The 110435-nt window shown below is 49.8% G+C and carries 114 protein-coding genes and 1 pseudogene (1 of these 115 only partly in view); 50 read left to right on the top strand and 65 right to left on the bottom strand.

The annotated features are described in order from the left end of the window. Positions 1 to 103 precede the first annotated feature (103 nt). The 10 genes and pseudogenes from ACJHWK_RS11770 to msrB all read right to left on the bottom strand — a co-directional run. A pseudogene (locus ACJHWK_RS11770) lies at positions 104 to 247 on the bottom strand (MFS transporter); the annotation flags it as partial. A 117-nt stretch (positions 248 to 364) separates the two neighbouring features. Continuing rightward, positions 365 to 1123, bottom strand: a complete 759-nt coding sequence (locus ACJHWK_RS11765; protein ID WP_000719088.1) for a DeoR/GlpR family DNA-binding transcription regulator — start codon at positions 1121 to 1123, stop codon at positions 365 to 367. 136 nt (positions 1124 to 1259) lie between these two features. Continuing rightward, complete coding sequence (gene ydjG, locus ACJHWK_RS11760) at positions 1260 to 2240, bottom strand: NADH-dependent methylglyoxal reductase (RefSeq protein ID WP_000723698.1); 981 nt, start codon at positions 2238 to 2240, stop codon at positions 1260 to 1262. 9 nt (positions 2241 to 2249) lie between these two features. Next, complete coding sequence (locus ACJHWK_RS11755) at positions 2250 to 3197, bottom strand: sugar kinase (protein ID WP_001520665.1); 948 nt, start codon at positions 3195 to 3197, stop codon at positions 2250 to 2252. 4 nt (positions 3198 to 3201) lie between these two features. Beyond that, positions 3202 to 4038 carry a ketose-bisphosphate aldolase gene (locus tag ACJHWK_RS11750; protein WP_000878883.1) on the bottom strand — a complete coding sequence of 279 codons (837 nt, stop codon included), beginning with the start codon at positions 4036 to 4038 and terminating at the stop codon, positions 3202 to 3204. A gap of 20 nt (positions 4039 to 4058) precedes the next feature. Further along, positions 4059 to 5102, bottom strand: a complete 1044-nt coding sequence (locus ACJHWK_RS11745) for an NAD(P)-dependent alcohol dehydrogenase (RefSeq protein ID WP_410234845.1) — start codon at positions 5100 to 5102, stop codon at positions 4059 to 4061. 16 nt (positions 5103 to 5118) lie between these two features. Further along, positions 5119 to 6498, bottom strand: a complete 1380-nt coding sequence (locus ACJHWK_RS11740; RefSeq protein WP_020233078.1) for an MFS transporter — start codon at positions 6496 to 6498, stop codon at positions 5119 to 5121. Positions 6499 to 6524: 26 nt separating this feature from the next. Further along, positions 6525 to 7601 (bottom strand): zinc-binding dehydrogenase, encoded by a 1077-nt coding sequence (locus ACJHWK_RS11735; RefSeq protein WP_176263757.1) that lies wholly within the window; start codon positions 7599 to 7601, stop codon positions 6525 to 6527. A gap of 369 nt (positions 7602 to 7970) precedes the next feature. Further along, the gene (locus tag ACJHWK_RS11730; protein WP_001046791.1) at positions 7971 to 8243 is read right to left on the bottom strand and encodes a YeaC family protein; all 273 of its coding nucleotides are present in this window, start codon (positions 8241 to 8243) and stop codon (positions 7971 to 7973) included. 41 nt (positions 8244 to 8284) lie between these two features. After that, a complete protein-coding gene (gene msrB / locus ACJHWK_RS11725) occupies positions 8285 to 8698 on the bottom strand; it encodes a peptide-methionine (R)-S-oxide reductase MsrB (protein ID WP_001284618.1) in 414 nt (137 codons plus the stop codon). A 341-nt stretch (positions 8699 to 9039) separates the two neighbouring features. Between msrB and gapA the strand changes: the two genes are divergently transcribed. Beyond that, positions 9040 to 10035 carry a glyceraldehyde-3-phosphate dehydrogenase gene (gene gapA, locus ACJHWK_RS11720; RefSeq protein WP_000153502.1) on the top strand — a complete coding sequence of 332 codons (996 nt, stop codon included), beginning with the start codon at positions 9040 to 9042 and terminating at the stop codon, positions 10033 to 10035. Positions 10036 to 10118: 83 nt separating this feature from the next. After that, a complete protein-coding gene (locus ACJHWK_RS11715) occupies positions 10119 to 11003 on the top strand; it encodes a D-hexose-6-phosphate mutarotase (protein WP_001520671.1) in 885 nt (294 codons plus the stop codon). A 50-nt stretch (positions 11004 to 11053) separates the two neighbouring features. Here the strand turns inward: ACJHWK_RS11715 and yeaE are convergent, their stop codons facing one another. Together yeaE and mipA are read right to left on the bottom strand one after the other, a co-directional pair. Then, on the bottom strand, positions 11054 to 11908 hold the full coding sequence (gene yeaE, locus ACJHWK_RS11710) for a methylglyoxal reductase YeaE (protein WP_001520673.1): 855 nt from the start codon (positions 11906 to 11908) through the stop codon (positions 11054 to 11056). Between the two features lie 89 nt (positions 11909 to 11997). Next, the gene (gene mipA / locus ACJHWK_RS11705; RefSeq protein ID WP_000163771.1) at positions 11998 to 12744 is read right to left on the bottom strand and encodes a scaffolding protein MipA; all 747 of its coding nucleotides are present in this window, start codon (positions 12742 to 12744) and stop codon (positions 11998 to 12000) included. Between the two features lie 436 nt (positions 12745 to 13180). On the opposite strand from mipA, the gene yeaG reads away from it, so the two are divergent. The 5 genes from yeaG (at position 13181) to yeaK (ending at position 20350) form a co-directional block, all read left to right on the top strand. Next, positions 13181 to 15115 carry a protein kinase YeaG gene (gene yeaG, locus ACJHWK_RS11700; RefSeq protein ID WP_072664145.1) on the top strand — a complete coding sequence of 645 codons (1935 nt, stop codon included), beginning with the start codon at positions 13181 to 13183 and terminating at the stop codon, positions 15113 to 15115. A 112-nt stretch (positions 15116 to 15227) separates the two neighbouring features. Beyond that, positions 15228 to 16511, top strand: coding sequence for a YeaH/YhbH family protein (locus ACJHWK_RS11695; protein WP_000219686.1), 1284 nt, complete (start codon positions 15228 to 15230; stop codon positions 16509 to 16511). A gap of 146 nt (positions 16512 to 16657) precedes the next feature. Beyond that, on the top strand, positions 16658 to 18133 hold the full coding sequence (locus ACJHWK_RS11690) for a GGDEF domain-containing protein (protein ID WP_000621404.1): 1476 nt from the start codon (positions 16658 to 16660) through the stop codon (positions 18131 to 18133). A 180-nt stretch (positions 18134 to 18313) separates the two neighbouring features. Continuing rightward, entirely contained in the window at positions 18314 to 19804 is a 1491-nt protein-coding gene (gene dgcJ / locus ACJHWK_RS11685; protein WP_000766137.1) for a diguanylate cyclase DgcJ, read from the top strand. Between the two features lie 42 nt (positions 19805 to 19846). Continuing rightward, positions 19847 to 20350: a mischarged aminoacyl-tRNA deacylase gene (yeaK, locus tag ACJHWK_RS11680; protein WP_000138043.1), complete on the top strand. Its 504-nt coding sequence runs from the start codon at positions 19847 to 19849 to the stop codon at positions 20348 to 20350. Here yeaK and yoaI read toward each other — a convergent pair whose 3' ends face one another. Continuing rightward, on the bottom strand, positions 20351 to 20455 hold the full coding sequence (gene yoaI, locus ACJHWK_RS11675; RefSeq protein ID WP_000999630.1) for a small membrane protein YoaI: 105 nt from the start codon (positions 20453 to 20455) through the stop codon (positions 20351 to 20353). 169 nt (positions 20456 to 20624) lie between these two features. Between yoaI and ACJHWK_RS11670 the strand changes: the two genes are divergently transcribed. After that, positions 20625 to 21071 carry a DUF441 domain-containing protein gene (locus tag ACJHWK_RS11670; protein WP_000460707.1) on the top strand — a complete coding sequence of 149 codons (447 nt, stop codon included), beginning with the start codon at positions 20625 to 20627 and terminating at the stop codon, positions 21069 to 21071. Here the strand turns inward: ACJHWK_RS11670 and nimR are convergent. Further along, the gene (nimR, locus tag ACJHWK_RS11665; RefSeq protein WP_000972237.1) at positions 21028 to 21849 is read right to left on the bottom strand and encodes a DNA-binding transcriptional regulator NimR; all 822 of its coding nucleotides are present in this window, start codon (positions 21847 to 21849) and stop codon (positions 21028 to 21030) included. The genes ACJHWK_RS11670 and nimR overlap by 44 nt on opposite strands. Positions 21850 to 21945: 96 nt before the next feature. On the opposite strand from nimR, the gene nimT reads away from it, so the two are divergent. Both nimT and ACJHWK_RS11655 read left to right on the top strand, forming a co-directional pair. Next, the gene (nimT, locus tag ACJHWK_RS11660) at positions 21946 to 23127 is read left to right on the top strand and encodes a 2-nitroimidazole transporter (protein WP_000128459.1); all 1182 of its coding nucleotides are present in this window, start codon (positions 21946 to 21948) and stop codon (positions 23125 to 23127) included. Positions 23128 to 23181: 54 nt separating this feature from the next. Beyond that, entirely contained in the window at positions 23182 to 23529 is a 348-nt protein-coding gene (locus ACJHWK_RS11655) for a DUF488 domain-containing protein (protein ID WP_001025381.1), read from the top strand. Between the two features lie 21 nt (positions 23530 to 23550). On the opposite strand, the gene yoaF is transcribed toward ACJHWK_RS11655, so the two are convergent. Then, positions 23551 to 23805: a DUF333 domain-containing lipoprotein YoaF gene (gene yoaF / locus ACJHWK_RS11650; protein WP_001520678.1), complete on the bottom strand. Its 255-nt coding sequence runs from the start codon at positions 23803 to 23805 to the stop codon at positions 23551 to 23553. A gap of 182 nt (positions 23806 to 23987) precedes the next feature. On the opposite strand from yoaF, the gene dgcP reads away from it, so the two are divergent. The 3 genes from dgcP to yoaJ are packed head-to-tail and all read left to right on the top strand — an operon-like array spanning position 23988 to position 25221. After that, positions 23988 to 25013, top strand: coding sequence for a diguanylate cyclase DgcP (gene dgcP, locus ACJHWK_RS11645; protein ID WP_001306169.1), 1026 nt, complete (start codon positions 23988 to 23990; stop codon positions 25011 to 25013). 32 nt (positions 25014 to 25045) lie between these two features. Further along, positions 25046 to 25144, top strand: coding sequence for a YoaK family small membrane protein (locus ACJHWK_RS11640; RefSeq protein WP_001219350.1), 99 nt, complete (start codon positions 25046 to 25048; stop codon positions 25142 to 25144). Between the two features lie 2 nt (positions 25145 to 25146). Further along, positions 25147 to 25221, top strand: coding sequence for a protein YoaJ (gene yoaJ / locus ACJHWK_RS11635; protein WP_001386836.1), 75 nt, complete (start codon positions 25147 to 25149; stop codon positions 25219 to 25221). A 58-nt stretch (positions 25222 to 25279) separates the two neighbouring features. Here yoaJ and ACJHWK_RS11630 read toward each other — a convergent pair whose 3' ends face one another. From ACJHWK_RS11630 to dmlR, 5 genes are all read right to left on the bottom strand, one after another. Next, a complete protein-coding gene (locus tag ACJHWK_RS11630; RefSeq protein WP_000512153.1) occupies positions 25280 to 25528 on the bottom strand; it encodes a GlsB/YeaQ/YmgE family stress response membrane protein in 249 nt (82 codons plus the stop codon). 147 nt (positions 25529 to 25675) lie between these two features. Next, on the bottom strand, positions 25676 to 25858 hold the full coding sequence (locus tag ACJHWK_RS11625; RefSeq protein ID WP_000513737.1) for a DUF1869 domain-containing protein: 183 nt from the start codon (positions 25856 to 25858) through the stop codon (positions 25676 to 25678). Between the two features lie 3 nt (positions 25859 to 25861). Beyond that, entirely contained in the window at positions 25862 to 26221 is a 360-nt protein-coding gene (yeaR, locus tag ACJHWK_RS11620) for a DUF1971 domain-containing protein YeaR (protein WP_000939323.1), read from the bottom strand. A 172-nt stretch (positions 26222 to 26393) separates the two neighbouring features. Next, complete coding sequence (leuE, locus tag ACJHWK_RS11615) at positions 26394 to 27032, bottom strand: leucine efflux protein LeuE (RefSeq protein ID WP_000457202.1); 639 nt, start codon at positions 27030 to 27032, stop codon at positions 26394 to 26396. 126 nt (positions 27033 to 27158) lie between these two features. Continuing rightward, the gene (gene dmlR / locus ACJHWK_RS11610; protein WP_170886289.1) at positions 27159 to 28082 is read right to left on the bottom strand and encodes a DNA-binding transcriptional regulator DmlR; all 924 of its coding nucleotides are present in this window, start codon (positions 28080 to 28082) and stop codon (positions 27159 to 27161) included. A gap of 102 nt (positions 28083 to 28184) precedes the next feature. Between dmlR and dmlA the strand changes: the two genes are divergently transcribed. From dmlA to yeaX, 4 genes are all read left to right on the top strand, one after another. Beyond that, a complete protein-coding gene (gene dmlA / locus ACJHWK_RS11605; protein ID WP_000978495.1) occupies positions 28185 to 29270 on the top strand; it encodes a multifunctional D-malate/3-isopropylmalate/tartarate dehydrogenase in 1086 nt (361 codons plus the stop codon). 250 nt (positions 29271 to 29520) lie between these two features. Next, positions 29521 to 31131 (top strand): BCCT family transporter YeaV, encoded by a 1611-nt coding sequence (yeaV, locus tag ACJHWK_RS11600; RefSeq protein ID WP_001520685.1) that lies wholly within the window; start codon positions 29521 to 29523, stop codon positions 31129 to 31131. A 31-nt stretch (positions 31132 to 31162) separates the two neighbouring features. Beyond that, positions 31163 to 32287 carry a carnitine monooxygenase, oxygenase subunit YeaW gene (gene yeaW / locus ACJHWK_RS11595; protein ID WP_000067814.1) on the top strand — a complete coding sequence of 375 codons (1125 nt, stop codon included), beginning with the start codon at positions 31163 to 31165 and terminating at the stop codon, positions 32285 to 32287. 55 nt (positions 32288 to 32342) lie between these two features. Next, a complete protein-coding gene (yeaX, locus tag ACJHWK_RS11590) occupies positions 32343 to 33308 on the top strand; it encodes a carnitine monooxygenase reductase subunit YeaX (protein ID WP_001520687.1) in 966 nt (321 codons plus the stop codon). 46 nt (positions 33309 to 33354) lie between these two features. Here yeaX and rnd read toward each other — a convergent pair whose 3' ends face one another. From rnd to ACJHWK_RS11565, 5 genes are all read right to left on the bottom strand, one after another. After that, positions 33355 to 34470: a ribonuclease D gene (gene rnd, locus ACJHWK_RS11585; RefSeq protein ID WP_001335321.1), complete on the bottom strand. Its 1116-nt coding sequence runs from the start codon at positions 34468 to 34470 to the stop codon at positions 33355 to 33357. 81 nt (positions 34471 to 34551) lie between these two features. Next, positions 34552 to 36237 carry a long-chain-fatty-acid--CoA ligase FadD gene (gene fadD, locus ACJHWK_RS11580; protein WP_000758422.1) on the bottom strand — a complete coding sequence of 562 codons (1686 nt, stop codon included), beginning with the start codon at positions 36235 to 36237 and terminating at the stop codon, positions 34552 to 34554. A 204-nt stretch (positions 36238 to 36441) separates the two neighbouring features. Next, positions 36442 to 37023 carry a Slp family lipoprotein YeaY gene (gene yeaY, locus ACJHWK_RS11575; RefSeq protein WP_001520692.1) on the bottom strand — a complete coding sequence of 194 codons (582 nt, stop codon included), beginning with the start codon at positions 37021 to 37023 and terminating at the stop codon, positions 36442 to 36444. Positions 37024 to 37061: 38 nt separating this feature from the next. Continuing rightward, entirely contained in the window at positions 37062 to 37757 is a 696-nt protein-coding gene (gene tsaB, locus ACJHWK_RS11570; protein WP_001220972.1) for a tRNA (adenosine(37)-N6)-threonylcarbamoyltransferase complex dimerization subunit type 1 TsaB, read from the bottom strand. Between the two features lie 57 nt (positions 37758 to 37814). Continuing rightward, the gene (locus ACJHWK_RS11565) at positions 37815 to 39725 is read right to left on the bottom strand and encodes an ATP-dependent DNA helicase (RefSeq protein WP_000128847.1); all 1911 of its coding nucleotides are present in this window, start codon (positions 39723 to 39725) and stop codon (positions 37815 to 37817) included. 131 nt (positions 39726 to 39856) lie between these two features. Between ACJHWK_RS11565 and ACJHWK_RS11560 the strand changes: the two genes are divergently transcribed. Both ACJHWK_RS11560 and ACJHWK_RS11555 read left to right on the top strand, forming a co-directional pair. Then, positions 39857 to 40201: a RidA family protein gene (locus ACJHWK_RS11560; RefSeq protein WP_014639208.1), complete on the top strand. Its 345-nt coding sequence runs from the start codon at positions 39857 to 39859 to the stop codon at positions 40199 to 40201. Between the two features lie 421 nt (positions 40202 to 40622). Continuing rightward, complete coding sequence (locus tag ACJHWK_RS11555) at positions 40623 to 40922, top strand: DUF1889 family protein (protein ID WP_001111989.1); 300 nt, start codon at positions 40623 to 40625, stop codon at positions 40920 to 40922. A gap of 119 nt (positions 40923 to 41041) precedes the next feature. On the opposite strand, the gene ACJHWK_RS11550 is transcribed toward ACJHWK_RS11555, so the two are convergent. Next, positions 41042 to 41221, bottom strand: a complete 180-nt coding sequence (locus ACJHWK_RS11550; RefSeq protein ID WP_000457334.1) for a YoaH family protein — start codon at positions 41219 to 41221, stop codon at positions 41042 to 41044. Positions 41222 to 41294: 73 nt separating this feature from the next. Here ACJHWK_RS11550 and pabB point away from each other — a divergent pair, with 73 nt between their 5' ends. From pabB to ACJHWK_RS11530, 4 genes are all read left to right on the top strand, one after another. Next, complete coding sequence (gene pabB / locus ACJHWK_RS11545) at positions 41295 to 42656, top strand: aminodeoxychorismate synthase component 1 (RefSeq protein WP_001520695.1); 1362 nt, start codon at positions 41295 to 41297, stop codon at positions 42654 to 42656. A gap of 3 nt (positions 42657 to 42659) precedes the next feature. Next, positions 42660 to 43238 (top strand): CoA pyrophosphatase, encoded by a 579-nt coding sequence (locus ACJHWK_RS11540; RefSeq protein WP_000456725.1) that lies wholly within the window; start codon positions 42660 to 42662, stop codon positions 43236 to 43238. A 183-nt stretch (positions 43239 to 43421) separates the two neighbouring features. Then, the gene (sdaA, locus tag ACJHWK_RS11535) at positions 43422 to 44786 is read left to right on the top strand and encodes an L-serine ammonia-lyase (RefSeq protein ID WP_000624292.1); all 1365 of its coding nucleotides are present in this window, start codon (positions 43422 to 43424) and stop codon (positions 44784 to 44786) included. A gap of 130 nt (positions 44787 to 44916) precedes the next feature. Next, positions 44917 to 46515 carry an EAL domain-containing protein gene (locus ACJHWK_RS11530; protein ID WP_001520696.1) on the top strand — a complete coding sequence of 533 codons (1599 nt, stop codon included), beginning with the start codon at positions 44917 to 44919 and terminating at the stop codon, positions 46513 to 46515. 3 nt (positions 46516 to 46518) lie between these two features. On the opposite strand, the gene yoaE is transcribed toward ACJHWK_RS11530, so the two are convergent. Continuing rightward, positions 46519 to 48075, bottom strand: coding sequence for a CNNM family cation transport protein YoaE (gene yoaE / locus ACJHWK_RS11525; protein WP_000394983.1), 1557 nt, complete (start codon positions 48073 to 48075; stop codon positions 46519 to 46521). Next, the gene (locus ACJHWK_RS11520; RefSeq protein WP_001327808.1) at positions 48063 to 48221 is read right to left on the bottom strand and encodes a protein YoaL; all 159 of its coding nucleotides are present in this window, start codon (positions 48219 to 48221) and stop codon (positions 48063 to 48065) included. Before ACJHWK_RS11520 ends, yoaE begins: the two co-directional genes overlap by 13 nt. 316 nt (positions 48222 to 48537) lie before the next feature. Here ACJHWK_RS11520 and manX point away from each other — a divergent pair, with 316 nt between their 5' ends. From manX to mntP, 5 genes are all read left to right on the top strand, one after another. Continuing rightward, positions 48538 to 49509, top strand: coding sequence for a PTS mannose transporter subunit IIAB (gene manX, locus ACJHWK_RS11515; protein ID WP_000150543.1), 972 nt, complete (start codon positions 48538 to 48540; stop codon positions 49507 to 49509). Positions 49510 to 49571: 62 nt separating this feature from the next. Continuing rightward, positions 49572 to 50372, top strand: a complete 801-nt coding sequence (manY, locus tag ACJHWK_RS11510; RefSeq protein ID WP_000406926.1) for a PTS mannose transporter subunit IIC — start codon at positions 49572 to 49574, stop codon at positions 50370 to 50372. A 12-nt stretch (positions 50373 to 50384) separates the two neighbouring features. Beyond that, the gene (gene manZ / locus ACJHWK_RS11505; protein ID WP_000228655.1) at positions 50385 to 51236 is read left to right on the top strand and encodes a PTS mannose transporter subunit IID; all 852 of its coding nucleotides are present in this window, start codon (positions 50385 to 50387) and stop codon (positions 51234 to 51236) included. A gap of 54 nt (positions 51237 to 51290) precedes the next feature. Next, the gene (locus ACJHWK_RS11500; protein WP_000156255.1) at positions 51291 to 51749 is read left to right on the top strand and encodes a DUF986 family protein; all 459 of its coding nucleotides are present in this window, start codon (positions 51291 to 51293) and stop codon (positions 51747 to 51749) included. Between the two features lie 428 nt (positions 51750 to 52177). Further along, positions 52178 to 52744 carry a manganese efflux pump MntP gene (gene mntP / locus ACJHWK_RS11495; protein WP_170886287.1) on the top strand — a complete coding sequence of 189 codons (567 nt, stop codon included), beginning with the start codon at positions 52178 to 52180 and terminating at the stop codon, positions 52742 to 52744. Here mntP and rlmA read toward each other — a convergent pair. The 5 genes from rlmA to mgrB form a co-directional block, all read right to left on the bottom strand. Next, positions 52741 to 53550, bottom strand: a complete 810-nt coding sequence (gene rlmA, locus ACJHWK_RS11490) for a 23S rRNA (guanine(745)-N(1))-methyltransferase (protein WP_001520698.1) — start codon at positions 53548 to 53550, stop codon at positions 52741 to 52743. The two genes, mntP and rlmA, sit on opposite strands and share 4 nt — an antisense overlap. 165 nt (positions 53551 to 53715) lie before the next feature. Beyond that, complete coding sequence (gene cspE, locus ACJHWK_RS11485; protein WP_001062678.1) at positions 53716 to 53925, bottom strand: transcription antiterminator/RNA stability regulator CspE; 210 nt, start codon at positions 53923 to 53925, stop codon at positions 53716 to 53718. Between the two features lie 12 nt (positions 53926 to 53937). Next, positions 53938 to 54081: a DUF2627 domain-containing protein gene (locus tag ACJHWK_RS11480; protein WP_001295496.1), complete on the bottom strand. Its 144-nt coding sequence runs from the start codon at positions 54079 to 54081 to the stop codon at positions 53938 to 53940. A 669-nt stretch (positions 54082 to 54750) separates the two neighbouring features. Beyond that, positions 54751 to 55038, bottom strand: coding sequence for a YebO family protein (locus ACJHWK_RS11475; RefSeq protein WP_001006866.1), 288 nt, complete (start codon positions 55036 to 55038; stop codon positions 54751 to 54753). A gap of 74 nt (positions 55039 to 55112) precedes the next feature. Then, positions 55113 to 55256 (bottom strand): PhoP/PhoQ regulator MgrB, encoded by a 144-nt coding sequence (gene mgrB / locus ACJHWK_RS11470; RefSeq protein WP_000714550.1) that lies wholly within the window; start codon positions 55254 to 55256, stop codon positions 55113 to 55115. Positions 55257 to 55414: 158 nt separating this feature from the next. On the opposite strand from mgrB, the gene ACJHWK_RS11465 reads away from it, so the two are divergent. Next, positions 55415 to 55654, top strand: coding sequence for a YobH family protein (locus tag ACJHWK_RS11465; RefSeq protein WP_001211011.1), 240 nt, complete (start codon positions 55415 to 55417; stop codon positions 55652 to 55654). 143 nt (positions 55655 to 55797) lie between these two features. On the opposite strand, the gene kdgR is transcribed toward ACJHWK_RS11465, so the two are convergent. After that, positions 55798 to 56589 carry a DNA-binding transcriptional regulator KdgR gene (gene kdgR / locus ACJHWK_RS11460; RefSeq protein WP_001262183.1) on the bottom strand — a complete coding sequence of 264 codons (792 nt, stop codon included), beginning with the start codon at positions 56587 to 56589 and terminating at the stop codon, positions 55798 to 55800. A 176-nt stretch (positions 56590 to 56765) separates the two neighbouring features. Here kdgR and ACJHWK_RS11455 point away from each other — a divergent pair, with 176 nt between their 5' ends. After that, a complete protein-coding gene (locus tag ACJHWK_RS11455) occupies positions 56766 to 58139 on the top strand; it encodes an MFS transporter (RefSeq protein WP_001590227.1) in 1374 nt (457 codons plus the stop codon). 45 nt (positions 58140 to 58184) lie between these two features. On the opposite strand, the gene htpX is transcribed toward ACJHWK_RS11455, so the two are convergent. From htpX to msrC, 4 genes are all read right to left on the bottom strand, one after another. Then, on the bottom strand, positions 58185 to 59066 hold the full coding sequence (gene htpX / locus ACJHWK_RS11450; RefSeq protein WP_000984502.1) for a protease HtpX: 882 nt from the start codon (positions 59064 to 59066) through the stop codon (positions 58185 to 58187). 191 nt (positions 59067 to 59257) lie between these two features. Then, on the bottom strand, positions 59258 to 61306 hold the full coding sequence (gene prc, locus ACJHWK_RS11445; RefSeq protein WP_170886286.1) for a carboxy terminal-processing peptidase: 2049 nt from the start codon (positions 61304 to 61306) through the stop codon (positions 59258 to 59260). A gap of 19 nt (positions 61307 to 61325) precedes the next feature. Continuing rightward, entirely contained in the window at positions 61326 to 62024 is a 699-nt protein-coding gene (gene proQ, locus ACJHWK_RS11440) for an RNA chaperone ProQ (RefSeq protein ID WP_000431370.1), read from the bottom strand. Between the two features lie 96 nt (positions 62025 to 62120). Next, positions 62121 to 62618 carry an L-methionine (R)-S-oxide reductase gene (msrC, locus tag ACJHWK_RS11435; protein ID WP_001043882.1) on the bottom strand — a complete coding sequence of 166 codons (498 nt, stop codon included), beginning with the start codon at positions 62616 to 62618 and terminating at the stop codon, positions 62121 to 62123. Between the two features lie 129 nt (positions 62619 to 62747). On the opposite strand from msrC, the gene yebS reads away from it, so the two are divergent. From yebS to ACJHWK_RS11410, 5 genes are all read left to right on the top strand, one after another. Next, complete coding sequence (gene yebS / locus ACJHWK_RS11430) at positions 62748 to 64031, top strand: membrane integrity lipid transport subunit YebS (protein WP_001520702.1); 1284 nt, start codon at positions 62748 to 62750, stop codon at positions 64029 to 64031. Then, complete coding sequence (yebT, locus tag ACJHWK_RS11425; protein WP_001306757.1) at positions 64000 to 66633, top strand: lipid-binding membrane homeostasis protein YebT; 2634 nt, start codon at positions 64000 to 64002, stop codon at positions 66631 to 66633. The genes yebS and yebT overlap by 32 nt, the downstream gene beginning before the upstream one ends. Before the next feature lie 79 nt (positions 66634 to 66712). Beyond that, positions 66713 to 68152, top strand: a complete 1440-nt coding sequence (rsmF, locus tag ACJHWK_RS11420) for a 16S rRNA (cytosine(1407)-C(5))-methyltransferase RsmF (protein WP_024166480.1) — start codon at positions 66713 to 66715, stop codon at positions 68150 to 68152. Positions 68153 to 68269: 117 nt separating this feature from the next. After that, positions 68270 to 68506 carry a YebV family protein gene (locus ACJHWK_RS11415; protein WP_001295499.1) on the top strand — a complete coding sequence of 79 codons (237 nt, stop codon included), beginning with the start codon at positions 68270 to 68272 and terminating at the stop codon, positions 68504 to 68506. A 104-nt stretch (positions 68507 to 68610) separates the two neighbouring features. After that, positions 68611 to 68802 (top strand): YebW family protein, encoded by a 192-nt coding sequence (locus ACJHWK_RS11410; RefSeq protein ID WP_001296140.1) that lies wholly within the window; start codon positions 68611 to 68613, stop codon positions 68800 to 68802. On the opposite strand, the gene pphA is transcribed toward ACJHWK_RS11410, so the two are convergent. The 4 genes from pphA to yobA all read right to left on the bottom strand — a co-directional run bounded on the left by pphA (position 68803) and on the right by yobA (position 71459). Beyond that, complete coding sequence (gene pphA, locus ACJHWK_RS11405; protein ID WP_001520704.1) at positions 68803 to 69459, bottom strand: protein-serine/threonine phosphatase; 657 nt, start codon at positions 69457 to 69459, stop codon at positions 68803 to 68805. 395 nt (positions 69460 to 69854) lie between these two features. Further along, on the bottom strand, positions 69855 to 70196 hold the full coding sequence (locus ACJHWK_RS11400; protein WP_001520705.1) for a YebY family protein: 342 nt from the start codon (positions 70194 to 70196) through the stop codon (positions 69855 to 69857). Positions 70197 to 70208: 12 nt separating this feature from the next. Beyond that, positions 70209 to 71081: a copper homeostasis membrane protein CopD gene (gene copD, locus ACJHWK_RS11395; protein WP_000879330.1), complete on the bottom strand. Its 873-nt coding sequence runs from the start codon at positions 71079 to 71081 to the stop codon at positions 70209 to 70211. Positions 71082 to 71084: 3 nt separating this feature from the next. Beyond that, a complete protein-coding gene (gene yobA / locus ACJHWK_RS11390) occupies positions 71085 to 71459 on the bottom strand; it encodes a CopC domain-containing protein YobA (RefSeq protein WP_000204705.1) in 375 nt (124 codons plus the stop codon). A 138-nt stretch (positions 71460 to 71597) separates the two neighbouring features. Here yobA and holE point away from each other — a divergent pair, with 138 nt between their 5' ends. The 3 genes from holE to exoX all read left to right on the top strand — a co-directional run bounded on the left by holE (position 71598) and on the right by exoX (position 73272). Then, positions 71598 to 71828 (top strand): DNA polymerase III subunit theta, encoded by a 231-nt coding sequence (gene holE / locus ACJHWK_RS11385; RefSeq protein ID WP_000916763.1) that lies wholly within the window; start codon positions 71598 to 71600, stop codon positions 71826 to 71828. A gap of 101 nt (positions 71829 to 71929) precedes the next feature. After that, on the top strand, positions 71930 to 72586 hold the full coding sequence (gene yobB, locus ACJHWK_RS11380; protein ID WP_000011653.1) for a carbon-nitrogen hydrolase family protein YobB: 657 nt from the start codon (positions 71930 to 71932) through the stop codon (positions 72584 to 72586). A 23-nt stretch (positions 72587 to 72609) separates the two neighbouring features. Next, on the top strand, positions 72610 to 73272 hold the full coding sequence (gene exoX / locus ACJHWK_RS11375) for an exodeoxyribonuclease X (RefSeq protein ID WP_000944256.1): 663 nt from the start codon (positions 72610 to 72612) through the stop codon (positions 73270 to 73272). On the opposite strand, the gene ptrB is transcribed toward exoX, so the two are convergent. The 4 genes from ptrB to yebG form a co-directional block, all read right to left on the bottom strand. After that, complete coding sequence (gene ptrB / locus ACJHWK_RS11370) at positions 73269 to 75329, bottom strand: oligopeptidase B (protein WP_410234844.1); 2061 nt, start codon at positions 75327 to 75329, stop codon at positions 73269 to 73271. The two genes, exoX and ptrB, sit on opposite strands and share 4 nt — an antisense overlap. A gap of 208 nt (positions 75330 to 75537) precedes the next feature. Next, on the bottom strand, positions 75538 to 76197 hold the full coding sequence (locus ACJHWK_RS11365; RefSeq protein ID WP_410234843.1) for a tellurite resistance TerB family protein: 660 nt from the start codon (positions 76195 to 76197) through the stop codon (positions 75538 to 75540). Positions 76198 to 76523: 326 nt separating this feature from the next. After that, positions 76524 to 76880 carry a protein YebF gene (gene yebF, locus ACJHWK_RS11360; protein ID WP_001295500.1) on the bottom strand — a complete coding sequence of 119 codons (357 nt, stop codon included), beginning with the start codon at positions 76878 to 76880 and terminating at the stop codon, positions 76524 to 76526. A gap of 66 nt (positions 76881 to 76946) precedes the next feature. Continuing rightward, entirely contained in the window at positions 76947 to 77237 is a 291-nt protein-coding gene (gene yebG / locus ACJHWK_RS11355; RefSeq protein WP_000257738.1) for a DNA damage-inducible protein YebG, read from the bottom strand. A gap of 133 nt (positions 77238 to 77370) precedes the next feature. Between yebG and purT the strand changes: the two genes are divergently transcribed. Beyond that, a complete protein-coding gene (purT, locus tag ACJHWK_RS11350) occupies positions 77371 to 78549 on the top strand; it encodes a formate-dependent phosphoribosylglycinamide formyltransferase (RefSeq protein ID WP_021517157.1) in 1179 nt (392 codons plus the stop codon). Positions 78550 to 78603: 54 nt separating this feature from the next. Here purT and kdgA read toward each other — a convergent pair whose 3' ends face one another. The 3 genes from kdgA to zwf all read right to left on the bottom strand — a co-directional run bounded on the left by kdgA (position 78604) and on the right by zwf (position 82803). Further along, complete coding sequence (gene kdgA / locus ACJHWK_RS11345; protein WP_000800512.1) at positions 78604 to 79245, bottom strand: bifunctional 4-hydroxy-2-oxoglutarate aldolase/2-dehydro-3-deoxy-phosphogluconate aldolase; 642 nt, start codon at positions 79243 to 79245, stop codon at positions 78604 to 78606. Positions 79246 to 79281: 36 nt separating this feature from the next. Continuing rightward, positions 79282 to 81093, bottom strand: coding sequence for a phosphogluconate dehydratase (edd, locus tag ACJHWK_RS11340; protein ID WP_001069467.1), 1812 nt, complete (start codon positions 81091 to 81093; stop codon positions 79282 to 79284). A gap of 234 nt (positions 81094 to 81327) precedes the next feature. Continuing rightward, the gene (zwf, locus tag ACJHWK_RS11335) at positions 81328 to 82803 is read right to left on the bottom strand and encodes a glucose-6-phosphate dehydrogenase (RefSeq protein ID WP_000301727.1); all 1476 of its coding nucleotides are present in this window, start codon (positions 82801 to 82803) and stop codon (positions 81328 to 81330) included. A 337-nt stretch (positions 82804 to 83140) separates the two neighbouring features. Here zwf and hexR point away from each other — a divergent pair, with 337 nt between their 5' ends. Then, positions 83141 to 84010, top strand: a complete 870-nt coding sequence (gene hexR, locus ACJHWK_RS11330; protein WP_001056694.1) for a DNA-binding transcriptional regulator HexR — start codon at positions 83141 to 83143, stop codon at positions 84008 to 84010. 127 nt (positions 84011 to 84137) lie between these two features. Continuing rightward, on the top strand, positions 84138 to 85580 hold the full coding sequence (gene pyk, locus ACJHWK_RS11325) for a pyruvate kinase (RefSeq protein ID WP_000091148.1): 1443 nt from the start codon (positions 84138 to 84140) through the stop codon (positions 85578 to 85580). A 131-nt stretch (positions 85581 to 85711) separates the two neighbouring features. Here the strand turns inward: pyk and lpxM are convergent, their stop codons facing one another. From lpxM to znuA, 3 genes are all read right to left on the bottom strand, one after another. After that, positions 85712 to 86683: a lauroyl-Kdo(2)-lipid IV(A) myristoyltransferase gene (gene lpxM / locus ACJHWK_RS11320; protein WP_000448381.1), complete on the bottom strand. Its 972-nt coding sequence runs from the start codon at positions 86681 to 86683 to the stop codon at positions 85712 to 85714. 118 nt (positions 86684 to 86801) lie between these two features. Further along, a complete protein-coding gene (gene mepM / locus ACJHWK_RS11315) occupies positions 86802 to 88124 on the bottom strand; it encodes a murein DD-endopeptidase MepM (protein WP_001184045.1) in 1323 nt (440 codons plus the stop codon). 15 nt (positions 88125 to 88139) lie between these two features. Continuing rightward, positions 88140 to 89072 carry a zinc ABC transporter substrate-binding protein ZnuA gene (gene znuA / locus ACJHWK_RS11310; RefSeq protein WP_011076428.1) on the bottom strand — a complete coding sequence of 311 codons (933 nt, stop codon included), beginning with the start codon at positions 89070 to 89072 and terminating at the stop codon, positions 88140 to 88142. Between the two features lie 78 nt (positions 89073 to 89150). Between znuA and znuC the strand changes: the two genes are divergently transcribed. Together znuC and znuB are read left to right on the top strand one after the other, a co-directional pair. Next, positions 89151 to 89906, top strand: a complete 756-nt coding sequence (gene znuC / locus ACJHWK_RS11305) for a zinc ABC transporter ATP-binding protein ZnuC (RefSeq protein ID WP_000202987.1) — start codon at positions 89151 to 89153, stop codon at positions 89904 to 89906. Continuing rightward, entirely contained in the window at positions 89903 to 90688 is a 786-nt protein-coding gene (znuB, locus tag ACJHWK_RS11300; RefSeq protein WP_001520716.1) for a zinc ABC transporter permease subunit ZnuB, read from the top strand. The genes znuC and znuB overlap by 4 nt, the downstream gene beginning before the upstream one ends. Positions 90689 to 90837: 149 nt before the next feature. Here the strand turns inward: znuB and ruvB are convergent, their stop codons facing one another. The 3 genes from ruvB to yobI form a co-directional block, all read right to left on the bottom strand. After that, entirely contained in the window at positions 90838 to 91848 is a 1011-nt protein-coding gene (gene ruvB / locus ACJHWK_RS11295) for a Holliday junction branch migration DNA helicase RuvB (protein WP_000568522.1), read from the bottom strand. An 8-nt stretch (positions 91849 to 91856) separates the two neighbouring features. Then, entirely contained in the window at positions 91857 to 92468 is a 612-nt protein-coding gene (gene ruvA / locus ACJHWK_RS11290) for a Holliday junction branch migration protein RuvA (RefSeq protein WP_000580323.1), read from the bottom strand. Positions 92469 to 92606: 138 nt separating this feature from the next. Next, positions 92607 to 92672 (bottom strand): stress response small protein YobI, encoded by a 66-nt coding sequence (gene yobI, locus ACJHWK_RS11285; protein WP_072146566.1) that lies wholly within the window; start codon positions 92670 to 92672, stop codon positions 92607 to 92609. A 70-nt stretch (positions 92673 to 92742) separates the two neighbouring features. Between yobI and ACJHWK_RS11280 the strand changes: the two genes are divergently transcribed. Continuing rightward, positions 92743 to 93345 carry a YebB family permuted papain-like enzyme gene (locus ACJHWK_RS11280; protein WP_001520719.1) on the top strand — a complete coding sequence of 201 codons (603 nt, stop codon included), beginning with the start codon at positions 92743 to 92745 and terminating at the stop codon, positions 93343 to 93345. Position 93346: 1 nt separating this feature from the next. Here the strand turns inward: ACJHWK_RS11280 and ruvC are convergent, their stop codons facing one another. The 4 genes from ruvC to aspS all read right to left on the bottom strand — a co-directional run bounded on the left by ruvC (position 93347) and on the right by aspS (position 97014). Continuing rightward, the gene (gene ruvC, locus ACJHWK_RS11275) at positions 93347 to 93868 is read right to left on the bottom strand and encodes a crossover junction endodeoxyribonuclease RuvC (RefSeq protein WP_001295503.1); all 522 of its coding nucleotides are present in this window, start codon (positions 93866 to 93868) and stop codon (positions 93347 to 93349) included. A 34-nt stretch (positions 93869 to 93902) separates the two neighbouring features. Further along, positions 93903 to 94643, bottom strand: coding sequence for a YebC/PmpR family DNA-binding transcriptional regulator (locus tag ACJHWK_RS11270; RefSeq protein ID WP_000907234.1), 741 nt, complete (start codon positions 94641 to 94643; stop codon positions 93903 to 93905). Between the two features lie 28 nt (positions 94644 to 94671). Then, positions 94672 to 95124, bottom strand: coding sequence for a dihydroneopterin triphosphate diphosphatase (gene nudB / locus ACJHWK_RS11265; RefSeq protein WP_001308712.1), 453 nt, complete (start codon positions 95122 to 95124; stop codon positions 94672 to 94674). 117 nt (positions 95125 to 95241) lie between these two features. Then, positions 95242 to 97014: an aspartate--tRNA ligase gene (gene aspS / locus ACJHWK_RS11260; protein WP_001258662.1), complete on the bottom strand. Its 1773-nt coding sequence runs from the start codon at positions 97012 to 97014 to the stop codon at positions 95242 to 95244. A gap of 309 nt (positions 97015 to 97323) precedes the next feature. Here aspS and ACJHWK_RS11255 point away from each other — a divergent pair, with 309 nt between their 5' ends. Genes ACJHWK_RS11255 through cmoB form a run of 5 tightly spaced genes read left to right on the top strand, consistent with a single transcriptional unit; the run spans position 97324 to position 100905 of the window. Continuing rightward, positions 97324 to 97890, top strand: a complete 567-nt coding sequence (locus tag ACJHWK_RS11255; protein WP_000891630.1) for a hydrolase — start codon at positions 97324 to 97326, stop codon at positions 97888 to 97890. Continuing rightward, positions 97887 to 98705 carry a DUF72 domain-containing protein gene (locus ACJHWK_RS11250; RefSeq protein ID WP_001563891.1) on the top strand — a complete coding sequence of 273 codons (819 nt, stop codon included), beginning with the start codon at positions 97887 to 97889 and terminating at the stop codon, positions 98703 to 98705. Before ACJHWK_RS11255 ends, ACJHWK_RS11250 begins: the two co-directional genes overlap by 4 nt. A 52-nt stretch (positions 98706 to 98757) precedes the next feature. Continuing rightward, complete coding sequence (locus ACJHWK_RS11245) at positions 98758 to 99153, top strand: MAPEG family protein (RefSeq protein WP_000252980.1); 396 nt, start codon at positions 98758 to 98760, stop codon at positions 99151 to 99153. Positions 99154 to 99193: 40 nt separating this feature from the next. Beyond that, entirely contained in the window at positions 99194 to 99937 is a 744-nt protein-coding gene (cmoA, locus tag ACJHWK_RS11240; protein WP_000019591.1) for a carboxy-S-adenosyl-L-methionine synthase CmoA, read from the top strand. Further along, positions 99934 to 100905: a tRNA 5-methoxyuridine(34)/uridine 5-oxyacetic acid(34) synthase CmoB gene (gene cmoB / locus ACJHWK_RS11235; RefSeq protein ID WP_000564730.1), complete on the top strand. Its 972-nt coding sequence runs from the start codon at positions 99934 to 99936 to the stop codon at positions 100903 to 100905. Before cmoA ends, cmoB begins: the two co-directional genes overlap by 4 nt. Before the next feature lie 34 nt (positions 100906 to 100939). Here the strand turns inward: cmoB and torZ are convergent, their stop codons facing one another. The 4 genes from torZ to ACJHWK_RS11215 form a co-directional block, all read right to left on the bottom strand. Beyond that, a complete protein-coding gene (gene torZ, locus ACJHWK_RS11230) occupies positions 100940 to 103369 on the bottom strand; it encodes a trimethylamine N-oxide reductase TorZ (protein WP_410234842.1) in 2430 nt (809 codons plus the stop codon). A 24-nt stretch (positions 103370 to 103393) separates the two neighbouring features. Further along, a complete protein-coding gene (locus tag ACJHWK_RS11225) occupies positions 103394 to 104494 on the bottom strand; it encodes a NapC/NirT family cytochrome c (protein WP_020233068.1) in 1101 nt (366 codons plus the stop codon). Between the two features lie 385 nt (positions 104495 to 104879). Continuing rightward, the gene (gene cutC, locus ACJHWK_RS11220; protein ID WP_020233067.1) at positions 104880 to 105626 is read right to left on the bottom strand and encodes a copper homeostasis protein CutC; all 747 of its coding nucleotides are present in this window, start codon (positions 105624 to 105626) and stop codon (positions 104880 to 104882) included. Positions 105627 to 105639: 13 nt separating this feature from the next. Next, positions 105640 to 106206, bottom strand: coding sequence for a VOC family protein (locus ACJHWK_RS11215; RefSeq protein ID WP_001304291.1), 567 nt, complete (start codon positions 106204 to 106206; stop codon positions 105640 to 105642). Positions 106207 to 106421: 215 nt separating this feature from the next. Between ACJHWK_RS11215 and argS the strand changes: the two genes are divergently transcribed. Continuing rightward, a complete protein-coding gene (gene argS / locus ACJHWK_RS11210) occupies positions 106422 to 108155 on the top strand; it encodes an arginine--tRNA ligase (protein ID WP_001025322.1) in 1734 nt (577 codons plus the stop codon). A 52-nt stretch (positions 108156 to 108207) separates the two neighbouring features. Here the strand turns inward: argS and flhe are convergent, their stop codons facing one another. Next, entirely contained in the window at positions 108208 to 108600 is a 393-nt protein-coding gene (gene flhe / locus ACJHWK_RS11205; RefSeq protein ID WP_001259590.1) for a flagellar protein FlhE, read from the bottom strand. Continuing rightward, positions 108600 to 110435, bottom strand: the 3' portion of a protein-coding gene (gene flhA / locus ACJHWK_RS11200) for a flagellar biosynthesis protein FlhA (protein WP_001551266.1). Its footprint extends 243 nt past the window's final position; the window shows 1836 of its 2079 coding nt (coding positions 244-2079); the start codon falls outside the window, past its right edge — the gene reads right to left on this strand; it ends in the stop codon at positions 108600 to 108602. Before flhA ends, flhe begins: the two co-directional genes overlap by 1 nt.

Below are 110435 nucleotides of genomic sequence, written 5' to 3'. Positions count from 1 at the left end.
TACTGCTGAATTCACTGTCGGCGAAGGTAAGTTGATGACTCATGATGAACCCTGTTCCATGGCTCCAGATGACAAACATGATCTCATATCAGGGACTTGTTCGCACCTTCCCTAAAACAACATTGCCTGAATAACTCAAAAAACCCGTTAATAACAGACTAAAGCTTATAATACCAAATATACGATAATGAAACCGGGCCAAAGGCAAGCGGTCCAGTCTTGCGCCAATTTGATCATATTGTTCCATTAGGTGCCTCGGATTTGCTAAAAAGGTAGCAATTGCGGCAAATTCACTTGCCGCATCTTTATCATCATTTTATTTTCCAGGCGCAGGAACAAATAATATTGACAACGTGTGCTTAAATTACCACACCAGCTGGATATTATTGTCTTTGCAAAATGCTATCCACTCTGCACCCGGTGATTTATCAGTTATTATGTAATTAATATGACTAAAGTCAGCTAACTGGACAAAAGCTTTGCGATCAAACTTAGAGTGATCAACCAATAACGCAACCTCTGTCGCCTGACGGATCATTGTCTTTTTGATTTCAGCTTCCGCTTCGTTAGAGTCCAGCGCGCCGCTGTTAATATCTAGACCTTTACAACTCATTACCATGATATCGACATGGTAGCGGCTGATGATCTCTTTAGTAATTCTTCCTTGCAGGGAAAGTGTATTTTTGTTTAGTTCCCCACCCGTTGAAACGACTTTAATTTCTGACTGAGCCAGAACATGAATCGCTTCCGCCGAGTTGGTTAGCAACGTCAGGTCACTACGGTCCTGTAACAATTTGAGCAATTCCATTACGGTACTACTGGAATCGGCTGCCATGGTGGTTTTATTGTCGATAAAGGGTAGTGCCTTGCGTGCAATAAGCTGCTTCTCTTCATAAAACGATGAAGCGCGCTTATAAAAATGGATATTCTCCGTCAACATCGCTGTATTTAAAACAGCACCACCATAGGTTCTGGTCAAAAAGCCTTCATCTTCCAGCTTCTCAAGATCGCGGCGAATGGTTTCTTCGGTTACCTGAAAAATCCCACTCAAATTTGAGACTGTCACCTTTTTATCGTTGGCAACCATTTGCTTAATTGCCTGAATCCTGTCTTTTGCCGCCACGATTACACCCCTGTATCTTTTTACATCACATTAGCACGATTATCGCATAATTGATGTTTACTTTCAAAATAACCTGTTTGAATCACAGATTTTCATCACAGTTTTCACAGAAACAGAGGTGAATCGTGTTGAGTATTTAACGCTCCAGGGCCTCTGCCATTTCCCTCATCAATGTTGCGTCTGCATCCGATAAGTTGATATTCAATGCCGCGACATTTTCGCGTACCTGTTCCGGTGCAGTAGCCCCACTAAGAATGGAAATTAAATCACTCTGTTTTAATATCCACGCCAGTGCCAGAGTGGGAATTGTGCACTGATAACGAGCACAGAGTGGCTGCCACTGTTCAAGCATATCAATCACTTTCAGCATGTTTTCACGCTGGAACCAGACTTTATTTGCCCGAGCGCCGCCCGGGACGTAATCACGAGTGATGGTACCGGTCAACAATCCCTGCTCTAACGGGGAATAAACCTGTACCACAATGCCATTATCACGACATAGCGGCAGCAGTTCGCTTTCCATTGCCCGGTCGAGGATACTGTATTTCGCCTGAATAATATCCAGTTCACCATATTGCAGATACTCGCGGATATGGTCAGCATCGACGTTAGCAGCGCCTATAGCGCGAATTTTCCCTTCGGCCTTTAACTCATTGAGCACTGCGACAGTTTCAGCGATCGGCGTAAAAAATGGCGGCACCGACTGCCAGTGCGTCATGTAGATATCGATGTAATCAATACCCAGACGTTGCAAGCTGGCTTCTACCTCTTCGCGGATAGATTCCGGGGAAAGGTTTTTATACAACTGCCGATCGCCAACTTTGTTGAATAAACTTCCTTTTCGTTCCCAGACAATGCCGCATTTGGTTTCTACTACAACCTGTTCACGGGGCAGTTTTTTTAACGCCTGACCGACGATAACTTCACTATTGCCAAAGTTATATCCTGGCGCAGTATCAATCAGATTAATGCCACAACGATGGGCTTCAAGAATCGTATCAATACATATTTGCTGATCGAGATCGCCATTCCATGCAGGACCGCCGCCAATGGCCCATGTCCCCAACCCCATTCGCGAAAGCGTAATATCCGTTGTGCCTAAAGGTATCTTTTTCATTTGCCTTCATTATCCTTCGTATTCTTCCAGCAATTGTTCGACCAGCTTTCTGTTTTTTACGCCGGTGGTGGCACCGACGCTTAGAACCGAGATAGCCGCCGTTGCATTGGCAAAGCGTGCGCATTCACGCAGATTTTTGCCTTCTAACAGAGCCGCTATAAAGCCAGAAGCAAAGTTATCGCCCGCGCCAATAGTGTCGATGGCGGTTATTCCTGCGACCGCCGGCACCTTCATCGTCATGTCACCACGCTTGATAAAGCAGCCGTCTTTACCCGTTTTAATCACCACCGTTTTTACGCCGCACGCAAGAAAGCAGTCAGCAATTTCATCCAGTGTCTCTTTCCCGGTGAGTAATTTTGCCTCGGCAAAATTAGGAAACAGATAATCGACAAAACTCAATGCTTCGCAAATATCATCCAGCGTTTCATTCAACCGTGGTTTGATCATATCGGCACAGATAATCATCTGCCGGGCTTTAGCTTGCGTAAAAATTTCTGTTAGCGCTTTACCATCCAATAGAGGACTGTTGAAAATACTGGCCAGTGATAATAATTTCGCCTGAGAAAACCGCGCAAAATCAACATCGTCAATATTCAATTTCCACAGACTACCGTTACGGTTTGTGACAAACGTCCGCTCGCCATCCTCCGTCACCAGTCCAACGTTAATAGAGGTATCTATGCTGACGTCCTGCTTCAGGCTTTGAATATCAATATTCTCTTTGCGGCAATGGTCGAGAATAAATTGTCCTGCGGCATCTTTACCAACACGACTCATTAATGCTGTGCGATGGCCCAGACGAGAAATAATTGTTGCTTCATTTATTGCATCACCCCCGGTGGTCATTGCGATTCTTTCAAGAGGATAAGAATCCACATCAAAGATATTTTTACTGACCGGTTGCAATGGAATATCAACAATAGCGGCACCTATACAAATAATGTCGAGATTATCCATATCATTATTCCGCTTTGCCATCAGAACCGAACAGTTTAATTTTTTCCAATGCCCGTTCTTTTACAGCTTTACGTACTTCACGTTCTAAATGCAGGAAAGGCTGATCCTGGTTTTCTTTCACTGCTACCATTGCGGCCTGACAGAGCTCCGTATGAATGTTGATTTTCGCGATACCCAACGAAATTGCAGTTTTAATGTCGGTATCACTGATCCCCGATGCGCCGTGCAAAACCAGCGGAACAGAAACGGCATCGCGTACGCGTTTGACGACCTCAAAGTTCAATTGTGGCTCTGACGTATAAACCCCATGCTGGTTGCCGATGGCGACAGCCAATGAGTCACAGCCCGTACGTTCAACAAATTCAGCCGCCTGGTCAGGATCGGTATAGTGATAGCCCGCCAGCGCTTCTTCATAAACGGTTTCATTACCGACATGCCCTAATTCTGCCTCTACCGGAATACCCAGCGGATGGAAGAAATCAACAGCCTCTTTGGTTAAACGAATATTTTCTTCGAAATCAAATGCGGAAGCATCACGCATTAATGAATTCATACCATGAGTCCAGGCGTTATGAATAATTTCCATACTCCGACCATGATCCCAATGAGTTATTACCGGCACCGTTGCTTTTTTTGCCATTGATACCATCATGTGAGAGAAATCTTCAAATGAGGTGTTCCCGACAAAACCTGTACCAAAAGAAATAATAACCGGTGATTTCGCTTCTTCGGCTGCGTCGATAACGCCCATCAACATTTCTGCATTCCATACGTTAAAATGGGCAATTGCATAATGTTTATTTGTAGCATCGTTTTCCCAATATCTGATATCTGCGAGCATATTCTGTTCTCCCGTATTAATTAATCGCTAATTTTAATAACGCCTTTAATAATGTCGCGTTTGTTGTTAACCAACTCTTCAAATGCCTGTTGTACATCCTGATAATCGTAAATATGTGTCACCATCGATTTCACATCGAATCGCCCTGAGGAAATAGCTTCAATCGTGACCGGATAACGATTGGCATAGCGGAATACTGTCTGAATAGTGACTTCGCGATTGATTTTGAGGAAATTGATTGCCGAATCGCCCGGTACAGTACCAACAATCATAATTTTACCGCCGCGCATTACCAGATAAGGTGCCTGTTTAACGGTGACCGCAGAACCCGCTGTTTCGAAAACAATATCTGCGCCCATTTCTTCGGTAAATTGCTGACAGCGTGCAATAGTGTCTTCTTTTGCGCCGTTAATAACCACTGTCGCGCCGAGCTGTTCCGCCATTGTCAGACGTTTTTCCAGTACATCAACGACGGCAATATCCGTAGCTCCCAGGCATTTGCACGCTTGCAACGTCATCAAACCAATACAACCCGCTCCCAGAATAATTATCTTCTTACCCGGTTTAACATCTGCCAGCATCGCGGCATGCATCCCGACTGCGGCAGGCTCCACCAGCGCCCCTTCCATCGTGTCCATATTGTCGGGCAGTTTGTAAGTAAAGCTCTCCGGATGACACAGATAGTGCGTTAATGCGCCGCGGTAGTTAGGTTGTGTCGCCATAAAATCAACGTCCGGGCAGATGTTATATTTGCCTTCCAGACAGTAACGACAGTGACCGCAAGGAACGCCAGGTTCGATATTTACTCGATCCCCCGCTTTAAATTTGCGCACTCGGCTTCCCACAGCCACAACCGTCCCGGCGCATTCATGACCCAGGCCAATTTCTTGATTTGGGTCTTTAGGCGGAATAAACGGGCCTGATTCAAAACCATGTACATCTGAACCACAAATACCGACATATTCCACTTTAATCAAAACTTCATCTTCTTTAGGCACAGGTATTTCTGCTGAAATAATTTTCATTGTGCCCGGCACCTGCAATATTGCTTTTGAATTTTTCATTTTGAATCCACCAGTATTATTTATTGACTACTGCATCAATACTTAAACTTTCAACGGAGACACCTTTGGTTTCAATTCCAATGGTGGCGATAGCAATTGCGACAATAATTGAAACCGCCCCCAGAAGAATAAAGACTCCCGTTACGCCATAACTACTGAGCAGCACTGCAACGGCATAAGGTGCGGCAATACCACTGATTCGCCCTACTGCATTCGCCAGACCGGAGCCACGTAATTTGGCCTCTGTCGGCCAGATCTCAGGGACATACACTGCCGAGGCATAGCAAACGTACATATAGACGAAAGTAATCAGGAAGAAACCAATCAGCGTTATGAGCAACATACTGGTTTGCAGTGAATAGATATATCCGAGCACCGCAATCAGGATTAATAGCCCCACACCCATTGTTTTACGCGGAATTTTATCCATCACCAGCATGGCAATAAAAATACCAAATGGCGCACCAAACATACTCATGGTATTTAAAACAATCGAGTCTTTTAAATTAATCCCCTGGGTCATGAATATTGTTGGCAACCAGTTAATTAGTGTGTACTGCACAACGTTCATGGCAATCAGCACACAAGAACCTAATATCACGCGTTTCAGTAATACTCCTGTCAGTAAGGCTGAATACGGCACCGCTTGTGGCGCTTTACCGTCATCAGCAATAACCACGGGCGGCAAAGGTTTTCCCGTCTGGCGTATGACGCCTTCTTCTATACTCCGCATGACTTTCTCGGCTTCCTGATACCGTCCGCGCGATTCCAGCCAGCGCGGGGATTCAGGAAAGTAGCGCCAGGCCAGCGCCGTAGCAATAAGCGACAATATTGCAGGGATAAGCAGTTGTACTCGCCAGTTCCACTCTGCACTAATCAGAGGCGTGAGTCCCATCGCAATCAATGAACAGAGCGGATATGACCAGTTGCCAATAAAAGAAACCCGACTGGACCACGTTCCGCGATTTCTACCGGGCATATATTCGGTGAAACCAGCAAACAGCGTCACCAGTAAAGCTCCCAGCCCAACGCCCATCACAAAACGGCAGGCAATAAGGAAATCCATATTCGGTGAAAAAGCACCGACCACCATCGAGGCAATATGAATGGCCTCATAGAGGATGAACGCATTTCTGCGACCGGTTTTGTCACCGATGATGCCGCCAACCAGCGCACCGAGAAACATTCCGGCGGTCGTGATTGCTGAGAATGTGGCAGTGGTGGAATTATCTGTCCAGCCCAACTCTTTCAGCTGCGCGAGGATCAAGCCACCAACGGCATTACTCCAGCAGACAAGCAAGCCAAACGAGACGATGGCAAATATTGACGAATGCCAGCGGCAATCCGGTAAGCGATCCAGCCGTGCACCACAATGCGGTTTTGTTATCTGTTCCATGCGATAACGTTCCTTCAGGAGAGTAGTTATTCATCAAAGTCGTAAGTCATGATCACTTTGATTGCGGTTTTATCGACCATCGCATCAAACCCTTCGCGCCATTGCGACAGGCCGATACGATGCGTGATCATCGGTTTGACTTTGATAGCGCCGCTGGCTAATAGCCGGAGAGCGTTACGCCATGAGGTGGAGTCATAGGCCATATGCCCAATGATGCTTTTGTTCCAGGCGGTAATGTCATTAATCGAGAAATCAAGAGGTTTGAAGCCCATTCCAACGCGTACCACTTCCCCGTTCGGGCGGAGCATTTCGATGGCTTGTTTCAATGCGATATTGGCACCGGAGCATTCAATCACCAGTCCCAGATTGTCTTTGCCACAAATTTGCTGGCAGCGCGCCACCACATCTTCGGTAGAACCATTTACTACAGCCGTCGCACCCAGTTCTTTTGCAACCGGAAAGCGGACCGCCACATCTTCTTGCAGACCAACGACGACGATATTTACCGCCCCCATAATCCGCGCCATTTGTACGGAGAACAGCCCGAGTGGGCCAGTGCCGATGACGACCACATCCTGACCAGGAAGGAATTTCGATTGCTGCGCGATGGATTTGTAGGCATTACAGATAGGGTCAAGTACGGCTGCGTCCTCATAATCAACACCATCAGGGATTTCCCACAACGCATGACGATGAATTTTGAGAATTTCACCAGGAACCAGACAATATTTGGAAAAACCACCGCCCCAGGTATTGTTATCCAGACCAAGGTTTACTTTTTCTTTACAACACAGAAAATCACCTTGTTCACAGGCCGGACAAACGCCGCAGACGTGACCGCTGTTATCTGACACGACGCGTTGCCCCACTTTCCAGTCTTTGACTTTTTCACCAACCTGCGCAATACAACCTGCGAACTCATGGCCGCGGATAGAGTTAAACTCATCAGAACCGCTATCGACATTGTAGTGCTTCATGTCTGCGCCGCAGATTGCCGCGGCTTTAATTTCAATCACTACATCTTCCGGGCCACAAATGGGTTGTGGCACATCGATCATCTTGTAGCCGCCAAAGGCTTTGCCAAACCGAGCCAGTGCTTTCATTGCGTCATCCTCTGTGTTTTGTTTTGCTTAGATGGTCATCATACTTACCCACATGATTTTTGAGGTCAACATTAAATCTGTAAAACACAGATAATGATCTGCGTTTTACAACTCAGATCACAATTACGCAGAAAATGGCTGGATCTGTTACAGGTTGATGGAAGGCGGAACGCAAAATGAGCAAATTTGAGAGGGATTACCGGCCAAATAGGTCTGAGACTTAAGTTCAGGAGAAGTCATTCAGGCGTGAACGCGACTGCAAGAGACCGGGCTGGGGCTTTGCCTGGTCGTGACGAGATAATTGAGATGAGTCGTGGGGTTATTGTTGGCTATCCCCTTTATAACCGCGGCAAAAAGGGGACAAACCACTTACTTAAACATGGCAATAGGCTTTGCTGAGATACCAAAGTCTTCTTTTAACTGTTGTTTGCTCTTCATGACCATCTGACCATTTGTGTCAATTGTCATATGCTGTGCTTCGGTATTATTGCGGGCTTGCCACAGCATCACCAGTTGCAGGCAGTTCTCTTTTTGTTCCTCGGTCAACGCAACGCCATCAGGCCATTTCCCCAATTCAACGGCGGTCGACAAACGCTGGTATACCTCAGGCGTCATGCTGTTGATAATGTCATCAAGATTCATAATTTTTCCGCTCCTGTGGAATAAGTTGCTGAATCGTTTTTTCAACCGTTGATTTCTTCGCCGTTTTCGCCATCGGTAAAGCGTAAAGAGGCAGAGTTAACACAATAACGTTCGCCCGTTGGCTGCGGCCCGTCGGGGAAGACATGCCCCAGATGGGCATCACAGTTACCGCAACGAATTTCTATGCGCTGCATTCCATGTGACAAGTCTTTGATATAACGAATGGATTCTTCACTCACCGGTTCGTAGAAACTGGGCCAGCCACAGCCGGAATCATACTTGGTTTGGGAATGAAACAGCGGGGCATCGCAGATCAAACAGTGATATACGCCGTCACGCTTGTTATGCAGTAAACGACCCGTAAATGGCGGCTCGGTCCCATGATTCTGCGTCACGTAGAACTGCATCTCGGACAAATTTTTTTTCAGTTCTTCTGCCGAAGGTTTATTAGCCATTTGCTCACATCTCACTTTAATCGTGCTCACATTACGTGACTGATTCTAACAAAACATTAACACCAACTGGCAAAAATTTGTCCTAAACTTGATCTCGACGAAATGGCTGCACCTAAATCGTGATGAAAATCACATTTTTATCGTAATTGCCCTTTAAAATTCGGGACGCCGACCCCATGTGGTCTCAAGCCCAAAGGAAGAGTGAGGCGAGTCAGTCGCGTAATGCTTAGGCACAGGATTGATTTGTCGCAATGATTGACACGATTCCGCTTGACGCTGCGTAAGGTTTTTGTAATTTTACAGGCAACCTTTTATTCACTAACAAATAGCTGGTGGAATATATGACTATCAAAGTAGGTATCAACGGTTTTGGCCGTATCGGTCGCATTGTTTTCCGTGCTGCTCAGAAACGTTCTGACATCGAGATCGTTGCAATCAACGACCTGTTAGACGCTGATTACATGGCATACATGCTGAAATATGACTCCACTCACGGCCGTTTCGACGGTACCGTTGAAGTGAAAGACGGTCATCTGATCGTTAACGGTAAAAAAATCCGTGTTACCGCTGAACGTGATCCGGCTAACCTGAAATGGGACGAAGTTGGTGTTGACGTTGTCGCTGAAGCAACTGGTCTGTTCCTGACTGACGAAACTGCTCGTAAACACATCACCGCTGGCGCGAAAAAAGTGGTTATGACTGGTCCGTCTAAAGACAACACTCCGATGTTCGTTAAAGGCGCTAACTTCGACAAATATGCTGGCCAGGACATCGTTTCCAACGCTTCCTGCACCACCAACTGCCTGGCTCCGCTGGCTAAAGTTATCAACGATAACTTCGGCATCATCGAAGGTCTGATGACCACCGTTCACGCTACTACCGCTACTCAGAAAACCGTTGATGGCCCGTCTCACAAAGACTGGCGCGGCGGCCGCGGTGCTTCCCAGAACATCATCCCGTCCTCTACCGGTGCTGCTAAAGCTGTAGGTAAAGTACTGCCAGAACTGAATGGCAAACTGACTGGTATGGCGTTCCGCGTTCCGACCCCGAACGTATCCGTAGTTGACCTGACCGTTCGTCTGGAAAAAGCTGCAACTTACGAGCAGATCAAAGCTGCCGTTAAAGCTGCTGCTGAAGGCGAAATGAAAGGCGTTCTGGGCTACACCGAAGATGACGTAGTATCTACCGATTTCAACGGCGAAGTTTGCACTTCCGTGTTCGATGCTAAAGCTGGTATCGCTCTGAACGACAACTTCGTGAAACTGGTATCCTGGTACGACAACGAAACCGGTTACTCCAACAAAGTTCTGGACCTGATCGCTCACATCTCCAAATAAGTTGAGATGACACTGTGATCTAAAAAGAGCGACTTCGGTCGCTCTTTTTTTTACCTGATAAAATGAAGTTAAAGGACTGCGTCATGATTAAGAAAATTTTTGCCCTTCCGGTCATCGAACAAATCTCCCCTGTCCTCTCCCGTCGTAAACTGGATGAACTGGACCTCATTGTGGTCGATCATCCCCAGGTAAAAGCCTCTTTTGCATTACAGGGCGCACACCTTCTCTCATGGAAACCTGCAGGTGAAGAAGAAGTTCTGTGGTTGAGCAATAACACACCGTTCAAAAATGGCGTCGCTATTCGCGGTGGCGTACCGGTTTGCTGGCCGTGGTTTGGTCCGGCTGCACAACAAGGTCTGCCTGCGCACGGTTTTGCCCGCAACCTGCCGTGGACGCTGAAATCACATCGTGAAGATGCTGATGGCGTAGCGCTGACTTTTGAATTGACACAAAGCGAAGAGACGAAAAAATTCTGGCCGCACGACTTTACGCTATTAGCGCATTTCCGCGTGGGTAAAGCCTGTGAAATCGATCTTGAAGCACACGGCGAATTTGAAACCACCTCTGCCCTGCATACCTACTTTAACGTGGGTGATATCACTAAGGTAAGCGTCAGTGGACTGGGCGATCGCTTCATTGATAAAGTGAATGACGCGAAAGAAGATGTACTGACCGACGGTATTCAGACCTTCCCTGACCGTACCGATCGCGTGTATCTGAATCCGCAAGATTGCAGCGTGATTAATGATGAAGCGCTGAATCGTATTATCGCCGTAGGCCACCAGCATCATCTGAACGTTGTAGGCTGGAATCCGGGACCGGCGCTTTCAGTTAGCATGGGCGACATGCCGGACGATGGCTACAAGACCTTTGTTTGTGTAGAAACGGCTTACGCTTCAGAAACGCAAAAAGTGACCAAAGAAAAACCTGCACATCTGGCGCAATCCATTCGCGTTGCGAAACGTTAATTTGCGTTAATGTTGTGTGCCGGGTGCGATGCATCCGGCACGTATCAACATCACACCATATCCAGCGCAGTTTTTTCTTTTGGTGCCGGATATGCCTTATCCAGCATAGCTAATTCCGCTGATGAAAGTTCGACCTCAAGCACAGCCGCATTTTGTTGGACATGGGCAATCGTGGCCGCTTTTGGAATCGCCATCACACCCTGATGACTGATCACCCACGCCAACAATACTTGTGCCGCGCTGATATTGTGAGCATGTGCAATTTCGTTGACTACCGCGTTTTTTAACAGCCCATTGCGCAACCGCCCGGCCTGGGCTAACGGACTGTAAGCCATCACCGGCATCTGCTGTTTCTGGCACCAGGGAAGTAGATCGTACTCAATCCCTCGTGAACCGAGATGGTAAAGCACCTGATTAGTGGCACACTGATTCCCCCCCGGCAGCTGCCAGAGTTCCTGCATATCGGCATAATCAAGGTTAGAAACGCCCCAGCGGCGGATTTTGCCCTGGGCGATCAATTTTTCCATTGCTGCGACAGTCTCTTCGAGAGCGAAACTGCCAGACCAGTGTAATAAGTAGAGATCGAGATAATCAGTATTGAGACGGCGTAAACTGGCTTCGCATGCATTTATCGCTTTTTGCCCGCCAGCATTCCACGGATAGACTTTAGAGACGAGAAAGACCTTCTCTCGCAGACCGGTTAATGCTTCCCCAACCACCATTTCGGCACCGCCCTCGGCATACATTTCGGCGGTATCAATGAGGGTTAAACCGAGCTCAATGCCCGCGCGTAGTGCAGCTACTTCTGTTTTACGCTGACTGGCATCTTCGCCCATATACCATGTTCCCTGCCCTATGGCTGGCAGTGAGACATCGCCACTAAATTGAATCATTTTTTGTTGCATTGTTTCCTCCCAGGTATTGCACCACCGTAATGCAAAACAGGGCATGACGCCCTGTTTTTATGCACAAAATGCCCTGGAAAGATGCATTATCAGAATTTGTAGGTGATCCCGGTAGAAATCAGGCCAGTCCAGGATTTATCCACCATTGGGCTGTCAGTAACTTCATCAGACAGACGGGTGTAGCGCGCGGTACCGTAAACACTCCAGTCGCCGAGGAAATTGTAGCTGGCGCTCAGCTCCAGGTAAGGGCTCCAGCTGTCGTTCGGGTTATAGCCACGCAGACCGCTGCGAGCGGACTCTTTGCGCGATACGCCATAATAGTATTCGTTCTGGTTTTCGCTGTTCCACTGCACACCAATACCCGGAGTCACGGTCAGTCCACCGTTGGTGTAACGATACAACCAGGCCATATCCCAGACGATGCCGTTGCTGTTATCCAGGGTATCGCCAGCCAGGGTGGTACGCAGGTAACCGTACTGTGTAAAGTGAGCATAAGACAGACCAGCCATCATGGTGCTCTTACGGTCATCCAGGTGACGCATTTGGTGATCGCCACTGTCTTTCGCTTTGAAGTAAAGCGGCGACCAATAAGCGGTAATTGAAAGTTTGTCCGTTGCGTCATTCCACAGGTAGTAACCACCACCTAAGCCACGGAACCAGAAGTTATCGCCTTCATAGTTGATTACCGGTACTGGGTAAACATCGGTATCGTAATCTTTATATGGGTGTTCAACGACACCTACGCCTGCGCCCAGGGAAAATTTACCTTCAGCGTGCGCTACGCCTGCAGACGTTGCGATAAGCACTCCAAGTGCCAGAAGTTTGAGTTTGGTCACAATTAATCATTCCTTAAACAAATGTTTAGCGGGCGACAAAGTTTACCCGTCAATACATCGAAACCCAACCTTTTTACGTTTTCATTTTTTTTAAGTAACTGTTTAATTTTCCTGACGCGGATGACACCGCGCTTACAGCCAAATGAATTTAGCGTTACTGGCGACCCTGGTCTTTACATTAATTATGCAAAATTTATGGATGAGTTGTTGATATGCCATTGAAATTAAGAAAGCCGTGCAGGCAAGTTTTCCATTTGCCATCTACGCTTAATTTTGAAGGTGTATCACCGGGCACGTTGTTCTCATCGTCGATAAAATGGCATGAGAGTTGCTGTGTTTTAGCAAGAGACGTCGTTCAGTTTACCTCTTCCGGGAGCCTCTACTATTCATATGAACGGCTCTTAACCTGTGCTAAAAAACGAAAGGACGGCATACCATGAATATATTCGATCACTATCGCCAGCGATATGAAGCTGCCAAGGACGAAGAGTTCACACTGCAGGAGTTTCTTACCACTTGTCGGCAAGATCGCAGTGCTTATGCCAACGCGGCTGAGCGGCTATTGATGGCTATCGGTGAGCCTGTCATGGTCGATACAGCCCAGGAACCCAGACTTTCTCGACTCTTTTCTAACCGGGTCATTGCACGTTATCCGGCGTTTGAAGAGTTTTACGGCATGGAAGACGCGATTGAACAGATTGTCTCTTATCTGAAACACGCGGCTCAGGGGCTGGAAGAGAAGAAACAAATCCTGTATCTGCTGGGGCCTGTGGGTGGGGGTAAATCATCGCTTGCTGAGCGACTGAAATCATTAATGCAGCTCGTACCGATTTATGTATTGAGCGCCAACGGTGAGCGTAGCCCGGTCAACGATCATCCGTTCTGTCTTTTCAATCCGCAGGAAGATGCGCAGATTCTGGAAAAAGAGTATGGCATTCCTCGCCGTTATCTCGGCACCATCATGTCGCCGTGGGCGGCAAAACGCCTGCATGAATTTGGTGGCGATATCACTAAGTTCCGGGTAGTGAAGGTCTGGCCGTCAATTCTGCAACAAATTGCTATCGCCAAAACGGAACCCGGTGATGAGAACAACCAGGACATCTCCGCGCTGGTTGGGAAAGTCGATATTCGTAAACTCGAACACTACGCGCAGAATGACCCGGACGCCTACGGCTATTCCGGTGCACTGTGCCGCGCCAACCAGGGGATCATGGAATTCGTTGAGATGTTTAAAGCACCGATTAAAGTGCTGCATCCCTTGCTAACCGCCACTCAGGAAGGTAACTACAACGGGACGGAAGGTATCTCCGCCCTGCCGTTCAACGGGATTATTCTCGCCCACTCGAACGAATCCGAATGGGTCACTTTCCGTAATAACAAAAACAACGAAGCCTTCCTCGATCGTGTTTACATCGTGAAGGTGCCGTATTGCTTGCGCATTTCCGAAGAGATCAAAATCTACGAGAAATTGCTTAATCACAGTGAATTGACTCACGCCCCCTGCGCCCCTGGCACGCTGGAAACGCTGTCACGTTTTTCCATTCTTTCGCGCCTTAAAGAGCCAGAAAACTCCAGCATTTATTCAAAGATGCGGGTTTATGATGGCGAAAGTCTGAAAGACACAGATCCCAAAGCCAAGTCGTATCAGGAATATCGTGACTACGCCGGTGTCGATGAAGGGATGAACGGTCTGTCGACGCGTTTTGCGTTTAAGATCCTCTCCCGCGTGTTCAACTTCGATCATGTAGAAGTGGCGGCAAACCCGGTCCATCTGTTCTACGTCCTGGAACAGCAGATCGAGCGCGAGCAGTTCCCGCAAGAACAGGCGGAACGCTATCTGGAGTTCCTGAAAGGTTACTTGATCCCGAAATATGCCGAGTTTATCGGCAAAGAGATCCAGACGGCCTACCTTGAATCCTATTCCGAATATGGGCAAAACATTTTCGACCGTTATGTTATCTACGCGGATTTCTGGATTCAGGATCAGGAGTATCGCGATCCGGATACCGGGCAGTTGTTTGATCGCGAGTCTCTTAACGCCGAGCTGGAGAAAATCGAGAAACCGGCGGGGATCAGTAATCCAAAAGATTTCCGCAACGAGATTGTTAACTTCGTACTGCGCGCCAGAGCGAATAACAGCGGACGCAATCCGAACTGGACCAGCTATGAAAAACTGCGCACGGTTATCGAGAAGAAAATGTTCTCCAATACCGAGGAGCTGTTGCCGGTTATTTCGTTTAACGCCAAAACGTCAACCGACGAGCAAAAGAAACACGACGATTTTGTCGACCGTATGATGGAAAAAGGCTACACCCGTAAACAGGTGCGTTTACTGTGCGAATGGTATTTGCGCGTACGTAAATCGTCTTAACAACCCTGGCCCGGTACACATGCTACCGGGCCTACAACGACAGCGAACCGTGGGCCAGAGAAGCGGCAACACAGGCGTAGCATACAGTTGGCAAATGTAGTACGGGGGGCATATGACCTGGTTTATTGACCGGCGTCTGAACGGCAAAAACAAAAGCATGGTGAATCGCCAGCGTTTTTTACGCCGTTATAAAGCGCAAATTAAACAGTCGATCTCCGAGGCCATTAATAAGCGTTCGGTGACTGACGTCGACAGCGGCGAGTCTGTATCCATTCCCACGGAAGATATTAGCGAACCGATGTTTCATCAGGGGCGTGGCGGTCTGCGCCACCGCGTGCATCCGGGCAATGACCATTTCGTCCAGAATGACCGAATTGAACGTCCCCAGGGTGGCGGCGGAGGTTCCGGCAGTGGTCAGGGCCAGGCCAGCCAGGATGGTGAAGGTCAGGATGAATTTGTCTTTCAGATTTCGAAAGATGAGTATCTTGATCTGCTCTTTGAAGATCTGGCCTTACCGAATCTGAAACAAAACCAACAACGCCAGCTGACCGAATATAAAACGCATCGGGCGGGTTATACCGCTAACGGCGTTCCGGCCAATATCAGCGTTGTGCGTTCCTTGCAGAACTCACTGGCGCGACGCACAGCCATGACGGCAGGCAAGCGGCGGGAACTTCATGCACTGGAAGAGAATTTGGCCATCATCAGCAACAGTGAACCTGCGCAGCTGCTGGAAGAGGAACGTCTGCGCAAAGAAATTGCAGAATTACGTGCCAAAATTGAACGCGTCCCTTTTATTGACACCTTCGATTTACGTTACAAGAACTACGAGAAGCGGCCCGATCCCTCCAGCCAGGCAGTGATGTTTTGCCTGATGGACGTTTCCGGTTCAATGGATCAGTCCACTAAAGATATGGCTAAGCGTTTTTATATTCTGCTGTATCTGTTCCTTAGCAGAACGTATAAGAACGTGGAAGTCGTATACATCCGCCATCATACCCAGGCGAAAGAAGTCGATGAACATGAGTTTTTCTACTCGCAGGAAACTGGCGGCACCATTGTTTCCAGCGCCCTGAAACTGATGGATGAGGTAGTGAAAGAGCGTTATAACCCGGCACAGTGGAATATTTACGCGGCACAAGCATCGGACGGCGATAACTGGGCCGATGACTCTCCGCTTTGCCATGAAATCCTGGCGAAAAAATTATTACCCGTCGTTCGTTATTACAGCTATATCGAAATTACCCGTCGTGCACATCAGACACTATGGCGAGAATATGAGCATCTGCAATCTACTTTCGACAACTTTGCGATGCAGCATATCCGCGACCAGGATGATATTTATCCGGTGTTCCGTGAACTGTTTCATAAACAAAATGCAACAGCTAAAGACTAAAACTATCAGCCGGGTCATTATCGCCTGGCTGATTTTTAGCTCACTGTAAATTATCTAATTTATTACATACATTAGCTTACAATCGCTTTAAATATGACAGCATAACCTTTACACAATTTAGTTCCAGAAAACAATCATTCGGAAAAATGATTCGGTCAACACGTGTTTCCCTGGGGTTATTCTTTAAATATTTTTTATCGTTAACGAAAATTGATCCTGGTCAAAACTATATATCTCTGCCATCAATAAAATCCAGCACTCACATTGCTCTCCTTTTTATGGCTTCTATGGGTACACAAAAATTAAAAGCTCAAGGCTTTTTTATTTTCAGCTTATTGCTGACGTTAATTTTATTTTGCATTACTACCTTATATAACGAAAACACGAATGTAAAACTCATCCCACAGATGAATTACCTGATGGTTGTTGTGGCTTTGTTTTTCCTTAACGCCGTCATTTTTCTTTTCATGTTAATGAAGTATTTCACTAACAAACAAATTTTACCAACACTCATTTTAAGCCTTGCATTTTTAAGTGGCCTTATCTATTTAGTTGAAACCATTGTAATTATCCATAAGCCAATCAACGGCAGTACACTGATCCAGACAAAGTCGAATGATGTTTCTATTTTCTATATTTTCCGCCAACTCAGTTTCATTTGTTTAACCTCGCTGGCGCTCTTTTGTTATGGGAAAGACAACATCCTTGACAACAATAAGAAAAAAACTGGCATTCTGTTACTGGCGCTGATTCCTTTTTTAGTTTTTCCCCTTCTGGCGCACAATCTGAGCAGTTATAACGCTGACTATTCTTTGTATGTCGTCGATTACTGTCCGGACAACCATACTGCGACCTGGGGAATCAACTATACAAAAATATTGGTTTGTCTGTGGGCATTTTTACTGTTCTTTATTATCATGCGTACACGATTAGCCAGCGAACTATGGCCGTTAATAGCATTATTATGTCTGGCATCGCTATGCTGCAACTTACTTCTACTGACTCTGGATGAGTATAATTACACCATCTGGTATATCAGTCGCGGGATTGAAGTTTCCAGTAAACTGTTTGTGGTGTCTTTTCTGATTTATAACATTTTTCAGGAACTGCAACTCTCCAGCAAACTGGCAGTTCATGATGTACTGACCAATATTTATAATCGGCGCTACTTTTTCAACAGCGTAGAGTCATTATTGTCGCGACCTGTTGTTAAGGACTTCTGTGTCATGCTGGTTGATATTAATCAGTTCAAACGCATCAATGCCCAATGGGGACATCGTGTGGGTGATAAAGTGCTGGTTTCAATTGTCGATATTATCCAGCAAAGCATCCGCCCCGATGATATTTTAGCGCGACTGGAGGGTGAGGTGTTTGGCTTGCTATTTACCGAACTCAATAGTGCCCAGGCAAAAATCATTGCGGAACGTATGCGTAAAAATGTCGAACTCCTGACCGGCTTTAGTAACAGATATGATGTTCCTGAGCAAATGACCATCAGTATTGGCACGGTTTTTTCAACGGGTGACACACGTAATATCTCGCTTGTCATGACGGAAGCAGATAAAGCCTTACGCGAAGCGAAAAGCGAGGGGGGCAACAAAGTGATTATTCATCATATTTAAGTGCAAAAATATTCAGAGCCATGCTTTTTGCGTGGCTTTTGCATACAATTTATTACTATTACCCCTAAATTTCCCCTCCCCAGCGGCGCAGAGATGAGTATAATTAGCGCCCCTGTGCCAGGCCGCAATCGAACTTTATCTGGTTTTCTCGTTTCACTAACCGAAGGAGTGCCATTTATCATGAAATTGCACCATAGAATGCTCCGGCATTTTATCGCCGCAAGTGTCATTGTGCTGACATCTTCCTTCCTTATTTTTGAACTTGTCGCCAGCGACAGAGCAATGAGTGCCTATCTGCGCTATATCGTGCAGAGAGCAGACTCCTCCTTTCTTTATGATAAGTATCAGAATCAGAGTATTGCCGCGCATGTGATGCGCGCTCTCGCTGCTGAGCAGTCGGAAGTATCGCCAGAACAGCGGCGCGCCATCTGCGAGGCTTTTGAGTCTGCCAATAATACCCATGGCTTAAACCTGACTGCCCATAAATACCCGGGCTTACGCGGCACACTACAAACCGCATCCACTGACTGCGACACAATTGTGGAAGCTGCTGCACTATTACCCGCTTTTGATCAGGCAGTGGAAGGCAACCGCCACCAGGATGATTACGGTTCAGGTCTTGGGATGGCCGAAGAGAAATTTCACTATTATCTCGATCTCAATGACCGCTATGTCTATTTTTATGAGCCGGTTAATGTTGAGTACTTTGCGATGAATAACTGGTCTTTCCTGCAGTCAGGAAGTATTGGCATCGATCGCAAAGATATTGAAAAGGTATTTACCGGGCGTACCGTTTTATCGAGCATTTACCAGGATCAGCGTACTAAACAGAACGTGATGAGTTTGCTGACGCCGGTATATGTCGCAGGGCAGCTAAAAGGGATTGTGCTGCTGGATATTAATAAAAACAATCTGCGGAATATCTTTTACACTCATGACCGCCCTCTCCTCTGGCGTTTTCTCAATGTCACGCTAACCGATACCGATTCGGGGCGCGACATTATCATCAACCAGAGCGAAGATAATCTGTTCCAGTATGTCAGTTACGTCCATGACTTACCGGGCGGCATTCGTGTCTCGTTATCCATTGATATTCTTTACTTTATCACGTCTTCGTGGAAAAGCGTTCTGTTCTGGATTTTGACGGCGTTAATTTTGCTGAATATGGTGCGGATGCACTTCCGTTTATACCAAAATGTGTCGCGAGAAAATATTAGTGATGCGATGACAGGACTGTATAATCGCAAAATTTTAACCCCTGAACTGGAGCAGCGGTTGCAAAAACTGGTGCAATCCGGTTCTTCGGTGATGTTTATTGCAATTGACATGGACAAGTTAAAGCAAATAAATGACACCCTCGGTCATCAGGAGGGGGATTTAGCGATTACGTTATTAGCTCAGGCGATTAAACAGTCGATTCGTAAAAGTGATTATGCCATCCGACTCGGTGGCGATGAATTCTGCATCATTCTAGTCGATTCGACGCCGCAAATTGCAGCACAACTGCCTGAACGTATCGAAAAACGTCTGCAACATATCGCGCCGCAGAAAGAGATCGGCTTCTCTTCCGGTATTTACGCGATGAAAGAAAACGATACGTTACATGATGCGTATAAAGCTTCCGATGAGCGTTTATATGTCAATAAGCAGAACAAAAACAGCCGTTCATGATAACCTTCTGTGGTTGTTTGCTTGTAATCTCAGGAGCATGAAATGACTGAAATGGCTAAAGGAAGCGTGACGCATCAGCGGTTAATCGCTTTATTATCACAAGAAGGTGCTGACTTCCGCGTCGTTACCCATGAAGCGGTAGGTAAATGTGAAGCGGTGTCAGAAATTCGTGGCACCGCTTTAGGCCAGGGGGCTAAGGCACTGGTATGTAAAGTCAAAGGCAATGGTGTAAATCAACATGTTCTGGCGATCCTCGCGGCCGATCAACAGGCCGATCTGAGCCAACTCGCCAGCCATATAGGCGGATTACGCGCTTCGTTGGCCAGCCCGGCGGAAGTCGATGAACTCACAGGCTGTGTCTTCGGCGCGATCCCCCCTTTCAGCTTCCATCCAAAACTCAAACTGGTTGCCGATCCCCTACTCTTCGAACGATTTGATGAAATCGCCTTCAATGCAGGCATGCTGGATAAATCCGTTATTTTGAAAACCGCGGATTATTTGCGCATTGCGCAACCAGAACTGGTCAATTTCCGCCGCACTGCGTAACTAGCCTGTCCGTTCGATTAGAAGAACGGACAAAACCAGCACAACAGCAATGGCAAAAAACGATGACGTGATAATCAGTGTCTCGACGAACATTTGATCGTTCATAGTATGCCCCCGGGAGATAGCTGTTTTCACGTTATTGTTAGCGTGCACAAATTGCAATTTGATGACAGTTCGCCTGATTTTTTATGCAAAAAACGTAAAGATTTTCTACTTCCTTCCTGCAGCAAGCGTAAAGTAAGCAGGCTTATTATTTTTTGGCAAGGAAACCACGATGTTTGATGTCACTTTGCTGATCCTGCTCGGGTTAGCTGCGCTGGGCTTTATCAGTCATAACACCACTGTCGCCGTTTCAATTCTGGTGTTAATCATTGTCCGCGTCACACCGTTAAGCACCTTTTTCCCGTGGATTGAAAAACAGGGGCTAAGTATCGGGATAATCATTCTGACGATTGGCGTTATGGCCCCCATCGCCAGCGGGACGCTACCGCCCTCAACCCTGATTCACTCGTTTCTGAACTGGAAATCGCTGGTGGCAATTGCAGTAGGCGTTATTGTCTCCTGGCTAGGTGGGCGCGGCGTGACGTTAATGGGCAGCCAGCCGCAACTGGTCGCCGGGCTGCTGGTGGGCACTGTTTTGGGCGTGGCGCTGTTTCGCGGCGTACCGGTTGGCCCGCTTATTGCCGCGGGTCTGGTTTCGCTGATTGTGGGGAAACAGTAGTTAATCCCGCAATATATCGGCCTGGCGTTTGCCCCAGGCCTTTCTTAAACATAGTAATAAAGGCCGTTGTTGAATCATACCCCAGCGTATGAGCAACTTTCTGTACAGTATCGCCTTTCACTAATCCCTGAAGCGCCATAATCAGCTGTAACTGCTGACGCCACTGGCGAAAACTCAACCCCGTCTCTTTCACTATCAGTCGGGCAAGATTGCGTTCACTCATCGCAAAAAAGCGAGCCCATTGCCCCAATGACCCCCACTCGACGGGCTCTTTCGCCATCATCTCCACCATCGCGCGAATTTTAGGATGAGAAGAAACGGGTAGGTGCAGCTGTTGTTGTGGCTGCTGAGGGAGTTCATCAAACAGGACCTGAATTAATCTGCGGGTCATCGGCTCAGCACGCTGAGTCGACGTTCTGTTTGCCAGGGTTAAAATTAATTCCCGGCATAAGGGCGATATTTTCAATGTGCAACAGGTTGTCGGCATTGTCACTGCGCTGGGTTCGATAAACAGAAAACAGAGTTCAGCGTTAGCTGTCACTTGATTGCTATGTTCCACCCCGCCCGGTATCCAAACCGCATATTGCGGTGGCACCATCCACAAAGCATTTTCCACCGTACAGGTAATTGCACCATGTAGCGCCAGTATCAGCTGTCCTTTGCGGTGCTGATGTACAGGACTGGTTAACTCATCCGTTCCGGCGTGAATACAAAATGCGACCGCGGCTTCATGGTGTCGGTCGGGTTCATAGCCATTGAGATTCAACCTGTGCATCATTTTGTCCGAATTTAGCGATAATTTGTCATTTTAGCTTGATTCAACATAACAATAAAAACGGTAAGGTACAGCCTCGTTTGTAACAATGAGAAGCATATGACCTGTTCAACTTCATTAAGCGGCAAAAACAGGATTGTCCTTATCGCTGGCATTCTAATGATTGCCACAACATTACGCGTCACCTTTACCGGCGCAGCACCGTTACTGGATACGATTCGTTCCGCTTACTCGCTGACGACGGCGCAAACCGGCTTATTGACCACCCTGCCATTATTAGCCTTTGCGCTAATCTCACCTCTGGCTGCCCCGGTGGCGCGACGTTTTGGTATGGAACGTAGCCTGTTTGCCGCGTTACTTTTGATCTGTGCTGGCATCGCAATTCGCTCTCTCCCTTCGCCTTACTTCTTATTTGGCGGTACAGCGGTCATTGGCGGTGGGATTGCATTAGGCAATGTCTTACTGCCAGGATTAATTAAACGCGATTTCCCTCATTCCGTCGCCAGACTTACCGGCGCATATTCCCTGACAATGGGAGCTGCAGCGGCACTGGGATCGGCTATGGTCGTGCCGCTGGCTTTGAACGGTTTTGGCTGGCAAGGCGCGTTGCTCATGCTGATGTGTTTTCCTCTGCTGGCTCTTTTTTTATGGCTGCCACAGTGGCGAAGTCAACAACATGCAAATTTGAGTACCTCACGCGCCTTACATACTCGGGGTATCTGGCGTTCTCCGCTTGCCTGGCAGGTAACATTGTTTCTTGGGATCAACTCACTGGTCTATTACGTGATTATTGGCTGGCTTCCGGCGATCCTCATCAGTCACGGCTATAGCGAAGCACAGGCGGGTTCACTGCATGGTTTGCTGCAACTAGCCACAGCAGCTCCCGGTTTGCTGATCCCACTTTTCTTACATCATGTGAAAGATCAGCGTGGTATTGCAGCGTTCGTTGCCTTGATGTGCGCAGTGGGCGCGGTTGGGCTCTGCTTTATGCCAGCGCACGCGATCACCTGGACTCTGCTTTTCGGCTTTGGTTCCGGCGCAACAATGATACTGGGATTGACGTTCATTGGTCTTCGGGCAAGTTCTGCGCATCAGGCGGCGGCACTCTCGGGGATGGCACAATCCGTCGGGTATTTGCTGGCAGCCTGTGGGCCGCCGCTGATGGGTAAAATACACGATACTAACGGTGACTGGTCCATACCATTGATGGGTGTTGCCATACTTTCACTACTGATGGCGATTTTCGGACTTTGCGCCGGGAGAGACAAAGAAATTCGCTAATATCCGGTGCTATAGTGACGTGACCAATCATGCGTGGAAGGGAGAACAAACACGATGAATATTCAGTGCAAACGCGTTTATGATCCGGCAGAACAGAGCGATGGTTATCGTGTACTGGTCGACCGCCTCTGGCCGCGTGGTATCAAAAAAACCGATTTAGCCCTTGATGAGTGGGATAAAGAAATCACGCCGTCAACGGAACTGCGCAAAGCCTTTCACGGCGAAGTCGTCGATTTTGCAACCTTTCGCGAGCAATATCTTGCAGAACTGGCGCAACACGAGCAAGAAGGAAAGCGGCTGGCGGACATCGCCAAAAAACAGCCGCTGACCCTGCTCTACTCAGCCAAAAACACCACGCAGAACCATGCGCTGGTGCTGGCCGACTGGCTACGTAGCTTGTGATTTTAGTACAGCATCCGGCGGTTATTTTTCACCAGCCGGATGGTCCCGTCGCCACAATGCCCATTCATCAATCGTTTCACCGCCCGGTAATTTGCAATTGTTGCTGACCCCTTGCGCTGTCTGCACTGGAATGAGCGTCCCGCCCTTCTGCTGGCAATAGACCGACGCCGGATTTGCCATACCAATCTGCGGCGGTTTGGGTGCTTCTGGCTGAGAAGGGGTTGAACAACCAGCCATGACCAGCAAGCAAGGCAGAACAAAACTGATAATTTTCATTTATTGATCTCACATATTTATCCAGACTTAGAGTATCGCGGTATCGTTTTGTTTTGCAGCACTATTTTTATTACATTCACTCAAATCATATTACGCCTTGTTTCATCTTTGTTGATGATGTTTTATCATGCCTGCAAAGATTAAATAATCAGCATTTACCCGCCGTATCCTGGAGTTGTTTCGTGTCAGATCAGATTATCGCCCGCGTCTCGCAATCCCTTGCCAAAGAACAGTCACTGGAAAGTCTGGTCCGACAGCTTCTGGAGATGCTGGAAATGGTCACTGATATGGAATCAACCTACCTGACCAAAGTGGATGTCGAAGCGCGCCTGCAGCATATTATGTTTGCCCGTAACAGCCAGAAAATGCACATCCCGGAGAATTTTACCGTCTCGTGGGATTACTCGTTATGCAAACGCGCCATTGATGAAAACTGCTTTTTCAGCGATGAAGTCCCTGACCGTTGGGGCGACTGTATTGCGGCACGCAATCTTGGCATCACCACATTTCTGAGCACGCCAATTCACTTACCGGATGGATCATTCTATGGCACGCTTTGCGCCGCCAGTAGTGAGAAGCGCCAGTGGAGTGAACGCGCGGAACAGGTTTTACAGTTATTCGCCGGACTGATTGCACAATATATTCAAAAAGAGGCACTGGTTGAACAGCTGCGCGAAGCCAATGCTGCGCTGATTGCGCAATCGTATACCGACTCGTTAACCGGGCTACCGAATCGGCGGGCGATTTTTGAAAACCTGACGACGCTGTTTTCTCTCGCCCGGCATCTTAACCATAAGATAATGATCGCGTTTATCGATCTGGATAACTTCAAATTAATCAACGATCGTTTTGGTCATAATAGTGGTGATTTGTTCCTCATTCAGGTTGGCGAGCGCCTTAATACGCTCCAGCAAAATGGCGAAGTTATTGGCCGTCTCGGCGGTGATGAGTTTTTGGTTGTTTCACTGAACAACGAGAATGCGGATATTTCGTCTCTGCGAGAACGTATTCAGCAGCAAATACGCGGAGAATATCACTTAGGTGATGTTGATTTGTATTATCCCGGTGCCAGTCTTGGCATAGTAGAAGTCGATCCTGAAACGACCGATGCAGACAGTGCCCTGCATGCTGCCGATATCGCGATGTATCAGGAGAAAAAACACAAACAGAAAACACCTTTTGTCGCGCATCCAGCGCTACATTCCTGAGGCGTATTCACATTCTTTTGATTGGTGATAACATGCGAATCGGTATTATTTTTCCGGTTGTAATCTTTATTACAGCGGTCGTATTTTTAGCATGGTTTTTTATTGGCGGCTATGCTGCCCCGGGAGCATAAAGATGAAAAAAACAACGATTATTATGATGGGTGTGGCGATTATTGTCGTACTCGGCACTGAGCTGGGATGGTGGTAACGTCACATCTAGAAAATAGCAAAGGCTGCCTGTGTGCAGCCTTTGTGCAATTTACGCGTTAACTTTTAATCTTTCTGTAGATAAACAGCACGACAATCGCGCCAATAACGGCAACCACGAAGCTGCCAAAATTGAAGCCATCGACTTTACCAAAGCCAAACAGCGTGCTGATCCATCCGCCGACTACGGCACCGACTATCCCCAGCAGGATAGTCATAAAGAATCCACCACCATCTTTACCTGGCATGATCCACTTCGCCAGAATACCGGCAATAAGCCCAAAAATAATCCATGACAGAATGCCCATTGTTTCCTCACTTATCTGTTTTGCATTAGCGGGTTAGTCGCTGATAAAAAGCATAGCACAACATCGGGAGGGCAAGATTTGTGACGAGCATCACGGAGGATTTTTTTGCGATGGCGCAGAAATTGCGCCATCAACGATCAGTAATAATTACCAACCACAAACATCATGTTCGTTTTCCGTGTCATAAGAACGCACGGTATTCACCAGATCTTTTATCACTTCAGCCGCCACTTCTGGCACCAGTAAAGTCATCGGCGTCTCTGTTTCATAATCGACAGAAACGCCATTACTGTTATTGGTGACGGTCACGGTATACGTTGCTTTGCCCATGATTCATTTCCCGTTATGAATGACTTTCCGTTGTTGCGCGCCTTCCATCAGGACTTCAGGAGCAACGAAGAAGTCAATGTTGAAATAAGTATCGTCAGTCATGGCTTCAATGTTGTGCCACTTTTCTGGAGGGAACACCGCAAACTGCCCCGCTTCGATAAGGATCACCTGATCAGGCTCTGCACTGTGTTCATCAGGGTAGCCGAGATATTTGACCGCCCCATGCATAACGGAAAGGCGTGGGTAAACCCCCGGGCGCGTTCCTTTATCAAGATGACGTTCGAATATTCCGGCAGGCGCAGTTTGTTTATTCCAGAAAGGCGTTGAGCGCGTATGAATATAATTCTGTGGGATTTGCAGCATCCTTTTCCCTCCTTCGGTGAATGCGCTGAAAACGGTTTATTTCAGCCGTTTCAGGGTACGCCTGATAATTTGCATTTTAAATACCATTTATTGGTTACTATTTAGCACCGTATCAGAGAAGAATCAGGGAGGATTACAGGTGGGAAGCCCGCGACAACGCGGGCTGAATGCATCAGGACTGGAGCGTCGCCAGTCGGGCGGCGAAACCCACAAACATCAAACCAATCAGTGAGTTGCCCACTTTAGCCAGTTTCTTTTTGGTACGTATGTACTGTGTGACAAAAGCACCAGAAATAATCAGGAAGCTCAAATAGCAGAAACTCACCAGTTCCAGCGTCGTCGCCAGAATAAAGAATGAAATTCCCGTATGTGGGGCATTAACATCGATAAACTGTACGAAAAACGACACATAGAACAAAATGGCTTTCGGATTAGTCAGGCTCAAAATTAACGCGCGTTTAAAAATGGCACCGTATTGGGGCTCATCGGATTTGGCCTCGTTATTTTTACCCTTCAGGGTCGCGTAGAGAATTTTACTCCCCAGATAGAGCAAATAAAATGCACCAAGATAACGTACAATGTTGAATAATATCGGGGTGGTCTTAATTAATGTCGCAACTCCAGCCCATGCCAGAAACATCAATACCGCATCGCCAATAAATACACCACAGGCAGCAAGATAACCGCCTTTCATACCGCTACTGACGCTATTTTTGAGCACAAACAGGGTATTTGGCCCTGGCACCAACACAATAAAAATGGCCCCAACCAGATAGGTCCAGTAATTCAGAACCCCGTATTCAGCGAACACATTAACCTCTTTAATTATCTTTCGATCATGCGCGATTAAAGGTGAATATGCTAACCAATCTGTAGCGGCTTAGAAAGGAGAAAATCAGGTTTTAACCCGATATCAACCCGATAATTGAATCATTAATCAGGCATGCTCCAGTGAAAAATTCGGGTAGTGCTCGGCAAAATACTGGCGTAAAAATTCTACCGTTATCCGCACTTTCGCTGACGTCGCCAGCCTTGAAACATAAACGGCCCAGACGTTCGCTGGCTGGTAATATTCCGGTAGCACTTGTACTAAATGACCACTGGCAATGTTTTCGCTAACATCCCACCAGGAGCGCAGAGCAATCCCCTGCCCATCGAGACACCACTGATGGACAATTTCTCCATGATTAGACGACAGTGGGCCGGTGACTTTAATCGCATGGTGGTCTTCTTTATTGCGTAATTGCCAGACACCAAAAGGATGATCGCGCTCTTTAATGACCAGACATGGCAATGCAGAAAGATCGGTTAAATGTTTCGGCGTGCCATGTTGCGCAATAAATTCCGGCGAAGCGCAGAGAATGCGGTAATTGGTCGCCAGTTTGCGGGCGATTAAATTAGGGGCGATGTCATCGCCAATGCGAATATCGAGATCGACACCTTCATTGACCAAATCGACCAACCGGTCTTCCACATCAAAACGTAATTCCAGTTGCGGATACGCTTTCGCCAGCGCTGATAACGCCGGAGCCACTACCTGTCGTCCAAAACCAAAGCTGCTGATAATACGCAGCATCCCCTGCGGCACCTGACGCACATCAGAAAGTTCGTCCATCATCTGACCGACATCCTGCAAAATCCGCTGCGCCCATTCATAAATCCGCTCTCCTTCTTCGGTAATGGTGACGCGGCGGGTGGTGCGGTGTAACAACACCACGTTTAGCGTTTGCTCCAGCAAGGCGATGCGCTTGCTGACGAACGCCGGAGAAACGCCCAGTTCTTCCGCCACGGCGGCAAAACCAGCCCGGCGAGCCACCAGCATAAAGACGCGCAAATCGTTCAGCAGCGGTAAATTATTCATGATTCGTGTTTTATGTTTCACCAGTTACAGGGATTAATTCCTTTTCAGTCAATTATAGGATGGTGATGTTGTCAATTTTGATGGTCAGGAAGTGAGAACCCAATGATGAAAACGATGCGTATTGCTGCGATCCCGGGAGACGGGATTGGCAAAGAAGTCCTTCCTGAAGGGATTCGCGTGTTACAGGCTGCCGCTGAGCGCTGGGGCTTCGCCTTGAGTTTTGAGCAAATGGAGTGGGCGAGCTGCGAGTATTACAGCCATCACGGTAAAATGATGCCGGACGACTGGCATGAGCAACTTAGCCGTTTCGACGCCATCTATTTTGGTGCCGTCGGCTGGCCGGACACCGTTCCGGACCATATTTCGTTGTGGGGTTCGCTGCTGAAATTTCGTCGTGAATTCGACCAGTACGTCAACCTGCGCCCGGTTCGTCTCTTTCCTGGCGTTCCCTGCCCGCTGGCGGGAAAACAGCCTGGCGACATCGATTTTTACGTGGTCAGGGAAAACACCGAAGGCGAATATTCCTCGCTCGGCGGCAGAGTGAATGAAGGTACAGAGCATGAAGTCGTCATTCAGGAATCGGTATTTACGCGTCGTGGTGTCGATCGCATTTTGCGTTATGCCTTCGAACTTGCGCAAAGCCGCCCACGTAAGACGCTAACTTCTGCCACTAAATCGAACGGTTTAGCCATCAGCATGCCGTACTGGGATGAGCGAGTGGAAGCAATGGCTGAGAATTACCCGGAGATCCGCTGGGACAAGCAGCATATTGACATTCTCTGCGCACGTTTTGTGATGCAGCCGGAACGCTTCGATGTGGTAGTGGCGTCCAATTTGTTTGGCGATATCCTTTCCGATCTTGGCCCGGCCTGCACCGGCACCATTGGCATTGCCCCATCCGCCAACCTGAATCCGGAACGCACTTTCCCGTCGCTCTTCGAACCAGTCCACGGTTCCGCGCCGGATATCTACGGGAAAAACATTGCTAACCCTATCGCCACAATTTGGGCCGGTGCAATGATGCTCGATTTTCTCGGCAATGGCGATGAGCGTTTCCAGCAAGCGCATAACGGTATTCTGGCAGCGATTGAAGAAGTGATTGCTCACGGGCCGAAAACACCGGATATGAAAGGCAGTGCCACCACGCCACAGGTTGCCGACGCGATTTGCAAAATTATTTTGCGTTAAGGTCAAACCAGTTTATTTGAACCGCGTCACTGACGCGGTTTTTTTATTCGTTCTTTGCAGTTAATAACCTGCGTCATTTCACCTTTTATTGTTTCCGTTTCGTGTTTTATGGCTTTCCGTATTCTTAATTGTTTAATTTATGTAACATGCAAATAATCAATTTGTTAAACACAACATGCAACTCATTACCCTGCAAATAATTACAACTGGCAAAAGCCAGAGACGGGCTTTTATGCCCAGGAGATGACTCATGATGAGCAATGTTAAGAAAAAAGATGTGCCGCTGATAAGCATCAGCCTGGTGGCCATTCTTTTCATCGCAGCTGCATTAAGCCTTTTCCCACAACAATCGGCCGACGCGGCCAACGCAATATACACTTTTGTTACGCGTACGTTAGGTTCCGCCGTACAGGTATTGGTTTTGCTGGCAATGGGACTGGTGATTTATTTAGCCACCAGTAAATACGGCAATATTCGTCTTGGAGAAGGAAAACCGGAATACAGCACGCTCTCCTGGCTGTTTATGTTTATTTGTGCCGGTTTAGGTTCTTCTACGCTTTATTGGGGGGTTGCTGAATGGGCCTATTATTATCAAACACCTGGATTAAATATCGCACCGCGTTCACAACAGGCACTCGAATTTAGCGTCCCTTACTCCTTCTTCCACTGGGGCATCAGCGCCTGGGCAACTTATACGCTGGCCTCATTAATCATGGCTTATCACTTTCATGTGCGGAAAAACAAAGGTCTGAGCCTTTCCGGCATTATTGCCGCGATTACCGGCGTTCGCCCGCAAGGCCCGTGGGGAAAACTGGTCGATTTGATGTTCCTGATCGCCACTGTCGGTGCGCTGACCATTTCCCTTGTTGTTACCGCAGCAACCTTTACTCGTGGGCTTTCCGCGCTGACCGGTTTACCCGATAACTTCACCGTGCAGGCATTTGTGATCCTGCTTTCCGGCGGCATTTTTTGCCTAAGCTCGTGGATTGGTATCAACAACGGTTTGCAACGTCTGAGCAAAATGGTTGGCTGGGGCGCGTTCCTGCTGCCATTACTGGTGCTGATTGTCGGTCCAACCGAATTTATTACCAACAGCATCATCAATGCCATCGGCCTGACCACGCAAAACTTCCTGCAAATGAGCTTATTCACCGATCCGCTTGGCGATGGTTCATTTACCCGCAACTGGACCGTTTTCTACTGGCTGTGGTGGATCTCATACACCCCTGGCGTAGCAATGTTTGTCACCCGCGTTTCACGCGGTCGTAAGATTAAAGAAGTTATCTGGGGACTGATCCTCGGCAGCACCGTCGGTTGCTGGTTCTTCTTCGGCGTAATGGAAAGCTATGCCATTCACCAGTTTATCAATGGCGTAATCAACGTCCCACAGGTGCTGGAAACACTGGGCGGCGAGACAGCTGTGCAGCAAGTTCTGATGTCGTTGCCAGCCGGTAAATTGTTCCTCGCCGCATACCTGGGCGTGATGATTATTTTCCTTGCCTCGCATATGGATGCGGTGGCCTACACCATGGCGGCGACCAGTACGCGAAATCTTAAGGAAGGTGACGACCCTGACCGTGCTCTTCGCCTGTTCTGGTGCGTGGTGATCACCCTGATTCCACTGTCTATCTTATTTACTGGCGCGTCGCTGGAAACCATGAAAACCACTGTGGTACTTACAGCCCTGCCCTTCCTCGTTATTTTACTGGTGAAAGTCGGTGGCTTTATTCGCTGGCTGAAGCAGGATTACGCCGATATCCCGGCCCATCAAGTTGAAGATTATCTCCCGCAGACACCGGTAGAAGCATCGGAAAAAAATCCGCTGATCCCGGCAGGAACCGTATTCAAAGGCGACAACTGAGCGCCATCATCCTAACGATAAAGGTATCCCTATGAGCAATCTGAGCCCTGACTTTGTACTACCCGAAAATTTTTGCGCTAACCCGCAAGAGGCGTGGACCATTCCTGCCCGTTTTTATACCGATCAGAACGCCTTTGAACACGAAAAAGAGAACGTCTTCGCCAAAAGCTGGATTTGCGTCGCTCACAGCAGCGAACTGGCGAATGCCAATGATTATGTGACGCGTGAGATCATTGGCGAAAGCATCGTGCTGGTACGTGGTCGTGATAAGGTTTTGCGCGCGTTCTATAACGTTTGCCCGCACCGTGGTCATCAGTTATTGAGCGGCGAAGGGAAAGCGAAAAATGTGATTACCTGCCCGTATCACGCCTGGGCATTCAAACTCGATGGTAACCTGGCCCATGCGCGTAACTGCGAAAACGTCGCCAATTTCGATAGCGACAAAGCGCAACTGGTTCCGGTGCGTCTGGAAGAATATGCCGGATTCGTCTTCATCAACATGGACCCCAACGCCACCAGCGTAGAAGATCAGTTACCAGGTCTGGGCGCAAAAGTGCTGGAAGCCTGCCCGGAAGTCCACGATCTGAAACTGGCGGCCCGCTTTACCACCCTCACGCCTGCCAACTGGAAGAACATTGTCGATAACTATCTCGAGTGCTATCACTGTGGTCCGGCGCATCCAGGCTTCTCCGACTCCGTTCAGGTTGATCGTTACTGGCACACCATGCACGGTAACTGGACGCTGCAATACGGTTTCGCCAAACCGTCAGAACAGTCTTTCAAATTCGAAGAGGGCACGGATGCGGCATTCCACGGTTTCTGGCTGTGGCCGTGCACGATGCTGAACGTCACCCCAATCAAAGGGATGATGACGGTCATTTATGAATTCCCGGTGGATTCTGAAACTACCCTGCAAAACTACGATATTTACTTCACCAATGAAGAGTTAACCGACGAGCAAAAATCGCTGATTGAGTGGTATCGCGATGTGTTCCGTCCGGAAGATTTACGTCTGGTTGAAAGCGTACAGAAAGGGCTGAAATCGCGTGGCTATCGTGGTCAGGGGCGCATCATGGCCGACAGTAGCGGTAGCGGAATTTCCGAACATGGTATCGCCCACTTCCATAATCTGCTGGCGCAGGTGTTTAAGGACTAATGACATCGGCGGCGGTATTTTCCGCCGCTGGGCTGATTTTTGATGGAGTACAGCAATGTCAGACTATCAAATGTTTGAAGTACAGGTGAGCCAGGTTGAACCGCTTACCGAACAGGTGAAACGCTTCATGCTGGTGGCAACCGATGGCAAACCATTACCTGCGTTTACCGGAGGAAGTCACGTCATTGTGCAGATGAGCGATGGTGATAACGAGTACAGCAATGCGTATTCACTACTGAGTTCGCCGCATGACACCTCTTGTTATCAGATTGCCGTTCGGCTGGAGGAAAACTCGCGCGGCGGTTCCCGCTTTTTACATCAGCAGGTAAAAGTGGGCGATCGGTTAACGATTTCAACGCCTAATAACCTGTTTGCGCTAATTCCCTCGGCCAGAAAGCATCTGTTTATCGCGGGCGGCATTGGTATCACCCCTTTCCTGTCGCACATGGCAGAGTTGCAACACAGCGACGTCGACTGGCAGCTACATTACTGCACGCGAAATCCAGAAAGTTGCGCATTTCGTGATGAGCTAGTCCAGCATCCGCAGGCTGAGAAAGTCCATTTGCATCATTCATCAACCGGAACACGACTGGAATTAGCGCGATTATTGGCGGATACCGAACCTGGCACACATGTTTATACCTGTGGCCCCGAGGCGCTAAATGAAGCGGTAAGAAGTGAAGCTGCGCGTCTGGACATCGCCGCCGATACGCTGCACTTTGAGCAATTTGCGATTGAAGACAAAACCGGCGATGCATTTACCCTGGTGCTTGCCCGTTCCGGTAAAGAGTTTGTGGTGCCGGAAGAGATGACTATTTTGCAGGTTATTGAAAATAATAAAGCCGCGAAAGTGGAATGTTTATGTCGTGAAGGGGTATGCGGAACCTGCGAAACGGCAATACTGGAAGGTGAAGCTGACCATCGGGATCAGTATTTTAGCGATGAAGAGCGTGCCAGCCAGCAAAGTATGTTGATCTGTTGTTCGCGTGCGAAGGGTAAACGCCTGGTGTTGGATTTGTAGTTTGCCGAAGCCGGACTGAGCGCGCCCAGTCCGGCTTCGGAAGATTTTACTGCGGATATTCCTGCAATAAATTGTGTAATGCTTCCGCCATCAGCTCACCACGCCATCCGGAAATCAGCTCCGGCAAATTGTTCTGCGGTTTCAGTTTCCAGTGCCAGTTCAGCAGCTGGTTGATTTGCCGACGCGATGCCAGCAATTCGGCGCTGATCTTGTGCGTTTCGCTCACGTCAGTAATCAACGACTTAATCGCTTTAAATGCTTTACGATAACCCGGCATGTCCATCAGGTTAAGCATCGGCTGCGGTAAGGCCTCTTCCGGCAATGCCTGCGCTTTTTCCACCAGCGCCAGCAGCGTTTTACCGTGAAAGCGGATTTCGCTACCGGATAAGCCCAGGCTGTCCAGTTCGCCTAAACTTCCCGGCATATAACGCGCTACAGACCACAAATGCTCTTCACGCACGACAAAGTTCACTGCCAGATCGCGCTCCCGAGCCTTGCGCAGTCGCCAGTCGGCTAACAGTTGCAGACAGGCCAGTTGGCGTGTGCGTAACTGCCAGGCATTGGTGATATCACGCCAGGCATCTTCCGGTGCAACGACTTCCTGACGGCGCATTTGCATCAGGCGGCATTCATCCAGCGCCGCAGGTAGCCAGCCGGAGGCCTCCGTTTCTACCATAAGCTTTGCGGTGATCGGTAACAGATACCAGACATCCGCCGCTGCGTATTCACACTGACGTTCGGTCAGCGGTCTGGCCAGCCAGTCGGTGCGCGATTCACTCTTATCCAGCGTAACGCCGGAATACTCTTCCACCATGGAAGCGAAACCCCATGACATCGGGCGTCCGCAGAAGGCAGCAAGGATTTGCGTGTCAATCAAGGGTTGTGGTAATTCGCCAAAGACATTGAGGAACACTTCCAGATCTTCACTGCCCGCATGGAGAAATTTTGTGATGGACGGATCGCGCAGGATCGCTTTCAGCGGTGACCAGTCGGAGATCCCGAGAGGATCAATTAGCGCCAGATGCTCGCCATCGAAAAGTTGAATCAACCCCAGCTGCGGGTAATAAGTGCGCGTACGAACAAATTCAGTATCCAGGGCTATCGCCGGAAAGGCACGGACGGCTTCACACAAAGAAGCCAGCGCATCGTCCGTGGTAATCATTTGGTAATTCAAATTGTATTCTCTTTAGTGGGCGTCAAAAAAAACGCCGGATTAACCGGCGTCTGACGACTGACTTAACGCTCAGGCTTTATTGTCCACTTTGCCGCGCGCTTCGTCACGTAATTCTCGTCGCAAAATTTTTCCGACGTTAGATTTCGGTAACTCATCACGAAACTCCACCAGCTTCGGTACTTTGTAGCCCGTGAGCTGACGGCGGCAAAAAGTCACCAGTGACTCTTCGGTAAGCGATGGATCTTTTTTCACTACGAAGATTTTCACCGCTTCACCACTGGAGCCGGAAGGTACGCCAACAGCCGCGACTTCCTGTACGCCAGGATGCTGCATGACGACATCTTCAATCTCGTTGGGATAGACGTTAAAACCGGAAACCAGAATCATGTCTTTTTTACGATCGACAATGCGCAGGAATCCTTCTTCATCCATCACCGCGATGTCGCCGGTGTGTAACCAGCCATTTTTGATGATTTCATCGGTAGCATCCGGACGCTGCCAGTAACCCAGCATCACCTGCGGTCCTTTGACACAAAGCTCACCCGGTTGACCCGGTGGTACTTCGTTGTCGTCGTCATCCACCAGTTTGGCTTCCGTCGATGGCACCGGCAAACCGATGCTACCACTATGATAATCAATATCATACGGGTTAACGCTGACCAGCGGCGCACACTCGGTCAGGCCATAACCTTCCAGCAGATACTGCCCTGTCAGTTTCACCCAACGTTCTGCCACCACTTGCTGAACAGGCATCCCACCGCCTGCGGAAAGGTGCAGACTGGAGAAATCCAGCTGCTGGAACTCTTTATTGTTCAGCAACGCATTGAATAAGGTGTTAACGCCAGTGATAGCGGTAAACGGATATTTCGCTAACTCTTTTACCAACCCTGGAATATCGCGCGGGTTAGTGATAAGCAGGTTCTGCCCACCCAGTTCGATAAACAGCAGGCAGTTAATGGTCAGTGCAAAAATGTGATAAAGCGGCAGCGCCGTCACCACCAGCTCTTTGCCCGGATGCAACAGCGGACCATAGGTCGCGTTAACCTGTTCCAGGTTCGCCAGCATATTGCGGTGAGTCAGCATCGCGCCTTTCGCCACACCAGTGGTACCGCCGGTGTATTGCAGGAAAGCTAAATCTTCCGGCACCAGTTCGGGTTTGACGTACTGCATCCGGTAGCCGTTGTGCAGGGCGCTACGAAATGAAATGGCATCTGGCAGATGGTATTTCGGCACCAGACGCTTGATGTATTTAACAACGAAATTGACTACCGTGCCTTTTGCCGTAGATAGCTGATCGCCCATACGGGTCAGAATTACGTGCTGAACGGCGGTTTTATCAACCACTTTTTCCAGAGTGTGGGCAAAGTTAGACACGATAACAATCGCCGATGCGCCGCTATCGTTAAGCTGATGCTCAAGTTCACGCGGGGTATACAACGGGTTAACGTTTACGACAATCATCCCGGCACGCAAAATGCCAAACAGCGCCACCGGATATTGCAATAAATTAGGCATCATCAACGCAACGCGATCGCCTTTCTTCAGTCCCAACCCTTGTTGCAAATAAGCGGCAAACGCGCGACTGCGTTCTTCCAGCTTGCGGAAGGTCATCACCTCCCCCATATTCACAAACGCAGGCTGATCGGCGTAGCGCGCGACCGACTGCTCAAACATATCTACCAGAGATTGATAACGGTCAGGGTTGATCTCCGTCGGAACGTCCGCGGGATAACGGTTAAGCCAAACCTTCTTCAATTCTTCACCTCTAAAATGCGTGTTCGTCGTCATCGCAACCCCAAATGATATACATGTCGTTAACATAATATTAACTCATCATACCAGCTTGATAATTACCCAACGAAAAGGTTGCGAAGCGCGTCACTATTTATTTTTATCTTTACCGTAAGAATGCAGAAACAGCGGACCAGCCGCTGTTTCTTTTTCTTTAAAAACAAGCAATTATTCAGTTACAACTGTTTGTACTCTCGCGGGGCCGGGATTATACCAGCCCCATCCGCCGTAGCCATAGGGCCAGCCACGACCGCCATAAAACCATGGATCAATCGGCTGAGGCGGCATAATCACCTGCTGGGTTAAATGCCAACGTTTGTAACCCGTTACCTGCATCACCATAAATTTATAGGGCGTGTTGCCGATTTTGCCGTCAACCGCACCGGTGATTGGCCCAACTACCGTAACCAGTTGTCCACGGAAATCGACCGGGTCCAGAAAACCGTTCACATCAGCATAAATGCGACCGCGAGAAGGTTCTCCCAGCGTCGGTCTGGCACCGCTGTCCAGCGGTACGGTAGCAATTTCCAGGCGGGTTTTCCCTTGCTGGTTTTGTACCGCAACCACTTTGCCGCCAAAGCGAGCCTCCTGACCAACGTACAGCTGCGGCGCACTCATCACCCGAACTAAATCTTGTTGCGGCGTGCGACTGCTGCCTTTAATGGCGTCCGGCACAGTGACACAACCGCTGAGCATTAGCGCAAACGTACCTGCCAGTATGCCTTTGATAACATTCTTTTGAACCGCCATGATGCGACTCCTTTTTTCTCAGGGCATACTCTTAAGATTCATTCTTTGCCCGGAAGTTTCTTCCATGCGACGTTGTTACGTAAATAAACCGGTTCGGCATGTTCCACCGCCACCGTTTTACTCTCGGCAAACATCTGACAAGCAATCGGCAGCATATCTTCTGCAGCGGGTAGTAACACTTCGCCATCGCACAGGGCCAAACCGCTCTCTTTACCGAGATCCGGCCAGGCTTGCCAGCCCGTCCCTACCGTCACCCATTCGCCGGAAAGCTGTTGCATCCGTTCATGAACGAGTTCAGGTTTCAGTACGGCTTCGGTTTCTTCACCGTGCCAGATACCGTTTTCATCACGCTGATATTCGGCCCAGTAAACTTCGCCCATTCGCGCGTCAATGGCTGCCAGCACGCGTGTTGCGCCGTTTTTGCGCCACGCCCCTTGCGCCATCGTCATTAGCGTGGAGACGCCAATCATCGGTAATTCCGCGCCAAGCGCCAGCCCTTGCGCGATGCCAATACCAATGCGCACGCCGGTAAAGCTACCGGGGCCGCGCCCGTAAGCCAGAGCATTTATGTCCGTCAGGGAAGTTCCACTGGTGGTCAGGATATCCTGCACCATCGGTAAGATTCGTTGAGTATGTTCACGAGGGCAAAGCTCAAAATGAGCGTTGACAGTACCGTCGTTCCACAGGGCGACAGAGCAGGCCTCTGTCGCGGTATCGATAGCCAGAATTCGCATGGGTCTTCGTGCTTAGATCAATAAAAAGGGGCGCATCATACCATACTCCGTAACAAATTACCTGGAGGATGGTATCGCAAGGAAACGAACCGCACGGGCAATGTCACGGGTGCGCGGCGCGGGCGGCAGACTGGCGAGAAACGTCGCGCCGTAAGGGCGCATCACCAGCCGATTATCGCAAATCACCAGCACGCCGCGATCGTCAGCGTCGCGAATCAGTCGCCCTACTCCCTGCTTGAGAGTAATCACCGCATCCGGCAGTTGTACTTCATCGAACGGGTCACCACCACGCAAACGGCAATCTTCCATGCGCGCTTTTAACAATGGATCATCCGGCGAGGTAAACGGCAATTTGTCGATAATAACCAATGACAATGTATCGCCACGCACATCCACCCCCTCCCAGAAACTGCTGGTTGCCACAAGAAGCGCGTTACCGGCACTGACAAATTGCTGCAACAATTGCCCTTTGCTGGTTTCCCCCTGCAATAATACGGGAAGCGTCATGGTAGCGCGGAACTGCTCGGCAAGATCGCGCATCATGGCGTGCGAGGTACAAAGCATAAAACAACGACCGTTGTTAGCTTCGATGATCGGTCGCAACATTGCCGCCAGTTGCCGTGCGGAGCCCGGTTGATTGGTTTGCGGCAGGTTGCGCGGCACACAGAGTAACGCCTGGCGGCTGTAATCAAAGGGGCTGGGTAACAGCAACGACTCTGCCTGTTCAATGCCAAGCCGCGAGGTGAAATGATGCAGATCGTCGTTCACCGACAGCGTTGCTGAGGTAAAGATCCAGCTACCGGGTTTTTGCGCCATTAACTCTTTGAATTTATCCGCCACGCTGAGCGGCGTGAGTGCCAGAGTAAAATGGCGCGAAGTGCATTCGTACCAGTAGCTGTAGCCCGGCTGATTGATCTCTTTTAGCCGTTTCAGCCGCGTACGATACAACGTGGCGCGCTCAAATGCCGCATCCAGCAAGGCGGAACGCCCCAGCGACAGTTTCGCCACGTCATAACAAAGTTCCAGGGTGTCATCGAGCAGTAAAAACGCCCGTTGAATTTGCGGATTAGCTAGCAGTTCGCGCAGGTTGCCACGATAACCAGGCTCACCGAGTTGCAGACGAAAATCCTGCGCGCTCTGGGCAAGGCGGTCGGCGCACTTTTGTAACTGCTGAGTATCTTTTAATTCGGTGCGATAGGCGATGGTGATGTCTTTTGCCAGGTCGAGCAGTTGTCTACTGGAGAGTGACTGACCAAAATACTGGCTGGCAATGTCGGGCAGTTGGTGGGCTTCGTCGAAGATCATGACGTCAGCTTCCGGGATCAGTTCGCCAAATCCACTCTCTTTCACCACCATATCCGCCAGAAAGAGATGATGGTTTACCACCACCACATCGGCGTCCATCGCTTTTTTGCGTGCTTTGACCACAAAGCAATCTTTATACATCGGGCAGTCGCTGCCAAGGCAGTTATCGTTGGTGCTGGTGACCAGCGGCCACGCCTGTGAATCTTCCGCCACGCTGACGCAGGTGCTGATATCACCATCGACTGTTTGATTAGACCAGGAGCGCAGCAGGATCACATCGCTTAAGATTTGTACCGGCAGATCGCCCCCCGCCAGCGCCTGCTGTTCGAGACGTTCGAGGCAGAGGTAGTTTGAGCGCCCTTTCAGCAACGCCACGTTGCCCGTATATTTCAACGCCTTTGAAACCGTTGGCAAATCGCGGCTGTAGAGCTGATCCTGCAACGCTTTTGAACCGGTCGAGATAATGACTTTCTTTTTCGCCCGCAGCGCAGGGGCCAGGTAAGCGTAGGTTTTGCCCGTACCGGTTCCGGCTTCCACCACCAGCGGCTGGCCTTTTTCTATCGCCTGGGTGACGGCTACCGCCATCTGTCGCTGTGGTTCTCGCGGCTTAAAGCCCGGTATCGCTTTCGCCAACTGACCGTCTGGTGCAAAATCGTCCGTCACACTACCCCCTGTTGATTTGAACAGGGATTATGTCAGGATGAGGGCGCTTTCGCCAGTTGAAGTGGTGACGGCGACCTCACATTGTGGCAGTCTTTGCAGCACGAAAATGGAAGGATAATGAGGACAAAATGATGACTATCGTTCGTATCGATGCTGAAGCCCGCTGGTCTGATGTAGTAATCCACAACAACACGCTCTACTACACTGGTGTACCGGAAAACCTCGACGCCGATGCCTTTGAGCAAACCGCCAACACGCTGGCGCAGATTGACACCGTGCTGGAAAAACAGGGCAGCAATAAATCGAGCATTCTGGATGCCACCATTTTCCTGGCCGATAAAAACGACTTCGCGGCGATGAATAAAGCGTGGGATGCCTGGGTTGTCGCGGGTCATGCGCCGGTGCGCTGCACGGTACAAGCGGGTTTGATGAACCCGAAGTATAAAGTTGAAATTAAGATTGTGGCTGCAGTGTAAGCTTTATCGAAGCATAATAAGTCAGACGATAATTTATCGATAATACTGGTCGGTTTTGCATAAATCGACCAGAGATTAAGTTATTACTGTTGATGCTCCTGCTAATTCATTATTTATTTTTATAATTTCAATTTCATCTATAAAACTAGCTATATAAATAAACATAACCATGCCGTTGTGTTCGCCCTTTGATTAGCAACTCTGGTTTTCTTTCTTAGCTGAACAATCTGGTTATAGCGTGCGGACTGACCGTTAATTTTCTCCCTCTTACTGGATAACACACCATGAGCTGCTACCTTTAAAACACCTGAATGTCAACAGGTTAACTCGTGCCATATCGTTATAATCCCTTTGATATTAGATGCAAATTAAGGTCATATATAGCCTTATCGATAACATGGTTAATTTTAAGGATAAGAATATGCCTGCTGTAATAGATAAAGCCCTGGATTTCATTGGTGCCATGGATGTATCAGCACCAACACCAAGTTCGATGAATGAAAGCACGGCGAAGGGAATCTTTAAATATTTAAAAGAACTGGGAGTACCCGCGAGCGCCGCCGATATTACGGCGCGAGCTGACCAGGAAGGCTGGAACCCGGGGTTCACGGAAAAAATGGTTGGATGGGCAAAAAAAATGGAGTCTGGTGAACGCATTGTGATTAAAAATCCTGAATACTTTTCAACATATATGCAGGAAGAACTAAAAGCACTGGTCTGAGTTAAATTTACATCAGCATAAATGGGTCAGGACGCTTTTAATCACATATGAAAAGCGTCCTTTTTCTCACAATCAAATAATCATCGGCTTGTATAACGAAAGCGATACGGATTAGTGTGTTACTCGTCTTCATCCTCAAAACGCGCCACGATTCGCTCGCCGGAGTGGTTGGCACGCAGCTCTTCTGCCACCAGCGCGATTGCCTGGCCGCTGCTCATCCCTTGTGCCATCAGTTCCTGGATCCGCTCGACAGCTTTTTGCTGCTGTTCATGGGTGAGTGAAGGTAAACCTGCAAACATTGTTAACTCCTGCTAAATTGTTGGCGCTAATTATTTCATGCTACCCGGCACATAGCCAGTAGAGTCAGGACTGATGAAGACGTTATCTCCCGCTGTGATTACTTTACCCTGGCGTCAGGACGCCGCTGAATTTTATTTCTCCCGCTTAAGCCACCTGCCGTGGGCGATGCTTTTACACTCCGGCTATGCCGATCATCCGTATAGCCGCTTTGATATTGTGGTCGCCGAGCCGATTTGCACTTTAACCACTTTCGGTAAAGAAACCGTTGTTAGTGAAAACGAAAAACGCACAACGACCACTGATGACCCGCTACAGGTGCTCCAGCAGGTGCTGGATCGCGCAGACATTCGCCCAGCGCATAACGAAGATTTGCCATTTCAGGGCGGCGCGCTGGGGTTGTTTGGCTACGATCTGGGCCGCCGTTTTGAGTCACTGCCAGAAATTGCGCAGCAAGATATCGTTCTGCCTGATATGGCAGTGGGTATCTACGACTGGGCGCTGGTTGTTGACCACCAGCGTCAAACAGTTTCTTTGCTGAGTCATAATGATGTCAATGCCCGTCGGGCCTGGCTGGAAAGCCAGCAATTCTCCCCGCAGGAAGATTTCGCGCTCACTTCCGACTGGCAATCCAATATGACCCGCGAGCAGTACGGCGAAAAATTTCGCCAGGTACAGGAATATCTGCACAGTGGTGATTGCTATCAGGTGAATCTCGCCCAGCGTTTTCAAGCGGCCTATTCTGGCGATGAATGGCAGGCATTCCTTCAGCTTAATCAGGCCAACCGCGCGCCGTTTAGCGCTTTTTTACGCCTTGAACAGGGCGCGATTTTAAGCCTTTCGCCAGAGCGGTTTATCCTTTGTGATAATAGTGAAATCCAGACCCGCCCGATTAAAGGCACGCTACCACGCCTGCCCGATCCTCAGGAAGATAGCAAACAAGCAGAGAAACTGGCGAACTCCCCCAAAGATCGCGCTGAAAATCTGATGATTGTCGATTTAATGCGTAATGATATCGGTCGTGTTGCCGTAGCAGGTTCGGTAAAAGTACCAGAGCTCTTCGTGGTGGAACCCTTCCCTGCCGTGCATCATCTGGTCAGCACCATAACGGCGCAACTACCAGAACAGTTACACGCCAGCGATCTGCTGCGCGCAGCTTTTCCTGGTGGCTCAATAACCGGGGCTCCGAAAGTACGGGCTATGGAAATTATCGACGAACTGGAACCGCAGCGACGTAATGCCTGGTGCGGCAGCATTGGCTATTTGAGCTTTTGCGGCAACATGGACACCAGCATTACTATCCGCACGCTGACTGCCATTAACGGACAAATTTACTGCTCTGCGGGCGGTGGAATTGTCGCCGATAGCCAGGAAGAAGCGGAATATCAGGAAACTTTTGATAAAGTTAATAAGATATTACGCCAACTGGAGAAGTAAGACGTGGAATACCGTAGCCTGACGCTTGATGATTTTTTATCGCGCTTTCAACTTTTGCGCCCGCAAATTAACCGGGAAACCCTAAATCATCGTCAGGCTGCCGTGTTAATCCCCATCGTCCGTCGACCGCAACCGGGGTTGTTGCTGACTCAGCGTTCGATTCATCTGCGTAAACACGCTGGACAAGTGGCATTCCCTGGAGGCGCAGTCGATGACACGGACGCATCAGTTATCGCCGCTGCGCTGCGCGAAGCTGAAGAAGAGGTCGCTATACCGCCTTCCGCCGTTGAAGTTATCGGCGTGCTGCCGCCCGTCGATAGCGTAACTGGCTATCAGGTAACCCCGGTGGTCGGCATTATCCCGCCCGATCTGCCGTATCGCGCCAGTGAAGATGAAGTCTCGGCGGTGTTTGAAATGCCGCTCGCCCAGGCATTACATCTGGGTCGTTATCACCCTTTAGATATCTACCGCCGTGGCGATTCACATCGGGTATGGCTGTCCTGGTACGAACAGTATTTTGTATGGGGAATGACCGCAGGCATTATTCGTGAACTGGCGCTGCAAATTGGTGTGAAACCCTGACTATACTTATCTTTACATCTACAAAACACTACTTGAGACAATCATCGCAATATTAGTTAAATCGCGGTTTTTGATTAGTTTAATTCATGTGAATAGTTAAGCCAGTCGCCGCGTTCCCTCTTACACTATGCGCTGTTATTAGTTCGTTACTGGAAGTCCAGTCACCTTGTCAGGAGTATTATCGTGATTAGTCTATTCGACATGTTTAAGGTGGGGATTGGTCCCTCATCTTCCCATACCGTAGGGCCTATGAAGGCGGGTAAACAGTTCGTCGATGATCTGGTCGAAAAAGGCTTACTGGATAGCGTTACTCGCGTTGCCGTGGACGTTTATGGTTCACTGTCGCTGACGGGTAAAGGCCACCACACCGATATCGCCATTATTATGGGTCTTGCAGGTAACGAACCTGCCACCGTGGATATCGACAGTATTCCCGGTTTTATTCGCGACGTAGAAGAGCGCGAACGTCTGCTGCTGGCACAGGGACGGCATGAAGTGGATTTCCCGCGCGACAACGGGATGCGTTTTCATAACGGCAACCTGCCGCTGCATGAAAACGGTATGCAAATCCACGCCTATAACGGCGATGAAGTCATCTACAGCAAAACTTATTATTCCATCGGCGGCGGTTTTATCGTCGATGAAGAACACTTTGGTCAGGATGCTGCCAACGAAGTGAGCGTGCCGTATCCGTTCAAATCTGCCACCGAACTGCTCGCGTACTGTAATGAAACCGGCTATTCGCTGTCTGGTCTCGCTATGCAGAACGAACTGGCGCTGCACAGCAAGAAAGAGATCGACGAGTATTTCGCGCATGTCTGGCAAACCATGCAGGCATGTATCGATCGCGGGATGAACACCGAAGGTGTACTGCCAGGCCCGCTGCGCGTGCCACGTCGTGCGTCTGCCCTGCGCCGGATGCTGGTTTCCAGCGATAAACTGTCTAACGATCCGATGAATGTCATTGACTGGGTAAACATGTTTGCGCTGGCAGTTAACGAAGAAAACGCCGCCGGTGGTCGTGTGGTAACTGCGCCAACCAACGGTGCCTGCGGTATCGTTCCGGCAGTGCTGGCTTACTATGACCACTTTATTGAATCGGTCAGCCCGGACATCTATACCCGTTACTTTATGGCAGCGGGCGCGATTGGTGCACTGTATAAAATGAACGCCTCTATTTCCGGTGCGGAAGTCGGTTGCCAGGGCGAAGTGGGTGTTGCCTGTTCAATGGCTGCTGCGGGCCTTGCCGAGCTGTTGGGCGGTAGCCCGGAACAGGTTTGTGTGGCAGCGGAAATTGGCATGGAGCACAACCTCGGTCTGACCTGTGACCCTGTTGCAGGGCAAGTTCAGGTGCCGTGCATTGAACGTAACGCCATTGCGTCAGTCAAGGCGATTAACGCCGCGCGGATGGCCCTGCGTCGCACCAGTGCACCGCGCGTCTCGCTGGATAAGGTCATCGAAACGATGTACGAAACCGGTAAGGACATGAACGCTAAATACCGCGAAACCTCACGCGGTGGTCTGGCAATCAAAGTCCAGTGTGACTAATACTTCTTACTCGCCCATCTGCAACGGATGGGCGAATTTATCCCCGCTTTCTCGTCTGCTGTAATATTCCCCACTACACTTCCACTGTTGCGTCAGGCGTTTGTCGCCATACGCTTACAGGGTGGCCCGCATGCAAAAAGCACAACGGATCATTAAAACCTATCGCCGTAATCGAATGATTGTTTGTACGATTTGCGCACTCGTTACGCTCGCTTCGACCCTGAGCGTGCGATTTATTTCACAGCGTAACTTAAATCAACAACGGGTAGTACAATTCGCCAATCACGCTGTAGAGGAATTAGATAAAGTACTGCTTCCCCTACAGGCAGGTAGCGAAGTCTTGCTTCCGCTGATTGGTCTGCCCTGCTCTGTCGCCCATTTGCCATTACGTAAACAGGCGGCAAAACTCCAAACTGTGCGATCCATTGGCCTGGTGCAAGACGGCACACTTTATTGCTCCAGCATTTTTGGTTATCGCAATGTGCCCGTCGTGGACATTCTGGCTGAACTTCCTGCACCGCAACCACTTTTACGCCTGACGATCGACCGTGCCCTGATTAAAGGCAGTCCGGTTTTGATTCAATGGACACCTTCAGCGGGCAGTAGCAATGCTGGGGTCATGGAGATGATTAACATCGACTTACTGACGGCAATGCTCCTTGAGCCACAACTGCCGCAAATCAGTAGCGCCAGCCTGACGGTGGGCAAACGGCATTTGCTCTATGGTAATGGGCTGGTAGATTCCCTTCCGCAACCTGAAGACAATGAAAACTATCAGGTTTCTTCGCAACGCTTTCCTTTTACCATTAACGTTAATGGTCCGGGGGCTACGGCGCTGGCATGGCACTATCTTCCAACACAATTACCGCTGGCGGTGCTGCTAAGTTTACTGGTGGGCTACATCGCCTGGCTGGCGACCGCTTACCGAATGAGCTTTTCCCGCGAGATCAATCTGGGCCTGGCGCAACATGAGTTCGAATTGTTCTGCCAGCCTTTGCTTAATGCGCGCAGCCAGCAATGTATTGGTGTAGAGATTTTGCTGCGCTGGAACAATCCACGTCAGGGCTGGATTTCACCGGATGTGTTTATTCCTATCGCGGAAGAACATCATTTAATTGTGCCACTGACCCGCTATGTGATGGCAGAAACCATCCGTCAGCGGCATGTTTTCCCAATGAGTAGTCAGTTTCATGTTGGCATTAACGTCGCACCCAGCCATTTTCGCCGTGGTGTGCTGATAAAAGATCTCAATCAGTACTGGTTTAGCGCTCACCCGATTCAGCAACTGATCCTCGAAATCACCGAACGCGATGCCTTACTGGATGTGGATTATCGGATTGCCCGCGAGCTGCATCGTAAAAACGTCAAACTGGCGATTGATGACTTCGGCACCGGCAACAGCTCGTTTTCCTGGCTTGAAACATTACGTCCTGACGTGCTGAAAATTGATAAGTCATTTACCGCAGCTATAGGTTCTGACGCGGTTAACTCGACGGTGACCGATATCATCATCGCACTGGGGCAAAGACTGAATATTGAACTGGTGGCGGAGGGTGTGGAAACGCAAGAACAGGCGAAATATTTGCGCCGTCATGGCGTCCATATTTTGCAAGGGTATTTGTACGCACAGCCGATGCCACTATGTGATTTTCCCAAATGGCTGGCGGGCAGCCAACCGCCGCCCGCCCGGCATAATGGACATATCACACCCATTATGCCGTTACGTTAACGCTTACTCATCTTCATCGTGCGCCGGTTGCTCTTTAACAATGCGAACCAGATCAACACGATAATCATTGGCTTCAATGATGGTGATATGCAGTGGCCCTACATCAATCACATCGCCCACACGGGGAATGTGACCATTTGCCGAGATCACGAGGCCCGCGACCGTCGCGATATCATCGTCATCGGCAAGGTGCTCAACATCAAGCGCCTGCTGCAAGGCATGCAAATCTGTACCGCCTTTTACCAGCCAGCCGTCACCATCGGTAATGATTTCCGGCGTTTCGTCAGCGTCCGGGAATTCACCCGCAATGGCTTCCAGCACATCCAGCGGCGTGACCAGACCTTGTACCACACCAAACTCGTTGGTCACGATAACAAAGCTCCCGCGAGCACGACGCAGCACGCCCAGCAGGTTGATCGGATCGAGGGTTTCAGGGACGATAATCGCCGGAGACGCCGAAGCAATCGCCGCCACATCAACGCCCTCTTCCAGCGCCACCAGCAGTTCTTTAGCACGTACGATTCCGATGATTTCATCCAGTTCACCGCGACATACCGGGAACAGGCTGTGCGGTGAGGAGAGCAGCTGCTCGCGGATTTCATCGACCCCGAGATTAGCGTCAACCCAGCTTATTTCACCGCGCGGCGTCATGATCCCGCGCAGAGAACGCGACGCCAGCGTGAGTACGCCGTTAATCATGTAACGTTCTTCTTCGGCAAACGCACCTTCCGGGATCGGCATCGGCATCGGGTTATCGGCATCGTGCTGAACATTGGCCTGACGTTTCCCGCCCATCAAACGCAGGATGGCATCGGCAGTACGCGCTCGCAGCGGCAAAGTCGACTGGTGACGAATAAAGTTGCGACGCGCAATCTGGTTAAACACTTCGATGATGATCGAGAAGCCAATCGCGGCATACAGGTAACCTTTCGGAATGTGGAAACCGAAACCTTCTGCCACCAGACTCAGACCTATCATTAACAGGAAGCTCAGACAGAGCACCACCACCGTGGGATGCTGGTTAACAAATCGCGTCAGCGGTTTCGATGCCAGCAGCATAACCGCCATCGCAATCACTACCGCCGCCATCATCACTGGCAGATGGTTAACCATCCCTACTGCCGTAATTACCGCATCCAATGAGAAGACGGCGTCAAGGATGACAATCTGTGTGACGACCACCCAGAAACTGGCGTAGCCTTTACCGTGGCCGGAATCATGATCGCGGTTTTCCAGCCGTTCATGCAGTTCGGTTGTTGCTTTGAACAGCAAGAATATCCCCCCGAACAACATAATCAGGTCGCGTCCGGAGAAGGAGAAATCCATGACGGTAAATAGCGGTTTGGTCAGCGTGACCATCCATGAAATCAGCGACAGCAGCCCCAGACGCATAATCAGCGCCAGTGATAATCCCAGCAAACGCGCTTTATCGCGTTGTTTTGGCGGCAGTTTGTCAGCAAGAATGGCGATGAAGACCAGGTTATCGATACCCAGCACAATTTCGAGAACAACAAGCGTGAGTAGCCCCGCCCAAATTGAGGGGTCCATTAAGAATTCCATGACAAGCTCCTGCTTAAGGAATAGCTATTCGACGCCAGAAATAATGCAGGCGTAACGACAAAATGCAAACGAAAGGTGCGGCATAGAGTGCCAGAAAGGCAGGCGTTAAAAGGCCTGATGCTGAAATGACGTCGGTGACGATCCATACTGCGGGCTACTGCCCTATACTCCATGGTTGTTAAACGGGAGTTAAACATATCAGAGACGCCTCTGATTTGGCAAAGATTTACCTTCCTTTGCAAACGAATGTGACAAGGATATTTTACCTTTCGAAATTTCTGCTAATCGAAAGTTAAATTACGGATCTTCATCACATAAAATAATTTTTTCGATATCTAAAATAAATCGCGAAATGCAGGGGTTTTTGGTTGTAGCCCTTATCTGAATCGATTCGATTGTGGACGACGATTCAAAAATACATCTGGCACGTTGAGGTGTTAACGATAATAAAGGAGGTAGCAAGTGACCATTGCTATTGTTATAGGCACACATGGTTGGGCTGCAGAGCAGTTGCTTAAAACCGCAGAAATGCTGTTAGGCGAGCAGGAAAACGTCGGCTGGATCGATTTCGTTCCAGGTGAAAATGCCGAAACGCTGATTGAAAAGTACAACGCTCAGTTGGCAAAACTCGACACCACTAAAGGCGTGCTGTTTCTCGTTGATACATGGGGAGGCAGCCCGTTCAATGCTGCCAGCCGCATTGTCGTCGACAAAGAGCATTATGAAGTCATTGCAGGCGTTAACATTCCAATGCTCGTGGAAACGTTAATGGCCCGTGATGATGACCCAAGCTTTGATGAACTGGTTGCGCTGGCAGTAGAAACAGGCCGTGAAGGCGTGAAAGCTCTGAAAGCCAAACCGGTTGAAAAAGCCGCGCCAGCACCCGCTGCCGCAGCACCAAAAGCGGCTCCAACTCCGGCAAAACCAATGGGACCAAACGACTACATGGTTATTGGCCTTGCGCGTATCGACGACCGTCTGATTCACGGTCAGGTCGCCACCCGCTGGACCAAAGAAACCAATGTCTCCCGTATTATTGTTGTTAGTGATGAAGTGGCTGCGGATACCGTTCGTAAGACACTGCTCACCCAGGTTGCACCTCCGGGCGTAACAGCACACGTAGTTGATGTTGCCAAAATGATTCGCGTCTACAACAACCCGAAATATGCTGGCGAACGTGTAATGCTGTTATTTACCAACCCAACAGATGTAGAGCGTCTCGTTGAAGGCGGCGTGAAAATCACCTCTGTTAACGTCGGTGGTATGGCATTCCGTCAGGGTAAAACCCAGGTGAATAACGCGGTTTCGGTTGATGAAAAAGATATCGAGGCGTTCAAGAAACTGAATGCGCGCGGTATTGAGCTGGAAGTCCGTAAGGTTTCCACCGATCCGAAACTGAAAATGATGGATCTGATCAGCAAAATCGATAAGTAACGTATTGTGTTGATTATCACTCAGTTTTCACACTTTAGTCTTACGTAAACAGGAGAAGTACAATGGAGATTACCACTCTTCAAATTGTGCTGGTATTTATCGTAGCCTGTATCGCAGGTATGGGATCAATCCTCGATGAATTTCAGTTTCACCGTCCGCTAATCGCGTGTACCCTGGTGGGTATCGTTCTTGGCGATATGAAAACCGGTATTATTATCGGTGGTACGCTGGAAATGATCGCGCTGGGCTGGATGAACATCGGTGCTGCAGTTGCGCCTGACGCCGCTCTGGCTTCCATCATTTCTACCATTCTGGTTATCGCAGGTCATCAGAGCATTGGTGCAGGTATTGCACTGGCAATCCCTCTGGCCGCTGCGGGCCAGGTACTGACCATCATCGTTCGTACTATTACCGTTGCTTTCCAGCACGCTGCGGATAAGGCTGCTGATAACGGCAACCTGACAGCGATTTCCTGGATCCACGTTTCTTCTCTGTTCCTGCAAGCAATGCGTGTGGCTATTCCGGCCGTCATCGTTGCGCTGTCTGTTGGTACCAGCGAAGTACAGAACATGCTGAACGCGATTCCGGAAGTGGTGACCAATGGTCTGAATATCGCCGGTGGCATGATCGTGGTGGTTGGTTATGCGATGGTTATCAACATGATGCGTGCTGGTTACCTGATGCCGTTCTTCTACCTCGGCTTCGTAACCGCAGCATTCACCAACTTTAACCTGGTTGCTCTGGGTGTGATTGGTACTGTTATGGCAGTGCTCTACATCCAACTTAGCCCGAAATACAACCGCGTAGCCGGTGCGCCTGCTCAGGCAGCTGGTAACAACGATCTCGATAACGAACTGGACTAACAGGTGAGCGAAATGGTTGATACAACTCAAACTACCACCGAGAAAAAACTCACTCAAAGTGATATTCGTGGCGTCTTCCTGCGTTCTAACCTCTTCCAGGGTTCATGGAACTTCGAACGTATGCAGGCACTGGGTTTCTGCTTCTCTATGGTACCGGCAATTCGTCGCCTCTACCCTGAGAACAACGAAGCTCGTAAACAAGCTATTCGCCGTCACCTGGAGTTCTTTAACACCCAGCCGTTCGTGGCTGCGCCGATTCTCGGCGTAACCCTGGCGCTGGAAGAACAGCGTGCTAATGGCGCAGAGATCGATGACGGTGCTATCAACGGTATCAAAGTCGGTTTGATGGGGCCGCTGGCTGGTGTAGGCGACCCGATCTTCTGGGGAACCGTACGACCGGTATTTGCAGCGCTGGGTGCCGGTATCGCAATGAGCGGCAGCCTGTTAGGTCCGCTGCTGTTCTTCATCTTGTTTAACCTGGTGCGTCTGGCAACCCGTTACTACGGCGTAGCGTATGGTTACTCCAAAGGTATCGATATCGTTAAAGATATGGGTGGTGGTTTCCTGCAAAAACTGACGGAAGGGGCGTCTATCCTCGGCCTGTTTGTCATGGGGGCATTAGTTAACAAGTGGACGCATGTCAACATCCCGCTGGTTGTCTCTCGCATTACTGACCAGACGGGCAAAGAGCACGTTACCACTGTCCAGACTATTCTGGACCAGTTAATGCCAGGCCTGGTACCACTGCTGCTGACCTTTGCTTGTATGTGGCTACTGCGCAAAAAAGTTAACCCGCTGTGGATCATCGTTGGCTTCTTCGTCATCGGTATCGCTGGTTACGCTTGCGGCCTGCTGGGACTGTAAGACTGTTGTACACTACCGGGGCCTTTTGGCCCCGTTTTTTTATCTGGAGGATTAATGACAATCACGGACCTGGTACTGATTCTTTTCATCGCCGCACTCCTGGCCTTCGCGATCTACGATCAGTTCATCATGCCCCGCCGTAACGGCCCCACTCTGCTGGCAATTCCTTTGCTCCGGCGTGGTCGCATCGATAGCGTTATCTTCGTCGGATTGATTGTCATTCTTATCTATAACAACGTCACGAATCATGGCGCGCTAATAACAACATGGTTATTAAGTGCACTGGCTCTGATGGGTTTTTATATATTCTGGATCCGCGTTCCGAAGATCATCTTTAAACAAAAAGGTTTTTTCTTCGCCAATGTCTGGATTGAATATAGCCGAATCAAAGCGATGAACTTGTCGGAAGATGGCGTGTTGGTGATGCAATTAGAACAGCGTCGGCTGTTAATCCGCGTTCGAAATATCGACGATCTGGAAAAAATTTATAAGCTTCTCGTTTCAACTCAATAAGTTATCAATTTAGCCAAAGCTATGTTTAGTGTATTTTTAATAATCAGACATAGCTTAGGCTATATTACCCCTTCCCTTATTTGTTATTTATCTTAACGTTTCATTGATATATAAATCTAAATGAAAATCGTTATCAATAAAGCAATGAAATAATATATTCCAACAGTTGTTTTATATTCTCAAAATATGTTAAGGTTGCGCCCTCATTTGGGGAGTAGCCGATTTCCAGATTCCGGAAATGTACGTGTCAACATACTCGTTGCAAAACGTGGCACGTACGGACTGAACACTTTCAGTCAGGCGAGACCATATGCACATCAATCGCTATGCCTGCATGAACGCGAAAACCATCGCGGTTTGTTGTTCATGTATGCATGTTTGCTGGGGGCGATGATGTGTTTTATGGATACCCCGGTCAGGACGTTGTCATGAATATCACTGCTACTGTTCTTCTTGCGTTTGGTATGTCGATGGATGCATTTGCTGCATCAATCGGTAAAGGTGCCACCCTCCATAAACCGAAATTTTCTGAAGCATTGCGAACCGGCCTTATTTTTGGTGCCGTCGAAACCCTGACACCGCTGATCGGCTGGGGAATGGGCATGTTAGCCAGCCGGTTTGTCCTTGAATGGAATCACTGGATTGCGTTTGTGCTGCTGATATTCCTCGGCGGGCGAATGATTATTGAGGGTTTTCGTGGCGCTGATGATGAAGATGAAGAGCCGCGCCGTCGGCACGGTTTCTGGCTACTGGTAACCACCGCGATTGCCACCAGCCTGGATGCCATGGCTGTGGGTGTTGGTCTTGCTTTCCTTCAGGTCAACATTATCGCGACCGCATTGGCCATTGGTTGTGCAACCTTGATTATGTCGACATTAGGGATGATGGTTGGTCGCTTTATCGGCTCAATTATTGGGAAAAAAGCGGAAATTCTCGGTGGGCTGGTACTGATCGGCATCGGCGTCCAGATCCTCTGGACGCACTCCCACGGTTAATAAGAACGCTGCCAGAGGTGAATATTAAAGTCCGTCTGGCAGTCGAACACTTCTTTTGCTGCCAGTGTTTGCCAGACTTCTGACTTCGCACGCCAGGCAAACGGCGTCATCTGCAATAATGCGACGGCTTCGTCACCGCGAAGACGCATCGGATAACACAACTCAGCACTCTGCTGTAATGTAAAACCTTCCAGTTGTTCTGCATGAGGTGCATGAAGATGTACTTCATTGTAAATCAGCCCCTTCAGCTCCATCAAATGTCGCGGTCCCGGCGTGGCAGTAATGACCCAACCGCCAGGCTTCACTACTCGCGCTAATTCTTCTGCTTTACACGGCGCGTAAATACGTATTATGGCGTCCATACTGGTATCGGAAAACGGCAAACGGTGGCTGGAAGCAACACAAAAAGTGACCTGCGGATAGCGTTTCGCCGCCGCTTTTATCGCTACCTTCGAGACATCCAGGCCAAACGTGGTGATTTCGGGCAGCGCATCGGCAAATGCGTGTGTGTAATACCCTTCACCACAGCCAATATCCAGCACCGCTGTGGCCTTTTCATCAAGCCGTTCCCGCAGTTGGGCGACAATTGCATCACGCAGCGGCTGATAATGTCCGGCATCTAAGAATGCGCGGCGTGCTTGCATCATTTCCGCGCTGTCGCCCGGATCACGAGACCGTTTATGCTGAACGGGCAGCAGATTGACATACCCTTCTTTCGCCATATCAAACTGATGTCGCTGGGGACAGATATAGCTGTTTTTTTCACGCGAAAGAGGCTGATGGCAAAGTGGACAGGAAAACGACATGACAACTCCGGCAGGATACTAAAGGCCGCAAGTGTAACGCGAATCACGCGGCGGGCAAATATCCGAACGACTGGAGCGAAGATAAAGCAAAGTAAAAAGCCTCGCATTCGACGAGGCTTTATAGCGAGATTGAAGCGTATTCACACTTCAGATCAGTGGATTCGATCAGATAGCTGTTACGTTAACAGCTGCCGGACCTTTCTGACCGTCCTGAATTTCGAACTCAACGTTCTGACCTTCAGCCAGAGTTTTGAAACCATTACCCTGGATAGCAGAGAAGTGTACGAACACGTCTTTGCTGCCATCAGCCGGAGTAATGAAGCCAAAACCTTTAGACTCGTTGAACCACTTAACCTGACCTTTAATCTTTGCCATTTGAAAAATTCCTTAGATTGTTTTCTTCGCCCGCAGGCATAACATAGATAAAACTGACACATTACTGCATGAGGCACCAATATAAGGCTCGGCAGAGAAGCGGTATTCAACGTCAACGTGTTTACTCAGGACTTCTTTACTGAAAATGCCACACATAAACAGAACTGTACCTCGTTTAACCCGAAATCTGTTATCACATACAACGTTAATTATGGCAAGCCATTTTTAAACATGTCTCGATCAGACGCACAAATCTCGATACGTCTTCCACTTTTTTTGCACACTTATGCAACGGAATACGCGCCGATATATCATTGTGCTTAACCTTGCCAGTTCAGGCAGATACTTAAACTGACGTATTTTCTAACATAGTTCAATAAGTTCAGTTGTTCCAGGCCAGTGGGAGAAGTTATTACATAGTGCGTGCAATATCACATTTTCTGCTATGCAATGAATAAAAAGTTATATCACTTTTTCTCATAAAACAGTCAGTTAACGGCTATCGATCACCCCAAAGAGAAGTCAATCGCCAAAGGTATTGTAAATTTAAAATAAGAAAAATTGATGAATGCGCAAAAAAATCAAGAGAGAAACGTTTCGCTAATAAATAATACCACACTTAATCACAAATCCGATGTAAACATCCTAATAAATTAATGGGCTAAATATCTTTTTCTGATATCCCGTTACGCAAATAAATAATATGATAATTATTTGAAGTCAGACCAGAGTTTTAATTTGAAGCAGTTGCACCATGGCAGTGCGTATAATCAGGATGAATTGAGTAACCCTTCAACGACGGGGTTACTCAAGATTGAGGAAGGATTATCGTTCGGCGACCAGACGAATAATATCTTCGTCTTCAACCGATTTTTGACTCTCAACGGTCTTTTTATCTGCTTTCTCAGGTTCGTTTGCTTCGCACAAACGACGTAACAGAGCATTTTGACGTTTTTGCTGATCCAGCAACGCCTCAAGCAGTTCAATCTGTTCGTTAGTCCGTGAACTGGCACGATTGATAAAAAACCACAAGATGAGCCCGATAAGAAGAACCACCACCGATACAACCAAAGACGCAATGTTCATCACGCCTGAATTTACAACTTCGTTCATTTCACCACCTCTGAGTAGAGGCGCTATTCTACCACTGCTGGAGAGGAAGAAAATCTAGTGCTGAAAAAATGATATCACCACGGGATAAACTGGTTAATGGCACAAATTCCGCTGAAAAATTGTACATCCTGATCGCACATCATGTTGAATACCTGCGCCCAAAGCAGCAAGCAAGCCAACACCACGACAACCAGAACGACCCATCGAAACTTTTTCACTCCAATCTCCGTTTCACCTACCTTATGTCATTAAACTAGCATGCGTTAGTTAAACAGCGCCTAACTATGTCGATATTCGTGCTTTTTCAGAATGAGTCGCTTGCTTCAGCGCATATTGCCGCTACGATTAAGCGAACATAAAAAGAGAAGAGGTTGTAATGCGATTCATCATTCGCACAGTTATGCTGATAGCACTGGTATGGATAGGATTATTACTCAGCGGATATGGCGTTTTGATTGGAAGCAAAGAGAATGCCGCGGGATTAGGTTTGCAATGTACCTATCTGACCGCCAGAGGCACCAGCACGGTACAATACCTGCACACTAAAAGTGGTTTTCTGGGGATAACAGATTGCCCGTTGTTACGTAAAAGCAATATTGTGGTCGATAATGGTTAAGGGTAATAAATAACCAGATTCTCACTCATGAGTAAAATATTCTTATCGCAAGTGCGTTTAATATAACGCCACCTTCAACTTTATTTTTCTCATGCTAAATAAAGAACCTGTCTGTTTGATATTCAGACAGGTTCTTACTCTCATCAGAATGGATAGTCGTGATAACCCATTTGGGCAGAAATTTTGCGCGCCGCGGTATGCAACATTGCGACATATTCCTGTAAACGCTCTTCGGAGAAACGCAACGTCGGGAAGGAGATGCTCAGACCGGCAATGACCACGCCAAAGCGATCAAATACCGGAACCGCAATGCAACGCAGTCCTTCTTCCTGCTCTTCGTTATCTTCGCCATACCCCTGCTCGCGCACCTGGTCCAGAACGGGTAATAACGATTCTGTACTGGTGATGGTCCGTTCGGTACTGCGTTTATACTCCACGCCCTCAAGAATTTGCTTCACTTCATCGCGATCGCGCCATGCCAGCAGTACCTTACCAATTGCGGTGCTGTACAGCGGATTACGACGCCCAATCCGTGAATACATGCGCAAATTGTACATAGAGTCAATTTTGTGAATGTAAACAATACTGTCTTCGTCCAGTGCGCCGAGGTGGATAGTTTCTTTGGTCAGGCGGGAAATCTCACGCATCTGGATATCTGCGCTACGAATTAAATCGACGTTTTGTAACGCGCGAGCGCCCAGTTCAAACAATTTCAGGGTCAGGGAATATTTCTCCGACTCCCCTTCCTGCGCCACATAACCTAAGGTTTTCATGGTCTGTAAAAAGCGATAAACGGTGCTTTTTGACATCATGACGCGCTGCGACAGCTCGGTTATCCCTATTTCGCGCTCTTCACCCAGCGCCTGCAAAATGCCAAAAACTTTCAGCACGGAAGATACAGAATCAGGCTGTTTATCCAGATCTGCGTTAGCCATTTATCACCTCATTGCGAGTGTTTTATAAAAATCAGAACTGTTTTTTATTATAATTTCGCACCAGGGTGGTCGCAATCCATCTTTTGCCGGTTAGTTACAATTCTGCGACATCCACCGTGAATATCAGTGCTAGAATCATACCCCTGTTGATTATTCACCAAAGATATAAAATTCCTATGCCAAAAGTTCAGGCCGACGGCCTGCCATTGCCCCAGCGATACGGTGCGATATTAACCATTGTGATTGGTATTTCGATGGCTGTCCTTGACGGCGCAATCGCCAACGTCGCCCTGCCAACAATCGCCACGGACCTTCATGCCACGCCAGCCAGTTCCATCTGGGTAGTGAACGCCTATCAAATCGCCATTGTCATCTCCCTGCTCTCATTTTCGTTTCTGGGCGATATGTTTGGCTATCGACGTATTTATAAATGCGGTCTGGTCGTTTTTCTGTTGTCTTCACTGTTCTGCGCCCTTTCTGATTCGCTGCAAATGCTCACCCTTGCGCGTGTCATACAAGGTTTCGGCGGTGCAGCGTTGATGAGCGTTAATACCGCACTTATCCGCCTGATCTATCCACAACGTTTTCTGGGTAGAGGGATGGGCATAAACTCGTTTATTGTTGCCGTTTCTTCTGCTGCCGGGCCGACAATTGCTGCAGCAATCCTCTCCATCGCATCCTGGAAATGGTTATTTTTAATCAACGTACCGTTGGGTATTATCGCCCTGCTTCTGGCAATGCGTTTTCTGCCACCCAATGGTTCTCGCGCCAGTAAACCCCGTTTCGACCTGCCCAGCGCCGTGATGAACGCGTTAACCTTCGGCCTGCTTATCACTGCGTTGAGTGGTTTCGCTCAGGGGCAATCGCTGACATTGATTGGTGCGGAACTGGTGGTAATGGTTGTCGTTGGTATTTTCTTTATTCGCCGCCAGCTTTCTCTTCCCGTACCGCTGCTACCGGTGGATTTACTGCGTATCCCGCTGTTTTCACTTTCTATTTGCACATCTGTTTGCTCTTTCTGCGCACAAATGCTGGCAATGGTTTCCCTGCCCTTTTACCTGCAAACCGTGCTCGGGCGTAGTGAAGTCGAAACAGGTTTACTTCTGACACCGTGGCCGTTAGCAACGATGGTGATGGCTCCGCTGGCAGGCTATTTGATTGAACGCGTACATGCAGGATTGCTGGGTGCTTTAGGATTATTCATCATGGCTGCGGGGCTTTTTTCCCTGGTTCTGCTGCCCGCGTCACCTGCGGATATCAATATTATCTGGCCGATGATCTTATGTGGCGCTGGATTTGGCTTATTTCAGTCACCCAATAACCACACCATTATTACCTCCGCTCCGCGCGAACGTAGCGGTGGGGCCAGTGGCATGTTAGGGACGGCTCGTCTATTGGGTCAGAGTAGTGGCGCGGCGCTGGTGGCGCTGATGCTAAATCAGTTTGGTGATAATGGTACTCACGTCTCGCTGATGGCTGCGGCTATTCTGGCAGTGATTGCTGCCTGTATCAGTGGGTTACGTATCACTCAGCCAAGATCCAGGGCATAAAAAAAGCGCGTCGAGCAGGACGCGCTTTTTAGTATTTACTTCATATTACTTCAGGTATTCACCCGTACGCAGAGCTTCAATACGTTTATCCAGCGGCGGGTGAGTCATGAACAACTCACTGAGCGATTTCGACTTACCGTTAATACAGAAAGCCATCATGCTGGTTGCTTCTTGCGGTTCATAGCTGGTTTTCAGGCGCTGCAGCGCGGCAATCATTTTCTCGCGACCAACCAGTTTTGCCGAACCGGCATCAGCATGGAATTCACGATGACGCGAGAACCACATGGTGATAATGCTCGCCAGAATACCAAACACCAGTTCCAGAACCGTTGCAACCGCAAAGTAGATCAGCGGGTTGCCGTTGCTCTCTTCACCTTCATCACGATTTCCGCCCATAAAACCCGCGGCAAGCTGCGCCAGAATACGGGAAATAAAGATAACGAAGGTGTTCACCACGCCCTGAATCAGCGTCATGGTGACCATATCACCATTGGCGATGTGGCTGATTTCATGAGCAATTACCGCCTCGGCTTCATCCGGGCTCATGTTCTGCAGCAAACCGGTGCTGACAGCAACCAGAGAGGCATCACGGCGCGCACCGGTTGCAAAAGCGTTGATGTCCGGCGCATGGTAGATAGCCACTTGCGGCATAGCGATCCCCGCCTGACGAGCCTGGGTTGCTACAATATTGACCAGCCAACGTTCCCTTTCGTTACGCGGTTGCTCGATCACTTCCCCGCCAACAGATCGTAATGCCATCCATTTGGACATCAGAAGCGAAACGAAGGAACCACCAAAACCGAACAGCAAGGCCATGATCATCAGCCCCTGAACGCTGCTCGACTGTATCCCTGTCAGGCTCAGTACCAGCCCGAAAACGACCATTACGGCCAGGTTCGTTAGCAGGAAGAGCGCGATTCGCATCATAATTTTCTTTTTACCTCAGTTTAACAAAACGCAATATGCGATACCCACATCGTATGGGTTACGCGACTATTTTCAAGTCTGGATAGTGCGTAAGTCACCAGAAAGACACAACTTTACATTTTGTAGCATCTGATTTACGGCATCTTGCCGCTGTTAAAAAATCAGGCACAATTTCTTGTGCCTGATTGATATTACTTGACGGGAGCGGGTTGTTCCGCGGGTCTGGCTTTTTCAAGCTTCGCCAGATCGAGTGCGATATTCACCGTCTCATCCAGATAAGGATCCGGCTCCTGGTAATCTTTCGGTAGATCATCCAGTTTCTTCAACTCCGGTTTACCTTCGCGTTTAAAGCGTTCGTTCAAACGCGCCAGACGCGTCGCATCATCTTCATTATTCTCTTTCTCACGCACAGCGTAATTCAGAGAAACGATATTGCGCTTGTCCTTCATAGCGTTGAAGCGCGCGATATCCTTCATGATGTTCTGGAACTCAGGATCTTTCGCGATACGCGCATTATGTTCCTTCAGCAGCTCCGGTCCAAAGGCCGTCAAATCTCCCGATTTCACATAGGTCGCGGCATCGATGCTATCCCACGGCAGCGCGTTATCTTCGAATTTCTCACCGGTTTCCGTTTCTTCATTACCCGTCGGCATGATGATGTCTGGCGTTACGCCTTTACGTTGCGTACTGCCGCCGTTAACGCGATAGAATTTCTGGATCGTGTACTGCACAGAACCCAGCGCTGGCCATTCAGGACGTAACATCTGATCGTAAATACGGTTCAATGAACGGTATTGCTGAACGGTGCCTTTACCAAACGTCGGTTCACCCACAACCAGCGCACGACCGTAATCCTGCATTGCCGCGGCAAAGATTTCTGAAGCCGAAGCACTGAAGCGGTCAACCAGCACCACCAGCGGGCCTTTATAGAAAACCTGCCCATCGGTATCGCTGTCTTCACGAACTTTACCGTTGTTATCACGGACCTGAACAATCGGACCGGATGGAATGAACAGACCGGAGAGCGATACCGCTTCAGTCAACGCCCCACCGCCATTGCTACGCAGGTCGATGATGACACTGCTGACATTCTGTTTTTCCAGTTTCTGCAACTGCACTTTGACATCGTCTGTCAAACCCACATAGAAACCTGGAATATCCAGAACGCCGACTTTCTCTTTACCGACGGTCTTCACCGACATTTTAACCGCACGGTCTTCGAGGCGAATACGTTCACGGGTCAACGTTACAGTACGGGTCTTGGTCCCTTTACCAGCAGGTAAAATTTCCAGACGAACTTTACTGCCCTTCGGCCCTTTAATTAAGGCAACCACATCATCAAGACGCCAGCCAATCACGTCAACCATCGGCTTGCCTGTTTGACCAACACCGACAATTTTGTCACCAACGCTGATAGCTTTACTCTTCGCTGCCGGACCACCTACCACCATCGAATTGATAACGGTGTAGTCATCATCCATTTGCAGCACTGCGCCAATACCTTCCAGCGACAAACTCATTTCAGTGTTGAACTGTTCGGTATTACGCGGGGAAAGATAGTTGGTATGCGGGTCGATTTCACGCGCAAACGCCGTCATTGCCAGCGAGAAAACATCTTCGCTGTTGGTTTGCGCCAGACGACGAATGGCAAATTTGTAGCGGCGAGTCAGGGTTTCACGAATTTCTTTATCCGTTTTTCCTGCCAGCTTCAGGCTTAACTCGTCGAATTTGACTTTACTGTCCCACAGCGCGTTCAACTCAGCCTCGTTTTTCGGCCATGGCGCTTTGCTGCGGTCAAGGTTATAAGTGTCGTTGCCGGTAAAATCCATCGGCTTTTCCAGTACCGACAAAGCGTACTGGTAACGCTCAAAACGGCGCTTTTGCGCCAGATTGTAGAGATCGTAGAAAACGTCGAGTTTTCCTGAACGCAGTTCATCACCTAACTCGGTTTTCTTTTTCGCGAACTGTTCAACATCGCTTGCCAGCAGCACGTTGTGGCTGTAATCGAGCAGATTCAGGTAGCGGTCAAAGATTTTGGCCGAAAATGCCTGATCGAGGTCGAACTGGCGATAATGAGAACGGGTGAAGCGCGACGTTACGCGCTCACTCACCGTCGCATGCTGCGTCTCTTCCTTTAATACCGGAATTTGATCAGCACGCGTGATATCTTCTACAGCGAAGGTCTGGCCTGCTATTGCAAGCAGGCCAGCTAACGCGGTAAGCCTAAAAAACATGTTCATGCCTGGCCCGGCCTCCGTTTCAGAACACCAGGTGTTCTGCGCGCACAATCAAAGACATACCCGAATTCAGCTGGACGCGGACGCCGTCTTTGGTGATTTCTAATACGGTGGCATCCATCGCGTTTTGACCCGCTTTCACCTTCAGGGCTTGTCCGACAGTCAGAGCTGAAATGTCAGAAACCGGGGTGTGCTGTTCTTCGCGAGGTGCTTTTACTGTTTTTGGCGCTTTCTCTACCGGCTTTTGCGCACGAGGTTTACGTTCAGCGCCTTCTTTGCGGCGTGGCGTGGTCGGACGTGGCTTGCGTTCGCGGCGCGGTGCGTCTTCTTTCTCACCAGCAGCTGCGGCAGCTTCGCGTTTTTTCGCTTGCTGCTCAGCACGCTGTGCCTGAACACGCGCTTTCGCTTCTTCAAGCTGCTTGCGAGCATGCTCTACATGTTGCTCGTCCAGCTCACCGCATGGGTTGCCGTCAAGATCGACACGCGTTGCGCCGGGTTTAACACCGTAAAGATAACGCCAGCTCGAAGTGTAGAGACGTAAAGCGGATCGCAATTGCGTTTTGCTCAGGTTCATTTCCCCGGCAACACGATCGACCAAATCCTGAAAAATACCGATTTTCAGCGGACGCGCTTCACCTTCCGCACTGAAACAGTGGGGAAAACGTTCGGCCAGAAACGCGATTACTTCTTTACTGCTATTCAACTTAGGTTGATTTTCCATGAAATTTCCTGATTACAACGGACGTAGCCAACAAGCGCAGGCATGAACAGGCGTCATTATAATGACGCTACCAGTAAATGCTACGTTATCCGTTGATTATCCTGCGACGCTCGCAAAGAATTTTTTGTAATCCGTCGTTGCAAGCACTTTTTCAAGCTGTGCCACAAGCTGACGTAAGCCTTGCTCGTCCTCGTCTGTAAAGCGACCGAAGACGGTACTATCGATGTCGAGAACACCAATAATCTGATTTTTCACCACCAGCGGCAGAACAATTTCAGAATTACTCGCCGCATCACAGGCAATATGCCCGTCAAACGCGTGAACATCCTCGATACGCTGCACTTGATTGCGGGCAACCGCAGTGCCGCACACCCCGCGCCCGACGGGTATCCGGACACAGGCAATTTTGCCCTGAAATGGTCCGAGTACCAGTGTATCGTCCTCAAGCAAATAAAAACCTGCCCAGTTTACGTCAGTGAGACGCTCGTATAACAACGCACTGGTGTTCGCAAGCGTTGCCAGAAAACTGGTTTCTCCTGCCATCAGCGCGTTAAAGTCGCGATTTAAATCCGCGTAAAATTCTGTTTTGTTCATTATATAATCACTTGGTTGTCTTACCTGGAACTGCCAGCCTATTAAAATAAGCATTAAATGCGTTAATGCTCAAGATCATTCCCATCATGGGTTAAGATTAATGTTAATTCTTATTACATTTGGCACGTCATGGCTCTTAACACACCACAAATTACGCCGACAAAAAAGATAACAGTGAGGGCTATCGGTGAGGAACTGCCGCGTGGTGATTACCAACGTTGCCCGCAATGTGACATGCTGTTTAGCCTGCCCGAGATAAATTCTCATCAAAGTGCCTATTGTCCGCGCTGTCAGGCAAAAATTCGTGACGGGCGCGACTGGTCGCTAACGCGCCTGGCGGCAATGGCCTTCACCATGCTGTTGCTGATGCCGTTTGCCTGGGGCGAACCGCTGTTGCATATCTGGCTGTTAGGCATTCGTATTGACGCCAACGTCATGCAAGGCATCTGGCAAATGACCAAACAGGGCGATGCGATAACGGGATCAATGGTCTTTTTTTGCGTTATTGGTGCCCCCCTCATTCTGGTGACCTCCATAGCTTATTTATGGTTTGGTAACCGACTGGGAATGAATCTACGTCCGGTACTGCTGATGCTTGAGCGACTGAAAGAGTGGGTAATGCTCGATATCTACCTGGTCGGCATTGGCGTTGCTTCTATAAAGGTGCAGGATTATGCCCATATCCAGACGGGTGTCGGCTTGTTCTCTTTTGTGGCGTTGGTGATTTTAACGACGGTGACGTTGTCACATCTCAATGTCGAAGAACTGTGGGAGCGATTTTATCCGCAGCGCCCCGCTACGCGTAGGGACGAGAAACTCCGTGTCTGTCTTGGGTGCCATTTTACCGGCTATCCTGATCAGCGTGGTCGCTGCCCGCGTTGCCATATCCCGCTACGCCTGCGTCGCCGTCATAGTCTGCAAAAATGCTGGGCGGCGCTGTTAGCGTCAATCGTTTTGTTGTTACCTGCCAACCTGTTGCCTATTTCTATCATTTATCTGAACGGAGGACGGCAGGAAGATACAATTCTTTCCGGAATTATGTCGCTGGCAAGTAGCAACATTGCCGTTGCGGGAATCGTGTTTATCGCCAGTATTCTGGTACCGTTTACTAAAGTGATCGTCATGTTCACTTTACTGTTGAGTATTCATTTTAAATGCCAGCAAGGTTTACGCACACGCATTCTGTTACTGCGGATGGTGACCTGGATTGGTCGCTGGTCGATGCTCGACCTGTTTGTCATATCTTTAACCATGTCGCTGATTAATCGCGATCAGATCCTCGCTTTTACTATGGGACCGGCTGCGTTTTATTTCGGCGCAGCGGTAATTTTGACTATTCTTGCTGTGGAATGGCTGGACAGCCGCTTACTTTGGGATGCACATGAGTCAGGAAACGCCCGCTTCGACGACTGAAGCGCAGATTAAAAATAAACGCCGTATCTCACCTTTCTGGCTGCTGCCATTCATCGCGCTAATGATTGCCGGTTGGCTGATTTGGGATAGTTATCAGGACCGGGGTAATACCGTCACCATCGACTTTATGTCGGCGGATGGTATTGTCCCGGGCCGCACCCCTGTTCGTTATCAGGGCGTTGAAGTCGGAACTGTGCAGGATATCAGCCTGAGCGACGATCTTCGTAAGATTGAAGTCAAGGTCAGCATCAAGTCTGATATGAAAGATGCGCTGCGCGAAGAGACACAGTTCTGGCTGGTGACGCCAAAGGCCTCGCTGGCAGGTGTCTCCGGGCTGGATGCCCTCGTCGGTGGTAACTATATCGGCATGATGCCGGGTAAAGGTAAAGAGCAGGATCACTTTGTCGCACTCGATACCCAACCGAAATATCGGCTGGACAATGGCGATCTGATGATCCACCTGCAAGCCCCCGATCTCGGTTCGCTGAACAGCGGTTCATTGGTCTATTTCCGCAAGATCCCGGTCGGAAAAGTCTACGACTATGCCATCAATCCCAACAAGCAAGGCGTGGTGATTGATGTCCTGATCGAGCGGCGTTTTACCGACCTGGTGAAAAAAGGTAGCCGTTTCTGGAACGTTTCCGGCGTTGATGCCAACGTCAGTATCAGTGGCGCGAAGGTGAAACTGGAAAGTCTGGCGGCACTGGTTAACGGTGCGATTGCCTTCGATTCACCTGAAGAGTCGAAACCTGCCGAGGCGGAAGATACCTTTGGTCTGTATGAAGATCTCGCCCACAGCCAGCGTGGCGTAATAATAAAACTGGAACTGCCGAGTGGGGCCGGATTAACCGCCGACTCGACGCCGTTAATGTATCAGGGGCTGGAAGTCGGACAGCTGACTAAACTGGATTTAAATCCTGGTGGTAAAGTCACTGGGGAAATGACCGTTGATCCCAGCGTCGTCACCCTGCTTCGTGAAAATACCCGCATCGAATTACGCAACCCGAAATTATCCCTTAGCGATGCCAATCTCAGCGCCCTGCTGACCGGAAAAACCTTTGAGTTGGTGCCCGGCGATGGCGAGCCACGCAAAGAGTTCGTTGTTGTGCCCGGCGAAAAAGCCCTACTGCAAGAGCCGGATGTTCTGACACTGACCCTGACCGCGCCGGAAAGTTACGGTATTGATGCTGGTCAACCGCTCATTCTTCACGGCGTGCAGGTAGGCCAGGTTATTGATCGTAAACTCACCAGCAAAGGCGTCACCTTTACCGTCGCCATCGAGCCTCAGCATCGCGAACTGGTAAAAGGCGATAGCAAATTTGTCGTCAACAGCCGTGTCGACGTGAAGGTGGGGCTGGATGGCGTTGAGTTTCTCGGTGCCAGCGCCTCAGAATGGATTAACGGCGGGATACGTATTCTGCCAGGCGATAAAGGCGAGATGAAAGCCAGCTATCCACTGTATGCCAATCTGGAAAAAGCGCTGGAGAACAGCCTTAGCGATTTACCCACCACAACCGTGAGTTTGAGTGCAGAGACGCTGCCGGATGTGCAGGCAGGATCGGTAGTGCTGTACCGTAAATTTGAAGTTGGTGAAGTTATTACCGTGCGTCCGCGAGCTAACGCGTTTGATATCGATCTGCATATTAAGCCGGAGTATCGCAACCTTCTGACCAGCAACAGCGTGTTCTGGGCAGAAGGTGGGGCGAAAGTTCAGCTGAATGGTAGTGGCCTGACCGTACAGGCATCCCCGCTCTCCAGAGCATTAAAGGGGGCTATTAGCTTCGATAACCTCAGCGGTGCCAGCGCCAGTCAGCGTAAAGGCGATAAGCGTATTCTGTATGCTTCCGAAACAGCAGCCCGTGCGGTTGGCGGGCAGATTACGCTTCACGCTTTCGATGCCGGAAAACTGGCGGTCGGGATGCCAATTCGCTATCTCGGTATTGATATCGGGCAAATCCAGACGCTGGATCTGATTACCGCGCGCAATGAAGTACAGGCAAAGGCGGTGCTCTATCCGGAATATGTCCAGACCTTTGCTCGCGGTGGTACGCGCTTCTCAGTTGTCACACCGCAAATTTCGGCAGCTGGCGTTGAGCATCTTGATACTATCCTCCAGCCGTATATCAACGTCGAACCAGGACGGGGCAACCCTCGCCGCGACTTTGAATTACAAGAGGCCACCATAACTGATTCGCGTTACCTGGATGGCTTAAGCATTATTGTTGAAGCGCCGGAAGCCGGTTCGTTAGGCATCGGTACGCCTGTGCTGTTCCGTGGTCTGGAAGTCGGTACGGTTACCGGAATGACGCTGGGGACATTGTCAGATCGCGTGATGATTGCGATGCGCATCAGTAAACGCTATCAACACCTGGTGCGTAACAATTCCGTCTTCTGGTTGGCATCGGGTTACAGTCTGGACTTTGGTCTGACGGGCGGCGTCGTGAAAACCGGCACCTTTAACCAGTTTATCCGTGGCGGCATCGCCTTCGCTACGCCTCCGGGTACGCCGCTGGCACCGAAAGCCCAGGAAGGCAAGCACTTCCTGTTGCAGGAAAGTGAACCGAAAGAGTGGCGTGAATGGGGAACTGCGCTTCCCAAATAATGCCCACTGCTCCGGCGTGCCTGCGCCGGAGCGTTTATGCTAAACTGCGCGCCTGTTTTTTTGCCAGTGGTACATGCTCGTGGCCCAACACACCGTTTATTTCCCGGACGCCTTTCTGACACAAATGCGCGAAGCTATGCCTTCGACGCTCTCTTTTGATGATTTTCTTGCCGCCTGTCAGCGCCCGTTGCGCCGCAGCATTCGCGTTAATACGCTGAAAATCTCTGTTGCTGATTTCCTGCAATTAACCGCTTTTTATGGCTGGACGCTTACGCCAATTCCGTGGTGTGAAGAAGGTTTCTGGATTGAACGCGACGATGAAGATGCATTGCCGTTGGGTAGTACCGCCGAGCATTTAAGTGGCCTGTTTTATATTCAGGAAGCCAGTTCAATGTTGCCCGTCGCCGCCTTGTTTGCTGACGGTAATGCACCACAGCGGGTGATGGATGTCGCTGCTGCGCCAGGCTCCAAAACGACGCAAATTGCCGCGCGGATGAATAACGAAGGGGCTATCCTTGCCAATGAGTTTTCCGCCAGTCGGGTAAAAGTGTTACATGCCAATATCAGCCGCTGTGGCATCCGTAATGTTGCGCTCACACATTTTGATGGCCGCGTGTTTGGTGCGGCATTGCCAGAAATGTTCGATGCCATTTTGCTGGACGCTCCCTGCTCCGGCGAAGGCGTGGTGCGTAAAGATCCCGATGCGCTAAAAAACTGGTCACCCGAAAGCAATCAGGAAATCGCAGCTACCCAACGGGAACTGATCGACAGCGCCTTTCATGCATTACGCCCTGGCGGTACGCTGGTTTACTCGACCTGTACCTTAAACCAGGAAGAAAATGAAGCCGTCTGCCGGTGGCTGAAAGAGACTTACCCCGACGCAGTAGAGTTTTTACCGCTTGGCGATCTCTTCCCTGGTGCAAATAAGGCGCTGACCGAAGACGGCTTTTTGCATGTTTTCCCACAAATTTACGACTGCGAAGGCTTCTTCGTTGCTCGTCTGCGTAAAACTCAGGCGATCCCCGTCTTACCCGCCCCAAAATACAAAGTGGGCAATTTCCCGTTTAGCCCGGTGAAAGATCGCGAAGCCGGTCAAATTCGTCAGGCGGCTGCAAGTGTTGGCTTAAACTGGGATGGAAACCTGCGACTCTGGCAACGCGACAAAGAACTGTGGTTGTTCCCGGTAGGCATTGAAGCCCTGATCGGTAAAGTCCGATTTTCTCGCCTGGGGATTAAACTTGCCGAAACGCATAACAAAGGTTATCGCTGGCAGCATGAAGCGGTTATTGCCCTTGCCTCCCCCGACAATGTGAACGCTTTTGAACTGACACCGCAGGAAGCGGAAGAGTGGTATCGCGGGCGCGATGTTTACCCGCAAGCCGCGCCAGTAGCGGATGATGTATTGGTTACTTTCCAGCATCAGCCGATTGGTTTAGCCAAACGAATTGGTTCGCGACTGAAAAACAGCTACCCGCGTGAACTGGTGCGAGACGGGAAACTTTTTACCGGTAACGCCTGACAGCGCACAAAAAAAGCGCACTTTTTGACTGGCACATTCGGCTGCCTCAACTAGGCTGAAAAATGGTGCGATCGGACTGGTCGTACCACAATCGGCAGCTAAATGGAGAGCACGAAGATGAAAACCAGTGTGCGCATAGGCGCTTTTGAAATCGACGACGGCGAATTACACGGCGAATCGCCGGGTGATCGAACGTTAACCATTCCTTGTAAATCAGACCCCGATTTATGTATGCAACTGGATGCCTGGGATGCTGAAACCAGTATTCCTGCCCTGCTAAATGGCGAACACTCTGTCCTTTACCGTACCCGTTACGATCAACAATCTGATGCCTGGATTATGCGTCTTGCCTAATCCAAAAAGAACCCGTCGGCATGGCGGGTTATTTGTCCTGGTTATTCCCCCGTTGTAAAATCTCTCCTAAACTTAACGGTACGGCACCACACTTCGGGGATGAAATGTTCGCGCTGGTACTTTTTGTTTGCTACCTGGATGGCGGTTGTGAAGATATTGTTGTGGATGTCTACAACACGGAACAGCAGTGTCTTTATTCTATGAGCGATCAACGGATCCGCCATGGCGGTTGTTTTCCGATTGAGGATTTTATAGATGGTTTCTGGCGACCAGCACAGGAGTATGGTGATTTTTAATTATTGCAGTTGCACAAGAGTCAGTTCGCCCCCAAAGACAGCGCCGGTATCAATATAATGCAGGTTGCCAATATCCACGCGATGGCGCAACGGTGTATGACCAAACCAGAAATGATCAGCACCTGTAATTCCCTGCCCTTTTTGGCGTTCACCTAATCGCGAGCGGCTCCACAAGACCTGATGCAAATCAACGTCCTTTTGCCATTCATAAACATCATCTGGATAATCGGCATGAGCAATAACATGTTTGCCGGTGCGACTGTGTACTTCAAGAATAAAGGGCAAATGCTGACATTTTTCCAGCGTCGTTTTCGCTTGTTTCTGTTGATTATCTGCCAGCGCAATAAACCAGTCGCCGCCATTCATCAACCACAAAGACATCTGCTGAGATGTCAGCGCATCCATCGCCATCTGTTCATGATTGCCTCTTACCGCACGAACCCAATGTTGTTCCAGTAACTGCAGGCAACGTAAACTTTGCGGCCCACGATCGATAACGTCTCCCACTGAGATAAGTAAATCTCGCCACGGATCAAAACCACAATGCCATAATTTGCGGCGCAACTGCTCAAGACAACCGTGTATATCGCCTGAAAGCCAGATATGTCGCCATTGATGACCCGCAATTCTCTGATAAACGGGCGCAGGCTGTTTCATCAATATTTTCCTCCCGCGCTAAAGATCACATAATCTTAACAAGAATGTTAAAAAACGCTGGACTCAGACAGTAGAGTGTGTGTTATGGTTGACTATAAAGTCAGCGAAGGGAATGCTTCTGGCTTTTAACAGATAAAAAGAGACCGAACACGATTCCTGTATTCGGTCCAGGGAAATGGCTCTTGGGAGAGAGCCGTGCGCTAAAAGTTGGCATTAATGCAGGCTTAGTTGCCTTGCCCTTTAAGAATAGATGACGACGCCAGGTTTTCCAGTTTGCGTGCAAAATGGTCAATAAAAAGCGCGGTGGCCATCAGCTTAAATGTTAAAAACCGCCCGTTCTGGTGAAAGAACTGAGGCGGTTTTTTTATTGGAAATCAAAAGGCTATTTTAGGTAATTAACAGAGTTTTTCAGCTCGTTCTATAAACGGTGCCAGACTCATTTTTTCGCCGGGATTGTTAGGATCATCAATCTGAATCACCGAAATGGGTTGGGCTTTAGTCTTCCCACTGGCAACTTCCTTTTGTGCGATATCGTTTAAAGGATACTGCACGAGGGTACTTGGGTTGATGACATACAAAGCATTACCCGGTCGGCAAGTCAGCGTCACCTCTTCGCGATTAAACGCCCATTTGTCTTTACCCACTTCAAAACGGCTAACGGTAATCACCTGCGGTGCAGCCAGCGCCGCTGCAGAACTGGTGAGTAACAGAAACGCCAGAATACTTTTTTTCATCATTTTCGTAATCCATCAAAAAGGTTCGAGAGTCGCAAGCAGGCTGATGATCACCAGCACTACCGCACCTATCGCCCATTCGAGTTTAGTCATCCACACAAACCAGGGTGCCGCACGATCTTCATCCTGCCTCATGCGCGGTACAAGAACATAACGATTAGCCAGCGCGATGACCACCATAATCATCACCAGGATGGCTTTGAGCAATAAGAGTTGGCCCCAGTAAGTCGTAAGCGTGGGGGGAAATCCGGTAATCAACAATGCATTAAGCACGCCGCTTGCCAGTACGCCGATCACCGCAAAATGCCCGCACCAGGAAAAACGCATCAGCGCCTGAATAGCCTGGTGTCGCCAACGGCCTTTGATGAGTTGCATACACCAGAGCACCGGCAGTAATCCCCCAAACCACGCCGCCGCACAAATCAGGTGAATCGCGTGATTAGTCTGATGGATTTTCGCCGTTACCCCTTCATTCAGCGTCGCATGGCCGACTCCCGCCAGCAGAATAAATTGCGCGGTAGTGAGCATAAACAGCAAACGTGGCATATTCCGCGGTTGCATAAGGGCGACGATCAACGTTACGAGGGCGAGAACAATTTGCCATAACCAGACGCCACCAAACTGCGTTTGCAAAACAGCCTGCCAAATGTTTGGCGAAAATACATCTGTCCATCCCGTTCCCATCAACCCGCCCTGAACGGCGAGCATTGCAGTGGCACTGATCAAACTCCAGACGGCAGCGTGCTGTTGTAAACGCAGAAAACGCTTCGTCAGCAAGCGACGAATCGTTAAGGGAGCCAGCCAGGCACCGTACATTGCGAAGCCAAAGACCAGCATCAGCGAGGTGAAATGGATAAATCGCAGCGCGATCCAGGTAAACGCCAGCATGATTTATTTCACGCTAAAGGTGTAGTGTCCTTTCGTTTTATGCCCGTCCACCGAAACAACATGCCAGTCAACGGTGTAGGTTCCGGGTTTCAGCGAATCGGCCAGTGGAACAATCAGTTGCTTTTGGTCCTGCTCATTCCGCTTCGCCGGTAATGTTTTAATATTTTCGTTTTTTGGCCCCGTGATTTTTGCACCACTGAATCCTGTTTCAACGCCTTCCGAGAAGTTTAAAGTAATTGCCTGCGGGGCAGCTGTCACTTGCGCGTTTGCCGCAGGATACTGATGCGTTAAATGCGCATGTGCCCAGACGGAAGGTGTCACCAACGAAGTGGTCAGGATTGCCAGCGCGTAGCGAAGGGTGCGTGCAGTTGAAGTCATATTATCTATTCCTTTTTGTAATAACTTTTTTACAGAGCATAACCTTGTCTAATGTCTGAGTCGAGGATCATCAATTCCGGCTTGCCATCCAGGCTCACTCTTAGTAACTTTTGCCCGCGAATGATGAGGAGATTAAGAATGCTGAAGAATCTGGCTAAACTGGATCAAACAGAAATGGATAAAGTGAATGTCGATTTGGCGGCGGCCGGGGTGGCATTTAAAGAACGCTACAATATGCCGGTGATCGCTGAAGCGGTTGAACGTGAACAGCCTGAACATTTGCGCAGCTGGTTTCGCGAGCGGCTTATCGCCCACCGTTTGGCTTCGGTCAATCTGTCACGTTTACCTTACGAGCCCAAACTTAAATAAAACTTATACAGAGTTACACTTTCTTACATAACGCCTGCTAAATTATGAGTATTTTCTAAACCGCACCCATAATTTGCAGTCATTTTGAAAAGGAAGTCATTATGTCGTTCTGGAAAGTTGCAGCAGCGCAATATGAGCCTCGTAAAACCTCACTGACCGAACAGGTAGCTCATCATCTGGAGTTTGTGAGGGCCGCCGCCAGGCAACAATGTCAGCTGTTAGTTTTTCCATCGCTTTCTTTACTGGGGTGTGATTATTCGCGACGTGCCCTTCCTGCCCCACCCGATCTCTCGCTGTTAGACCCGCTTTGTTATGCTGCAACGACCTGGCGAATGACCATCATTGCCGGCCTTCCCGTTGAATATAACGATCGCTTTATTCGTGGAATTGCGGTGTTCGCACCGTGGCGAAAAACACCAGGGATCTACCATCAGAGTCATGGTGCATGTCTGGGCCGTCGTTCCAGAACCATCACGGTGGTCGATGAACAACCGGAAGGTATGGATATGGACCCGACCTGTTCACTGTTTACGACAGGGCAATGTCTGGGGGAACCCGACCTGCTGGCATCTACCCGCCGCTTACAATTTTTTTCACATCAGTACTCAATTGCCGTGCTGATGGCAAATGCCCGTGGTAACAGTGCACTATGGGATGAACATGGTCGTCTCATCGTTCGCGCCGATCGTGGTTCATTATTGTTAGTCGGTCAGCGTTCATCACAGGGTTGGCAAGGCGATATCATTCCATTACGCTAGGCTTTTTCGGCCTGGAGCATGCCATGTTGCGCATTATCGATACAGAAACCTGCGGTTTGCAGGGAGGGATCGTTGAGATTGCCTCTGTTGATGTCATTGACGGAAAAATCGTCAACCCCATGAGCCACCTGGTGCGCCCCGATCGTCCTATTAGTCCACAGGCGATGGCGATTCATCGCATCACCGAAGCCATGGTCGCCGATAAACCGTGGATTGAAGATGTGATCCCGCACTATTACGGTAGTGAATGGTATGTCGCGCACAACGCCAGCTTTGACCGCCGCGTACTGCCTGAGATGCCCGGTGAGTGGATTTGCACTATGAAACTGGCCCGTCGTTTGTGGCCAGGGATCAAGTACAGCAATATGGCGTTATATAAAACACGGAAGCTCAATGTACAGACGCCGCCGGGCCTGCATCATCACCGCGCGTTGTATGACTGTTATATCACCGCTGCGTTGCTTATCGATATTATGAACACCTCCGGCTGGACGGCAGAACAGATGGCCGATATCACCGGACGTCCGTCGTTGATGACGACCTTCACCTTTGGCAAATACCGTGGCAAAGCGGTTTCCGACGTTGCCGAACGCGATCCGGGCTATCTGCGCTGGTTGTTTAATAACCTGGACAGCATGAGCCCGGAGCTGCGTTTAACACTGAAACATTATCTGGAAAATACTTAATCCTCAGGCGTAGCGGGTAATGTTCCCTGCGCCAGCGCGACCAGAAAAGCATATTCCATCGCTACGCCTTCGTACGATTTAAAGCGGCCAGATTTACCGCCATGGCCTGAGTCCATGTCGGTACAGAGCAATAAAAGATGGTTATCGGTTTTCAGCTCGCGCAATTTAGCGACCCATTTTGCCGGTTCCCAATATTGCACCTGAGAATCGTGTAAACCGGTCGTTACCAGTAAATGCGGATAAGCCTGTGCGGTGACGTTGTCATACGGGCTGTAGCTTTTCATGTACTCGTAATATTGCGGATCCTGCGGATTCCCCCACTCTTCAAACTCACCAGTGGTAAGAGGAATTGATTCATCAAGCATCGTTGTTACAACATCAACAAACGGTACCTGGGCGATAACGCCATGGAATAATTCCGGGCGTTGATTAATTGCAACACCCATCAACATGCCCCCCGCACTCCCGCCCATCGCATAACAAAGCGAAGGAGAGCCATAGCCCAGCTTTAACAATGCATCGCAGGCATCAAGATAATCATTAAACGTATTTTTCTTCTTCAGAAACTTACCGTCTTCGTACCATTGTTGCCCCAGTTCACCGCCGCCGCGAACATGGACAATGGCGTAGACAAAGCCACGATCTAACAAACTCAAGCGGCTAAAACTGAAATCGGCATCAATACTTGCGCCGTAAGAACCATAGCCATACACCAGCAATGGGTTGTGTCCTTTGCGAAAATGTTTGCGATGATAGACCAACGAAACCGGAACTTCGACGCCATCACGGGCGGCTATCCACAGGTGTTCACTGCGGTAATTCGCCGCATCAAAACCAGGAACTTCCGTTTGTTTTAATACACGACGCTCACCGGTATCCATATCCAGTTCAAACAGAGTGTCTGGTGTGGTCATGGAAGAATAACCATAACGCAATCGCGCGGTTTCAGGTTCTGGATTGTAGGCAATCCAGGTCACATAGGCCGGATCATCAAAGGCAATGCCAATGACTTCCCGGGTCTTGCGGTTGATTTGGCGCAAACTGGTTAACCCGCGCTGACGCTCTTCAACCACCAGCCAGTCGGTAAACAGCGTAAACCCTTCCAGCATGATGTTATCACGTGGCGGAATTAACTCTTCCCACTGTTGCTCATCACGCATACGGGTACGGTATAAGCCAAAGTTTTTACCGCGGCGGTTGGAACGCAGATAAAACCGATGCTGGTAGTGATCAAGGCTGTATTCGTGATCTTTGCGGCGAGGCAGAAAAACAAACGGCTCGGCATCGGCCATTTCCGCGTCCAGCAGGCGAACTTCACTGGTGGTGGCGCTGGCCAGATGAATGACCACATAATGCTTCGAGGTCGTTTTATGCAGGCTGACGTAATAGGTATCGTCTTTTTCTTCGTAGATCAGTGTATCTTGCGATGCTGGCGTACCGATGGCGTGACGCCAGACCTGATAAGGCAGCAGCGTAACTGGATGCTTGCGTACATAGTAGAAAGTCCAGGAGTCATTTGCCCAGACAAAGCTGGGTTCAACGTTATCCAGCAGTTCCGGGTACCAGTTACCAGTTTCCAGATTACGAAAACGAATGCCGTACTGGCGTCGGGAAAGAAAATCTTCTGCCAGCGCCATAATGGTGTTATCGGGCGTAATCGCCATTCCGCCCATCGAATAAAACTCACTATGAGCTGCGCGCTTGTTGGCATCGAGCAATGTTTCCCACTCATCCCACTCTTCGCTGAATGCCGATTGACGCTGGTAGATAGCATATTCACAGCCTGGTTCATAAATATGCCGATAGCGGTAGCCATTTTTTATGTAGGGAGCAGAAACTTCTCTTTGCGGAATGCGGTCGATGATTTCCTTTAAGATGCGATCCTGCAAGGCTTGTTGCGAGGCCATCACCCGATGACCGTAACTATTTTCTTGTTGCAGGTAGTCCAGGACTTCCGGCTGAGAACGCGTATCGTCCCGCAGCCAGTAGTAATTATCGATGCGCGTATCACCATGAAGCGTCATGGCGTGGGGAATGCGGGCGGCTTTTGGTAGCATGTTATTGTTCTTTCTGGTTGAAACATCTTATAAGGGTGGCAAAACTCACCGGGGATGCAAGCGAAACAGGGTAGTCATTGCTTAGATGATGACAGGTAATGGCGCGGATATCGAATGTTATGCAGACAGAGAAAATCAGCCTGCTCAAATGGCTGTGCGGTTCTGGATAGCCCGAAATAGTCAACTTCAGGCTATCCAGAGAGCGGAATTATTCCGCCAAAGTGCGTTTTTGTTGTTCGAGATCGCGTTCAATGCCTTCACGAACGTCCTGGGGGATTTTCAGCGCGTCACCCAGTGCATTCAGGTAACTGCGTTCCATAAAATGGTCAATATCAATAGCCGCGCAGCTCAGGAAATAGATTTCCAGCGCCTCTTCTTCATTGCGGATCCCGGTAGCCAGGCGTTGTGGATCCAGCGGTTGTTCGATTGCCTGCTCAATGAGTACACGCCCCTGTTCTTCCACACCGGCTTCACGCAATTGCTGATCGATTGCCGCACGTTCTTTGGCATCAATATGACCATCACTTTTAGCGGCAAAGACCAGCGCAAGGATCAAACGTTCCATACGCTCATCCAGCGGCGTACTTTGCGCGCCAAACTGCGGTTCGTCCTGATGCGCCGCGCGAATTTTATCTTTGTATTTATTCCACAGCACCGTACCCGCTACCGCTCCGCCGCCAACCAGTAACGCGTTGGTGCCATATTTCGTAAGAAGTTTACGTGCTGATTTATTTGCGACCAGCAGCCCAGCCAGTCCGCCTAATGCGCCTGGCACTAAAAGTTTGCCCAATCCCTGATCCGCAGACGAGGAGGCAGAAGAACTGCTTTGCCCAAGCAAGGATTGCAGTTGATTTAACCAGTTAGCCATATTTGCTCCTCAATAACCATTTTTAGTGCCTGTAGCATAGCGGATGAGGATGTCAGAAAATGTATATCGAGACAAAAGATGCGAAAATAAGCGGGGCGGTAGACCGTTATTCAAAGAAATTCGCGCCAGGTAAGGTGTTTACTGTATATCAGGTGATAAGGGTATTTTAGGTGAAAGTAGTTTGACGTTTTGAGTGGCACTGTTTGACGCTGATTGCCCGATGCGACGCTGTTGCGTCTTCTCAGGCCTACGATTGTGGTGCGTTGTGGGGCGGACAAGGCATTCGCGCCGCATCCGCCGACGGTCAATCGAATTATCAGAGGCCATTAACGCCGCTGATATTCCGCCATTCCCGCTTTGCAGTCCACGCTGACCTGGTAATGAATATCGGCACTTTTACCACGTACGGTTAGCGGTACTGACCATTTATCATCTTTACCCTGAATGTCCTGCAAACTGACCCATGCCACAGGATCGGCCTGACCGACAATTTTTTGATCATCTGCCCAGCGCGCCACGCGATTTTGTTGATAATCACGTTTTACGCTCGCGGCAATTCCAGCAGCATCCAGACCTTCACACTTTGGGAAAGTGACCGACTTGCTGGTTTCATTATTGGCAGCGAAAACTGATGCGCAAGCAGAAACCAACAACAGCCCTAAAAACGCCCCTCTTTTTTTCATGTTTTTCTCCATAGCACAATGATTCAGGAGAAAGCATGGTACAAATTGTCAGGAGCGCAAGTTGCTTCAGGCCGCGTGTGAGGCATCTTCCTCTTCGGATTCAGCACCGACGACCTGTGGGGACGGTAATTTGCCGGTTTTCAGAATGGTGCTCAGCACATCTTTTTGTTCTGCCAGCCATAGCGAAAGGGCTTCACGTTGCTCGTCTTCCATTTGCACTGGAGAATTTGTCAGCCAGGTGTCAAGCAGATCCGCCGTATCAAGCATTTTGTCATAAGCATCGGCTTCCTTTTTGCTGGTAAACGACATTTTCTCTTCGCCCTCACGAATGACTACGTATTTAACTTCAACCGCCATTTGCAGCCTCTCATAATAACTGTGATTTTATACAGTATATTTCTTTTCGGTTGGGAAATCAACATCAGCAATAAAGACACGCGCAAACGTTTTCGTTTATACTGCGCGCGGAATTAATCAGGGGATATTCGTTATGACGTTATTAGGCACTGCGCTGCGTCCGGCAGCAACTCGCGTGATGTTATTAGGCTCCGGTGAACTGGGTAAAGAAGTGGCAATCGAGTGTCAGCGTCTCGGCGTAGAAGTGATTGCCGTTGATCGCTATGCCGACGCACCAGCCATGCATGTCGCGCATCGCTCCCATGTCATTAATATGCTTGATGGTGATGCATTACGCCGTGTGGTTGAACTGGAAAAACCACATTATATCGTGCCGGAGATCGAAGCTATTGCCACCGATATGCTGATCCAACTTGAAGAGGAAGGACTGAATGTTGTCCCCTGCGCGCGCGCAACGAAATTAACGATGAATCGCGAGGGTATCCGTCGCCTGGCGGCAGAAGAGCTGCAGCTGCCCACTTCCACTTATCGTTTTGCCGATAACGAAAACCTTTTCCGCGAGGCGGTTGCTGAAATCGGCTATCCCTGCATTGTTAAACCGGTGATGAGTTCCTCCGGCAAGGGGCAGACGTTTATTCGTTCTGCAGAGCAACTTGCTCATGCATGGGAGTACGCTCAGCAAGGCGGTCGCGCCGGTGCGGGCCGCGTAATTGTTGAAGGCGTCGTTAAGTTTGATTTCGAAATTACCCTGCTAACCGTCAGCGCGGTGGATGGCGTCCATTTCTGTGCACCGGTAGGTCATCGCCAGGAAGATGGCGACTATCGTGAATCCTGGCAACCACAGCAAATGAGCCAGCTGGCTTTGGAACGTGCGCAGGAGATTGCCCGTAAAGTGGTGCTGGCACTGGGCGGTTATGGTCTGTTTGGTGTCGAGCTGTTTGTCTGTGGTGATGAGGTGATTTTCAGTGAGGTCTCCCCTCGCCCACATGATACCGGGATGGTGACGTTAATTTCTCAGGATCTCTCGGAGTTTGCCCTGCATGTGCGAGCCTTTCTCGGACTTCCGGTTGGCGGGATCCGTCAGTATGGTCCTGCAGCTTCTGCCGTTATCCTGCCACAACTGACCAGTGAGAATGTCACGTTTGATAATGTGCAGAATGCCGTAGGCGCAGGTTTGCAGATTCGTTTATTTGGTAAGCCGGAAATTGATGGCAGCCGTCGTCTGGGGGTGGCACTGGCTACTGCAGAGAGTGTTGATGAAGCGATTGAGCGCGCAAAGCACGCCGCAGCACAGATAAAAGTACAAGCTTAGCCCCGGCGAAAAACGCTACCAAAATGCCCGATCGAGGATCGGGCATTTTGACTTTTACAGCTTAGCGCCTTCTACAGCTTCACGCGCCAGCTTAGTAATGCGGTCGTAATCGCCCGCTTCCAGCGCATCTGCCGGAACCAGCCAGGAACCACCGATGCACAGCACGCTTTTCAGCGCCAGGTAGTCACGGTAGTTAGCCGGAGAAATACCACCTGTCGGGCAGAAACGGACCTGGGAGAACGGACCCGCGATCGCCTGCAGGGCTTTCACACCGCCGTTAGCTTCAGCCGGGAAGAATTTGAACTCTTTCAAACCGTAGTCCATACCCAGCATCAGTTCGGAAACAGTGCTGATCCCCGGAATCAGAGGAATAGTCCCTTCGGTAGCAGCCTTCAGCAGCGGCTCGGTCAGCCCCGGGCTAATTGCGAACTGTGCACCCGCTTCGGTGACTTCTGCCAGCTGCTGTGGATTCAGCACCGTACCGGCACCCACAATCGCTTCAGGCACTTCTTTGGCGATAGCACGGATAGCGTCAACTGCACACTCGGTACGCAGAGTCACTTCCAGAACGCGCACCCCACCAGCAACCAACGCTTTTGCCATCGGCACCGCGTGTTCCAGTTTTTTTACCACGATAACCGGTACAACCGGGCCGGTGGTCAGGATTGATTCTGCACTTGTTTTCCAGTTTTTCATCAGAGTTTTCTCTCGCCTGATTACAAATTTGTCGTCTTAAAAAGTGATACAGGTTGCGCCCTGTTCGGCACCGGACAGTTTTTCACGCAAGGCGCTGAATAATTCACGTCCTGTTCCCACGCGTGACGCGCTCAGGTCAGGAATGTGCGGTTCGCGAGCAGCCAGTTCCGCTTCGTCTACCAGCAGCGTCAGTTCGCCTGTCTGTCCATTCACACGAATGATGTCCCCGTCGCGCACTTTTGCCAGCAGCCCGCCATCGTAGGCTTCTGGTGTTACGTGGATAGCTGACGGCACTTTACCTGAAGCGCCGGAGAGTCGTCCATCAGTAACTAACGCAATTTTGAAACACCGGTCCAATAATACACCAAGTGGCGGCATGAGTTTATGTAATTCTGGCATTCCGTTCGCTTTTGGCCCCTGATGACGGACAACAACGACACAATCGCGGTCCAGCAAACCCGCTTCAAAGGCCGGCATAACGTCATGCTGGCTTTCAAAAACAACCGCAGGCGCTTCAATCACCTGGTTCTCAACCGGCACGGCAGAGGTTTTCATAACCGCACGGCCCAGGTTACCGCTTAACACTTTTGTCCCACCATGATGAGAGAAAGGTTGTTCGAAGGAAGCGATCACATTGCTGTCGAGTGATTTTTCCGCCCCTTCCCGCCAGTCCAGTTCACCATTATTCAGCCATGGTTCAAGGGTATAACGAGACAGACCAAAGCCTGCCACCGTATTGACATCTTCATGCAGCAGGCCTGCTTTGAGCAGTTCACGCACCAGAACCGGTACGCCACCTGCCGCCTGGAAGTGGTTAATATCGGCCGGACCGTTCGGGTAGAGACGTGCCATCAGCGGTACAACATCAGAAAGGTCAGAGAAGTCATCCCAGTTAATCTGAATACCGGCCGCGCGTGCCATCGCCACCAGGTGCATGGTGTGGTTAGTGGAACCACCGGTCGCCAGCAGTGCAACGATACCGTTCACTACCACTTTCTCATCTATCATCTTACCGATCGGCATCCATTCATTACCATTACCGGTCATGCGTGTAACCTGGCGCGCAGCGGCTGCGGTCAAAGCATCGCGCAGCGGAGAATCCGGATGAACAAAAGAAGAGCCTGGCAACTGCATCCCCATAAACTCCACCACCATCTGGTTGGTGTTGGCAGTACCGTAGAAAGTACATGTTCCCGGCGCATGATAAGACGCGGCTTCTGACTCCAGTAATGCCATGCGGTCCACTTTACCTTCGGCATAAAGCTGGCGAATACGCACTTTTTCTTTATTTGGCAAACCGCTTGCCATCGGTCCAGACGGCACAAACACCGCAGGCAAATGCCCAAACGACAGGGCTGCCATCGTCAGACCCGGGACAATCTTGTCGCACACACCGAGGAACAGAGCACCATCAAACATGTTATGGGACAGCCCCACCGCCGCAGACATCGCAATCACTTCGCGGCTTAACAGCGACAATTCCATTCCATCCTGCCCCTGGGTGACACCATCACACATCGCCGGAACACCGCCTGCAACCTGACCAACCGCATTTGCTTCATGCAGGGCTTTACGAATGATTTCTGGATAGTGTTCATAAGGCTGGTGCGCGGAGAGCATGTCGTTATAGGAGGTGATGATGGCGATATTGTTACGCAACATGCTTTTCAAAGAGGCTTTGTCTTCTGGCTGGCAGGCAGCGAAACCGTGTGCCAGGTTACCGCATGCCAACTGCGAACGATGAACGGTCGAAGTTTTCGCTTGTTCTATCCGGGCGAGGTAAGCAGAGCGAGTCTCGCGCGAACGTTCAATGATTCGATTTGTTACGCGTAACAATTGTGGATTCATAAAGGCTCCTGAAATTGAGTTGTCAGAGCAGGATGATTCACAACGCGTTTCATTCAGAGGATTTATGACTGAAACGCCTGTAACCGGAGCTCATAGGGCAAAAACGTTTCAGGCAGTGTAATAAAAAAAGCCTCGTGGGTGAATCCGCACGAGGCCTGAAAGTGTAAAAATTGTTCTACAATCTGTGCAAGATCATGTTACCGGTAAAATAACCATAAAGGATGAGCGCAGATATTACTCAAACTCATTCCAGGAACGACCATCACGGGTGATCATCGCCACTGAGGCAACAGGTCCCCAGGTTCCGGCCTGATACGGTTTCGGCGCATCATTGTCCATCGCCCACGCCTCAGTAATGGAGTCTACCCATTTCCAGGCTTCTTCCACTTCATCACGACGAACAAACAGTGCCTGAATACCACGCATGGTTTCCAGCAGCAGACGTTCATAGGCATCCGCCAGATGCGTCTGATTAAAGGTTTCTGAATAGCTCAGGTCCAGCTTGGTGATTTGCAGGTTATGTTTGTGGTCCAGGCCAGGAACTTTATTCAGTACCTGGATATCCACGCCTTCATCAGGTTGCAGACGGATAGTCAGTTTATTTTGCGGTAGATCCTGCCACGACTCTTTAAACAGATTCAGTTCAGGTGTTTTGAAATAGACCACGACTTCAGAGCATTTGGTCGGCAGACGTTTACCAGTACGCAGGTAGAATGGCACACCGGCCCAGCGCCAGTTATCAATGTCGACGCGGATCGCCACGAAGGTTTCTGTATTGCTGCTCTTGTTCGCGCCCTCTTCTTCCAGATATCCCGGCACTTTTTTGCCCTGGGCGAAGCCCGCAGTATATTGCCCGCGTACGGTTTTTTCGCGTACGTTGGAGCGGTCAATACGGCGCAGAGACTTCAGTACTTTCACTTTTTCATCGCGGATGCTGTCTGCGCTCAGGTCAGACGGCGGAGACATCGCAATCATGCAGAGAATTTGTAGCAGGTGGTTCTGGATCATGTCGCGCATCTGACCGGCTTTATCAAAATAGCCCCAGCGCCCTTCGATCCCCACTTCTTCTGCCACGGTAATCTCAACATGATCGATGGTGCGATTGTCCCAGTTGTTCACAAACAGAGAGTTAGCAAAACGCAGCGCCAACAGGTTCAGCACCGTTTCTTTACCAAGATAGTGGTCGATACGGTAAACCTGGCACTCCTCGAAGTATTCGCCAACCTGATCGTTGATTTCCTGCGAGGTCGCCAGCGACGTCCCCAGCGGTTTCTCCATGACTACGCGTGCCGGTTTAGCATTCAGTTTTGCCTCGCCAAGCCCTTTGCAAATTGCGCCAAAAGTGCTGGGCGGCATGGCAAAGTAGTTAATGGTGATACGATTTTTTTGATCCAGCATCGCGCCGAGACGGCTGAATGCAGCAGTGTCATTGACATCGAGATTACAAAAATCCAGACGTGCACTCAGGGTGTCCCATAAACCTTCATCAATGGTTTCTTTCATGAAAGTTTCGAGCGCCTCGCGGACAACTTTGGTATAAGCCGCTTTATCCCAGTCAGCACGCCCTACGCCGATAATCCGGGTGTCCGGGTTGAGCTGACCGGCTTTTTCCAGTTGATACAGGGAAGGCAGCAATTTACGACGCGCAAGGTCGCCTTTCGCGCCGAAAATGACCAGGTCACAGGCCTGGGCTGTTTGCGTTACCGCCATGTCATTCTCCTTAAGTTAACTATCCCGGTACTTAAGCCAGGGTATACTTGTAATTTTCTTACGGTGCACTGTACTGCTTTTACGAGCTTGCGAAAACTGTAAACGCTTATCCACCCGTGCGATTACGGTAAAAGCGCGCAAAGTGCGGCAAAACTGATAAAAAAATCATCGTTTTCCATTGGGTAAAAATCTGACACTGATCATGTTATGAAAAAAAATAACAACTTTTTTATCTGCTTTTGTCATTAACACAGCACACAGGCGTAATATCTGACAAAACTGCATTTCGATTTCTTTCAGTGCGGAAATCGTCATTACCCGTGAGTCTCTTTACATCATGAATATGCTGGAAAAAATCCAGTCTCAGCTGGAACATTTGAGCAAATCAGAGCGCAAAGTTGCCGAGGTCATTCTGGCTTCGCCCGATAACGCGATCCATTCGAGTATTGCTGCTCTGGCGCTGGAAGCCAATGTTAGCGAACCGACGGTGAATCGTTTCTGTCGCAGCATGGACACGCGCGGTTTTCCTGATTTTAAACTTCATCTGGCACAAAGTCTGGCGAATGGCACTCCCTATGTTAATCGCAACGTCAATGAAGATGACAGCGTTGAATCATACACGGGGAAAATATTTGAGTCCGCAATGGCAACGCTCGATCATGTCCGTCATTCATTGGATAAATCTGCCATCAACCGCGCCGTCGACTTGCTCACTCAGGCAAAAAAAATCGCCTTTTTCGGATTAGGCTCTTCAGCCGCCGTTGCCCACGATGCGATGAATAAGTTCTTTCGTTTTAATGTTCCGGTTGTGTACTCCGATGATATTGTGCTGCAACGCATGAGTTGTATGAATTGTAGCGACGGAGACGTGGTGGTGCTGATTTCTCACACGGGAAGAACAAAAAATCTGGTCGAGCTGGCGCAGCTGGCACGCGAAAACGACGCCATGGTGATTGCCCTCACCTCTGCGGGTACCCCGCTCGCCCGGGAAGCAACGCTGGCAATTACCCTCGACGTACCGGAAGATACTGACATTTATATGCCCATGGTTTCTCGACTTGCACAGCTGACCGTGATAGATGTGCTGGCGACAGGATTTACTTTGCGACGCGGTGCAAAATTCAGAGATAACTTGAAGCGGGTCAAGGAAGCGCTGAAGGAATCGCGTTTTGATAAGCAGTTACTTAATTTAAGTGACGATCGCTAAAAGCGACTGTCACTGTTCTAATCTTATACGACATCCGAATGAGATTAATTTATCGCCATCGCGGCGTTATTTCATTCGGATTTCATGTTCAAGCAACACCTGGTTGTTTCAGTCAACGGAGTATTACATGTCCAGAAGGCTTCGCAGAACAAAAATCGTTACCACGTTAGGCCCAGCAACAGATCGCGATAATAATCTTGAAAAAGTTATCGCGGCGGGTGCCAACGTTGTACGTATGAACTTTTCTCACGGCTCGCCTGAAGATCACAAAATGCGCGCGGATAAAGTTCGTGAGATTGCCGCAAAACTGGGGCGTCATGTGGCTATTCTGGGTGACCTCCAGGGGCCCAAAATCCGTGTATCCACCTTTAAAGAAGGCAAAGTTTTCCTCAATATTGGGGATAAATTCCTGCTCGACGCCAACCTGGGTAAAGGTGAAGGCGACAAAGAAAAAGTCGGTATCGACTACAAAGGCCTGCCTGCTGACGTCGTGCCTGGTGACATCCTGCTGCTGGACGATGGTCGCGTCCAGTTAAAAGTACTGGAAGTTCAGGGCATGAAAGTGTTCACCGAAGTGACCGTCGGTGGTCCCCTCTCCAACAATAAAGGTATCAACAAACTTGGCGGCGGTTTGTCGGCTGAAGCGCTGACCGAAAAAGACAAAGCAGACATTAAGACTGCAGCGTTAATTGGCGTAGATTACCTGGCTGTATCCTTCCCACGCTGCGGCGAAGATCTGAACTATGCCCGTCGGCTGGCACGCGATGCAGGATGTGATGCGAAAATTGTTGCCAAGGTTGAACGTGCGGAAGCCGTATGCAGCCAGGATGCAATGGATGACATCATCCTCGCCTCTGACGTGGTAATGGTTGCACGCGGCGACCTTGGTGTGGAAATTGGCGATCCGGAACTGGTCGGCATTCAGAAAGCGTTGATCCGTCGTGCGCGTCAGCTTAACCGCGCAGTAATCACGGCGACCCAGATGATGGAGTCAATGATTACTAACCCGATGCCGACGCGTGCAGAAGTCATGGACGTAGCAAACGCCGTTCTGGATGGTACTGATGCTGTGATGCTTTCTGCAGAAACTGCTGCTGGTCAGTATCCTTCAGAAACTGTTGCAGCCATGGCGCGCGTTTGCCTGGGTGCGGAAAAAATCCCGAGCATCAACGTTTCTAAACACCGTCTGGACGTGCAGTTCGACAATGTGGAAGAAGCTATTGCCATGTCAGCAATGTACGCGGCTAACCACCTGAAAGGCGTTACGGCGATCATCACCATGACCGAATCGGGTCGTACGGCGCTGATGACCTCCCGTATCAGCTCTGGTCTGCCGATTTTCGCCATGTCACGCCATGAACGTACGCTGAACCTGACTGCTCTCTATCGCGGCGTTACGCCGGTGCACTTCGATAGCGCTAATGACGGCGTAGCAGCTGCCAGCGAAGCGGTTAATCTGCTGCGCGATAAAGGTTACTTGATGTCTGGTGACCTGGTGATTGTCACCCAGGGCGACGTGATGAGTACCGTGGGTTCTACTAATACCACGCGTATTTTAACGGTAGAGTAAGTACGTTGCCGGATGCGGCGAAAACGCCTCATCCGGCCTACAGTTCAATGATAGTTCAACAGATTTCGAATCTTCTGAAGCAAACTTGAACTTATCACACGGCGGAAGCCTCTCCTCGCGAGAGGCTTTTTTTATTTGATGGGATAAAGATCTTTGCGCTTATAGGGTTGGATTTCGCCCGGTTTGCGAGTTTTCAGCAATTTTAATATCCAGGTGTATTGTTCTGGTCGCGGACCAACAAAAATCTCGACTTCTTCATTCATCCGCCGCGCAATCGTATGGTCATCCGCCTCTAACAGATCATCCATCGGTGGGCGCACCTGAATCGTCAAACGATGCGTTTTGCCATCATAAATCGGAAACAGCGGTACAACGCGCGCACGGCACACTTTCATCAAACGACCAATCGCGGGCAACGTCGCTTTATAGGTGGCAAAGAAATCAACAAATTCGCTGTGCTCTGGGCCATGATCCTGATCGGGTAAATAATATCCCCAGTACCCCTGACGTACCGACTGGATGAATGGTTTAATACCATCATTTCTCGCATGCAGACGACCGCCAAAACGACGACGCACCGTGTTCCAGACATAATCAAAAACCGGGTTGCCCTGATTATGGAACATCGCTGCCATTTTCTGCCCTTGCGAGGCCATCAGCATGGCCGGGATATCGACGGCCCAACCGTGCGGCACCAGAAAAATCACTTTCTCGTTATTACGCCGCATCTCTTCGATGATCTCCAGCCCTTGCCAGTCAACGCGCGGCTGAATTTTCTCCGGCCCGCGTATTGCCAACTCAGCCATCATTGCCATCGCTTGCGGCGCGGTGGCAAACATCTCATCAACAATCGCTTCGCGTTCAGCTTCACTACGTTCTGGAAAGCAGAGCGACAAATTGATTAACGCACGACGGCGTGAGCTTTTTCCCAGTCGTCCGGCAAAACGTCCCAGCCGTGCCAGAATGGGATCACGGAACTTTGGCGGCGTTAAAGCGATACCCGCCATCGCTGCTACGCCCAGCCATGCTCCCCAGTAGCGCGGGTGGCGAAAGGATTTATCAAACTCAGGAATGTATTCGCTATTATTTTTTTTCGTTTCCATGCTTTTCCAGTTTCGGATAAGGCAAAAATCAATCTGGTGATAGTGTAGCGGCGCAACTTGCCCCGCACCAAATAAAAAAGCCGGTACTGACTGCGTACCGGCTGCGAATGGATGTTAATTAATCAAACCGTAGCTGCGGCACAATCTCTTTGGCCTGTGCCAGGAATTCGCGACGATCGGAGCCGGTCAGCCCTTCGGTACGCGGCAGTTTTGCCGTCAGCGGGTTTACGGCCTGCTGGTTTATCCATACTTCATAGTGCAGATGCGGCCCGGTTGAACGTCCAGTATTACCGGAAAGCGCGATACGGTCGCCACGTTTCACCTTCTGTCCCGGTTTCACCAGGATCTTGCGCAAGTGCATATAACGCGTGGTGTAGCTGCGACCATGACGAATAGCCACATAATAACCTGCTGCGCCACTGCGTTTGGCAACCACCACTTCACCGTCACCCACTGAAAGCACCGGCGTACCCTGTGGCATGGCGAAATCAACACCTCTGTGTGGCGCAACACGACCAGTCACCGGATTAGTACGACGCGGGTTAAAGTTAGACGAGATACGGAACTGTTTCGCCGTCGGGAATCGCAAGAATCCTTTCGCCAGACCAGTACCGTTACGATCGTAGAATTTGCCATCTTCAGCGCGGATTGCGTAATAATCTTTACCTTCTGAACGCAAACGTACGCCCAGCAGTTGGCTTTGCTCACGTTTACCATCAAGCATTTCTCGTGACATTAACACCGCAAATTCATCGCCTTTTTTCAGTTTGCGGAAATCCATTTGCCACTGCATGGCTTTAATCACTGCGCTCACTTCGGCGCTGGTTAAACCGGCGTTTCTGGCGCTGGCAACAAAGCTTCCCCCGACGGTACCTTTCAGCAGATTGTTGACCCACTCTCCTTGCTGCATTTCGCTGGTCATTTTAAAACCGTTAGCGGCAGTACGGTCATAGGTTCGGGTTTCACGACGAGACACTTCCCAGGTGAGACGCTGCAGTTCGCCGTCCGCGGTTAATGTCCAGGAGAGTTGTTGACCGATTTTCAGGTTACGCAATTCTTTGTCGGCAGCAGCCAGTTGGGTGATATCACCCATATCAATACCATACTGATTGAGAATGCTGCTTAGCGTATCGCCAGTGGAAACAACATATTCATGCACGCCCGCTTCACCGGCGATTTTGTCATCCAGTTCATCCTGGGGAATGGCTTCATCTTCTTGTGCAGCTTGATCAATCGGCTCACTGGCTTCAGGTAAGAGCGAACGAATTTCGTTCTGTTCCAGCTCAATGGTTTTGACAATTGGCGTGGCATCGCGGTGATAAACATAGGGCCGCCAGACAGCGACGGCCAGAGTAAGAACGGTGAGCGACCCCAACATAACGCGGTGTGGTCGCGGTAAATTATTAAACGCCAGGGCGACAGAGCGGGCTATCTGTTGCACGTAATCACTTCCTCATTAATCTCCTTTCAGGCAGCTCGCATACTGGTTGGCTAATTGATTCAGGAATTCTGAATAGCTTGTTTTACCCAGTTTGATATTCGTCCCCAGGGGATCCAACGTTCCCATACGAACGGATGTCCCTCGTGCGACGCTCTCAACGACCGCTGGCCTGAACTGTGGCTCAGCAAAAACGCAGGTTGCTTTTTGCTCAACCAACTGTGTTCTTATTTCATGTAAACGCTGCGCGCCAGGTTGAATCTCAGGGTTAACGGTAAAATGACCAAGCGGTGTCAGTCCGAACTGTTTTTCGAAATAGCCGTAAGCATCGTGAAAAACGAAATAACCTTTCCCCTTGAGCGGCGCGAGCTCGTTACCAACCTGCTTTTCGGTTGAGGCTAATTGTGCCTCAAAATCCTTCAAGTTGGCGTCAAGTTTGGCTCGACTTTGCGGCATAAGTTCCACTAATTTTCCATGGATTGCAACCGCTGTAGCCCGCGCTATCTCTGGGGAAAGCCAAAGATGCATGTTGAAATCGCCGTGATGGTGATCTTCGTCACTTTTTTCCGCGTGGTCGTGATCATCATCATCGCCGTGAATACTTTTCATCAGCAGCGGTTTCACATTCTCTAGCTGCGCAATCGTTACCTGTTTCGCTTCAGGTAATTTACTTACCGGTTTTTGCATGAACGCTTCCATCTCCGGGCCAACCCAAACGACTAAGTCCGCGTTCTGTAAGCGTTTTACATCTGATGGACGCAGTGAATAATCATGTTCTGAAGCGCCGTCAGGTAGTAAAACCTCCGTTTCTGTTACCCCATCAGCAATGGCAGAAGCGATGAACCCAACGGGTTTAAGCGAAGCGACAACGGCAGCATCTGCGGCCTGTGTTGCACCGCCCCAGAGAGCGGCGGATAATGCTGCGAAAAGAAGCGTTTTTTTATGTAACATAATGCGACCAATCATCGTAATGAATATGAGAAGTGTGATATTATAACATTTCATGACTACTGCAAGACTAAAATTAACATGACAAGTCTGGTTTCCCTGGAAAATGTCTCGGTTTCTTTTGGCCAACGCCGCGTCCTCTCTGATGTGTCGCTGGAACTTAAACCTGGAAAAATTTTGACTTTACTTGGGCCAAATGGCGCAGGTAAGTCGACACTGGTACGGGTAGTGCTCGGGCTGGTAACACCCGATGAAGGGGTTATCAAGCGCAACGGAAAACTGCGCATCGGCTATGTACCGCAGAAGCTGTATCTCGACACCACGTTGCCACTGACCGTAAACCGTTTTTTACGCTTACGCCCTGACACACATAAAGAAGATATTTTGCCTGCACTGAAACGTGTCCAGGCCGGGCATCTGATTAACGCACCGATGCAAAAGCTCTCGGGTGGCGAAACACAGCGTGTATTGTTAGCGCGAGCATTGTTAAATCGACCGCAATTATTAGTGCTGGATGAACCCACTCAGGGCGTGGATGTGAATGGTCAGGTGGCGTTATATGACCTTATTGACCAGTTGCGTCGCGAACTGGATTGTGGCGTTTTAATGGTCTCTCACGATCTGCATCTGGTAATGGCAAAAACCGATGAAGTGCTTTGCCTGAATCACCACATTTGTTGTTCCGGTACACCGGAAGTTGTTTCCCTGCATCCGGAGTTTATTTCTATGTTTGGTCCTCGTGGTGCTGAACAACTGGGTATCTATCGCCATCATCATAATCATCGTCACGATTTACAGGGACGAATTGTTTTGCGTCGGGGAAATGATCGCTCATGATTGAATTATTATTTCCCGGTTGGTTAGCCGGGATCATGCTCGCCTGTGCCGCGGGTCCGCTGGGTTCGTTTGTGGTCTGGCGTCGTATGTCTTATTTCGGTGATACGCTGGCTCATGCCTCATTACTTGGCGTCGCGTTTGGTTTGTTGCTGGATGTGAATCCATTCTATGCGGTGATTGCAGTTACGCTGCTGCTGGCGGGCGGTCTGGTATGGCTGGAGAAGCGTCCACAGCTGGCGATCGACACGTTATTAGGGATTATGGCGCACAGTGCCCTGTCGCTGGGCCTGGTGGTCGTTAGTCTGATGTCTAACATTCGTGTTGATTTGATGGCTTACCTGTTCGGTGATTTGCTGGCAGTGACGCCAGAAGATCTCATCTCTATTGCGATTGGCGTGGTCATCGTGTTGGCGATTCTGTTCTGGCAATGGCGCAATTTGCTGTCAATGACGATTAGCCCGGATCTGGCGTTTGTTGATGGTGTGAAATTACAGCGCGTGAAATTGTTGTTGATGCTGGTGACAGCATTGACAATTGGTGTAGCGATGAAATTTGTCGGCGCGTTGATTATTACTTCGCTGCTGATTATTCCTGCAGCTACAGCGCGTCGCTTTGCCCGCACGCCGGAACAGATGGCCGGTGTCGCTGTTTTGGTGGGGATGGTGGCAGTGACTGGCGGTTTAACCTTTTCCGCATTTTACGATACGCCGGCGGGTCCGTCGGTGGTGCTATGTGCGGCACTGTTATTTATTATCAGTATGATGAAAAAGCAGGCCAGCTAATCTATCGCTGAACACATTTGTCGGATGCGGCGCGAGCGCCTTATCCGACCTATGGTTCGCTATCTCTGGTATATGCCTGATAAGACGCGAATAGCGGCGCATCAGGCAACACTGCCAGTGTCGGATGCGCCGCGAGCGACCGATCCGACTTACGGCATTTCTGGCGGCGTGATGCCGAAGTGGTTCCACGCCCGCACTGTCGCCATACGCCCGCGCGGTGTACGCTGCAAAAAGCCTTGCTGAATCAAATAAGGTTCCAGCACATCCTCAATGGTTTCACGTTCTTCGCCAATGGCAGCCGCCAGGTTATCCAGACCTACCGGCCCACCAAAGAACTTATCGATTACCGCCAGCAACAATTTGCGGTCCATATAATCGAAACCTTCGGCATCGACATTCAGCATATCCAGCGCCTGAGCAGCGATATCAGCCGAGATGGTGCCATCGTGCTTCACTTCGGCGAAATCACGCACTCGACGCAGCAGACGGTTAGCAATGCGCGGCGTACCGCGAGCGCGACGAGCAACTTCCAGCGCGCCGTCATCACTCATCTCAAGCCCCATAAAGCGTGCGCTGCGACTGACGATATATTGCAGATCCGGCACCTGATAAAACTCCAGACGTTGCACAATACCAAAACGATCGCGTAACGGTGATGTCAGCGAACCTGCGCGCGTGGTTGCGCCAATCAGTGTAAACGGCGGCAAATCAATTTTAATGGAGCGTGCCGCCGGACCTTCACCAATCATGATATCCAGTTGGTAGTCTTCCATTGCCGGGTACAGCACTTCTTCAACAACTGGCGATAGACGGTGGATCTCATCAATAAACAACACGTCATGCGGTTCAAGGTTAGTGAGCATCGCTGCCAGATCCCCCGCCTTTTCCAGCACCGGACCAGAAGTCGTGCGTAAATTAACGCCCATTTCATTGGCGACAATGTTAGCAAGCGTAGTTTTACCCAACCCCGGAGGACCAAAAATCAACAGATGATCGAGGGCATCGCCGCGCAGTTTCGCTGCTTTGATGAAAATCTCCATCTGTGAACGAACCTGCGGCTGACCAACATACTCTTCCAGTAATTTAGGGCGAATGGCGCGATCTGCCACATCTTCCGGCAAAGTGGTACCGGCAGAAATCAGACGGTCTGCTTCAATCATCCTTTACCTCATAACGCGGCGCGTAGGGCTTCGCGAATTAATGTTTCACTGCTGGCGTCAGGGCGAGCGATTTTGCTCACCATGCGGCTTGCTTCTTGTGGTTTATAGCCCAGCGCCACCAGCGCGGCAACCGCTTCTTGTTCAGCATCGTCGGTCGCCGGGCTGGCAGGAGACGTGAGTACCAGGTCGGCGGCTGGCGTAAAGAGATCGCCATGCAAACCTTTAAATCGGTCTTTCATTTCAACAATCAAGCGTTCGGCGGTTTTTTTACCAATACCCGGCAGTTTCACCAGTGCCCCCACTTCTTCACGCTCAACGGCATTAACGAACTGCTGCGCTGACATTCCAGAGAGGATCGCCAGCGCCAACTTCGGGCCGACGCCGTTGGTTTTGATCAACTCTTTGAACAACGTGCGCTCTTGTTTATTGTTAAAACCGTACAGCAGTTGCGCGTCTTCACGCACCACAAAGTGGGTGAAAACGATCGCTTCCTGACCCGCTTCAGGGAGTTCATAAAAACAGGTCATCGGCATATGCACTTCATAGCCTACGCCGCCCACTTCAATTAACACCAGCGGGGGTTGTTTTTCAATGATGATGCCTCTGAGTCTGCCTATCACATGACGCTCCTGCGTAATGAATCAAAGATAATGCTGTATGATAAAAAAATGCTGGATAGATATCCAGCGAAGGATGAAGAAAACTTGCGAGGCGTCCCGATGTTCTGAAAAATGACGCAGTATAATTTTTTCTACAGGTTATATTGGAAGCAAATATTTAAATATTACATATTCAGTGAAGAAATGCGTAATAAAAATACACATTGCGCCTCCTGAAAAAATAAATTTTTTATGCTATTACGTATATTCATATCTATTTCAATGGAATGACAACATGAATATTAATTACCCTGCTGAATATGAAATTGGTGATATCGTCTTTACATGTATAGGTACTGCCTTATTTGGCCAAATATCAGCTGCATCAAATTGCTGGAGTAATCACGTCGGGATCATTACCGGTCATAACGGTGAAGACTTCCTGGTTGCAGAAAGCCGGGTTCCCCTTTCAACTATCACCACGCTATCTCGTTTTATTAAACGTTCTTCTAATCAACGCTATGCTATAAAGCGATTAGACGCCGGGCTTACAGAACAACAAAAACAACGAATTGTTGAACAGGTTCCCTCCCGGCTACGCAAACTTTACCACACCGGTTTTAAATACGAATCTTCGCGCCAGTTCTGTTCAAAATTTGTTTTTGATATTTATAAAGAGGCGCTATGTATTCCGGTGGGTGAAATAGAGACGTTTGGAGAACTGTTAAATAGCAATCCGAATGCAAAACTCACTTTCTGGAAATTCTGGTTCCTGGGTTCTATTCCGTGGGAGCGTAAAACCGTCACGCCAGCCAGTTTGTGGCATCATCCGGGTTTGGTGTTGATTCATGCGGAGGGAGTGGAAACGCCTCAGCCGGAACTGACCGAGGCGGTATAACTTAACGCAGTCGCCCTCTCGCCAGGTTCAGCCGCGATTCGCTCATCTGCATCGCATTCTGACTGACGTGACAATGGGTAATCGCGATAGCTAATGCATCGGCAGCATCCGCCTGTGGATTAGCGGGCAGTTTCAGCAAGGTGCGGACCATATGCTGCACCTGGCTTTTTTCAGCACTACCAATACCTACCACCGTTTGCTTTACCTGACGTGCCGCATATTCAAATACCGGCAATTCCTGATTCACCGCCGCCACAATCGCCACGCCGCGCGCCTGACCCAGTTTCAGGGCTGAGTCAGCGTTCTTCGCCATAAAGACTTGTTCAATGGCGAAATAATCAGGCTGGAACTGGGTAATGATTTCCGTCACGCCCGCATAGATGAGCTTCAGACGAGACGGTAAATCATCCACTTTGGTGCGTATGCATCCGCTACCCAGGTAGGAGAGTTGCCTGCCTACCTGGCGGATGACGCCATAGCCGGTCACGCGCGAACCCGGGTCAATGCCGAGAATAATAGCCATCACGCGTCTCCGTTTTGCTGTTTAGCAGGCCCCATCAGAGAGTCGCTGCAACCTCATCAGAGATTTCACCGTTATGGTAGACTTCCTGCACGTCGTCGCAATCTTCCAGCATATCGATCAGACGCATCAGTTTCGGTGCGGTTTCTGCATCCATATCAGCTTTGGTGGACGGGATCATGGAAACTTCCGCGCTGTCTGCTTTCAGACCTGCCGCTTCCAGAGCGTCGCGTACTTTGCCCATTTCTTCCCATGCAGTGTAGACATCAATCGCGCCGTCATCATAGGTCACAACGTCTTCAGCACCTGCTTCCAGCGCTGCTTCCATGATGGTGTCTTCATCGCCTTTCTCGAAGGAGATCACGCCTTTTTTGCTGAACAGATAAGCTACGGAACCATCAGTACCGAGGTTACCGCCACATTTACTGAATGCATGGCGCACTTCAGCAACGGTACGGTTGCGGTTGTCAGACAGACATTCAATCATGATTGCCGTGCCGCCAGGACCGTAACCTTCGTAGATGATGGTTTCCATGTTTGCATCATCATCACCGCCCACACCTCGTGCAATTGCGCGGTTCAGAGTGTCACGAGTCATGTTGTTAGACAGTGCTTTATCAATTGCTGCACGCAGACGCGGGTTAGCGTCCGGATCGCCACCGCCGAGCTTAGCTGCAGTTACCAGCTCACGAATGATTTTAGTGAAGATTTTACCGCGCTTAGCATCCTGCGCAGCTTTACGATGTCTGGTGTTGGCCCATTTACTATGACCTGCCATAAAAATATCTCCAGATAGCCTTGCCTGTTCAGGCAGCGTTAATTACAAACTGTTCAATCGCCTGCCGGTTGCTCCAGGACTTAGTGAGCGCCGCCGCAGCAGGCGCATCAAGCCACTTGTAGGCCAGATGTTCAGTGAAGACGACCTGGCGTTCGTGCGGGAGCGCAAGACAGAACCATGATTCCGTATTACGCGTCACGCCCGGCGCATAGCGATGACGTAAATGTGAAAAAATTTCAAATTCTACCGTGCGCTGACAGTCAATTAAGGTCAGTTGTTCAGCGACAACATCGATGGTGACCTCTTCCTTTACTTCGCGCATGGCAGCTTGCGGCGCGGTTTCACCCTCTTCCACGCTGCCGGTTACCGACTGCCAGAAATCGGGATCGTCACGCCGCTGCAACATCAGCACCCGTTTCGTATCTTGCGCATAGATGACCACTAAGATCGAAACGGGACGCTTATACACTTTATCCTTCACGCTGCCTCTTCGTTGACTGCCTTCGCTCATCCCATTCACATAGTTATCTATGCTCATGGGAGTTCACTCAGTTGCCGCCTCGATGCAACGCGAATGATTTCGTGTATTTGAGTCATATCAGTTATTCTCTGCCTTCTTCACAACCTGAATGCTCAGCTCGGCCAGTGCAGTCGGGTTAGCAAAGCTCGGTGCTTCAGTCATCAGACACGCCGCCGCCGTGGTTTTCGGGAAGGCGATAACGTCACGGATATTGTCGGTGCCGGTCAGCAGCATCGTCAGACGGTCAAGACCGAATGCCAGACCTGCGTGCGGCGGAGTACCGTATTTCAGGGCGTCGAGCAGGAAGCCGAATTTCTCGCGCTGTTCCTCTTCGTTGATACCCAGAATACCAAACACCGTCTGCTGCATATCACCATTATGGATACGCACAGAACCACCGCCCACTTCGTAACCATTGATGACCATATCGTAAGCGTTCGCCACCGCATTTTCTGGTGCAGCTTTCAGTTCTGCCGCCGTCATGTCTTTCGGTGAGGTGAACGGATGGTGCATTGCCGTCAGGCCGCCTTCACCGTCGTCTTCAAACATCGGGAAATCGATAACCCACAGCGGTGCCCATTTGCTTTCGTCGGTCAGACCAAGGTCTTTACCCACTTTCAGGCGCAGTGCGCCCATCGCGTCGGCAACAATTTTCTTATTGTCGGCACCGAAGAAAATCATATCGCCATCTTGCGCGGCAGTACGATCCAGGATGGCTTCGATGATTTCTGCATTAAGGAACTTCGCTACCGGGCTGTTGATACCTTCCAGACCTTTCGCGCGTTCGTTAACTTTGATGTACGCCAAACCTTTCGCGCCGTAGATTTTAACGAAGTTACCGTATTCGTCGATCTGTTTACGGGTCAGCGATGCGCCACCCGGAACACGCAGAGCGGCAACACGGCCTTTCGGATCGTTCGCCGGACCTGCAAATACTGCAAACTCAACAGATTTCAGCAGATCGGCAACGTCGGTCAGTTCCATCGGGTTACGCAGATCCGGTTTATCAGAACCATAACGGCGTTCTGCTTCTGCAAAGGTCATTACCGGGAAATCGCCCAGATCCACGCCCTTCACTTCCAGCCACAGATGACGCACCAGCGCTTCCATCACTTCACGCACTTGCGGCGCGGTCATGAAAGAAGTTTCCACATCGATCTGAGTAAATTCAGGCTGACGATCAGCACGAAGATCTTCGTCACGGAAGCATTTAACGATCTGATAGTAACGGTCAAAGCCGGACATCATCAGCAGCTGTTTGAACAACTGCGGGGATTGCGGCAGCGCGTAGAATTTACCTTTGTGCACACGAGAAGGCACCAGGTAGTCACGCGCGCCTTCCGGCGTGGCTTTGGTCAGCATCGGGGTTTCGATGTCGAGGAAACCGTGGTCATCCATAAAACGGCGCACCAGGCTGGTGATTTTAGCGCGGGTTTTCAGGCGCTGAGCCATTTCCGGGCGACGCAGGTCGAGGTAGCGGTATTTCAGACGCGCTTCTTCGGTGTTGACGTGGTTAGAGTCAAGCGGCAGAACATCTGCGCGGTTGATGATAGTCAGCGAGGACGCCAGTACTTCGATTTCGCCAGTCGCCATATCGCGGTTAATATTTTTTTCGTCACGCGCACGTACGGTGCCCGTGACCTGAATGCAGAACTCATTACGCAGTTCAGAGGCCAGCTTTAACGCGTCCGCACGATCCGGATCGAAAAATACCTGCACGATACCTTCGCGGTCGCGCATATCGATGAAGATCAGGCTACCAAGATCACGACGACGGTTGACCCAACCACACAGAGTCACCTGCTGCCCCACGTGGGACAAACGGAGCTGTCCACAATATTCTGTACGCATGAGATATCCCTTAACTTAGCTGCCGGCGGATGCCCCCTGCTGCGCAGGTGACCAAGTCGCAGCGTTAGCTGTATGTCACAACTGAATGAAAAAAGGCGGCTATTATACTGGAAATTCTGCCGCACCGTAAGAGCCTGGCCCGCGCTGGAACACCTCGTTACCACTTTATATCGGGCCTGAAATCAGACTCTACGCCAGTTTGCTATAAAGGTGTTGCCCGAACTCATAAAAATTAACAAAATTTGTCGTTCCGCCATCGGCTAATCGCATTAAGGTGAGAGGCACGATTTTGTTTTGTCAGGAGTCATCATGCTTGAACTTAATGCTAAAACCACTGCGCTGGTGGTGATTGATTTACAAGAAGGCATCTTACCTTTTGCCGGAGGTCCACATACTGCCGATGAGGTGGTTAATCGCGCCGGGAAGCTGGCGGCGAAATTTCGCGCGAGCGGTCAGCCCGTGTTTCTGGTGCGCGTTGGCTGGTCTGCCGATTATGCCGAAGCATTAAAACAGCCGGTTGATGTCCCCTCCCCCGCTAAAGTGTTACCCGAAAACTGGTGGCAACATCCTGCTGCATTAGGTGCAACCGACAGCGATATCGAAATCATCAAACGTCAATGGGGTGCGTTTTACGGTACGGATCTGGAGTTGCAATTACGCCGCCGGGGTATCGATACAATAGTATTATGTGGGATCTCGACCAATATCGGTGTTGAATCCACCGCCCGCAATGCCTGGGAACTCGGTTTTAATCTGGTGATTGCCGAAGACGCCTGCAGCGCCGCCAGCGCCGAGCAGCACAATAACAGCATCAACCATATCTACCCACGCATCGCCCGTGTGCGCAGTGTGGAAGAGATCCTCAACGCATTATGATTTACATCGGTCTGCCGCAATGGTCGCATCCTAAATGGGTGCGGTTGGGGATCACCAGCCTTGAAGAGTATGCCCGCCACTTTAACTGTGTGGAGGGCAACACCACGCTTTACGCCCTGCCGAAATCCGAGGTTGTCCTGCGCTGGCGTGAGCAGACCACAGATAATTTTCGCTTCTGTTTTAAGTTTCCGGCGACCATTTCGCATCAGGCAGCATTACGGCATTGCGATGATTTAGTGACTGAATTTTTGACCCGCATGTCACCGTTAGCGCCGCGCATTGGGCAATACTGGCTGCAACTGCCTGCCACATTTGGCCCACGGGATCTGCCTGCGCTTTGGCATTTTCTCGATTCCCTTCCCGGCGAATTTAATTATGGTGTGGAAGTCCGCCATCCACAGTTTTTCGCCAAAGGGGAAGAGGAACAAACGCTTAATCGCGGTTTACATCAGCGCGGCGTTAATCGGGTGATTTTAGACAGCCGCCCGGTTCATGCAGCACGTCCACACAGTGAAGCTATTCGCGACGCTCAACGAAAAAAACCTAAAGTTCCGGTACATGCTGTACTGACGGCGACAAATCCGCTGATCCGTTTTATCGGTAGTGATGATATGACGCAAAACCGGGAATTATTTCAGGTCTGGTTACAAAAATTAGCGCAGTGGCATCAGACCACTACGCCTTATCTTTTTTTACATACGCCAGATATTGCCCAGGCCCCGGAACTGGTACATACCCTGTGGGAAGACTTACGTAAAACGCTTCCAGAGATCGGAGCAGTTCCGGCTATTCCACAGCAATCTTCTCTTTTCTGAATTTGCCACCTATCATAGACAGGTGCCATCGGCCATTTTAAAGGGAGTTTGTATGGTAAGCGCGCTGTATGCCGTTTTAAGTGCGTTGTTATTAATGAAGTTCTCTTTTGATGTCGTTCGCCTGCGAATGCAGTACCGCGTTGCCTATGGCGACGGCGGTTTTAGCGAACTGCAAAGCGCTATTCGCATTCATGGTAACGCGGTGGAATATATTCCCATCGCGATTGTGTTAATGCTGTTTATGGAAATGAATGGCGCAGAAACCTGGATGGTGCATATTTGCGGCATCGTTTTGCTTGCTGGTCGTCTGATGCATTATTACGGTTTTCATCACCGTCTGTTCCGCTGGCGACGTTCCGGCATGAGCGCCACCTGGTGTGCGCTGTTGCTGATGGTGCTGGCGAATCTTTGGTATATGCCCTGGGAGTTGGTTTTCTCCCTGCGTTAGCGCACAATACGCCACTTTCTTTTTCCCGGATTTTTACGTTATGTCTCACCGCGACACGCTATTTTCTGCCCCTATCGCCAGACTGGGCGACTGGACCTTTGATGAACGGGTAGCTGAAGTCTTCCCGGATATGATCCAGCGTTCCGTTCCCGGCTATTCCAATATTATTTCCATGATTGGTATGTTAGCCGAGCGCTTCGTTCAACCTGGTACGCAGGTTTACGATCTGGGTTGTTCTCTGGGCGCGGCGACGCTCTCGGTGCGTCGCAACATTCATCATGATAATTGCAAAATTATTGCCATCGACAACTCTCCGGCGATGATTGAACGCTGCCGTCGTCATATTGACGCCTATAAAGCCCCTACGCCAGTAGACGTTATTGAAGGTGATATTCGCGATATCGCCATTGAAAACGCATCGATGGTGGTGCTGAATTTTACCCTGCAATTCCTGGAACCTTCCGAGCGTCAGGCGTTACTGGATAAAATTTATCAAGGGCTGAACCCGGGCGGTGCGCTGGTGCTTTCGGAAAAATTCAGTTTCGAAGATGCCAAAGTTGGTGAATTGCTGTTCAACATGCACCACGACTTTAAACGTGCCAACGGTTACAGCGAACTGGAGATCAGCCAGAAGCGCAGCATGCTGGAAAACGTGATGCTAACCGATTCTGTGGAAACCCATAAAGCACGCCTGCATCAAGCTGGTTTTGAGCATAGCGAGCTGTGGTTCCAGTGCTTTAACTTTGGTTCCCTGGTGGCATTAAAAGCAGAGGACGCTGCATGATCGACTTTGGTAACTTTTATTCTCTGATTGCCAAAAATCATCTTTCACACTGGCTGGAAACGCTGCCCGCGCAGATTGCTAACTGGCAGCGCGAGCAGCAGCACGGGCTGTTTAAGCAGTGGTCCAACGCGGTGGAATTTCTGCCTGAAATTAAACCGTATCGTCTGGATTTATTGCATAGCGTGACGGCAGAAAGCGAAGAGCCACTGAGCGCCGGGCAAATTAAACGTATTGAAACGCTGATGCGCAACCTGATGCCGTGGCGCAAAGGGCCGTTCTCACTGTATGGCGTCAACATCGATACCGAATGGCGTTCCGACTGGAAATGGGATCGCGTTCTGCCCCATCTTTCTGATTTAACCGGGCGCACCATTCTTGATGTCGGCTGTGGCAGCGGTTATCACATGTGGCGCATGATTGGCGCAGGCGCGCACCTCGCGGTGGGAATCGACCCTACGCAACTGTTTCTGTGCCAGTTTGAAGCGGTGCGTAAACTACTGGGTAACGATCAGCGCGCACATTTGTTACCGTTAGGCATTGAACAGCTTCCGGCACTGAAAGCCTTTGATACCGTCTTTTCGATGGGCGTGCTTTATCATCGTCGTTCACCGCTGGAGCATCTCTGGCAGTTGAAAGATCAACTGGTCAATGAAGGTGAACTGGTGCTTGAAACGCTGGTTATTGATGGTGATGAGAACACGGTGCTGGTGCCGGGCGATCGTTACGCGCAAATGCGTAATGTCTATTTCATCCCTTCCGCGCTGGCGCTGAAAAACTGGCTGAAGAAGTGTGGTTTTGTTGATATTCGCATTGCGGATGTGAGCGTTACCACTACAGAAGAGCAGCGACGCACTGAATGGATGGTTACCGAGTCTCTGTCCGATTTCCTCGACCCACATGATCCGAGTAAGACAGTTGAAGGTTATCCGGCACCTAAACGCGCGGTGCTGATTGCGCGCAAGCCGTAAAGATTAGCGCCCGTTTCCGGGCGCTTTTCACGTCTTATGCCTGAACAGCTGGCTGATCAAACGCCGTTAACTTCGGTGCATTGCCCGTATATTTTTCGATATACACCAGCGCAGAGTTACCGGCACAGGCATTTGCCAGCTGAGAGCTGGGGATATCCGCCGTTAACACGTTCGCACTGCCGTTTTTACACAAGCCATTTTCCAGATCTGGCCATGCACCTTCATGCACGCATACCACGCCTTTTTTGATCCCGTCAGTCACCACCGCGCCTGTCAGAATCTGACCACGTCTGTTCCAGACACGCACCAGATCGCCATTCGCAATACCAAAGCGAGCAGCATCTTCGGTGTGAATAGTGATCGGTTCACGATCGGCAACCGCATATTTTTTACGCAGTTCCGCATAGTTAAGCTGACTGTGTAAACGGTGTGCCGGATGTGCGGTCAGAAGCTGCAACTGCTTCTCGTCGGCGGAACCTTTCCACTCATCAGGCGCAAGCCAGGTTGGGTGTGCCGGGCAATCCTTATAGCCAAATTTTTCCAGCGTTTTGGAGTAAATCTCAATTTTGCCGCTTGGCGTACCCAGCGCATTTTTCACCGGATCGGCGCGGAAATCACCATAACGAACGTACTGTTCGTTCTTCTCGCTGCGGCGCATTTCGATCAGTTTATTTTGCTGCCAGAAAGCATTAAACATCGGCATAGTCACGCGTTGCGCACGCGCACCTTTCTGAGCGGCATCATAGAAAAATTTCAGCCACGCCATTTCATCTCTACCTTCGGTATAGATCTCTTTTCCGCTAGGTTTGAGTAATTCAGCAAGATCGGCAAACACGTCAAAATCGTTACGCGCTTCAAATTGCGCAGCCACAGCCTGCTTCATCGGCACAATATGCTGGTTGCTGTAATCACCGGTCATCGTTAAGTCATTGCGCTCAAACGATGTGGTAATCGGTAATACGATATCTGCATGTTTAGCAGCTGCGGTCCAGTAGCATTCAGAAACGACGATCATCTCCGGTTTCTGCCATGCTTTAATCAGACGATTAGTATCCTGGTGATGGGTAAAGTTACCGCCACCCGCCCACCAGATCATTTTGATATTCGGATACGTTTGTTCTTTACCGTTATGCTGATATTTGCCGCCAGGATTTTCCAGCGCATCGACGATACGGGCAACAGGAATCGCCGTCATTCCGCCATCATCAGCGGCCTCACTGGCCTGTCCGGCAATCGCCGCAGACATTTCCGGCAGCACGCCGCCAACACGCGTCGGGTTGCCACCGTTTGAGTAATGATAAGAGAAACCAAACCCGCCGCCCGGTGTACCAATCTGCCCTAACATCGCCGCCAGCGTCACCAGCATCCAGTGTTTCTGTTCACCATATTGCTGGCGCTGAATTCCCCAGCCAGCCATCAGCATTGTGCGATTCGCCGCCATCAGTTCAGCGAGTTTGATTATCTGCGCTTCCGGTACGCCAGTAATTTCCGCCGCCCAGGCCGCGCTCTTCGGGGTATTATCGCTCTTACCTGTCAGATACTCTTCAAACTGCGGATACCCGGTGGTGTATTTTTCAAGGAACACTTTATCGTGTTTGCCTTGTGTCATCAGGGTATGCGCAATCCCTAACATCAGTGCCACGTCGGTGCCCATATTCGGCGCGATCCAGGTGGCATTATCGCCAAAGAATTCGATGGTTTCGGAGCGGATAGGATCAATGGCAATCACGGGTTTGCCAGATTTTTTCAGCTGATGGAAGTATTCCAGCCCTTGCTCATCGGTACTGCTCCAGGCAATTTTCAAGGTATTCAGCGGGTTCATCCCCCACAGCACCACAACCTGGCTGTTTTCCAGAATCAGCGGCCAGGAGGTCTGCTGTTCATACACCTCTACAGAACCGACCACATGCGGCATGATCACCTGTGCTGCCCCGGTTGAATAATCGCCGCTATGCCCGGAATAACCGCCCGCCAGGTTCATATAACGTTGCAGTAAGGTTTGCGCTTTATGCAACACGCCAGAAGATCGCCAGCCGTAAGATCCGGCAAAAATGGCCGATGGTCCGTTAGCTTTACGAATACGATCATGTTGCTCATGAATCAGTTTTAATGCTTGTTCCCAGCTCACCTGTACATAGGTATCTTCGCCACGACCTTTTGCCGGTTGCAGTGGATTATCGAGATAGCTTTTTCTCACCATCGGATGCTGAATACGCGCCGTGGTGTGTACCTGATCCGCCGCCGTAGACTGTAAGGAGTTCGGTATGGTTTTCGCCAGCGCGCCTGTCGAAGAAACAATCTTGCCGTCCTTCACTTCTACGTTCATCGCTCCCCAACGTCCCGCGGTGAGGATTTTACCGCCCTTCTCTTCTGCCCATGCGGGGAGCGGTGCTGCCGATGTCACCACCAGCGCTCCAGCGGCAATACCGCTGTGTTTAATAAATTCACGTCTTGTTAATGTCATAACTTCCTCCCTGATCAACGAGGATCACTGTTTCTCGGTAATATCTTTGGCGTTGTACTGGAAGTACCGCGTCAAAATGTCCAGTTCGTTTTCGCTCATGCTGGTTCGCGCCCCCATTCCTTTGGCGATAGAGGGCCAGGCATTGACGGTGTAATGGTCAGCGGCAATAGGCGCATGGCAGCCAGCACAATAGGTGTCATCGAGTTTTTCAGCGTATTGCCATAACGGTTTACGATCCGCTAATACGGGATCGGTAAGCACACCCTGTAAAGACGCCTGACGCCATTGATTGCCGTACTCGTCAGCCTGCCATTCCCCGTCTACCGTCAGCGCCTTGATACCTTCTTCACTTAATGTGGCTAGCGCCAGCCGTTGACCTGCCGCCAGGTAGAGCGTGTTTTCACTGCCCTGCATTTGATAACCCTGCAACAGAACGATCGGCTGTTTGCCACTGGCATCAACGACGGTGAGATCGGTACCAGGATTCACGGTAGCCAGTTCGCCTATACGAGAAGGTTTGAAAGGATAAATATGTGCGCCATTGGTAACTGAAGTAGCGGCCTGACTTTCCAGCTCATGCGCCGCGTTGTCATCCATTTTTATTTCTGGTGGAAAATGGGCAATGCCTTTATGACAATCGATACAGGTTTCGCCGTCCTTTTGCGCTTTGTTATGCATTTTCTGCGCAGATTCACTTTGCGAGGCAATATCCATGGCATCAAAAGAATGGCAACTACGACACGTTGCAGAGTCAGTTGCTTTTAATTCTTTCCATACTGTTTCGGCCATTTCCTGGCGATGCGCTTCGAACTTATCGTCACTGTCTATTTTGCCGCTAACAAATTCATGATAAATATCTTTAGATGCTTTTAATTTAGCAAATAAATAATCTATCCCTGACTTTGGAATATGGCAATCGGCACATTCCGCACGTATCCCTTTCTGGTTAGAAAAGTGGACAGTTCCCTGATATTCCTCAAAAGGTTTACTCATCGAGTGGCAGGAAAGGCAAAATGCGGTATCCGACGTTTTATGTAAGGCTTTTTGCGCCAGCAATAACCCGCCGCCACCAACCACAACCGCTATCAGCAAAAACATTAACCCAATGCGTTTTTTCCCTCGCATAGATTCCTCTAATTAATTCCAGAACACCGAAATCATTGTATAATTAAATATACAACGAATTGACCGCTTGCATAATTCGGCACAACACTGCCTGAAATAATCGATAAAGAATATGATTTATTACAATGTAATCATTAATTGCTAAAGAATAACCCAGTTGTTATTTAGAATATATATTTGTCAGTTTTAGTAATTTAAATTACATAATTAATGTGAATATATAAAAATTTTTAGCACAACGCTATGCGCACTGTCACACGCTCAACTGATCACGGAAATCGTTCGTTTTTTATACTTCTCGGGGATAAAAAAAGGCCCCTGTTGAAATTGCAGGGGCCTGGTACGAGCAAGCATCATATTGGGCGACATGATGCAACGGTAAAAATCATTTGGCCTGACGGCGTTCAATGATTCCTTTCATTTCAGCAACCGCCGCCCCGTCTACGACATAACGCGAATACTCATCCGCGTGTGCATCTGATGACATGGACAATCCTTGATTACGATAACGCATTGGTGAGGCTTGCCACGCTCCCGCGGAGCTATGGACTTCCAGCACTCCGGCATTGAGGAAGTGGTGCAGGTTTTCTGCACGGACTCCTGCTCCGGCCATAATGATTGGAGCATCACGATGGGCAATAAGTTCCATAATTTTTGATAAACCTTGCAGTGCGTCTGATTTTTGCCCTGATGTCAGTACCCGAGCAACGCCCAATTCCGCAAGATTATTGAGTGTATTTAAAGGGTTAGCGCACATATCGAAGGCGCGATGAAAAGTCACTGCCAGCGGACCGGCAGCAGCCATTATTTTTTCCATTCGTGGCATATCGACATTCCCGTCAACATCGAGAACGCCCGTCACCAGTCCAGGAAAACCTAATTCGCGGACTGTGCGCACATCCTCAAGAATGGCGGCAAATTCACCGTCGCTGTAGCAAAAATCACCACCGCGTGGGCGAATAATAGGATGCACAGGGATCGTCACCCGCTGGCGTACGGATTTCAGTACCCCCAACGACGGCGTTAAGCCCCCCTCTTTTGGGGCTGCGCATAATTCAACTCTGTCTGCGCCGTTTTGCTGCGCCGTTAGCGCGCATTCCATGCTGTAACAGCAAATTTCCAGTAATGCCATTTTTGCTCCTTAATTACGCCGACTGCTCGCTGGCAACGATCTCTTCAATAGACCACGGATGAAATTTAATGGTCGTTTTGCCATCGGTGACCGCCAGCGTCGGGTTCGGTAATCGCTCATGCTCACCTTTTGGCGAACTGGTTTTAACTGAGATCCCCGGCAGGCTGAGTCCTTCATCAGAAAGCAATGCCAGCGCACGGGCATTCAGCGTTTCTGGATCACCCGGCAGAACGATTTCAATATGTTCCCAACCTTCGTGCGGGTAACGTTTTTCCCCAGGCCACGGTAGCTCCACAATGGAAAACTGCCAGTGAGCAACCTGTACCGGTTCATGCAATTTAAACAGACAAATCGGCCTGCCATTGATCATATTTTCTGACAAAAGCTCGCCGCACTGTTCAAACCCGCGACGCCAGCGTTCAGCGGTGACGTTTTGATGGCAACGCAAGGAAATGTGATCGGCAGTCAGCGGAGTGATATCCAACCCCAGACGGCGGGAAAGTTCATCTAATGCGTGGGTAAATCGCGGTAAATCCGATGCAATATCCTGCAGCTCGTCGATAGATTGCCAGTTCGCCATAATCACTCTTCGTCTTTCAGTAAAAGCGTTAATTTACCCTGTTGCCCTGCGCCAACCAACCGCTGATTTCACGCCGCTTCTGATGCAATAGTGAAAACGGCAATACGCCACGCGCACGTTGCTGACGAAAACAGCCATTTGCAGTATACTCCCGCCCTAATTTCTTTAACTGGTGCGGGCAATTTTTGCTCGCTTCATCAATGTAAGGTATTCCGGTGAATATTCAGGCTCTTCTCTCAGAAAAAGTCCGTCAGGCCATGATTGCGGCAGGCGCGCCTGCGGATTGCGAACCGCAGGTTCGTCAGTCAGCAAAAGTTCAGTTCGGCGACTATCAGGCTAACGGCATGATGGCAGTTGCTAAAAAACTGGGTATGGCACCGCGACAATTAGCAGAGCAGGTGCTGACTCATCTGGATCTTAACGGTATCGCCAGCAAAGTTGAGATCGCGGGTCCTGGCTTTATCAACATTTTCCTTGATCCGGCATTCCTGGCTGAACATGTTCAGCAGGCGCTGGCGTCCGATCGTCTCGGTGTTGCTACGCCAGAAAAACAGACCATTGTGGTTGACTACTCTGCGCCAAACGTGGCGAAAGAGATGCATGTCGGTCACCTGCGCTCTACCATTATTGGTGACGCAGCAGTTCGTACTCTGGAGTTCCTCGGTCACAAAGTGATTCGCGCAAACCACGTCGGCGACTGGGGTACTCAGTTCGGTATGCTGATTGCGTGGTTGGAAAAGCAGCAGCAAGAAAACGCCGGTGAAATGGAGCTGGCTGACCTTGAAGGTTTCTACCGCGATGCGAAAAAGCATTACGACGAAGATGAAGAGTTTGCCGAGCGTGCACGTAACTACGTAGTCAAACTGCAAAGCGGTGACGAATATTTCCGCGAGATGTGGCGCAAACTGGTCGACATCACCATGACGCAGAACCAGATCACCTACGATCGTCTGAACGTGACGTTGACCCGCGATGACGTCATGGGTGAAAGTCTCTACAACCCAATGCTGCCGGGTATCGTGGCGGACCTGAAAGCCAAAGGTCTGGCAGTAGAAAGTGAAGGCGCGACCGTCGTATTCCTTGATGAGTTCAAAAACAAGGAAGGCGAACCGATGGGCGTGATCATTCAGAAGAAAGATGGTGGCTATCTCTACACCACCACTGATATCGCCTGTGCGAAATATCGTTATGAAACACTGCATGCCGATCGCGTGCTGTATTACATCGACTCCCGTCAGCATCAACACCTGATGCAGGCGTGGGCTATCGTCCGTAAAGCAGGCTATGTACCGGAATCCGTACCGCTGGAACACCACATGTTCGGCATGATGCTGGGCAAAGACGGCAAACCGTTCAAAACCCGCGCGGGTGGTACAGTGAAACTGGCCGATCTGCTGGATGAAGCCCTGGAGCGTGCACGTCGTCTGGTGGCAGAAAAGAACCCGGATATGCCAGCCGACGAGCTGGAAAAACTGGCTAACGCAGTTGGTATTGGTGCGGTGAAATATGCGGATCTCTCCAAAAACCGCACCACGGACTACATCTTCGACTGGGACAACATGCTGGCGTTTGAGGGTAATACCGCGCCATACATGCAGTATGCATACACGCGTGTATTGTCCGTGTTCCGTAAAGCAGAAATTGACGAAGAGCAACTGGCTGCAGCTCCGGTTATCATCCGTGAAGATCGTGAAGCGCAACTGGCAGCTCGCCTGCTGCAGTTTGAAGAAACCCTCACCGTGGTTGCCCGTGAAGGCACGCCGCATGTGATGTGTGCTTACCTGTACGATCTGGCTGGTCTGTTCTCTGGCTTCTACGAGCACTGCCCGATCCTCAGCGCAGAAAACGAAGAAGTGCGTAACAGCCGTCTGAAACTGGCACAACTGACGGCGAAGACGCTGAAACTGGGTCTGGATACGCTGGGTATTGAGACAGTAGAGCGTATGTAATCGCGTTATACGGCAAAAGCCGATGTCATGGCAGACATCGGCTTTTTTATCATTAACGATAATTCACAATCACTTCATTCCGTTGTACCTTTAGCGGCGGAATTAACCGCCCACCGCCAGGTACTTCCCAGATAAATCGCAACGGTTCTATCGCCGGTATACCGGAAAAGGCCACGGTGGTTCCACTTTGCCCTTCTAATTCGACACAACGAGATTGCGAACACAAGCGAACCCGCAGTCCTGCAGGTGTCGGGCCGATAAGCTGATAACGCCACGCCACCAGCGTCATCAATCCTGCAGCAGGTTGTCGAGTAGAAAGAGGCGCTGACGACATCGACTCACCACGGTGATTCAGCGTAACGCCCACACTACTCGCCTGCCACATCCCCTCCCCGGCGGCTTGCACCAGCAGCGGAAACAATAATATTGCTAATAAGGTTCTCATCATTTACCGCCAATTGTCGCCGTCATGCGGATATGTCGGTTATCAGATAGTTCCAGATTCGACAGCACCACTAACTGCGGCAGGCTGCGGCGCAGGAAACGAGACAATAATGGTCGCAGCGCGTGGTTCACCAACAATACAGGCGGCGCACCCAACATCTCCTGACGGGATAGCGCTTCCTGAGTTTGCGCCAGCAAACGATCCGCCAGCCCTGGCTCCAGTCCGCCCCCACCCTGCAACGCCTGTAGTAACAAACGTTCCAGCGGCGTATCAAGGCCAATAACATGGACTTCATCTTTGCCAGGAAACCACTGCTGGGTAATCGCCCGTCCCAACGCCACGCGCACGACGGCGGTTAATTCATGTGGATCGCTTTGGATGGGCGCATGTTCCGCCAGCGTTTCGAGAATGGTGCGCATATCGCGAATCGGTACTTTTTCATCGAGGAGATTTTGCAGCACTTTATGCAGTGTGGTGAGCGTGACGACGCCAGGAACGAGATCTTCCGTCAGCTTTGGCATCTCCTGGGCGACGCGATCCAACAGCTGTTGCGCCTCCTGACGACCAAACAGCTCTGCGGCATGCTGGCTAATGAGGTGGTTAAGATGCGTTGCCACCACCGTGCTGGCCTCAACCACGGTGTACCCCTGAATCTGCGCCTGTTCTTTAAGCGCACTTTCAATCCAGATAGCATTCAGGCCAAATGCCGGATCGACGGTCGCCTCACCAGGTAACGTCCCGGCAGCGGTACCTGGGTTAATTGCCAGCCAGCGCCCCGGATAGGCATCGCCAGTGCCAATCTCTACGCCTTTCATCAAAATGCGATAGCGGGCAGGTTGCAGATCCATATTGTCACGAATGTGCACCACCGGCGGCAGAAACCCCATCTCCTGGGCAAATTTCTTGCGGATACTGCGTATACGGCCCAACAACTCACCATCCTGCTGGAAATCGACCATCGGGATCAGTCGATAACCCACTTCCATTCCCAGAGAATCTTCCAGTTGTACATCGTTCCACGTCGCTTCGACAACGGTATTATTCTCTGCCATTTTTACTGGTTTTGGTTCGGCAGGCGCTTTTTGTTCACGTCCGCGGATCCACCAGGCCAGTCCCAGCAATCCGGCAGTGAACAGCAAAAATACCAGGTTCGGCATTCCAGGCACCAGGCCGAGTAAACCGAGCACGGCGGCGCTTAACAACATAACGCTTGGGTTACTGAAAAGCTGATTCACCATCTGCTCGCCAACATCCTGATCGGTGCTGACACGCGTAACGATGACCCCCGCGGCGGTAGAAATCACCAACGCCGGAATTTGTGCCACCAAACCGTCGCCAATGGTCAATAGCGTATAACTTTCCGCCGCGTGTCCCATGCTCATGCCATGTTGCAGCACGCCGACCAGCAACCCGCCGACAACGTTAATGACCATGATGAGGATCCCGGCGATGGCATCGCCGCGGACAAACTTACTTGCCCCGTCCATTGAGCCGTAAAAATCGGCTTCCTGAGTCACTTCGGAGCGGCGTTTTTTCGCCTCATCTTCACCAATCAATCCGGCGTTAAGGTCGGCGTCAATCGCCATCTGCTTACCCGGCATACCATCGAGAACAAAGCGCGCACCCACTTCTGCGATACGCCCGGCACCTTTGGTGATAACCATAAAGTTGATGATCACGAGAATGACGAACACCACGATACCGATAGCGAAATTGCCACCAACGAGGAAGTGACCGAACGCTTCGACCACCTTTCCAGCCGCCGCCGCGCCGGTATGCCCTTCCATCAAAATGATACGGGTTGAAGCCACATTAAGTGCCAGACGCAACAACGT

This window comes from Escherichia sp. WS547, from assembly GCF_046486065.1.
Classification (GTDB): Bacteria; Pseudomonadota; Gammaproteobacteria; order Enterobacterales; family Enterobacteriaceae; genus Escherichia; species Escherichia coli.
This window is presented reverse-complemented; position numbering and strand designations above follow the sequence as displayed.

Coding starts and splice junctions, on each gene's coding strand:
- ydjG (WP_000723698.1), bottom strand. CDS start 2,240: ATGAAAAAGATACCTTTAGGCACAACGGATATTACGCTTTCGCGAATG.
- ACJHWK_RS11755 (WP_001520665.1), bottom strand. CDS start 3,197: ATGGATAATCTCGACATTATTTGTATAGGTGCCGCTATTGTTGATATT.
- ACJHWK_RS11750 (WP_000878883.1), bottom strand. CDS start 4,038: ATGCTCGCAGATATCAGATATTGGGAAAACGATGCTACAAATAAACAT.
- ACJHWK_RS11745 (WP_410234845.1), bottom strand. CDS start 5,102: ATGAAAAATTCAAAAGCAATATTGCAGGTGCCGGGCACAATGAAAATT.
- ACJHWK_RS11740 (WP_020233078.1), bottom strand. CDS start 6,498: ATGGAACAGATAACAAAACCGCATTGTGGTGCACGGCTGGATCGCTTA.
- ACJHWK_RS11735 (WP_176263757.1), bottom strand. CDS start 7,601: ATGAAAGCACTGGCTCGGTTTGGCAAAGCCTTTGGCGGCTACAAGATG.
- ACJHWK_RS11730 (WP_001046791.1), bottom strand. CDS start 8,243: ATGAATCTTGATGACATTATCAACAGCATGACGCCTGAGGTATACCAG.
- msrB (WP_001284618.1), bottom strand. CDS start 8,698: ATGGCTAATAAACCTTCGGCAGAAGAACTGAAAAAAAATTTGTCCGAG.
- gapA (WP_000153502.1), top strand. CDS start 9,040: ATGACTATCAAAGTAGGTATCAACGGTTTTGGCCGTATCGGTCGCATT.
- ACJHWK_RS11715 (WP_001520671.1), top strand. CDS start 10,119: ATGATTAAGAAAATTTTTGCCCTTCCGGTCATCGAACAAATCTCCCCT.
- yeaE (WP_001520673.1), bottom strand. CDS start 11,908: ATGCAACAAAAAATGATTCAATTTAGTGGCGATGTCTCACTGCCAGCC.
- yeaG (WP_072664145.1), top strand. CDS start 13,181: ATGAATATATTCGATCACTATCGCCAGCGATATGAAGCTGCCAAGGAC.
- ACJHWK_RS11695 (WP_000219686.1), top strand. CDS start 15,228: ATGACCTGGTTTATTGACCGGCGTCTGAACGGCAAAAACAAAAGCATG.
- ACJHWK_RS11690 (WP_000621404.1), top strand. CDS start 16,658: ATGATTCGGTCAACACGTGTTTCCCTGGGGTTATTCTTTAAATATTTT.
- dgcJ (WP_000766137.1), top strand. CDS start 18,314: ATGAAATTGCACCATAGAATGCTCCGGCATTTTATCGCCGCAAGTGTC.
- yeaK (WP_000138043.1), top strand. CDS start 19,847: ATGACTGAAATGGCTAAAGGAAGCGTGACGCATCAGCGGTTAATCGCT.
- yoaI (WP_000999630.1), bottom strand. CDS start 20,455: ATGAACGATCAAATGTTCGTCGAGACACTGATTATCACGTCATCGTTT.
- ACJHWK_RS11670 (WP_000460707.1), top strand. CDS start 20,625: ATGTTTGATGTCACTTTGCTGATCCTGCTCGGGTTAGCTGCGCTGGGC.
- nimR (WP_000972237.1), bottom strand. CDS start 21,849: ATGATGCACAGGTTGAATCTCAATGGCTATGAACCCGACCGACACCAT.
- nimT (WP_000128459.1), top strand. CDS start 21,946: ATGACCTGTTCAACTTCATTAAGCGGCAAAAACAGGATTGTCCTTATC.
- ACJHWK_RS11655 (WP_001025381.1), top strand. CDS start 23,182: ATGAATATTCAGTGCAAACGCGTTTATGATCCGGCAGAACAGAGCGAT.
- yoaF (WP_001520678.1), bottom strand. CDS start 23,805: ATGAAAATTATCAGTTTTGTTCTGCCTTGCTTGCTGGTCATGGCTGGT.
- ACJHWK_RS11640 (WP_001219350.1), top strand. CDS start 25,046: ATGCGAATCGGTATTATTTTTCCGGTTGTAATCTTTATTACAGCGGTC.
- ACJHWK_RS11630 (WP_000512153.1), bottom strand. CDS start 25,528: ATGGGCATTCTGTCATGGATTATTTTTGGGCTTATTGCCGGTATTCTG.
- ACJHWK_RS11625 (WP_000513737.1), bottom strand. CDS start 25,858: ATGGGCAAAGCAACGTATACCGTGACCGTCACCAATAACAGTAATGGC.
- yeaR (WP_000939323.1), bottom strand. CDS start 26,221: ATGCTGCAAATCCCACAGAATTATATTCATACGCGCTCAACGCCTTTC.
- dmlR (WP_170886289.1), bottom strand. CDS start 28,082: ATGAATAATTTACCGCTGCTGAACGATTTGCGCGTCTTTATGCTGGTG.
- dmlA (WP_000978495.1), top strand. CDS start 28,185: ATGATGAAAACGATGCGTATTGCTGCGATCCCGGGAGACGGGATTGGC.
- yeaV (WP_001520685.1), top strand. CDS start 29,521: ATGATGAGCAATGTTAAGAAAAAAGATGTGCCGCTGATAAGCATCAGC.
- yeaW (WP_000067814.1), top strand. CDS start 31,163: ATGAGCAATCTGAGCCCTGACTTTGTACTACCCGAAAATTTTTGCGCT.
- yeaX (WP_001520687.1), top strand. CDS start 32,343: ATGTCAGACTATCAAATGTTTGAAGTACAGGTGAGCCAGGTTGAACCG.
- rnd (WP_001335321.1), bottom strand. CDS start 34,470: ATGATTACCACGGACGATGCGCTGGCTTCTTTGTGTGAAGCCGTCCGT.
- yeaY (WP_001520692.1), bottom strand. CDS start 37,023: ATGGCGGTTCAAAAGAATGTTATCAAAGGCATACTGGCAGGTACGTTT.
- tsaB (WP_001220972.1), bottom strand. CDS start 37,757: ATGCGAATTCTGGCTATCGATACCGCGACAGAGGCCTGCTCTGTCGCC.
- ACJHWK_RS11560 (WP_014639208.1), top strand. CDS start 39,857: ATGACTATCGTTCGTATCGATGCTGAAGCCCGCTGGTCTGATGTAGTA.
- ACJHWK_RS11555 (WP_001111989.1), top strand. CDS start 40,623: ATGCCTGCTGTAATAGATAAAGCCCTGGATTTCATTGGTGCCATGGAT.
- ACJHWK_RS11550 (WP_000457334.1), bottom strand. CDS start 41,221: ATGTTTGCAGGTTTACCTTCACTCACCCATGAACAGCAGCAAAAAGCT.
- pabB (WP_001520695.1), top strand. CDS start 41,295: ATGAAGACGTTATCTCCCGCTGTGATTACTTTACCCTGGCGTCAGGAC.
- ACJHWK_RS11530 (WP_001520696.1), top strand. CDS start 44,917: ATGCAAAAAGCACAACGGATCATTAAAACCTATCGCCGTAATCGAATG.
- yoaE (WP_000394983.1), bottom strand. CDS start 48,075: ATGGAATTCTTAATGGACCCCTCAATTTGGGCGGGGCTACTCACGCTT.
- ACJHWK_RS11520 (WP_001327808.1), bottom strand. CDS start 48,221: ATGGATCGTCACCGACGTCATTTCAGCATCAGGCCTTTTAACGCCTGC.
- manY (WP_000406926.1), top strand. CDS start 49,572: ATGGAGATTACCACTCTTCAAATTGTGCTGGTATTTATCGTAGCCTGT.
- manZ (WP_000228655.1), top strand. CDS start 50,385: ATGGTTGATACAACTCAAACTACCACCGAGAAAAAACTCACTCAAAGT.
- ACJHWK_RS11500 (WP_000156255.1), top strand. CDS start 51,291: ATGACAATCACGGACCTGGTACTGATTCTTTTCATCGCCGCACTCCTG.
- mntP (WP_170886287.1), top strand. CDS start 52,178: ATGAATATCACTGCTACTGTTCTTCTTGCGTTTGGTATGTCGATGGAT.
- rlmA (WP_001520698.1), bottom strand. CDS start 53,550: ATGTCGTTTTCCTGTCCACTTTGCCATCAGCCTCTTTCGCGTGAAAAA.
- cspE (WP_001062678.1), bottom strand. CDS start 53,925: ATGGCAAAGATTAAAGGTCAGGTTAAGTGGTTCAACGAGTCTAAAGGT.
- ACJHWK_RS11480 (WP_001295496.1), bottom strand. CDS start 54,081: ATGTGTGGCATTTTCAGTAAAGAAGTCCTGAGTAAACACGTTGACGTT.
- ACJHWK_RS11475 (WP_001006866.1), bottom strand. CDS start 55,038: ATGAACGAAGTTGTAAATTCAGGCGTGATGAACATTGCGTCTTTGGTT.
- ACJHWK_RS11465 (WP_001211011.1), top strand. CDS start 55,415: ATGCGATTCATCATTCGCACAGTTATGCTGATAGCACTGGTATGGATA.
- kdgR (WP_001262183.1), bottom strand. CDS start 56,589: ATGGCTAACGCAGATCTGGATAAACAGCCTGATTCTGTATCTTCCGTG.
- ACJHWK_RS11455 (WP_001590227.1), top strand. CDS start 56,766: ATGCCAAAAGTTCAGGCCGACGGCCTGCCATTGCCCCAGCGATACGGT.
- htpX (WP_000984502.1), bottom strand. CDS start 59,066: ATGATGCGAATCGCGCTCTTCCTGCTAACGAACCTGGCCGTAATGGTC.
- prc (WP_170886286.1), bottom strand. CDS start 61,306: ATGAACATGTTTTTTAGGCTTACCGCGTTAGCTGGCCTGCTTGCAATA.
- proQ (WP_000431370.1), bottom strand. CDS start 62,024: ATGGAAAATCAACCTAAGTTGAATAGCAGTAAAGAAGTAATCGCGTTT.
- msrC (WP_001043882.1), bottom strand. CDS start 62,618: ATGAACAAAACAGAATTTTACGCGGATTTAAATCGCGACTTTAACGCG.
- yebS (WP_001520702.1), top strand. CDS start 62,748: ATGGCTCTTAACACACCACAAATTACGCCGACAAAAAAGATAACAGTG.
- yebT (WP_001306757.1), top strand. CDS start 64,000: ATGAGTCAGGAAACGCCCGCTTCGACGACTGAAGCGCAGATTAAAAAT.
- ACJHWK_RS11415 (WP_001295499.1), top strand. CDS start 68,270: ATGAAAACCAGTGTGCGCATAGGCGCTTTTGAAATCGACGACGGCGAA.
- ACJHWK_RS11410 (WP_001296140.1), top strand. CDS start 68,611: ATGTTCGCGCTGGTACTTTTTGTTTGCTACCTGGATGGCGGTTGTGAA.
- pphA (WP_001520704.1), bottom strand. CDS start 69,459: ATGAAACAGCCTGCGCCCGTTTATCAGAGAATTGCGGGTCATCAATGG.
- ACJHWK_RS11400 (WP_001520705.1), bottom strand. CDS start 70,196: ATGATGAAAAAAAGTATTCTGGCGTTTCTGTTACTCACCAGTTCTGCA.
- copD (WP_000879330.1), bottom strand. CDS start 71,081: ATGCTGGCGTTTACCTGGATCGCGCTGCGATTTATCCATTTCACCTCG.
- yobA (WP_000204705.1), bottom strand. CDS start 71,459: ATGACTTCAACTGCACGCACCCTTCGCTACGCGCTGGCAATCCTGACC.
- holE (WP_000916763.1), top strand. CDS start 71,598: ATGCTGAAGAATCTGGCTAAACTGGATCAAACAGAAATGGATAAAGTG.
- yobB (WP_000011653.1), top strand. CDS start 71,930: ATGTCGTTCTGGAAAGTTGCAGCAGCGCAATATGAGCCTCGTAAAACC.
- exoX (WP_000944256.1), top strand. CDS start 72,610: ATGTTGCGCATTATCGATACAGAAACCTGCGGTTTGCAGGGAGGGATC.
- ptrB (WP_410234844.1), bottom strand. CDS start 75,329: ATGCTACCAAAAGCCGCCCGCATTCCCCACGCCATGACGCTTCATGGT.
- ACJHWK_RS11365 (WP_410234843.1), bottom strand. CDS start 76,197: ATGGCTAACTGGTTAAATCAACTGCAATCCTTGCTTGGGCAAAGCAGT.
- yebF (WP_001295500.1), bottom strand. CDS start 76,880: ATGAAAAAAAGAGGGGCGTTTTTAGGGCTGTTGTTGGTTTCTGCTTGC.
- yebG (WP_000257738.1), bottom strand. CDS start 77,237: ATGGCGGTTGAAGTTAAATACGTAGTCATTCGTGAGGGCGAAGAGAAA.
- purT (WP_021517157.1), top strand. CDS start 77,371: ATGACGTTATTAGGCACTGCGCTGCGTCCGGCAGCAACTCGCGTGATG.
- kdgA (WP_000800512.1), bottom strand. CDS start 79,245: ATGAAAAACTGGAAAACAAGTGCAGAATCAATCCTGACCACCGGCCCG.
- edd (WP_001069467.1), bottom strand. CDS start 81,093: ATGAATCCACAATTGTTACGCGTAACAAATCGAATCATTGAACGTTCG.
- zwf (WP_000301727.1), bottom strand. CDS start 82,803: ATGGCGGTAACGCAAACAGCCCAGGCCTGTGACCTGGTCATTTTCGGC.
- hexR (WP_001056694.1), top strand. CDS start 83,141: ATGAATATGCTGGAAAAAATCCAGTCTCAGCTGGAACATTTGAGCAAA.
- pyk (WP_000091148.1), top strand. CDS start 84,138: ATGTCCAGAAGGCTTCGCAGAACAAAAATCGTTACCACGTTAGGCCCA.
- lpxM (WP_000448381.1), bottom strand. CDS start 86,683: ATGGAAACGAAAAAAAATAATAGCGAATACATTCCTGAGTTTGATAAA.
- znuA (WP_011076428.1), bottom strand. CDS start 89,072: ATGTTACATAAAAAAACGCTTCTTTTCGCAGCATTATCCGCCGCTCTC.
- znuC (WP_000202987.1), top strand. CDS start 89,151: ATGACAAGTCTGGTTTCCCTGGAAAATGTCTCGGTTTCTTTTGGCCAA.
- znuB (WP_001520716.1), top strand. CDS start 89,903: ATGATTGAATTATTATTTCCCGGTTGGTTAGCCGGGATCATGCTCGCC.
- ruvB (WP_000568522.1), bottom strand. CDS start 91,848: ATGATTGAAGCAGACCGTCTGATTTCTGCCGGTACCACTTTGCCGGAA.
- ACJHWK_RS11280 (WP_001520719.1), top strand. CDS start 92,743: ATGAATATTAATTACCCTGCTGAATATGAAATTGGTGATATCGTCTTT.
- ruvC (WP_001295503.1), bottom strand. CDS start 93,868: ATGGCTATTATTCTCGGCATTGACCCGGGTTCGCGCGTGACCGGCTAT.
- ACJHWK_RS11270 (WP_000907234.1), bottom strand. CDS start 94,643: ATGGCAGGTCATAGTAAATGGGCCAACACCAGACATCGTAAAGCTGCG.
- aspS (WP_001258662.1), bottom strand. CDS start 97,014: ATGCGTACAGAATATTGTGGACAGCTCCGTTTGTCCCACGTGGGGCAG.
- ACJHWK_RS11255 (WP_000891630.1), top strand. CDS start 97,324: ATGCTTGAACTTAATGCTAAAACCACTGCGCTGGTGGTGATTGATTTA.
- ACJHWK_RS11250 (WP_001563891.1), top strand. CDS start 97,887: ATGATTTACATCGGTCTGCCGCAATGGTCGCATCCTAAATGGGTGCGG.
- ACJHWK_RS11245 (WP_000252980.1), top strand. CDS start 98,758: ATGGTAAGCGCGCTGTATGCCGTTTTAAGTGCGTTGTTATTAATGAAG.
- cmoA (WP_000019591.1), top strand. CDS start 99,194: ATGTCTCACCGCGACACGCTATTTTCTGCCCCTATCGCCAGACTGGGC.
- cmoB (WP_000564730.1), top strand. CDS start 99,934: ATGATCGACTTTGGTAACTTTTATTCTCTGATTGCCAAAAATCATCTT.
- torZ (WP_410234842.1), bottom strand. CDS start 103,369: ATGACATTAACAAGACGTGAATTTATTAAACACAGCGGTATTGCCGCT.
- ACJHWK_RS11225 (WP_020233068.1), bottom strand. CDS start 104,494: ATGCGAGGGAAAAAACGCATTGGGTTAATGTTTTTGCTGATAGCGGTT.
- cutC (WP_020233067.1), bottom strand. CDS start 105,626: ATGGCATTACTGGAAATTTGCTGTTACAGCATGGAATGCGCGCTAACG.
- ACJHWK_RS11215 (WP_001304291.1), bottom strand. CDS start 106,206: ATGGCGAACTGGCAATCTATCGACGAGCTGCAGGATATTGCATCGGAT.
- flhe (WP_001259590.1), bottom strand. CDS start 108,600: ATGAGAACCTTATTAGCAATATTATTGTTTCCGCTGCTGGTGCAAGCC.